This is a genomic window from Streptomyces sp. NPDC021012 (assembly GCF_044333355.1).
GTDB lineage: Bacteria > Actinomycetota > Actinomycetes > Streptomycetales > Streptomycetaceae > Streptomyces.
On record NZ_JBIRQU010000014.1, the window covers coordinates 57672 to 162503 of the forward strand.

The following is a 104832-nucleotide window of genomic DNA, read 5'->3' on the forward strand; positions in this document are numbered from 1 at the left end:
CCCCATCACCGCCCGCCCCGCGCGCGGCGGCAACGGGCGGGCGAGGGCGGCGGCATGACGACCCCGGTCAGGCCCCGCAGGGCCGCGGCCCCGGCCCCGCCGACCGGGACGCGGTGGCTGCGCCGCTTCCACACCGCGCCCGCCGGCGCCCCGCGCCTGCTCGTCTTCCCCCACGCGGGCGGCAACGCCTCGTACTTCTTCCCGTTCTCGGCCGCGCTGGCGGACCACGCCGACGTGCTCGTGGTGCAGTACCCGGGCCGCCAGGAGCGGTTCGGCGAGAGGTGCGTGGAGTCGCTGCACGAGCTGGCCGACCTGGTGACCGCCGAGCTGATCCGTACCCGGGAAGACCACCTGGACCGGCCGTTCGGCGTCTTCGGGCACAGCATGGGCGCCTCCCTCGCCTTCGAGGTGGCCTGCCGCCTCCGCGACGCCGGTTTCCCGCCCGCGTCCCTCACGGTCTCCGGCCGGCGCGCGCCCTCGATCCCCGCGCCGGGCGCGGTGCACCTCGCCGACGACGAGCTGCTCATCGCGGACATGAAGCTCCTCGGCGGCACGGACGAGCAGATGCTCGACCACCCGGAGCTGCTCGCCGCGATCCTGCCCGCCGTCCGCAGCGACTACGTGGCGACCGAGACGTACCGCTTCCGCGGCGCCACGCCGCTGGACTGCCCCGTCACGGCCCTGATCGGCGACGTCGACCCCCGGGTCGACGAGCCGCAGGCGCTGGCCTGGCGCACCCACACCACCGGTCCCTTCCGCCTGCGCGTTTATGCGGGCGGCCACTTCTACCTCCTTCCCCATCTGGACGCCGTCGTGTCCGAACTGCGCGCCGGCCTGCCGGCCGGCGGGACGGACACCCCGGACGTCACCCCCATCCGAAAGGACCCGTCATGAAGTACCGCGTCATCGGAAGCTCCCCCGAGACCCGCCGCGAGGTGTCCGTACTGAGCCTCGGCGCCATGACCTTCGGCACGATCGTCGACGAGGCCACCTCCTTCGCGATCCTCGACCGGTTCGTCGAGGCCGGAGGCACCTTCATCGACACCTCCAACAACTACGCGTTCTGGGTGAACGGCACCCAGGGCGGCGAGAGCGAGGAGCTGGTCGGCCGCTGGCTGAAGAGCCGGGGCGTCGGCGACGAGATCACCATCGCCACCAAGCTCGGCGCCCGCCCCAACCAGCCCACCACGGGCTTCAGCCGGGACGTGGAAGGCCTGTCCGCCAAGGTCATCCGCGAGTCCTCGGAGCGCAGCCGCGAGCGCCTCGGCATCGAGAAGATCCACCTGCTGTACGCGCACATCATGGACGAGAACACCCCGCTGGAGGAGACCGTCCAGGGCTTCGCCGACGTGGTCGCCGACGGTGTGGCCGGCCTCCTCGGCGCCAGCAACCACTGGGCCTGGCGCATCGAGCGCGCCCGCACCCTCGCCGCGGCGGCGGGCGTCCCCGGCTACGAGGTGCTCCAGCACCACCACAGCTACCTGCGCCAGCGCACCGACATCCCGAGCCTGCGCTCGCCCGACGGCAACCAGGGCCTGGTCAGCGGTGACCTGCTCAGCTACCTGCGCGACAACCCGGAGCTCACGCAGGTCTCGTACTCGCCGCTGATCTCGGGCGCGTACGTACGGGACGACAAGCCGCTCGGCCCCGGCTTCGAGCACGCCGGCACCGAGCCGCGCCTGAAGGCGGTCCGCGAGGTGGCGGCGGAGACCGGCGCCACCGTCAACCAGGTGGTGCTGTCCTGGCTGATGGGCGGCGACATCCCGGTCCTCCCCCTCGTCGGCGCCTCCTCGGTGGCCCAGCTGGACGAGAACCTGGGCGCGGTCGACCTCGAACTGACCCCGGAGCAGCGGGAGAAGCTCGACTCCGTGAACTGACGCCACGGGGCCCGGGGCACGCCGTTCCGACGGCGGGCCCCGGGCCCCGCGCCCTTGCCCACCCGGACGCCCCGGACGGGGGAGCGGCTGTGACCGGGATCACGCGCGCGCCCCGTGATGTTTCGGCGGTCGGATCCGCTGGGTCACCCGGCGGATTCCGCCACGCCGATGGGAAAGGTGGGCACCAGTGGACTGCGAGAGCCTGACGTTGTGCGCGGCCGGCATGGAGGGCTGTGCGGCGGAGTTCGTGGAACGGGTGGGGACGAGGGCGCGGCTGCCGCTGGACTACTCCGTGGGGAGCCTGCGCGTCGTCGACCGGCTCGTCGACGGGCTGCGGCTCGGCGGCGCCGGGCGGGAGGACATGGCCGGGGTGCTGCTCGGCCTCGGGGCCTACGTGGGCGAGGTGCTGGTGCGGAAGGCCGGGGCCGTGTGGGTGGACCTGCCGTCCGAGCACCTGCTGCGGGGCGTCTTCGGGCACTCCGTCGCGGTGCGGATGCCGGACGGACGGGTGTGGAACCCGCTCGGCCGGACCGTGAACCGCTTCGAGGCCGGGCCGAAGGAGTCCCTGCACACGTACTTCCTCACCCTGCACGGACGGCGGTCCGCCCGGTCGCGCCGTGATCTCCCCCGTATCCCGGACGGAGTGTCGGGAAAGGCCTGTTGAGGGTCTGACAGGATGGGCACCCTCCGGTTGTTCGACGAGAGCCGGAGTTCGTGGGTGTACGGGGTGTGAAGAGGGTCGGGTGGGCGAGGGAACGGGGCACGCGCCCGCCACGGCACACGGCCCGGACGCGGAGGCGGCGTCCGGCCCCGAGCGAGACGCCCGGCTCTCCGCCGCCGTCGAGCGGGCCCGCCGCGGGGACGAGGGCGCGTTCGCGGAGGCGTACCGGATCGTGCATCCCGGCCTCCTCGGCTACCTGCGGGGCATCGTCGGCGAGGACGCCGAGGACGTCGCCTCCGACGCGTGGCTGGAGATCGCCCGGGACCTCGGCCGGTTCCGCGGCGACGGCGCCGGCTTCCGCGGCTGGACCGCGACCATCGCCCGCCACCGGGCCCTCGACCACCTGCGGCGCGTACGGGCGCGACCCCGGCCCACCCGCTTCGAACAGGACCTCCTGGAGCTCCCGGCCGCCGGGGACGCGGCCGGCGAGGCGCTGGACGCGCTGTCGACCGAGCGGGCGCTCGCCCTCATCGCGGGTCTTCCGCGGGACCAGGCCGAGGCCGTGCTGCTCCGGGTCGTCGTCGGTCTCGACGGCCCGTCGGCCGCCCGGGTACTGGGCAAGCGTCCCGGTGCGGTACGGTCCGCCGCACATAGGGGATTGATGCGACTTGCGAAACAACTCAAGGGGAGGGGGAGGTGACGAATGCCTGACGAGCTGCGGCTGCCTGACGAGCTGCGGGACGGCGAGGCGGGGAGAGCGCTGCGGGCCGCGCTGAGCGGCGAGCGGGGCGTCGGGGACGACGGCGTCACCGGCGGCGGGACGGAGGGCGAGCGCGGTGCCCTCGCCGCCTTCCGGGCCGCCCGGGACGAGGGACTCCACGCCTCGCTGCCCACCCGCGACCGCGACGACTGGACCCCCGCCGTCGAGCGGCGGCGCCCCCGGCGCTCCCTGAAGGCGGCCGTGGCCGCGCTCGCCGCGAGCGTGACGCTCGGCGGCGTGGCCGTCGCCACCGGCGGGCTCCCCGGGCACGTGCTCGACACCCCGGCCCCCGGCCCCCGCCCCACCCCCTCCGCGTCCGGGCGGGCTTACGAGCCCACGGGCGCGGGCGCGGCGGCCGGCGGGGAGGACGGCGCCTCCCGCTCCGCGCCGCCGGACGCGACCGTCCCCCGGCGACCGGATGAGGACCTCCGGGAGCTTCCCGGAAACAGCCGTGACGCCCTCTGCCATGCCTTCGGCGAGAAGTCCGGCGAGAAGTCCAGGGAGAAGTCCGGGGAGAAGGAAGAGGGGAAGGCGTCGAAGTCCGTCGCCTGGCAGCGGCTCGTGGCCGCCGCCGGGGGCGAGGAGCTCGTCCCCGAGTACTGCGGGTACGCACCCGCCCCCGCCTCCACGCCGTCCGCCGGGTCCCACCCGGGCGAGGACGCCGGCCGGAACGCGTCCTCGGGCCGTTCCGGCAGGGGCCCCGGGCGGTCGCACGTCGACCGACCCTGACGGCGCCCCCGTACACCGGCCGGAGGCCGCCCCGCATGTCGGCTTGAGGTGCCCCGTATACCGGCTAGAGGTCGAACTCGTGGGGCGGCAGGTCGAGGGTGAAGCATGCCTCGCGGACCACCGCCTGCTCCGTCTTGTCGAAGTCGCCGTCGGCGCCGCCGATGACGATGCCGATCTGGACGACGGCGCGGGCCTCGGCCGGCTTCTTCTTCGCCTTGGCGATCTCCTGGAGCACGCTCACCTTGCCGAAGTCGAAGTCGGCGGTCAGCTTGTCCAGATTGGCGTCGAAGCGGCGCTGGAGGTCGAGCGCGTCGAAGTTCTGCAGCACCTCGTTGGTCGCGATGAGCTGGGCGACCCGGCGGCGCTCGGAGGGGTCGATCGTGCCGTCGGCGGCGGCGACCAGCGCGCACATGGCCATGCTCGCGTCGCGGAACGCGCCGCTCTTCAGGTCGTTCTTCTTCGCCACCAGCTGGGTCTGCATCGTCGATGCGGATTCCCTGATGCGGTCCCACAGAGCCATGGTCGAGTCCTCCAGACGTCGATTGTTTCTACGGACTTGTAGAACGTAGCAGCGGGGTCGGAGGTTCCCGGGATCCCGGAATCGCCGCGCCGAGGTGATCGGCCGTCAGAACCGAACGCGTCCGGGACCCTTGTGGACCCCGCGCCCATCAATAAAATGTCACACACCACACAAGGGAGTCCTTCATGGCCCACGCGCACGTCCCCGCGCCCCCCGCGCACCGCGCCCACCCCTGGCACGGGATCATGGTCGCCACCGCCCTCCCCTTCCGCAAGGACGGCTCCGTCGACCACGAGGCCTACGCGCGGCACGTGGCCCGGCTGATCGCCGAAGGCTGCGACGGCGTCGTCCCGAACGGCTCCCTCGGCGAGTACCAGACCCTCACCGACGACGAGCGCGCCCAGGTCGTCCGTACCGCCGTCGAGGCCGCCGGGGACGGGGCGCGGGTCATGCCCGGCGTCTCCGCGTACGGCAGCGCCGAGGCCCGCCGCTGGGCCGAGCAGGCCGCCGAGGCCGGCGCGGGCTCGGTCCTGCTCCTGCCGCCCAACGCCTACCGGGCCGACGAGCGTTCCGTACGCGCCCACTACGCCGAGGTCGCCGAGGCGGGGCTGCCCGTCGTGGCCTACAACAACCCGTACGACACCAAGGTCGACCTCACCCCCGACCTGCTCGCCCGCCTCCACGCCGACGGCAGCATCGTCGCCGTCAAGGAGTTCAGCGGCGACGTCCGCCGCGCCTACGAGCTCGCCGAACTCGCCCCCGGCCTCGACCTGCTCGTCGGCGCCGACGACGTCCTCCTGGAACTCGCCCTCGCCGGCGCGGTCGGCTGGATCGCCGGCTACCCCAACGCCCTCCCGCGCGCATGCGCCACGCTCTACCGCGCCGCCGTCGCCGGCGACCTCGCCGTCGCCCTGCCGCTGTACCGCTCGCTGCACCCGCTCCTGCGCTGGGACTCCAAGACCGAGTTCGTCCAGGCGATCAAGCTCTCCATGGACCTCGCCGGCCGCCCCGGAGGCGCCACCCGCCGGCCCCGCCTCCCGCTGACGCCCGCACAGGAGGCCGTCGTGCGCGCCGCCACGGAGAAGGCCCTCGCCGAGGGGCACGCGTAACCGGGCCTTCTCCGCGCCTTCTCCACCCACAGGGCCACGCGAAGCGCCCGACCCGTATGCGGCCCGTACGTCGATCCGCATGCCGCCGTACGCCGACCCGTACGCCGATCCGCTCGCACGCCGACCCGCCCGCACGCCGACCCGTCCGTCACCGACCCGCCCGAAGGGGACCCCATGCTCACCCGCCACGTCTACCACGCGGTGGACTCCCACACCGAAGGCATGCCGACCCGCGTCATCACCGGCGGCTTCGGGGTCATCCCCGGCGCCACGATGGCCGAGCGGCGGCTCCACTTCGCCGAGCACCTCGACCACGTCCGCACCCTCCTCATGTACGAGCCGCGCGGCCACGCGGCGATGAGCGGCGCGATCCTCCAGCCGTCCACCCGTCCCGACGCCGACTACGGCGTCCTCTACATCGAGGTGTCCGGCCTGCTGCCGATGTGCGGCCACGGCACCATCGGCGTCGCCACCGTCCTCGTCGAGACGGGCATGGTGCCGGTCGTCGAGCCCGTCACCACCGTCCGCCTCGACACCCCCGCCGGGCTCGTCAGCGTCGACGTCCGCGTCGAGGACGGCCGGGCCCGCTCCGTGACCCTCACCAACGTGCCCGCCTTCTCCGTCGGGCTCGACCTCAAGGCGGAGGTGCCCGGGTACGGCACGGTCACCTACGACCTCGCGTACGGCGGCAACTTCTACGCCTTCGTCGACCTCGACGCGCTGGGCCTGCCGTTCGACCGCGCCCACAAGGACGAGCTGCTCGCCGCCGGGCTCGCCGTCATGGACGCGGTCAACGCCGGCCCCGACCGGCCCGTCCACCCCGAGAACCCGGACATCGCCGGGGTCAAGCACGTCTATCTGGCCGCCCCCGGCTCCGACGCCACCCGCTCGCGCCACGCCATGGCCATCCACCCCGGCTGGTTCGACCGCTCCCCGTGCGGCACGGGCACCAGCGCCCGCCTGGCCCAGCTGCACGCCCGCGGACTGCTCGCCCCGCACACCGACTTCGTCAACGAGTCCTTCATCGGCACCGAGTTCACCGGGCGGATCGTCGGGGAGACGGAGGTGGGCGGGCTGCCGGCCGTCGTCCCGACCGTCACCGGCCGCGCCTGGATCACCGGCACGGCCCAGTACTTCCTCGACCCCGAGGACCCGTTCCCCGCCGGGTTCCTCCTCTGAGCGCCCGTACGGGGGCCGGGGTAACGTGACATTGTACGATGCTCCCCCGTGACTTCTCGGAGGACGCACGATGGGTGACCTGAAACAGTACGGTCTCGTCAGAGCGCAGGAACGGCTCCGCGACCAGGTCGGCCACGCCCTTCGCGCCGCCCTGATCGCCGGGGAACTGCGCCCCGGCCAGGTCTACTCGGCCCCCGGGCTCGCGAGCGACCTCGGCGTCTCCGCGACCCCGGTCCGCGAGGCCATGCTCGACCTGGCCCGGGAGGGCCTGGTCGAGCCCGTACGGAACAAGGGTTTCCGTATCACCGAGGTCAGCGAGCGGGACCTCGACCAGTTCACCGAGCTGCGCACCCTCATCGAGGTGCCCACCATCGGCCGGGTCACCCGCAAGGCCACCCGGGAGCAGCTGGAGGAGCTGCGCCCGGTCGCCGAGGAGATCGTCTCGCGCGCCCGCGAGCACGACCTCATCGGCTACCTGGAGGCGGACCGCCGCTTCCACCTCGCGCTGCTCGCCCTCTCCGGGAACGACCGGCTCGTCGACACCGTCGGCGAACTGCGCAAGCGCTCCCGGCTCTACGGCCTGACCGGCCTCGACGAGGCCGGCAAGCTGGTCTCCTCCGCCGAGGAGCACGTCGAACTCCTCGACCTGATGATCGCCGGCGACGCCCCCGGTGCCGAGGCCTGCATGCGCCGCCACCTCGGCCATGTGCGCTCCCTGTGGGCCGACCCCGACGCGGGCGACGAACCGGCCTGATCCGCGAGAGGCCTACGACCCCTCCGGCGGGACGATCTCCTGCTGGAGGGTCTTTCCCGGGAGTTCGCCGACGGCGTTCACTCCCATGCGGACGGCATGCATCCCGCCGTCCGCATGCACGATCTCCCCGGTGACGGCGGCCGCCAGGTCCGAGAGCAGGAACAGGACGGGGCCGACGAGCCGGGCCGGATCGGCACGGCTCCAGCCGAGCGGCGCCTCCTGCTCCCAGCGGTCGGCGATCCGGTCGAAGGTGCTGACCGACCGCCCGGCCACCGTCTCGACCGGACCGGCGGCGACGAGGTTGACGCGGATGCCGGAGTGCCCCAGATAGAGCGCGAGGTAGCGGCAGACCGCGCCCAGCGTGGCCTTCCCGACCCCCAGCCAGTCGTAGCCCGGCCAGGCCCCCGACGAGTCGAAGTCGAGCCCGACGACGCTGCCCCTGGCCGCCCCGGCGCCCCCGCCCTCGCGCAGCAGCGGGGCGAGCGCGGTGGTCAGCGAATGCAGCGAGAACGCCGTCGTGCGCAGGGCGAGGGCCGCGCTCTCGGCGGGGGTGGAGAGGAAGTTGCCGCCGAGCGCGGACGGCGGGGCGGCGGCGATCGCGTGCACGACGCCGTCGACCGCGCCCCAGCGCCGCTCCAGCTCCTTCGTGAGCGCGGCGAGGTCCTCGGGACGCGTCACGTCGAGCTCCAGGACGTCCGCCGGGAACGGCAGGCCGGAGGCCGCCGCCTCCGTGATCCGCCGGGTCCGCCCGAAGCCCGTGAGCAGGACCTCCGCCCCCGCCTCCTGGAGCGCCCGCGCGGTGTGCCAGGCGATCGAGTCGTCGTTGAGGACACCGGTCACCAGATAGCGGCGCCCCGAGAGGCCGAGCAGGTCGGGGACGCCGTGAGGGTCGCGGGACGCGCGCATCGGGACCGCCCTTCCGTGGATCGCTCCGGTCGAACGCTAGTCGCGGCCGAGTCGTCCATCAATGAGACCGGGAACCCGGAATGGCCTGTTTCGCCGTGCTGTTCACGGCGTACGGGGCGGCCGGACCCCGGATGGGCTGCGGCGCGTCGGACCACACGCGGGGAGATCGTCCCGCCAAGGCCCGGAACGGGGCCGAAACCGACCCCGCGAACGGCACCGAAGAGTGTCAGCTCGGCCGCGCACGGCGGGAATCGGAAGGCCTGGACACCCCCTTGCATATCTATATGCTGACCCCATGCATCCTGTCGCCTCCGTGCTCACGAACGCCGCCCCCTCCCTCACCTCCGTGCCCGCGCCGGCCACCGCCTCCCGGCTGGGCAACGTCGCTTCGTCGCCGGTACGGGAGATCCTGGCGCTCACGGCACGACCCGAGGTGATCTCGTTCGCCGGAGGCCTCCCCGCCCCCGAGCTGTTCGACACCGCGGGGATACGCGCGGCGTACGACCGGGTCCTGACGGAGAACCCGCAGGCGGCCCTCCAGTACTCGACCACCGAGGGCGACCCCGAGCTGCGCGCCGCCGTCGCCGCCCGCCTCACCGCGCGCGAACTGCCCACGGACGCCGACGACCTGCTCATCACCACCGGCTCGCAGCAGGCCCTCACGCTCCTCACCACCGCCCTCGTCGAACCGGGCGACGTCGTCCTCGTCGAGGACCCCTGCTACCTCGCCGCCCTCCAGACCTTCGGCTTCGCGGGCGCCCGCGTCGTCCCCGTGCCCACCGACGACCAGGGCATCGTCCCCGAGGCGCTGGAGGAGATCGCGGTCCGCGAGAGGGCCACCCTCCTCTACCTCGTCCCCACCTTCCAGAACCCCACGGGCCGCACCCTCCCCGCCGAGCGCCGCCACGCCGTCGCCGAGGCCGCCGCGCGGCACGGGTTCTGGATCGTCGAGGACGACCCGTACGGCGAACTCCGCTACGAGGGCGAGCGCGTGCGGCCCATCGCCGCCGACCCCGCGGCGGCCGACCGCACCGTCCTGATCAGCTCCTTCTCCAAGGTGATGGCCCCCGGCCTCCGGCTCGGCTTCCTGCGCGCCCCCGCCGAGGTGCGCCACGCCTGCGTGATCGCCAAGCAGGCCGCCGACCTGCACACCTCGACCATCGACCAGGCCGCCGCCGCCCGTTACCTGCGCGACAGCGACCTCGACGCGCACGTCGCGACGATGCGCGCCGTCTACCGGGAGCGCCGGGACGCGATGCTCGAAGGCCTGCCGGGCGCGCTGCCCGAGGGCAGCCGGTGGAACAGGCCGGAGGGCGGCATGTTCATCTGGGTGACCCTCCCCGCCGGCCACGACGCGACGGCCCTCCTGAGGACCGCCGTCGCCCACGAGGTGGCGTACGTGCCGGGAGCGCCGTTCTTCTGCGGCGAGCCGGACCCGGGCGCGATGCGCCTGTCGTTCACGACGCACTCGGCCGACGAGATCCGGGAGGGGCTGCGGAGGCTGGCGAAGACCTTCGTCTGAGGTCGGCCGTAGGCTGGTCCATCGGCTGACGTCGGCCGCGCACCGATCTCCACCTGGGGCATCAGCTCGTGTCGTTGTTGGGCCGAACGGGTGAGGAGCGGGAGGATGGGGCCATGAGTAGGTACGAGAGGTACGACGTCACCGACGAGCAGTGGGAGGGCCTCGCCCAGGTCGTGCCCCTGCGCGGCCGTGACGAATGGCCGTCCAGGGTCGACCACCGCACGATCCCCGAGCAGTACGAATCCGCCGAGCAGCGCCGCATGGTGGTGCTCCGCGTACAGGTCTTCGCCGACGCCCGCGAGGTCGCCGAGTACCTCATCGCCCAGATCCCGGTGCTCCTCGATCTGACGAGCGCCGACACCGAGGTCGCCAAGCGGATCCTCGACTTCAGCAGCGGCGTGGTCTTCGGCCTCGGCAGCGGGATGCACCGCGTCGACCGGAACGTCTTCCTCCTGGCCCCGGCCGGCACGGAGGTCGAGGGTGCGGAGGGCGAGGGCGAGGAGGATGTCGTGGGCGGCAGGGCCGCCGGCGTCCCTCGATCGTAGGAAGGTCATCTCGCCGTAACGGTTCGCCAGGGAATGGTCTGCGTACGGTCCGGGCATGGACCTCACCGGCGGCTCCGCGCTCGCCCGCACGTCAGACGCATGCACCTCCGACGTCGTACCTTCCCCCGTTCCGTCCCCGGTTCCTTCCTCGGTTCCGTCCCCCGTTCCGTCTTCGGTTCCTTCCTCGGTTCCGTCCCCCGTTCCGTCTTCGGTTCCTTCCTCGGTTCCGGCTTCTCCTTCTTCGGTTTCTTCTCCGGTTCTCGCCTCCGCTGTCGCGCCCGCTTCCGATGCCTGTGCCTCTGGTGCGCAGGGGTCCGACGTCCGCGCTCCCGGCGCTCGTGGTTCCCACCTCCGTGGTTCCGACGCCCGTGCTTCCGGACCCCGCTCCACCGGGCTCCGTGCCTCCGTCCCCGAGGCGCGGGGTCCGGTCCCGGCGGAGGGGCCGGTCGGGGCGGAGGGCCGGGGCGGGGTGGTCCGGGGCCGGCCCGCCGTCACCGAGCTGCGGCTGTCCGCCTTCGCCGGTCTCCGCTCCGCCGTGTACGAGTTCGGGCCCGTGACCCTCTTCGCCGGGCCCAGCGGCAGCGGCAAGTCCACCGCTCTGCGGGCGTACGAGGCCCTGGCCCGGCTCGGCGCGGGGGACCCGCTCCACGAGGTGTTCCCCGACGCCGACGACTGCGTCCCCGAGAGCGCCCGGCCCGACGCCCAGGGCAGGCGCGGCTTCCGGATCGGATGCACGGTCGACGGGCCCGCGGGCCCCGTCCGCCTGGACCTCGCCGTGCAGGCCGAGCCGCAGCTCCGGATCGTCGGCGAGCGGCTCACCGGCCGGGGCCGCACCCTGCTCGCCACCGCGCTCCGCGACCCCGGCCGGAGCACCGTCCAGGCCGAGTGGCACACGGCGGGCGCCACCCCCGTCACCCGGGCCCCGCTCCCGGACGACCTGCTCGGCACGGCCCTGCTGCCGCTGCGGGTCGCGGGCAAGACCCAGGGCCAGCGGGAGGTCCTGGCCGCCGCCGAACAGGTCGTCATCGGGCTGCGGTCCGTCTTCGCCTGCGACCCCCGGCCCGAGCGGATGCGGGCCCCCGTGCCGCCGGGCGAGGGGCGGCTGCGGCGCGGCTGCGGCAACCTCGCCGAAGTGCTGCACCGCACCCACACCGACTGCCCGCGCCGTCACCAGCGCCTCGCCGCCGTCGCCGGCGCGGGCTGCACGGGCCCCGTCACCGGCCTCGGCGTGCAGGAACTCCCCGAGGGCACCGTCCGCGCGGTCCTCGAACGCGGCCGCCGGACCGCGACCCCGCTCGGCCGCCTCGGCGACGGCGAACTCCGCTACCTGGCCCTCGCGCTCACCCTGCTCACGGGCCCCGGGGTCCTGGAGATGGACCGGATCGCCGAGGTACCGGACGCCATGCAGAGCCTGACGCTGCTGGCCGACGGCCTGGACCGGGGCCTCGACGGGCGGCAGGTGGGCGAACTGCTGCGGCTCGCGACGGACATCGCCGCCGACGGCCACATCCGGGTCGTGGGCACGGTCGGCGAACGTTCGGCGGGGGAGGCGCGCCGGACGCCCGGGGTGACGGTGGTAGACCTGGGCGGGTGACGGACGACAACGACGTGGCGGGGCTGCAGCGCAGGCTGGCCGAATTCGCGGCGGCACGCGACTGGCAGCCCTACCACACCCCCAAGAACCTGGCGGCGGCCCTCAGCGTGGAGGCGGCGGAACTCCTGGAGATCTTCCAGTGGTTGACGCCGGAGCAGGCGGAGCGGGTGATGGACGACCCGGAGTCGGCGCACCGGGTCGCCGACGAGGTCGCGGACGTGCTCGCCTACCTCTTCCAGTTCTGCCAGGTGCTCGGAGTCGATCCGCTGGCGGCGCTCGCGGCCAAGATCGACCGCAACGAGGTCCGATTCCCCGTCAGGCGGCGGGGCGGAGGGGGTGAGGGCGGGGGCGAAGAGGGCGCCTCCGGCGGTACCACGGACGAAGATCGTCACTCTTCGGAGTGATCGACTTTTCCCCGTCAGGCTTCCTGTCCACAGATTTCCGAATTCCTCTGCTGGAGAGGCTCAGGCGGCCTCACTCTGGGTAGTGGATTGAGTGGGCAGTAAGTCGTACGAACGGGGGCGGCGTTGATGGAAGCGGAGCGACTCATCGCGCTCGGCCGGCACGCGCTGGCGGAGAGCGGGACGGCGCAGGACATCGTGGCGGAGGCCTGGCAGGCCCAGGCGCTCGCCCAGGCGATAGGGAGTCACCTCGCGCTCTGCGGACCGCTGGAGCTGCGGGGCGAGGCGCGGGGTCTGAGCGAGACCGGGGAGTACCCGACCTGGGGCGCGGACGGGCCGCGCGCGGGACGGCTGACCGAAGTCGCGGACCCGTGCGGGGCGTTGACCGCGCTCGGGGAGCTTCTCGGGGAGGTGGGGATCGCGCTCGTGGGGGTGGCCTGCGCCACCGACGAGGAGGGGCTGTACTGGCAGTGCATCGAGGCCATCGACGCCGCCGACGAGGCGAGCGACCGGGTGCGCGGGATGCTGCGGCGCCTCGCCGTGCGCGACGGGGAGCGCGCCCGCCCGCCCGACCCCGCCCGAGGCCGAGCGGGCCCGGGGCGGGGCCCGTCGTGGTAGGGGTGCGCGGGGAGCCGGCGGGCCTGGTCGGGCTGCTGCGGCCCGGGGCGGTTCCGGCCGGGGTGCTGCCGGCCGGGATGGTGCCGGCGGTGGTCCTGCTGCTCGGGTCAGTGCTGACCGGGGTGGCGGTGCTCGGGGTGGGGCTGCCGCTGTGGCTGGGGCTCGGACTGGTGGTGCGGCTGCGGCTGGGGCTGGGGTTCCGGGGTGTGGCGGTCGGACGTGGACTGGAGGTCGGCGTCCAGCTGGGAGAGGTCGGCGGAGAGCGCCGCCATCAGCTCCTCCATCTGCTGGAGCAGGCCCTTGGGGGCTCCGGCGCCCTTCTGCTCGGGCACGGACTGGGGCACCGGCTGTTCGGGCACGGCCCGCTCCGGCGCGGCTTCCTGGGACATGGCGGCCTCCTCGGCCCGGGCCCCGCCGCCGAGGGCGGGGGCGTGAGGGAGACGCACCGGCAGGGGCCGCCGGCACGCGGGCCGGGCGGTCCGGCTCCGCCCGAGCCAACGACGGGTGCCGGGCCCCGGTCACTGGCCAGGGCGGACGCGGCCCGCCAAGGGGACGGATATTCACCCGACCGAGCCGGTGCGGACGGGGAGCTGACGGCGAGGTTGACACGCACCCGACGGTGCAGGATGGAGGCATGGATCTCCGCATCTTCACGGAACCCCAGCAGGGGGCCGACTACGACACCCTCCTCGCGGTGGCCCGGGCCACCGAGGAGCTCGGCTTCGACGCCTTCTTCCGCTCCGACCACTACCTCAGCATGGGGTCCGGCGACGGGCTCCCCGGGCCGACGGATGCCTGGATCACGCTGGCCGGCCTGGCGCGGGAGACGAAGAGGATCCGGCTCGGCACCCTGATGACGGCCGGCACCTTCCGGCTCCCCGGGGTCCTCGCCATCCAGGTGGCCCAGGTGGACCGGATGTCCGGCGGCCGCGTCGAACTGGGGCTGGGCGCGGGCTGGTTCGAGGAGGAGCACAAGGCCTACGGCATCCCCTTCCCCAAGGAGAGGTTCGGCCGCCTCGAAGAGCAGCTGGCGATCGTCACCGGGCTGTGGGAGACCCCGGTGGGGAAGACCTTCAGCTACGAGGGGGAGCACTACCGGCTCACCGACTCGCCCGCGCTGCCGAAGCCGGCCCAGTCCAGGATCCCGGTGCTGATCGGCGGGCACGGCGCGAGCCGTACGCCGCGGCTCGCCGCGCGGTACGCGGACGAGTTCAACATCCCGTTCGCCTCCGTCGAGGACAGCGAGCGGCAGTTCGGCCGGGTCCGGGCCGCCGCCGAGGCGGTCGGGCGTCCGGCGGACGACCTGGTGTACTCGAACGCGCTGGTGGTCTGCGTCGGCAAGGGCGACGCCGAGGTGGCCCGCCGGGCCGCGGCCATCGGCCGGGACGTGGACGAGCTCAGGGCGAACGGGCTCGCGGGCTCGCCCGCGGAGGTCGTCGACAAGCTCGGACGGTACGCGGCGATCGGCTCCTCCCGGGTCTACCTCCAGGTCCTGGACCTGGACGACCTGGACCACCTGGAGCTGATCTCCGCCCGGGTCCAGTCGCAGCTGGCATGAGCGGGGGCGAACCGATGAGACCGGGCCGTACGCTCGCCGAAGCCCTCGGGACGGGGACGCTCGTCCTCGACGGCGGGCTGTCCAACCAGCTGGAGGCACAGGGCTGCGACCTCTCGGACGCGCTCTGGTCCGCGCGGCTCCTCGCCGACGGGCCCGAGCAGATCGAGGCGGCCCACGCGGCCTACGTGCGGGCCGGGGCGCGGGTGCTGATCACCTCCAGCTACCAGGCCACCTTCGAGGGCTTCGCCCGGCGGGGCACGGGCCGGGAGGAGGCGGCGGGGCTGCTCGCACGGAGCGTGGAGCTGGCCAGGAGGGCGGCGGGGGCCGTCGGGGAGGAGGTGTGGGTCGCCGCGTCCGTCGGGCCGTACGGGGCGATGCTCGCGGACGGCAGCGAGTACCGGGGACGGTACGGGCTGTCCGTGGCCGCGCTCGAACGGTTCCACCGGCCCCGGATCGAGGCGCTCGCCGGGGCGGCGCCGGACGTCCTGGCCCTGGAGACCGTTCCGGACGCGGAGGAGGCCGAGGCACTGCTGCGGGCGGTCGAGGGGTGCGGGGTGCCGGTGTGGCTCTCGTACACCGTCGAGGGCGGGCGGACCCGGGCCGGGCAGGACCTCGCGGAGGCCTTCGCGGTCGCCGAGGGGAACGAGCAGGTCGTGGCGGTCGGGGTGAACTGCTGCGACCCGGCCGAGGCGGGGGACGCCGTGGAGCTCGCCGTGGCCGTGACCGGGAAGCCGGCCGTGGTCTACCCGAACAGCGGGGAGCGGTGGGACGCCCGGGCGCGGGGCTGGAGCGGGGACATGGCCTTCGACCCGGCGTGGGCCGTCGGCTGGGCGGAGAAGGGCGCCCGGCTCGTCGGCGGCTGCTGCCGGGTCGGCCCGGCCACGATCGGCGCGCTCGCCGGGGCCCTGGCGGCGGAGGGCGGTGACAGCACCGGCTGAGGCCGCGCCCCCGGGCCCGGCGGCGCGGAAAATGCCTCGTGGGGAGGGGAGGGGCGAACCATACTCGAAGGTGTGTTCCTGACGATCAGTACGACCGGCAACCCGGAGCGACCCGCGACCGATCTCGGCTTCCTGCTGCACAAGCACCCCGAGCGGGCCCAGGCGTTCTCGACCTCGCACGGCACGGCGCACGTCCTCTATCCCGAGGCGAGCGCCGAGCGGTGCACGGCGGCACTCCTCCTGGAGGTGGACCCCGTGGCGCTGGTGCGCCGCGGCAAGGGCAAGGGCCGGGGCGGCGCCCCGGACGCGGCGCTCGCGCAGTACGTGAACGACCGGCCCTACGCGGCGTCCTCGCTGCTGGCGGTCGCGCTCGCCAAGGTCTTCAAGACCGCGCTGCACGGCGAGTGCAAGGCGATGCCCGAGCGGGCCGCCGCGCCGCTGCCGCTGCGCGTCGAGGTCCCCGCGCTCCCCGCCCGGGGCGGTGCGGAGCTGGTGCGAGCGCTGTTCGGGCCGCTGGGCTGGGACACGGTGGACGCCGAACCGGTGGCGCTCGACGGGGAGTTCCCCGAGTGGGGCGACTCGCGGTACGTGCGTCTCGTCCTGGAGGGCGAGCTGCGGCTCGCGGACGCCCTCAACCACCTGTACGTCCTGCTGCCCGTGCTCGACGACGCCAAGCACTACTGGGTGGCGCCCGACGAGGTCGACAAGCTGCTGCGCGCCGGTGACGGCTGGCTGGCCGGACACCCCGAGCGGAAGCTGATCACCGCCCGCTACCTCTCGCGCCGCTGGGGCCTGGCCCGTGAGGCGACGGAGCGGCTCGAACTGGTCCGGCTCGCCGAGGCCGAGGGCCTGGACGTCGAGGACGTCGACAACGCCGTCGACGAGACCACCGACACGGAGGAGCGTCCGGTGCCGCTCGCCGAGCAGCGGCGGGAGGCGATCCTCGGCGCCCTGACGGCGGCGGGCGCGAGCCGCGTGCTCGACCTCGGCTGCGGGCAGGGGCAGTTGGTGCAGGCCCTGCTCAAGGACCCGCGCTTCACCGAGATCGTCGGTGTCGACGTGTCCGCGCGGGCCCTGGGCATCGCCGCGCGCCGGCTGCGCCTCGACCGGATGGGGGAGCGGCAGGCGGCCCGGGTGAAGCTGACGCAGGGTTCGCTCGCGTACACCGACAAGCGGCTGGCCGGGTACGACGCGGCCGTGCTCAGCGAGGTGATCGAGCACCTGGACCTGCCGAGGCTGCCGGCCCTGGAGTTCGCGGTGTTCGGCTCGGCCCGGCCCCGTACGGTCGTCGTGACCACGCCGAACGTCGAGTACAACGTGCGCTGGGAGTCGCTCCCGGCCGGGCACGTCCGGCACGGCGACCACCGCTTCGAATGGACCCGGGAGGAGTTCCGGGACTGGGCGGTCGGCATCGCCGGGCAGTACGGGTACGGGGTCGAGTTCGCCCCCGTGGGACCGGAGGACCCGGAGGTCGGGCCGCCGACCCAGATGGCCGTCTTCAGTCGCACCGAAAGCCGTACCGAAAGCCGTACCGAAACCGAGAAGGAGGGACCGAGATGACCACCGGGACCCGCGTCCTGCCCGTCACCGATCTCTCCCTCGTGGTGCTCGTCGGTGCCACCGGTTCCGGCAAGTCCACCTTCGCCCGGCGCCACTTCAAGCCGACCGAGATCGTCTCCTCCGACTTCTGCCGGGGGCTCGTCGCCGACGACGAGAACGACCAGTCCGCGAGCCGGGACGCCTTCGACGTCCTCCACTACATCGCGGGCAAGCGCCTCGCGGCCGGGCGGCTGACCGTCGTCGACGCCACCAACGTGCAGCAGGAGGCCCGGCGCCAGCTCGTCCAGCTGGCCAGGGCCCACGACGTGCTGCCGATCGCGATCGTCCTCGACCTGCCCGAGGAGGTGTGCCGCAGCCGGAACGCCGCACGGCCCGACCGGGCGGACATGCCCGCGCACGTCATCCAGCGCCACCGGCGCGAGCTGCGCCGTTCGCTGCGCGGCCTGGAGCGCGAGGGCTTCCGCAAGGTGCACGTGCTGCGCTCGGTGGAGGAGGTCGAGGCCGCCGAGGTCGTCCTGGAGCGCCGCTTCAACGACCTGCGGCACCTCACCGGACCCTTCGACATCATCGGCGACATCCACGGCTGCCGCTCCGAGCTGGAGACCCTGCTCGCGAAGCTCGGCTACGTCGACGGACACCACCCCGAGGGGCGGACGGCCGTCTTCGTCGGCGACCTCGTCGACCGGGGCCCCGACTCGCCGGGCGTCCTGCGCCGCGTCATGGCGATGGTCGCGGCGGGCGACGCCCTGTGCGTCCCGGGCAACCACGAGAACAAGCTCGGCCGGTGGCTCAAGGGGCGGAAGGTGCAGGAGACGCACGGACTCGCCGAGACCGTCGAGCAGTTGGGGCGGGAGAGCGAGGAGTTCCGGGCGGAGGTCGGACGGTTCATCGAGGGCCTCGTCAGCCACTACGTCCTCGACGGCGGGAACCTCGTCGTCTGCCACGCCGGTCTGCCGGAGAAGTACCACGGCCGGACCTCCGGACGGGTCCGCTCGCACGCGCTGTACGGGGACACCACGGGCGAGACCGACGAGTTCGGACTGCCCGTGCGCTACCCGTGGGCGGAGGAGTACCGGGGCCGGGCCACCGTCGTGTACGGGCACACGCCCGTGCCGAACACCTCCTGGATCAACAACACGATCTGCCTCGACACCGGGGCCGTCTTCGGCGGGAAGATGACCGCGCTGCGCTGGCCGGAGCGCGAGCTCGTCGACGTGCCGGCCGAGCGCGTCTGGTACGAGCCGGCCCGGCCGCTCGCCACCGGGGCGCCCGGCGGGCACGAGGGGCGGCCCCTGGACCTGGCCGACGTGCACGGGCGGCGGACCGTGGAGACCCGCCACGGCGGGAACGTCGCCGTGCGCGAGGAGAACGCGGCGGCGGCCCTGGAGGTCATGAGCCGGTTCGCGGTCGACCCGCGGCTGCTCGCCTACCTGCCGCCGACGATGGCGCCCACCGCCACCTCGAAGGAGGAGGGCTACCTGGAGCACCCGGCCGAGGCCTTCGCCCAGTACCGGGCGGACGGCGTCGAACGGGTCGTGTGCGAGGAGAAGCACATGGGTTGCCGGGCCGTGGCCCTGGTCTGCCGCGACGAGGACGCGGCCCGCGAGCGCTTCGGCGTCGACGGGGTGACGGGCGCGCTGTACACCCGTACCGGACGGCCGTTCTTCGACGATTCCGACGTCACCGAGGAGGTCCTCGGCCGGCTGCGGACCGCGATCGGCGCCGCCGGGCTCTGGGACGAGCTCTCCACGGACTTCCTGCTGCTCGACGGCGAGCTGATGCCGTGGTCGCTCAAGTCGGCCGGGCTGCTCCGCGCGCAGTACGCGGCGGTCGGCGCGGCCTCCGGGGCCGTCTTCCCGGGCGCGGTCGCCGCCCTGGAGCAGGCGGTGGCGCGCGGGGTCGAGGGGATCGACGGGCTGCTCGCGAAGCAGCGCGAGCGGGCGGCGGACGCGGGAGCGTTCACCGAGGCGTACCGCCGCTACTGCTGGCCGACCGAGGGTCTGGAGGGGGTGCGGTTCGCGCCGTTCCAGCTGCTCGCGGCGCGCGGGCGCTCGCTCGCGGCCGTGCCGCACGACGAGCAGCTGGCCTGGCTCGACCGGCTCGTCGAGCACGACCCGACCGGGCTGCTCCAGGTCACCCGCCGGCTCGTCGTCGACACCGGCGACGAGGCCTCGGTCCGCGCGGGCACCGACTGGTGGCTGGAGCTCACCGGCGCGGGCGGCGAGGGCATGGTCGTCAAGCCGCTCGCGGCGCTCGTCCGCGACGGCAGGGGACGGCTCGGGCAGCCGGGCGTGAAGGTGCGCGGCCGGGAGTACCTGCGGATCATCTACGGCCCCGAGTACACCCGCCCGGAGAACCTGGAGCGGCTCCGGCAGCGCTTCCTCGGCCACAAGCGCTCGCTCGCGTTGCGCGAGTACGCCCTCGGACTGGAGGCCCTCGACCGCCTCGCGGACGGGGAACCGCTCTGGCGCGTCCACGAGGCCGTCTTCGCGGTCCTCGCGCTGGAGTCGGAGCCGGTGGACCCGAGACTCTGAGCCCCACGGGCCCGGGCGACCGGGCAGCCCCCTCGGGGGCGCAGGAGGGCGGAGGGCGGCGCTCCCCTGCGCCCCCTCGCGCCCGGTGACGCGTGTCTTCGGCACCCTCTAGCGTTCTTCACCCCATGAAGTGACACGGCGTCAACAGAGTGTCGGAGCGCGCCACACGAGGTGGGAACACACACGCGAAAGCGCCGGTCGGTCTTCCCCGGAGGGCCCGCGGACGGTACGGGGGTGAGCGGCGATGAGTCTCTCCGGCTGGTCCGTCGTCCCCGACCGGCTGTACGGGAACGGGGTCGTCGAGGGCGGGCGGTACGCCGGGCCGGCGCACCGCCGGCCGGCCCGCGTGGGGACCGGCGTTGGGCCGTCGCGGGGGGACGGCCCAACGCCCCTGACCGGGGGCGGGAACCGCATGTTCCCCCTCGGGGGAGACCTGCTCGACGTCCACGGCGACACGTTCCACGGGGGGGCCACCGGCATCCGCGGGGGCCCGCCCGCGGGGGCGGGTGAACCGGAGTGAGCGACCAGGACGGGGCGGCGACCGGGAACGACACCCCGGACCCCGGCCCCGAGCGGGACGACCGGGGCGGCGGCGTCTTCTCCGAGGGCTCCCGGCCCGGCGCCGACGACTCCGCGCGCTTCGCCCGGGGACCCGTCCCGCCCCCTGCTCCTCCCGCCCCGGCTCGCGCCCGGACCCGCCGGGCTGCTGCGGCGCGCCGTGAAGGTCCCAGGGGCGCTCCGGCACGTCCGCGCCTTCCTGCCGCTCCTCGCGGTGGACCGCCGGGACCGGGACCGGCTCGGGGGACTGCTGAACGAACTGGTCCGGGAGCGTGACCGGCCCCTGGACAGGAGTGCGGCGCGCCGGATGCGGGACGCCGTGACGGAAGGAGCGAGCCGATGACCGGGCCCGAGCAGAACAGGAACGCGCGGCCGGAGGAGCGGGACCGCGACGAACGGCAGCGGCACGGGGGACAGGACGGCCGGGAGCGCTACGGCGCACAGGACGGACGGGAGAGACGGCGGCAGCGGTACGAGGGGGAGCGGTACGAACGGGAGCGGTACGAACCGCGGCCGTACGAGGGGCAGAACGGCGGACACCACCCCGGCGGCCGCGACCGGGACGAGGACCCGGACCCGGACGCGGACCTCGACGACGGCCCCGCCCCGGACGAGGGGGCGGAGCAGCGGGCGCGGCCCCGGACGCGGCGGCGCGCGGCGGCCACCGGACGGCCGCGCGGCCCCCTCATCGGCGAGTACGCGCCCCCGTACCGCCGCCGCAGCGGCCGGGTCGCCGCCGTGCTCCTCTACCGCAACGGCGGCCACCGGGTGGTCTGGCCGGACCGCGTCCAGGACGTCGACAAGCCCCTGTTCGGCTCCCCGTACACCGTCTTCGAGGTGCGACTCGGCCGCAACGTCACCGAGTTCCGGCTCCGGCTGCCGGCCGCCGGCGACGGGGTCTTCTTCGACGCCGTCGTCAAGGTCCAGTGGGTGGTGACCGACCCGTACCTCGTCGTCCAGGAGCAGGTCGAGGACGTCGCCGAGCTGCTCCGCGACGAGCTGCTCGACGGCCTGCGCAGGCTGTCCCGGCGGTTCCGGATCACCGAGGCGCAGCGCGCCGACGAGGCCGTGCGCGAGGAACTCGCCACCGGCCGCCTCGGCTTCGGCCGGGACATCGGACTGCGCACCCGGGTCCTCGTCTTCATCGACCTCGACGCCTCCGTCCGGGCCGAGGTCTCCCGGCGCGACCGGGCCGGCGTCAGCATGGAGGCCGACGAGCGCGTCGCCGAGGCGGCGCGGCGCAGGGAGGCGGCGGACCGCGCCCTGGTCGCCGAACGGGCCCGCGAGCTGGAGGACCTCCTCCGGCGCGGCGACCTCGCCCAGATCGCCCACCACATGGCGACGCACCCCGACAGGCAGTGGGAGATCCGCACCCGGCTCCAGCGGGAGCGGCGCGAGGGCCAGGAGGACTACCTGAGGGTCCTCGGCCGGCTCCTGGACACCGGCGTCCTCGAACGGCACGACATCGGCGAGCAGATGTACCAGGTGCTCCTGTACCTGCGCTCCCGGACCGGCGACGGCCCGTGCCGACCGCGCGCCCTGGAGGAGGCCTCCCCGGAGCCGAGCGCCCCGGACCGGGACGAGGAGCACGGCGGGGCCCCGCACGCCCCCCGCGTGTACGAACCGACCCGCGTCGAGTCCGGCTCCGAACGAGAACGGGAGCGGGAACAAGAACGGGAGCGGGAATGGGAGCGGTCCCGGGGACGCCGTGACGACGGCTTCGACGACGGCCACGACCGCTACGAACCCGACGCGTACGAGCGGAACGACCGGTACGACCGCGACGACCCGTACGACCGGGAGCCCCGCGAGCGGCCCGGCCGGACCTCCCGGAGCACCAGGCCCGCCCGACCCGGCTCCGACTTCGACGACTTCGACGACTGGGACGACGAATGACCGCCCCCACGCCCGACGGCGGTGTCGAAAGGCGGGCCAGGGGCGCCCGGCTCCGTCAGGATGGTCGTATGGGATTCCATGTCGATTCCGAGACCGGGCGGCTGCGCCGCGTCATCCTGCACCGGCCCGATCTGGAGCTGAAGCGGCTCACCCCGTCCAACAAGGACGCCCTCCTCTTCGACGACGTGCTGTGGGTGCGGCGGGCCCGGCAGGAGCACGACGGTTTCGCGGACGTGCTGCGCGACCGGGGAGTGGAGGTGCACCTCTTCGGGGACCTGCTGCGCGAGTCCCTGGAGGTTCCGGCGGCCCGCGCGCTGGTCCTCGACCGGGTCTTCGACGAGAAGGAGTACGGGCCGCTCGCCGCCGACCACCTCCGCGCGTCCTTCGACTCGCTGGACGCCGCCGCGCTCGGCGAGGCGCTGGTGGGCGGCATGACGAAGCGGGAGTTCCTGGCGGCGTTCCGGGAGCCGACCTCGGTCCGCTTCCACGCCCTGGACCTGGACGACTTCGTCCTCGGCCCGCTGCCGAACCACCTCTTCACCCGGGACACCTCGGCCTGGATCTACGACGGCGTCTCCATCAACGCGATGCGCTGGCCGGCCCGGCAGCGCGAGACGGTGCACTTCGAGGCGATCTACAAGCACCACCCGCTGTTCACGGGCCCGGAGGCGGGTCCCTTCCACCACTGGTCGGAGGGGCAGTCGGACTACCCGTCGACGATCGAGGGCGGGGACGTCCTCGTCATCGGCAACGGCGCCGTGCTGATCGGGATGAGCGAGCGGACCACCCCGCAGGCGGTGGAGATGCTGGCCCGGGGGATGTTCGCGGCCGGTTCGGCGCGCACGATCGTCGCGCTCGACATGCCGAAGCGGCGCGCGTTCATGCACCTGGACACGGTGATGACGATGGTCGACCAGGACACGTTCACGCAGTACGCGGGGCTCGGCATGCTCCGCTCGTACACGATCGAACCGGGTGACGTGGGGCAGTCCCTGCGGGTCACCGACCATCCGCCGGAGCAGATGCACAGCGCCATCGCGGCGGCCCTCGGACTCCAGGACGTCCGGGTGCTCACGGCGACCCAGGACGTGCACGCGGCGGAGCGCGAGCAGTGGGACGACGGGTGCAACGTGCTGGCCGTGGAACCGGGGGTGGTCGTCGCGTACGAGCGGAACGTCACGACGAACACGCATCTGCGCAAGCAGGGCATCGAGGTGATCGAGATCCCGGGCAGCGAGCTGGGCCGGGGGCGGGGCGGCCCGCGCTGCATGAGCTGTCCGGTGGAGCGGGACGCCGCCTGAGGGCGGGGACGGGAGGGGGCTGTATAGAAATGTTGAAGTGTGTATACACTTCCAGAGTATCGCCCGCCGTCCTCCCGACCCGTACCCATAGGAGCGCGTCCCATGGCCACAGACCTCATCGGCCGCCACTTCCTCAAGGAGCTGGACTTCACCGCCGAGGAGTTCCGCGGCCTGATCGCGCTCGCCGCCGAGCTCAAGGCCGCCAAGAAGGCGGGCGCCGAGGTGCAGCGGCTGCGCGGCCGGAACATCGCCCTGATCTTCGAGAAGACCTCGACCCGCACCCGCTGCGCCTTCGAGGTCGCCGCCGCCGACCAGGGCGCCTCCACCACCTACCTCGACCCCGCGGGCTCGCAGATCGGCCACAAGGAGTCGGTGAAGGACACCGCCCGGGTCCTCGGCCGGATGTTCGACGGCATCGAGTACCGGGGGGACAGCCAGGCGAACGTCGAGGAGCTCGCCGCCTTCGCGGGCGTGCCCGTCTTCAACGGCCTCACCGACGACTGGCACCCCACCCAGATGCTGGCCGACGTGCTCACCATGACCGAGCACAGCGACAAGCCGCTCGACGGGATCGCCTTCGCCTACCTGGGCGACGCCCGCTTCAACATGGGCAACTCCTACCTGGTCACCGGCGCCCTGCTCGGCATGGACGTCCGGATCGTCGCCCCGAAGGCCTACTGGCCGGCCGAGGAGGTCGTCGCCGCGGCCCGCGGGCTCGCCGAGACCAGCGGCGCCAGGGTCACCCTCACCGAGGACGTGTCCGAGGGGGTCGCCGGGGCCGACTTCGTCGTCACCGACGTCTGGGTCTCCATGGGCGAGCCCAAGGAGGTCTGGGACGAGCGGATCGCCGCCCTCACCCCGTACTCCGTCACGATGGACGTGCTGCGCGCCACCGGGAACCCGGGCGTCAAGTTCCTGCACTGCCTGCCCGCCTTCCACGACCTGGGCACCGCCGTCGGGCGGGACATCCACGCCCGGCACGGTCTGACCGAGCTGGAGGTCTCGGACGAGGTCTTCGAGTCGGCGCACTCGGTCGTCTTCGACGAGGCGGAGAACCGGATGCACACCATCAAGGCGGTCATGGTCGCGACGATGGGCGATCCGGCGGGGGAGTAGCCCTGCCGGGCCCTGCGGGGCTTTACGGGTGGCGTCGCTGCGCCGGTATCCCGGGGAGCGTGAACCAGACCGCCTTGCCGTGCGCGGTGGGGCGGTGGCCGCAGTCGCTGCTGAGCGCCCGGATCAGGAGCAGGCCGCGGCCGTGCTCCTGCCAGGGGTCGACCCCGACCTCCGGGTCGGGGCAGACGAGCTCGCCGGGACCGGCGGGCTGGGAGTCGTGCACCTCGATCTGACAGCCGCCGGGCGCCGGGAGCAGCTCGACGACCAGCTCGATGGGGCCCGCGCCGGCGGTGTGCTCGACGGCGTTGGCGACGAGCTCGGCGGTGAGCAGCTCCGCCGTGTCGCTGTCGGGGCGCTCGGCGGCGCCGGGGCCGATGTCGGTGAGCGCGGTACGGATCAGGGCGCGGGCGATCGGCACGGCGGCGGTGGTGTGGGGCAGTCGGATGCGCCAGGAGGTGCCGGGGCCGGCGGTCGTGGTGTCGGTGGCGGCGGCTCCGGGGCGGGCGGCGACGGGTCCGGTGGCTTCGGGCATGGGGGGCAGGCTCCCTTCACCGAGGGGCGGGTGGGGCGAGTGGGATGGAGGCATCCCTAGACGTCCTGGTTTCAACCTTACGAGGTGCAATATCCGCTTCCCAGAGCACCCCCGCCCTCCCGGTAGGGACCTCGGTCATCCGCGGTCCGGGACCATCGGCCTTATCGCGCACTCGTGACGACGGTCACAGTACGGTGATACCCTCCGTGCGGAGGAAGGAGGCCCCTCGAATGAGCCCCTTTACCGGCTCCGCGCCCCGCACGTCACGCTGGCAGCACCTGCGACTCGACATCGACCAGGGCGTCGCCACCGTCACCCTCGCCCGCCCCGCCAAACTCAACGCGCTCACCTTCGGCGCCTACGCCGACCTGCGCGACCTCCTCGCCGAGCTCTCCCGCGAGCGTGCCGTCCGCGCCCTCGTCCTCGGCGGCGAGGGACGCGGCTTCTGCTCGGGCGGCGACGTGGACGAGATCATCGGCGCCACCCTCGCCCTCGACACCGCCCGGCTCCTCGACTTCAACCGGATGACCGGTCAGGTCGTCCGCGCCCTGCGCGAATGCCCCTTCCCCGTCGTCGCCGCCCTCCACGGCGTCGCCGCCGGCGCCGGGGCCGTCCTCGCCCTCGCCGCCGACTTCCGGATCGCCGACCCCACCACCCGCTTCTCCTTCCTCTTCACCCGGGTCGGCCTCTCCGGCGGTGACATGGGCGCCGCCTATCTGCTGCCCCGGGTCGTCGGACTCGGCCACGCCACCCGGCTCCTCATGCTGGGCGAACCCGTCCACGCCGCCGAGGCCGAGCGCATCGGCCTCCTCAGCGAGCTCACCGAGGAGGGCGCGGCGGGGGAGCGGGCCGCCGCCCTCGCCCGCCGCCTCGCGGACGGCCCCGCCCTGGCCCTCGCCCAGACGAAGGCCCTGCTCACCGCCGAACTCGACATGCCGCTCGCCGCCGCCGTCGAACTGGACGCGGCCACCCAGGCCCTCCTGATGAACGGCGAGGACTACGCCGAGTTCCACGCCGCCTTCACCGAGAAACGGGCCCCGAAATGGCGGGGGTACTGACGGTGCCGGGCCCGGACCGCCCCCCGGGCGCCGACGTGGGCTCGGGCGCCGAAGCCGGTCCCGGCCCCGCCCGCATCGCCGTCGTCGGCGGCGGTCCCGGGGGGCTCTACGCCGCCGCGCTCCTCAAGCGGCAGGATCCGGCCCGCGAGGTCACCGTCTGGGAGCGGAACGGGCCCTCCGACACCTTCGGCTTCGGTGTCGTGCTCTCCGACGAGACCCTCGGCGGCATACGGGACGCGGACCCCGTCGTGTACGAGGCGCTGAGCGGCGAACTCGTCCGCTGGGACGACATCGACGTCGTCCACCGGGGCCACCGCACCACCTCCACCGGTCACGGCTTCGCCGCCCTCGGCCGCCGCCGGCTCCTGGAGCTCCTGCACGCCCGCTGCACCGAGCTCGGCATACGGCTCCGCTTCCGCACCGAGGCCCCGCCCCCCGCCGTCCTCGCCGCCACCCACGACCTGGTCGTGGCGGCCGACGGCGTCCACAGCCGCACCCGCGAGACCCACGCCGCGCACTTCCGCCCCCGGATCACCACCCACCGCTGCCGCTACATCTGGCTCGCCGCCGACCTTCCCTTCGAGGCCTTCCGCTTCGAGATCGCCGAGACCGAGCACGGCGTGATGCAGCTGCACGCCTACCCGTACTCCACCGACGCGTCCACCGTCATCGTCGAGATGCGCGAGGAGGTCTGGCGGGCCGCCGGCTTCGACGAGCTCGACGAGGCCGAGTCCTCCGCCCGCTGCGCCAAGGTCTTCGCCGAGGCGCTCGGCGGCCGGGAACTCCGCTCGAACAACTCCGCCTGGACCGCCTTCCGCACCGTCACCAACGCCCGCTGGTCGTACGGCAACACCGTCCTCATCGGCGACGCCGCCCACACCGCGCACTTCTCCATAGGCTCCGGCACCAAACTGGCCGTCGAGGACGCCGTCGCCCTCGCCGCCGCCGTCGGCGCCCACCCCGCCCTGGACGAGGCCCTCGCCGCGTACGAGACCGAGCGCCGTCCCGTCGTCGAGTCCACCCAGCGCGCGGCCGCCGCCAGCCTGCGCTGGTTCGAGGAGCTCGCCGGGCACGTCGACCGGCCGCCCCGTCGCTTCGCCTTCGACCTGCTCACCCGCAGCCGCCGCGTCACCCACGCCAACCTGAGGCTGCGCGACCCGGCCTTCACCGCCGCCGTCGAGGAGGACTTCGGCTGCCCGCCCGGCACCCCGCCCATGTTCACCCCCTTCCGGCTGCGCGGACTGACCCTCCGCAACAGGGTCGTCGTCTCGCCCATGGACCAGTACGTCGCCGTGGACGGCGTCCCCGGCGACTTCCACCTCGTCCACCTGGGGTCCAGGGCCCTCGGCGGTGCCGGACTCCTCATGACCGAGATGGTCTGCGTGAGCCCCGAGGGCCGCATCACCCCCGGCTGCACCGGCCTCTGGAGCGAGGAGCAGGCCGAGGCCTGGTCCCGCATAGCCGCCTTCGTCCGCGCCTCGGCGCCCGGCACCGCGTTCGGCGTCCAGCTCGGCCACTCCGGCCGCAAGGGCTCGACCCGCCGCATGTGGGAGGGGATCGACCAGCCCCTCCCCGAGGGCAACTGGCCCCTCGTCGCCGCCTCGCCCCTCCCGTACCGGGCCGGCGTCAACCAGGTCCCGCACGCCTTGGACCGCGCCGGACTCACCGCCGTGCGCGAGCAGTTCACCGCCGCCGCCCGCCGCGCCGCCCGCATCGGCTTCGACCTGCTCGAACTGCACGCCGCCCACGGCTATCTGCTCTCCGGCTTCCTGTCCCCGCTCACCAACCACCGCACCGACGCCTACGGCGGCGACCTCGCGGCCCGGCTGCGCTACCCCCTCGAAGTCTTCGACGCGATACGGGAGGCCTGGCCGGCCGACCGGCCCATGACCGTCCGGATCTCCGCCACCGACTGGGCCGAGGGCGGCACGACCGCCGACGACGCCGTCGCGATCGCCCGCGCCTTCGCGGAGCACGGCGCCGACGCGATCGACGTCTCCACCGGCCAGGTCGTCCCCGACGAGGAGCCCGCCTACGGCCGCTCGTACCAGACCCCCTACGCCGACCGCATCCGCAACGAGCTGGGCGTCCCGGTGATCGCGGTCGGCGCGATCTCCTCCTGGGACGACGTCAACTCCCTGCTCCTCGCGGGCCGTGCCGACCTCTGCGCCCTCGCCCGGCCGCACCTCTACGACCCGCACTGGACCCTGCACGCGGCGGCCGAGCAGGAGTACCAGGGCCCCGCCGCCCCCTGGCCCGCCCCGTACCGCGCGGGCAGCCGCCGCCCGCCCACCGGCCGCCGGGACTAGGCCGTCTCTTCCGGATCTTGCCGGGCTCCCGGCGTCCGGCGCCGCGCCTCGCCGCGTTGTCGTCGGTCGCCGATGCTCCGCATCGCTTCCCTCCTCCGCCTTGCGATCCACGGCGCCGGACGCCGCTCGCTGATCCGGCCTGATCCGAAAGAAACGGCCTAGGGCCCGGGGTCAGGCCGTCCGCAGGGTGGCGAGGGCGGTGCGGAGGAGGAACGCCTCGGCGCGGTCCCAGGACCAGCCGTTCTCGACGACCAGGGTGCGCCAGCCGCCCGGACCGAACCAGAACCACAGGAGGTCCGCCGTCTCCTCCTCCGGGCGGGCGGACGGGGCCAGGGCGTGCAGATGGCGCGCGGTGGCCCGGAGGGCGGTGCGGTAGTCGGCGGTGGCGCGTTCCCACAGGGCCTCGCCGTCCTCGTGGGACGGCAGCGCCTTGTGGATCGCCTCGTGCACGGTGAACAGGCCCTCGTTCCCCGCCCGGGTGCCCCGGGCCAGCGCCCCGAGGGCGGACTCCGGGTCCCGCTCGGCGAGCACGGCGCGCATCGCCCCCTCGTAACCGGAGGCGCGTACGGCCGTGTCGACGATCTCGTCGAGGATGTCGCCCTTGCTCCCGGCGCTCGCGAAGACGGCCTTCGAGGAGACGCCCGCCTCGGCCGCGATGTCCGCGACGGTCACCCGCCCGTAGCCGCGTTCGGCGAACAGCCGGGTCGCCGACCGGAGGATCTCCTCGCGCGTCCGGGCGGCGGCCTGCTCCCGCAGGGGCGAGACGTACTTGCGTGGCGTGGTCGGCATGGGGGACAGACTAGTCGGGGAAATGGATGACCTATTCAATAGGCGGTGTGTAACCTGAATCTCGGTCGGGGCGGAGCACCGCTCCCGCGCGAGAGGAACCGAACCATGGGAACGACGCCCGAGGACGCGGCCCGCGGACTCTTCACCGTCCTGGCGACCGGGGACCCGGCACTCGCCGCGGCGGTCGTGCACCAGGACTTCAGCAACCGCGAGGCGGTCGTCTCGCCCACCGCCTGCTCGCTCCCCGGCCCGGCGGGCGCCCTGGCCTCCGGCGCGTGGCTGCGCTCCGCCTTCACCGACCTGAGCTTCCCCGTCACCGGCCTGGTCGGCGACGGCGACCAGGTGTGGATACGGCTGCACATGCGGGGCCGGCACACCGGCCCCTTCGTCCACTACCGCGACGGCGCGCTGCTCCAGGCGATCCCGCCCACCGGGGACGAGATCGACTCCGAGCAGGTCCACATCCTGCACCTGCGGGACGGCAAGGTCGTCCGCCACGAGGCGGTCCGCGACGACCTCGGTCTGCTCGGACAGCTCGGGATCTTCCCCGCCGGGCCCACCGTCCGGCGCATCGAGGAGTGGTACGCGGACGGGCGCGCCGCCCGCGCCGCCGCCATGGTCTCCGAGGCCGCGGAGAAGGCGGCGGCCACCGCCCGGGAGCACGCGCCCGGCTGGTCCTGACGCCCTACCGGGGCTCCGGACCCGCGCCGTCCGCCCGCTTGCGCCGGTAGTGGGTCCGGCCCTTGGCGGAGTTGCCGCAGGTGGCCATGTCACACCAGCGCCGCCGCCCGCCCCGGGAGCTGTCGACGAACACCCAGCCGCAGCGCGTCCCCGGGCAGACGCGGGTGCGCTCCCACGGCAGCTCCCGCAGCAGGTCGAAGGCCCGCAGGGCGAGTTCGTGGCCGGGGAGGTCGAGCCCCGAGCTCCCGACGTCGACCCGGAGCTCCGGTGCGGTCCCGCGCAGGACGAGGCGCGCACGGGCGGCCGCCCGCTTCCAGTGGGCCTCCAGCCGTCCGACCGCCTCGGCCTCCGCCGGGGCCGGGGCGTCCTGGTGGATCAGGGTCGTGAGCAGATCGTGCACGGCCTCGCGCAGCTCGCGGACACGGGCCAGCGCCTGTTCGGCCCGTACCGGCTCGGACGCGGCGAGACCGCGCAGGGCCGTGAGGTCGACGGGGGCGAAGCGGCCGGTGAGGGCGGCCCAGTCCAGCAGGCGCGGATAGCCGTCGAGCCAGTCGACGGGCTCGGCGTCGCGCGCCGTGACCGTGTTCACGAGGTCGATGACGACATGCCCGCCGACCAGGTCGCGGGGCCTGAAGGTGTGAGGCCGGACGGTCCCCGTCACGAACGACCGCCTTTCACGCGCGCCTGCATGCCTGCCTCCTCGAATCCAACCGGTATACGGATGTTATCCGGTTGGAATCCTGGGAAGATCACTCCCGGACACCACTCCCGTGCATCACCCTCGTCCATCACTCCCGGACACCGCTCCCCGACGATGAGGAGAAGCCCATGGCCGCCGCCGTCGAGCTCATCACGGCCCCCTGGAACCTCGGCCTGCGACCGCCCGCGCCGGGCCGCGAGCCAGGGACCTGGCGGACTCCGCGAGCGCTGCTGTCGGCGGGCCTTGGGGAACGGCTGCGGGCGGCCCGGGTGGTGGAGCTCGACCGCCCGCCGTACGAGTTCGACCCGCAGCCCGCGACCCGCGTCCGCAACGGGGTGACGATCCGCGAGCACACCCTGCGCCTCGCCGAAGCGGTCCGGGACGCCCTCGCCGCCGCCCGGTTCCCGGTCGTCCTGGGCGGCGACTGCAGCATCCTGCTCGGCTGCCTCCTCGGCGCCCGGCGGCGCGGACGCTGCGGCCTGGTCCACCTCGACGGGCACAGCGACTTCCGGCACCCCGGGAACCACGACGCCGGAGCGGTCCTCGGCTCCGCCGCCGGCATGGACCTGGCCCTGGCCACCGGCCGCGGCGAACTGCTGCTCACCCACTGGCCCGAGGTGGGCCTGCCGCTCGTCGCCGACGAGGACGTGGTCCAGATCGGCGACCGGGAGGAGGGCGGGGAGGCACCCCCGGTCACCCGGTTCACCGCCCGGGAGATCCGGCGCGTCGGCGTCGCCGAGCTGGGCGAGCGGGTCGTCCGCCACCTGGAACGGCGCGGACTCGACCGCGTCTGGCTCCACCTCGACCTCGACGTCCTCGACGAACGCGTCCTGCCCGCCGTGGACTCCCCGGGCCGCCCGGGCCTGGACTTCCCCCAGCTGTCCGAGCTCGTCTCGGCCCTCGCCGCCACCGGCCGGGTGATCGGCCTGGACGTCGCCATCTACGACCCGGAACTCGACCCGGAAGGCGCGTACGCCGCCCCCGTCGTCGACTGCCTGACCCACGCCCTCACCCCGCTCGCGACCACGGAGGCCCGCGCGTGAAGACCCTGCTCGCCGACGGCCCCAGCCACCTCTACCCCGCCGAGATGGAGCAGTTCGGGCGCCTGGCCGGACACTGGACGACGCGGATCACGTACCACCCCGCCGACGGCTCGCCGGCCCGCACCGTCGACGGCGCCTGGGAGTTCGGCTACGCCCTGGAGGGCCGGGCGGTCCTGGACGTCTGGCAGTGGCCCGCCCGCGAGGACCTCCCCGCCGAGGGCCGCGCCGCGGACCAGGAGTGCGGTCTGTGCGTACGCGTCTGGGACCCGCGCCTCCAGCTGTGGCGCTTCACCTTCCACGGCACCTCCCGCGGCGACGTGGTGCAGATGTACGCCCGCCGGGTCGGCGACGAGATCGTCATGGAACGCGCGGTCGGCGGCGACCTCGTCCGCTGGACCTTCGGCCGCATCACCGCCGACACCTTCCACTGGCGCAACGAACGGTCCACCGACGGCGGACGCACCTGGCGGCTCGACCAGGAGGTCGAGGCCCGCCGCGGCCCCTCGGACCGGCCCTAGTCCTCCGAGAGGAACGGGCGGACGTACTCCGCGCCGCGGTCCCGCAGCAGTTCGTGCAGGGCCGTGAAGACCTCCGCCGAGCGGCGGCCCGGCCAGTCGTCCGGCAGGAGCTCCGCCGGCAGCACCGGGTCCGCGTACGGCAGCCGTCGCCAGGAGTCCAGGGCGAGGAGGTAGTCCCGGTAGGCGTCCGCGGAGCCCGCCGGGGCCGTCCGCCAGGCCCGCAGGACCGGCTCGTGGGCCGTCAGGAACTCCTCGTGGAGCCCGGCGATCGCCGGCAGGTCCCACCAGCGGGCGACCGCCTCGGCCGTCGCCGCGTACCCCAGGTGGTCGCCGCGGAAGAGGTCCACGTACGGGGAGAGCTCCAGGCGCTCCAGGGCGTTGCGGGTCTCCTCGTACAGCCGGGCCGGCGCGATCCAGACGCCCGGGGCCGCCGTGCCGAAGCCCAGCCGGGCGAGCCGGGACCGCAGCAGGTGCCGCTTGTGCCGCTCGGCCTCGGGCACCGAGAAGACGGCGAGGACCCAGCCCTCGGACAGCTTCGGCTCCGTACGGGCGTAGATCCGGCGGTCGCCGTCGTCCAGGAGCCTGCGGGCGTCCTCCGAGAGGGCGTACCCGGCGGCGCCGCCCGCCGTCCGGCCCGGCAGGAGCAGCCCGCGCCGCTTGAGCCGCGACACCGAGGAGCGCACGGAGGGCGCGTCGACGCCGAGCACGCCGAGCAGCCGGATGAGCGCGGCCACCGGCACCGGCGACTCGTCGGGCGCACGGCCGTACGCGCCGTAGAAGGAGACGATCAGGGATCGGGGGGTGTGCTGCTCGGCCACGTGATCACTTTAGGCCGTGCGCCGATCATGCGGCGTCCCGCAGCCGGAAGCGCTGGAGCTTGCCCGTCGCCGTGCGCGGCAGGGCGTCGAGGAAGACGATCTCCCGGGGCGACTTGTACGGGGCGATCCGGGCGCGGACGAAGGCCCGCAGCGCGGCGGCGGTGTTCGCGTCGCGCGGCACCCCGTCCCGTACCACCGTGTACGCCACGACGACCTGGCCGCGCAGCTCGTCCGGGCGGCCTATCACCGCCGTCTCGACCACGTCGGGGTGGTCGAGGAGCACCTCCTCCACCTGGGGCCCGGCGATGTTGTACCCGGCCGAGATGATCATGTCGTCGGCCCGGGAGACGTAGCGGAACCAGCCGTCGGGTTCGCGGACGTACGTGTCGCCCGTGACGTTCCAGCCGTTCCGCACGTACTCCTCCTGGCGGGGGTCGGCCAGATAGCGGCAGCCGACCGGGCCGCGCACCGCGAGCAGCCCCTCCTGGCCGTCCGGGACGGCGTTGCCCTCGCGGTCGACGATCCTGGCCTGCCAGCCGGGCACCGGGCGGCCGGTCCGGCCGGGGCGTATGTCGCCGTCGGCGGCGGAGATGAAGATGTGCAGCAGCTCGGTCGCGCCGATGCCGTTGATGAGGCGCAGACCGGTCCGCGCGTACCAGGCCTTCCACGTCGCCTCCGGCAGGTTCTCGCCGGCCGAGACGCAGCGGCGCAGCGAGGCCACCTCCGGCGCGGTGCCGTCGGTCAGCTCGTCGAGCATGACCCGGTAGGCCGTCGGGGCGGTGAAGAGCACCGTCACCCGGTTCCGCGCGATCGCCGCGAGCAGCTGCTTGGGCCCGGCCTGTTCGAGCAGGACCGCGCTCGCCCCGGCCCGCAGGGGGAAGATGACGAGACCGCCGAGGCCGAAGGTGAACGCGAGCGGCGGCGAGCCGGCGAAGACGTCGTCGGGCAGCGGGCGCAGCACCCGGGCGGAGAAGGTGTCGGCGACGGCCAGGACGTCCCGGTGGAAGTGGACGCAGCCCTTGGGGCGCCCGGTGGTGCCGGAGGTGAAGGCGATCAGGGCCACGTCGTCGGCGGCGGTCGCCACCGCCTCGTACGGGCCGGCGTGACGCTTCGGCTCGGCGAGGGCGAGGAGGTCGTCCGGGCCGTCCCCGCCGAAGGGGGTCACCCGGAGCCCGGGTATCCGGGCCGCGAGGAGCTCGTCGAGCACCCGGGCGTCGCAGAGCGCGTGGGTGCAGCGGGCGGCCTCGGCCATCACGGCCAGCTCGGGGGCGCGCTGCTGGGCCAGAACGGTGACGGCGACGCCCCCGGCCTTCATCACGGCGAGCCAGCAGGCGGCCAGCCAGGGTGTGGTGGGGCCGCGGAGGAGGACCCGGTTGCCGGGCAGCAGCCCCAGGTCGCCGGTGAGGACGTGGGCGATGCGGTCCACCCGGTCGCGGAGCTCCCCGTAGCTCCAGACCAGGCCCTCGCCGTCGTGGAAGGCGGGGCGGTCGGCGCCGAACCGCTCCACCGTGCGGTCGAGGAGCTCGGTGCCGCAGTTGAGCCGGTCTGGGTAGGAGAGCTCGGGGAGGTCGAAGACGAGGCGCGGCCAGCGCTCGGGCGAGGGCAGCCGGTCGCGGGCGAACGTGTCGAGGTGGGCCGAAGGCGTCAGCTCCATGGGTCCGTCCCCCTGTCGTGGTGGGGTCGTCCATCGCTCCATGAGCGTATCGTGTTGGTGACGGCAGTCAACGGTTCGCGACAAGGGTGCCTCCGGGCACCGGGACGAAGGCGCCGGACGGCGCAGGGACGAAGACGCCCGAGGGCGTCAGAGAGGGCCCACATGCCCGCATTCTCGCTCGATCCGGTCCAGACCACCTGGTGTGCGGAGCTCAGCGCCCTCGCCGCCGAACGCCTCAAGCCCCTCGCCGACCGGGGCGAACCCGGCCGGGTCAACCGCCCCCTCGTCGCCGCCCTCGGCGAGCTCGGCCTCCTCGCCCGCCTCTTCGGGGCCGGTGCCCTCGACCTCTGCCTCCTGCGCGAATCCCTCGCCCGGACCTGCACCGAGGCCGAGACCGCCCTCGCCCTCCAGGGCCTCGGCACCCACCCCGTCGCCGCCTTCGGCACCCCCGCCCAGCGCGCCCGCTGGCTCCCCGAGGCCACCGCCGGACGGGCCGTCGCCGCCTTCGCCCTCTCCGAACCGGACGCCGGCTCCGACGCCGCCGCCCTCGCCCTCGAAGCCGTCCCCGACGGGCGCGGCGGCTGGCGCCTGCACGGCGAGAAGCGCTGGATCTCCAACGCCCCCGAGGCCGACTTCGCCACCGTCTTCGCCCGCACCACCCGCGGTGCCGGAGCCCGCGGCGTCACCGCCTTCCTCGTCCCCGCCGACCGCCCCGGCCTCGGCGGGGAACCGCTCGACATGCTCGCCCCGCACGCCCTGGGCACCCTCACCTTCGACGGCGTCCCCGTCGGCCCCGAGGACCTGCTCGGCGCACCGGACAAGGGCTTCCGGGTGGCCATGAACACCCTCAACCTCTTCCGGCCCAGCGTCGGCGCCTTCGCCGTCGGCATGGCCCAGGCGGCCCTGGACGCGGCCCTCGCCCACACCGCCGCCCGGCCCGCCTTCGGCGGCGTCCTCGCCGACCTCCAGGCCGTCTCGCACCGCGTCGCCGAGATGGCCACCCGCACCGAGGCCGCCCGCCTCCTCGTGTACGCGGCGGCCGTCGCGTACGACGAGGGCGACCCGGACGTCCCCCGCCGCTCCGCCATGGCCAAGCTCCTCGCCACCGAGACCGCCCAGTACGTCGTCGACGCAGCCGTCCAGCTGCACGGCGCCCTCGCCCTCCAACGCGGCCACCTCCTCGAACACCTCTACCGCGAGGTCCGCGCACCCCGGATCTACGAGGGCGCGACGGAGGTCCAGCGCACGATCATCGCGAAGGAGCTGTACGCGAAGGTGCCGCCGGTGAAGGAGCCGCCCGCGAAGGTGCCGACCGCGAAGGTCCCGCCCGCGCAGCAACCCTTCGCGCACGAGCAGGAGGAGCCGACCGCATGAGCCTGCACCGCCACAACCCCGCCGAGCTTTCCCCGCCCACCGGCTTCTCCCACGCCGTCACCGCCACCGGCACCCGGCTGGTCTTCCTCGCCGGACAGACCGCCCTGGACACCGAGGGCAAGATCGTGGGGGAGGAGCTCACCGAGCAGTTCACCACCGCCCTCGGCAATCTCCTCACCGCCCTGCGCCACGCCGGCGGCACCCCCGCCGACCTCGCCCGCGTCACCGTCTACACCACGGACGTCCCCGCCTACCGCGAGCGGGCGCACGAACTGGGACGCGTCTGGCGCCGCTTGGCCGGCCGCGACTACCCGGCGATGGCCGTCATCGGAGTCGTACGCCTCTGGGACGAGCAGGCGCTGGTGGAGCTGGACGGCTTCGCGGTCCTGGACTAGGGCCCGCCCGGCAGGCCCAGGCCCGCGCCCGCTTGATCAACTGGTCGACCGTCCGGGCCGGGCTTAGGGTCGAAAGGTGGACTGACCGGCCCACGGCTCCGTCAGGTGAGGGCGCGATGCGCCATGAACTGCCATGAGTAGCACTCCGAAGCCGAAGACCCCCACGGCGACCGCTCCCCGCAAGGGCGGCGGAGACGGCAAGGGCATCGCCCTGTTCGTGATCGCCTCCTGTCAGCTGATGGTCGTCCTCGACATCACGATCGTGAACATCGCGCTCCCGCACATCCAGAGCGCGCTGAACTTCTCGACCACCAGCCTGTCCTGGGTCGTCAACGCCTACACGCTCACCTTCGGCGGACTGCTCCTCCTCGGCGGGCGCGCGGGCGACATCCTGGGCCGCCGCAGGGTCTTCATCTTCGGCGTGCTCCTCTTCGGATTCGCCTCGCTGCTGGGCGGCTTCGCCCAGGAATCCTGGCAACTCCTCGCGGCCCGCTCCCTCCAGGGCGTCGGCGGCGCCATCGCCTCCCCGACCTCGCTCTCCCTGATCACGACCACCTTCGACGAAGGCCCGGAACGCAACCGTGCGTTCGGGGTGTTCGCGGGCGTCTCGGCGGCCGGAGGCGCCATCGGACTGCTCGCCGGCGGCGTACTCGTCGAATGGCTGAACTGGCGCTGGGTGTTCTTCGTGAACGTCCCCATCGCCCTGCTCATCGCCTTCCTGACGCCCCGCCACATCAAGGAGTCGGAGCGCCACCCCGGCCACTTCGACCTGATGGGCGCGCTCACCTCGACGCTCGGCATGGTGGCGCTGGTGTACGGCTTCATCAGGGCCGCCCAGGAAGGCTGGCGGGACCCGTACACGATCGCCTCCTTCGCGGCGGCGGTCGTCCTCCTGGTCACCTTCGTCCTCGTGGAGCGCCGCTCGCGCCAGCCGATCACCCCGCTGCACATGTTCGCCGACCGCAACCGGGCGGGCACCTACGGCATCATGCTCTGCCTCGCGGCCGCCATCTTCGGCATGTTCTTCTTCCTGACCCTCTTCGTGCAGACGGTCCTCGACTTCAGCCCGCTGGAGGCCGGACTCGCCTTCCTGCCCATCAGCGCGGTCATCGCGGTCGTCGCGGGGTTCACCTCCCAGCTGCTGCCGAAGTACGGCCCGAAGCCCTTCATGGTGATCGGCTCCCTCTTCCTGGCCGCCGGGCTCTCCTGGCTGACCCGGACCGACATCCACTCGACCTACGCCGGCTCGATCCTCGGCCCGATGCTCGTCTTCAGCGTCGGCATGGGCATGATGTTCGTCTCGCTGACGCTGATGGCGCTGTCCAACGTCCAGCCCCATGAGGCCGGTGCGGCCTCCGGCCTCCTCAACGCCACCCAGCAGGTCGGCGGTTCGCTCGGGCTCTCCATCCTCGTCACCGTCTTCGGCACCGCCAGCCGCAACGAGGCCGACCAGCAGGTCCCGGCCTTCCTCGCCCAGGCGGGCCCGCTGGAGAAGGCCCAGTTCGCGAAGACCGGCCAGCTCCCGCCCCCCTGGAGCGACCAGGTCCTCACCTCCGGCGTCACGGCCGGCTTCATCGTGGCCGCGATCTTCGCCGTCGCCGCCTTCGTGATCGCACTCACGGCGATCCAGGTCCGCCCCTCGGACATCGAACGCCTGAAGGGCGGCGGGATGATGCCGGGAGGAGGCTGAGGAGCACGGCCCGGACGGCCCCCGCCCCGCACCGCTCACCGGCCCCCGCCCCACGGAGCGCCCCGGCTCCCCTCGTGACGACCGCCTGACGCGTCCGGCGGTCCTCTGTCGCGCCCGGACCTCCCTCTGTCGTCGGCCCGCACCCGTCTGACCTTTCCGCGTAGTCCCCTGAAGAACCCTGACAGAGCCCTGAACCGGCCCCCCTTGAACGTGACCTCCGCACCCCGGAGGCTTGAAGCCGCGGGTCGGCCCGGGCAGGTGAGGGAAGCCGGCCGCGCCATGCACCGTCGCAGTGTCATGGACACAACAGGAGCGGGGAGTGGGGACGCATGCACAGCACCTTGATCGTCGCCAGGCTGGAACCGGGCGCGAGCGCGAACGTGGCCGGCCTGTTCGCCGATTTCGACGCGACCGAGATGCCGCACAGGATGGGGACCAGGCGGCGCCAGCTCTTCCACTACCGGGGGCTGTACTTCCACCTCCAGGACTTCGAGGAGAACGACGGGGGAGAGCGGATCGAGGCGGCGAAGACCGACCCCCGGTTCGTCGGCATCAGCAACGACCTGAAGCCGTTCATCGAGGCGTACGATCCGGCCACCTGGCGCTCACCGGCGGACGCGATGGCGACGCGGTTCTACGCGTGGGAGGCGTCCGCGTGAGCGAGCGTCGCGTCGTCATCACCGGACTCGAGGTCCTCGCGCCGGGCGGCGTGGGCGCCAAGAACTTCTGGAACCTGCTGAGCGAGGGGCGCACGGCCACCCGGGGAATCACCTTCTTCGACCCCGCGCCGTTCCGCTCGCGCGTCGCCGCCGAGATCGACTTCGATCCGTACGAGCACGGCCTCACCCCGCAGGAAGTGCGCCGCATGGACCGGGCCGCCCAGTTCGCGGTGGTCGCGGCGCGCGGCGCGGTCGCGGACAGCGGGATCGGGTTCGCCGACCTCGACCCGTACCGCACCGGTGTCACCATCGGGAGCGCGGTCGGCGCCACGATGAGCCTGGACGAGGAGTACCGCGTCGTCAGCGACGGCGGCCGGCTCGACCTCGTCGACCACGCGTACGCGGCACCGCACCTCTACGACCACCTGGTGCCCAGCTCCTTCGCCGCCGAGGTCGCCTGGGCGGTGGGTGCCGAGGGCCCCGCCACCGTCGTCTCCACCGGCTGCACCTCGGGCATCGACTCCGTCGGGTACGCCGCCGAGCTGATCCGCGAGGGAGCGGTGGACATCATGGTCGCCGGCTCCTCGGACGCGCCGATCTCCCCGATCACCATGGCCTGCTTCGACGCCATCAAGGCCACCACCCCCCGCCACGACGACCCGGCCCACGCCTCCCGTCCCTTCGACGGCACCCGCAACGGCTTCGTGCTCGGCGAGGGCGCGGCCGTGTTCGTGCTGGAGGAACTCGACAGCGCCCGCAGGCGCGGCGCCCACGTCTACGCGGAGATCGCCGGGTACGCGACCCGGTCGAACGCCTACCACATGACCGGACTGCGCCCCGACGGCGCGGAGATGGCCGAGGCGATCCGGGTCGCCCTCGACGAGGCGCGGCTGCCGGGCGAGGCCGTCGACTACATCAACGCGCACGGCTCGGGCACGAAACAGAACGACCGCCACGAGACGGCCGCGTTCAAACGCAGCCTCGGCGCGCACGCCTACCGCACCCCGGTCAGCTCGATCAAGTCGATGGTGGGCCACTCCCTGGGTGCGATCGGCTCCATCGAGATCGCCGCCTCGGTCCTGGCCATGGAGCACGACGTCGTCCCGCCGACCGCCAACCTCCACACCCCCGACCCCGAGTGCGACCTCGACTACGTGCCCCTCCACGCCCGCGACCAGCTCATCGACACGGTACTCACCGTCGGCAGCGGGTTCGGCGGCTTCCAGAGCGCGATGGTGCTGGCCGAGCCGGAGAGGAGGAGGGCGTGAGTGCGGCGACCGTCGTGGTGACCGGGCTCGGCGTCGCCTCGCCGACCGGGCTGGGAACGCGCGAGCACTGGGCGGCCACGCGCGAGGGCCGCAGCGGCATCGGCCGCCTCACCCGCTTCGCCCCCTCCGGCTACCCGGCGAAACTCGCCGGCGAGATCACCGGGTTCACCGCCGAGGAGCACCTGCCGGGCCGGCTCATCCCGCAGACCGACCGGATGACCCGGCTCGCCCTCGCCGCCGCCGACTGGGCGCTGGCCGACGCGGGCGTACGCCCCGACGAGCTGGCCTCCTTCGACATGGGCGTGGTCACCGCGAGCGCGTCCGGCGGCTTCGAGTTCGGCCAGAACGAGCTGCGCAAGCTGTGGAGCCAGGGCAGCCAGTACGTGTCCGCGTACCAGTCCTTCGCCTGGTTCTACGCCGTCAACAGCGGCCAGATCTCCATCCGCAACGGGATGAAGGGCCCCAGCGGCGTCGTCGTCAGCGACCAGGCCGGCGGCCTCGACGCGGTCGCCCAGGCCCGCCGGCAGATCCGCAAGGGCACCCGTCTCGTCGTGTCCGGCGGCGTCGACGCCTCCCTGTGCCCCTGGGGCTGGGTCGCGCAGCTCGCCAGCGGCCGGCTCAGCACCAGCGAGGACCCCGCCCGCGCCTACCTCCCCTTCGACCGCGACGCCCGCGGCTACGTGCCCGGCGAGGGCGGTGCGATCCTGATCCTGGAGGCGGCCGAGGCCGCCCGCGAACGCGGCGCGCGCTCCTACGGAGAGATAGCCGGGTACGGCGCCACCTTCGACCCCAAGCCCGGCAGCGGACGCCCGCCCGGTCTGCGCAAGGCCGTCGAACTCGCCCTCGCCGACGCGGGCGTCCGGCCCGCCGACGTGGACGTCGTGTTCGCCGACGCGGCCGGCGACCCCGACCTCGACCGCGTCGAGGCCGACGCGCTCAGCCAGGTCTTCGGCCCGCACGGCGTCCCGGTCAGCTGCCCCAAGACGATGACCGGCCGCCTCTACTCGGGCGCCGCCCCCCTCGACCTGGCCACCGCCCTGCTCGCCCTGCGCGACGGGATCGTCCCCGCCGCCGTCAACGTCAAGCCCTCCCCCGAGTACGACCTGGACCTCGTCGTCGACCGGCCGCGCCGCCTCGACCTGCGCACCGCGCTGGTCCTGGCCCGGGGGTACGGCGGCTTCAACTCCGCCGTCGTCCTGCGGGCGCCCGCGGCGCACTGACCGCCCCGCCCGGGGACCGCCCCACCGCACACGCCTCCTCACCGGAAGGACCCCACCCGTGTCTGCCGACCCGTTCACCCTCGCCGACCTCACACGCATCCTCCTGGAAGCCGCCGGCGGCGAAGAGGACGTCGACCTCGACGGCGACGTCCTCGACACCGAGTTCACCGCGCTCGGCTACGAGTCGCTGGCCCTCCTGGAGACCGGCAGCAGGATCGAGCGCACGTACGGCATCGCCCTCGACGACGAGCTGCTGACGGACGCGCTCACACCGCGCGCCCTCATCGACGCCGTCAACGACCTGCTGACCGTCTCCCGCCCCGCCTGAGAGGCCATCATGACCACGACCACCACCGGCCGCGTCGCCCTCGTCACCGGCGCCACCAGCGGCATCGGCCTGGCCGTCGCCCGGCTGCTCGCCGTCCAGGGGCACCGCGTGTTCATCGGCGCCCGCCACGCGGAGAACGTCGAGACCACCGTCAAGGAACTCCTCGCCGAGGGGCTCGACGTGGCCGGTACGACCCTCGACGTCCGCGACCCCGAGGCCGTACGGGACTTCGTGCGGGCCGCGCTGGAGCGGTTCGGGACGATCGACGTGCTCGTCAACAACGCGGGCCGGTCCGGCGGCGGCGTCACCGCCGACATCGCCGACGAACTGTGGGAGGACGTCATCGAGACGAACCTCACCAGCGTCTTCCGGGTCACCCGCGAGGTCCTCACCACCGGCGGACTGCGCCACAAGGACCGGGGCCGCATCATCAACATCGCCTCCACGGCCGGCAAGCAGGGCGTCGTCCTGGGTGCCCCCTACTCCGCGTCGAAGCACGGCGTCGTCGGCTTCACCAAGGCCCTCGGCAACGAACTCGCGCCCACCGGGATCACCGTCAACGCGGTCTGCCCCGGATACGTCGAGACGCCGATGGCGCAGCGGGTCCGGCAGGGGTACGCCGCCGCCTACGACACCAGCGAGGAAGCGATCCTGGAGAAGTTCCAGGCGAAGATCCCGCTCGGCCGGTACTCCACCCCGGAAGAGGTCGCGGGCCTGGTCGGCTACCTCGCCTCCGACACCGCCGCCTCCATCACCGCGCAGGCCCTCAACGTCTGCGGCGGCCTCGGCAACTTCTGACCGGGACCCAGGACCAGGACCCAGGACCAGGACCCAGGCCCCAAGACCCAGGCCCCAAGACCCAGGACCACGACGAAGGAGCCCCGAGCATGACGACCCGTGAGGTCGAGCACGAGATCACCGTCGGCGCCCCCGCGGCGGCCGTCTACCGCCTCATCGCCGACGTGGTGAACTGGCCCCGGATCTTCCCGCCCACCATCCACGTCGACCGGGTCGAGCACACCGGTGCCGAGGAACGCATCCGGATCTGGGCCACGGCACACGGCGAGGCCAAGAACTGGACCTCCCGCCGCACCCTGGACCCGGAGGGCCTGCGCATCACCTTCCGCCAGGAGACCAGCGCCCCGCCGGTCGCCGCGATGGGCGGTGCCTGGATCATCGAACCCCTCGGCGACGACAAGGCCCGGGTCCGGCTCACGCACGACTACCGCGCGGTCGACGACGACCCGGAAGGGCTCGCCTGGATCGACGAGGCCGTCGACCGCAACAGCCGCTCCGAACTCGCCGCGCTGCGCGTCAACGTCGAAGCCGCCCACGCCGCCGAGGACCTGACGTTCTCCTTCACCGACAGCGTCACCGTCACCGGCGCCGCCAAGGACCTCTTCGACTTCGTCAACGAGGCAGGCCGGTGGGCCGAGCGGCTCCCGCACGTCGCGTCCGTACGCCTCACCGAGGACACCCCGGGGCTCCAGACCCTGGAGATGGACACCCGCGCCAAGGACGGATCCACGCACACCACCAAGTCGTACCGCGTGACCTTCCCCCACCACCGCATCGCCTACAAGCAGGTCACCCTGCCCGCGCTGCTGACCCTGCACACCGGCGTGTGGACCTTCGAGGAGACCGGGGAGGGCACCGTCGCCTCCTCCCAGCACACCGTCAGCCTCGACACCGGCAACATCGCCGCCGTCCTCGGCCCCGGGGCGACCGTGGCCGACGCCCGGACGTACGTCCACACCGCCCTGTCCACCAACAGCCTCGCCACCCTCGGCCACGCCAAGGCGTACGCCGAGACGCGCGCGGGGGAGCGGGGCTGAGGTGCCCGACGCACAGGTCGTGGTCGTCGGCGCGGGCCCCGTCGGGCTGATGCTCGCCGGGGAGCTGCGCCTCGGCGGCGCCGACGTCCTCGTGCTCGAACGGCTCGAAGAGCCCGCCACCGAGTCGCGGGCCTCGACCCTGCACGCCCGCACGATGGAGATCTTCGACAGCCGGGGGCTGTGGGACGGGGTCGACGGCCCGGTGGGCGACGCGCGGGGGCACTTCGCCGGGATCCCGGTCGACCTGACCCTGCCCGGCAGCCGGCCGGGGCTGTGGAAGGTGCCCCAGACCGACACCGAACGGCTGCTCGCGCGCCGGGCCGCCGGACTCGGCGCCGACATACGGCGCGGCCAGGAGGTGCGGGCGGTCACCGACACGGGCGCGTACGTCGAGGTCGACACCGGCGACCACGTCGTACGCGCCGCCTGGCTCGTCGCCTGCGACGGCGAGGACAGCACCGTGCGCCGCCTCCTCGGCGCGGACTTTCCCGGCCACGACGCGCGGCGCGAACTGCTGCGGGCCGACGTCGCCGGGATCGAGATCCCGGACCGGCGCTTCGAGCGGCTGCCGGACGGGCTGGCCGTCGCCGCGCGCCGGGCCGACGGGGTGACGCGGATCATGGTCCACGAGCACGGCGCTCCGGTGCCCGTACGGACGGGGCCGCCCGCGTACGAGGAGATCGCGCGCGCCTGGAAGCGGGTCACCGGGGAAGACGTCGGCGGCGGCACCCCGCTGTGGGTGAACGCGTTCGACGACACGACCCGCCAGCTCGCCCATTACCGGCACGGCCGCGTCCTGTTCGCGGGCGACGCCGCGCACCGCCAGCCCCCCATCGGCGGCCAGGCCCTCAACCTGGGCCTGCACGACGCCTTCGACCTGGGCTGGAAGCTCGCCGCCGAGGTCACCGGCCGCGCCCGCCCCGGCCTCCTCGACACCTACCACGCCGAACGCCACCCGGTCGGCGCCCGCACCCTCTCCAGCATCGAGGCGCAGGCGCTGCTGCTGTTCGGCGGCCCCGAGGTGGAACCCGTACGCGCCCTGCTCACCGAACTCATCGGCCACGAACCGGTCCGCGCCCACCTCGCCGCGATGATCGGCGGTCTCGACGTCCCGTACGAGGGCGCCGGCGTCCGCCTGCCGCACATCAACGAACTCCTGCCCGTCGGAAAGGGGTTGCTCCCCGGCCCCGCCGACACGACGACACGAGGAAACCCGCCATGCCCCTGATCTCGCCCGACGACGGCTACCTGACCGTCTTCAACCTCTTCGAGACGGACACCCGCCCCCTCCAGGACGACGTGCTCGACGCGATGCGCGACATCATCGACCACGCCGACTACCCCGGCTGGATCTCCTCGACGCTGCACTCGGGCGTGGACGAGCCGGGCACCGTCAACTACATCCAGTGGCGCAGCGCCGCCGACCTCCAGGCCCGGTACGAGGGCCAGAAGTTCCAGCGGAAGACCGTACCGCTGTTCCACAAACTCGCTCGGACCGTACGTCTGCTGAAGACCGAACTGGCCTTCACCCAGCACCACCCCGCGCTGGACGGGGGCATCGAGATCTCGCCGGAACGCGACGACCACACCGTCGTGATCGTCCTCGACACGCGCCCCGAGGACCAGAAGGAGCTCCTGGAGACCCTCGCCCGGCCGGACGAGTGGATCACGACCGTGCCCGGCTACCGCTCGCACACCTACTTCCGGGGCGTGGAGGGCACGTACGTCGTCAACTACGCCCAGTGGGACAGCAAGGAGGCGTACGACGCGTTCCACACCCTTCCCGAGGAGCGGCGGCCGGCCGACGTCCGCCAGGGCCGGGAGCGGGCGCGGTCCCTCGTCACCGGGCGGCAGGCCAACACCTACCGGGTGACGCACTCCCGGTCGGCTCTGCCGGCGAAGGACTGACCGGCATGGCCGACACCGACGTCATCGTCGTCGGCGCGGGGCCGACCGGGCTGACGCTCGCCGGTGAACTGCGCCTGGGCGGCGCGCGCGTGACGGTGGTGGAGCGGCTGGCCGAGCCCACCGGACAGTCCCGGGGGCTGGGGTTCACCGCCCGCGCCATGGAGGCCTTCGACCAGCGGGGACTGCTGCCGCGCTTCGGAACGCCGGAGACCAGCCCGGTCGGCCACTTCGGCGGGGCACGGTTCGACTACACCGTCCTGCCGGGCGCCCACTTCGGGGCCCGGGGGATACCGCAGTCGCGCACCGAGGCGGTGCTGGAGGAGTGGGCGGTCGAACTCGGCGCGGTCGTCCACCGGGGGTGGGAGTTCACCGGTCTCGACGCCGGCGACTCGGCGGTGGAGATCACCGTCCGCACCCCCGAAGGGCCGCGACGGCTGCGCGCCGCCTACCTCGTGGGCGCCGACGGCGGGCAGAGCCCCGTGCGCGAGGCCGCCGGGATCGGCTTCCCCGGCACCCCGGCCGCCCGCGTCATGTACCTCGCGGACGTGGTGGGCCGCAAGCTGCGGCCCCGGCCGCTCGGCGAGCGCCTGGAACACGGCATGGTGATGGCGGCGCCCCTGACCGACGAGGTCGACCGCATCATCGTCTGCCCGGACGGCGCCCCGCCCCGCGAGGACGCGGAGCCCGTCGCGTTCGCCGAGGTCGCGGACGCCTGGCGGCGGCTCACCGGCGAGGACATCGCCGACGCCGACACCGAGTGGGTCAGCTCCTTCACCGACGCCACCCGGCAGGCGGCCGCCTACCGCGCGGGCCGGGTCCTGCTCGCCGGGGACGCCGCCCACATCCACCTCCCGGCCGGCGGCCAGGGGATGAGCACCGGCATCCTGGACGCCGTCAACCTGGGCTGGAAGCTCGCCGCCGAGGTCACCGGCCGCGCCCACCCCGACCTCCTCGACACCTACCACGCCGAACGCCACCCGGTCGGCGCCCGCCTGCTGCTGAACACCCGGGCCCAGGGCACGGTCTTCCTCGGCGGCCGGGAGTCCGACCCGCTGCGGGCCCTGTTCGCCGAACTCATCGCGTACGACGACGTCAAACGCCATCTCGCCGGCGCGGTGAGCGGCATCGACGTCCGGTACGACCTCGGCGGCGGCCACCCGCTGACCGGCGGGCGCGTCGCCCCCCGCGCCCTGGTCGGGCCCGCCGGGGAGACCAGCACCGCCCAGCTCCTGCACCCCGCGCGCGGCGTCCTCCTCGACCTCGCCGACGACCCGGAGCTCCGCGCGGCCGCCGCCCCCTGGCACGACCGGGTGACCGTCACGACCGCCAAGCCGGCCGACGACCCGCACGACCAACTGGACGGCCTGCACGCCCTGTTGATCCGCCCCGACGGGCACGCCGCGTGGGCGTCCGCCGCGCCCGGCGGCGAGGGGCTCACCGAGGCCCTGCACCGCTGGTTCGGACCCGTCACCGACCGAAAGGCAGTACCGGCATGAGCGACACGACCCTCGCCGACCTGAGGGACAGGGCCGACCTCACCGCCCTCGCCGACCGCTACGTCACCCACCTCGACCGCGACCGGCACCGTGACGACTGGTTCGGCGAGGTCTTCACCGACGACGCGCACCTCACCCTCCCCATGGGCGAGTACAAGGGGACCGCGGGACTCGCCGAGTTCCAGGAGCTGGCCCGCACGACCTTCGAGCGCACCCACCACACCGCGACCAACTACTCCATCGACGTCGACGGAGACCGGGCCACGATCCGCGCGCACCTGACCGCCGTGCACGTCCGCGAGGCCGCCGAGCCCGGCGTCCACTTCACCATCGGCGGGCACTACGAGGCCGGTGCGGTGCGGACCGCCGACGGCTGGCGCATCGACCGGTTCGTCTTCGACCTGGTGTGGCACGAAGGGCAGGGCCCGCAGGGCGCGCCGGGGCACTGACCCGGCGACTTTGCAGAGATCTGACGTACCGCGCGAAGACCTGACGTCGGCGCGGCTTGTACGGCCCGACCGGCCCCGGACACACTCCAGACGGGCCTGTCGGTTTCTCCCGGTCGGACCCCGCCGGCCGATCCCGCCGCCAAGGAGGAAGCTCCGCCATGCCCCCCGAGAAAAGCGAACTGCCCCTGCACGCCCAGGTGTTGCAGCTCGTCACCGCAGGATGGCTCGCCCAGGCGGTCAGCGCGACCGCCGAACTCGGCGTCGCCGACGCACTGGCCGAAGGCCCCCGGCCGCTCGCCGAGATCGCCGAGGCGACCGACACGCACGCGCCCAGTCTCCACCGGCTGCTGCGGGCCGGCGCCGACATCGGCCTGTTCGTTGAACACGACGGACAGGTCTTCGAACTGACCGCGCTGGGCGACGCGTTGCGCTCCGACAGCCCGGTCAGCCTGCGCAACTTCGCGATCTGGACCGGGCTGCCCGCCGAACGGCACGCCTGGGCCGGTCTCGCCGACGCCGTACGCACCGGGCACACCGCCTTCCCCGAGGTGCTCGGCAAGTCCGTCTGGGAGTACCTGCACGACCACCCCGACGTGCTGGGCGTCTTCGACCGGGCCATGACCGAGGCGTCCCGGCAGATCATCGCGCCGGTCGTCGCCGCGTACGACTTCGGACGGTTCCCGACGATCGTCGACGCGGGCGGCGGACGGGGCGCCCTGCTGGCCGCCGTCCTCGCCTCCGCGCCCGGGACGCGCGGGATCCTGTACGACCGGCCCGAGGTCATCGCCTCGGCCGGGCAGCCGCTGCGGGACGCCGGGGTGGCCGACCGGGTGGAGCTGGTCGCCGGGGACTTCTTCGAGTCCGTGCCGGGCGGCGGTGACGCCGTGATCCTCTCCAACGTCATCCACGACTGGGACGACGAGCAGTCCCGGCGCATCCTGACCAACGCGCGTGCCGCGCTGGCCGACGGGGGGCACGTGCTGCTGGTCGAGGCCGTGGTGCCCGACCGGCCGCGGCCGTCGCCGACGGTCTCCCTGATGGACCTCGACATGCTGGTCGTCGCCGGAGGACGGCAGCGTACGGCCGGCGAGTTCGGGGCCCTGCTGGCGGACTCGGGGTTCGAACTGACGCGGATCGTGCCGGGCGGGCACTGCAGCGTGGTCGAGGCCGTACGGGTCTGACGCGGGGAGTACGCCCCCCAAAAAAGACGCCCCATGAGACCGGTACCGAGGAAAGAAGCAGATGACAGAACGGTTCGCACGCAAACTGTGGTTCGGGATCGGGCCGGGGGTCGCCGTCGGCGACGCTCCGGAGGTCGTACGCCGGGTCGAGTACGCCGATCGGGCGGGGCTCGACTTCTTCGCCCTGTCCGACCACCCGTACTACGGCGATCGGCTGGAGGCGTACAGCGCGCTCGGGCTGCTCCTCGGCCGGACGCGGACCATCACCGGCGTCACGACCGTCACCAACCTGCCGACCCGCCCGGTGCCGCTGCTGGCCCGCACGCTGTCGACGCTGTCCGCGCTCTCCGGGGGCCGGGTCGTCCTCGGCATCGGAGCGGGCGGCTACTGGGACGACATCGCCCGCTTCGGCGTCACCCGGCTCGACCCGGCCGCCGCCGTGCGCGCCCTGGAGGAGGCCATCGGCCTGGTGCGGGCGCTGTCCGGCGGCCCGGCCCCGGTCACCCTGGACGGCGAGTTCACCCGGGTCGTCGGGCTCGACCCGGCACCGGTGCCGCCGCCGTTGGTCTGGACGGGGTCCGTGGGCCCCAAGTCCCTCGCGGTCACCGGGCGTTCGGCCGACGGCTGGATCCCCGGCAACGCGTCGGACTGGCTCAGCGAGCGGTACCGCAGCTCACGGCCGCTGGTCGAGGAGGCCGCGCGCGCCGCCGGCCGCGACCCCGCGGACATCGCGACCGTCTTCAACCTTCCGGCCCGCATCACCGACGCCCCCGTCAACACCCCGCGCGACCCGTCCGGGCGGTGGCTGGGCGGGTCCGTCGGCCAGTGGATCACCGAACTGACCGGGGCCGTCCTCGAACACGGCGCGTCCGGGTTCGTGTACTTCGCGTCCGGCGACCCCTCGGGGCAGGTCGGCCTCGGGCGGTGGGCCGAGGAGATCGTGCCGGCCGTCCGCGAGGCGGTCGCCAAGGGCTGACCCACGAGAACACGCCCCCCTCGCCGTCCCTCCCCGAGTTCCCCGAGTCCACCGAATCCCTTCGAGACCCGAGTCACTGTGAGAAAGGCCCTGAGATGCCCACCAGAACCACCCGCTCACGCCGTCGGCTTCGTCCCGCGGGCGCGCTGCTCGCGGTCGTCCTGCCCGTCGCCGCGTGTTCGGGCGGGGGCACCGACCCGGGCGGTACGGGGGGCGGGGCGCCGCGCGACGGAGGGACGCTGCTGGTCGGGGCCGAGGCGGACCCGGGGTGCCTGGACCCGCAGCAGACGGGGCAGATCAGCGCCATCGACATCACCCGGTCCGTGGTCGACTCGCTCACCGCCCAGGACCCGAAGTCCGGCAGGATCGTGCCGTGGCTGGCGAAGTCGTTCACGACCAGCGCGGACGGCAGCGCGTTCACGTTCGTGCTGCGCGACGGCGTCACCTTCAGCGACGGCACGCCCGTCGACGCGGCGGCGGTGAAGGCCACGTTCGACAACCTGGTGAAGCTGCCCGCGAACGGCGCCCCCGGCTATCTGATCGGCTACCGGGGCACGACCGTCACCGACGCGCACACCCTCACCGTCACGTTCGCCAGATCCAACGCCCAGTTCCTCCAGGCCACTTCGACCGTCGGCCTGGGAATCCTGTCACCCGCGTCGTTCAAGGCCCCGGCGGCCGACCGCTGCCGGGGCAGGTTCATCGGCTCGGGCCCGTACGTCCTGGACCACTACACCACCAACCAGGAAGCCGTACTGAAGAAGCGGGCGGACTACGCCTGGCCCTCGTCCCTCGCCACGCACAAGGGCGCCGCCCGCCTCGCCGAGGTGAAGTTCACGTTCATCCCGGAGTCCGGCGCCCGCACCGGCGCCCTCTCCTCCGGCCAGGTCGACATCGCCAAGGCCCTCCAGCCCACGGACGAGGCCGGGTTCAAGGGCAACGGCTTCCGCGTCCTGTCGGCGCCGGGACCCGGACTCGTACCGCCGCTCTCCCTCAACCACCGGGGGATCCTCGCCGACCGGAAGGTCCGCCAGGCACTCCTCAAGGGCATCGACCGGCAGGGGCTCGTCGCCTCCGTGTTCAGCGACTCGTACAAGCCGGCCACGAGCGTGCTGTCCTCGACGACCCCCTACTACGAGGACTTCTCCGACCGGCTCCGCTACGACCCGCGGGGCGCCGAATCCCTGCTGGACAGCGCGGGCTGGAAGAAGGGGAAGGACGGAATACGCGAGAAGGACGGCAAGCCGCTCGCCCTCACCTGGCTGATCCCCGCGCCGATGCCGCCCGCGAACGAGGCCGTGCAGCAGCAGCTCCGGAAGATCGGTGTCGACCTGAAGCTGCGGGCCGTCACCCCCGCCATCTACGTCGAGCGGCAGCAGAAGGGCGACTTCGACCTCACCGCCGTCGGTGTCACCCGCGCCGACCCGGACGTCCTGCGCACCCTCTTCTACACCAGGAGCGCCAACCTCTGGCACCTGCCGCCGAGCGAACTCGACACCTACCTGGAGCAGCAGGCCGCGGCGACCGACGCGAAGACCCGCCAGACCGCCGTGTCCCACGCGGTCCGCTGGATCCTCGACCACGCCGACACCGTCCCGCTGTACGAGGGCGCCCAGGTCCACGGCGTCTCCGACAAGGTCAAGGGCTTCACGCTCGACGCCTCCAACCGGTTCGACCTGTACGACACCTGGCTGGGCTGAGGGAGGCCGACTGTGCACACGGCCCGGTACGCGGCCACCCGGACACTGCGCGCGGTGTTCGTCGTCTGGGCCGCCTTCACCCTCACCTTCGGCGCGCTGCGGCTGCTGCCCGGCGACCCGGTCGCGCTCATGCTCAGCGGACGCGGCGGCTTCGCCGAACTGACACCGCAGCAGATCGCCCAGGCACGCGCGGAGCTCGGCTTCGACCGGCCGCTGCTCGCCCAGTACGGCTCCGCGCTCGCCGACGCGCTCCACGGCGACCTCGGCGCGTCCCTCCGGACCGGGCAGCCGGTCTCCCGCATGATCGCCGACGCGATCCCGCCGACCCTCCAGGTCGGCACCCTCGCCCTGCTGCTCGCGCTGACCCTGGGCACACTGCTCGGAGTCGCCGCGAACCTCACCGCGAGCCCCCTCCTGCGCCAACTCCTGCGCTCGATCCCGTCGTTCGCGGTGTCCCTGCCCTCCTTCTGGGTGGGGCTCGTCCTGATCCAGTTCCTCTCCTTCCGGTGGCGCCTCTTCCCCTCCCTCGGCGACAGCGGCTTCGACAGCGTGGTCCTGCCCGCCTGCACCATGGCGATCCCGGGAGCCGCACTCGTCGCCCAGGTCCTCGGCAAGTCCCTCCACGCGACCCTCCAGGAGCCGTACGCCGACACCGTCCGCGCCACCGGCGCCGGCCGGGCCCGGCTCCTCTTCGGCCACGGGCTGCGCAACGCGGCCATCCCGGCCGCGACCGTCGCCGGGATGCTCGTCGGCTCGCTGATCGGCGGCGCGGTCGTCGTCGAGACGGTCTTCTCGCGGCCCGGCATGGGCCGCGTCACCCAGGCCGCCGTCTCCGCGCAGGACCTGCCGGTCGTCCAGGGGGTGGTGGTGGTCGCCGCCCTGGCCTTCGCGGTGGTCAACCTGCTGATCGACCTGTCGTACCCGGTGCTCGACCCCCGCATCCGCGCCACGGGACGGCTGGTGACCGCATGACGACGCCGACCCGATCGCCCGTCGAACCGGTCCAGGAGCCGGCGCGGCCTCGCCGCGTGCTGCCGGCCCCCCTCCGCTCGCCCGGCGTCGCGCTCTCCGTCCTCGTCCTCGCGCTGGTCCTCGGCTGGGCCCTCGTCCCGGACTGGTTCACCTCCCGCAGCCCGCTCACCGGCGTACCGGCGGACCGCTTCCGACCGCCGAGCGCCCAGCACCTCTTCGGAACGGACCAGTTGGGCCGCGACGTCTACGCCCGGGTGGTGCACGGAGCGGCCCTGTCGCTCCGCGCCACCGCCCTGGCCGTCCTCATCGCCCTGGGCGGCGGAGTGGTCCTCGGGCTCGTCGCCGGATTCTTCGGCCGCTGGGCGGACGCGGTCATCATGCGGGCCGTCGAGGTCACGATGTCCGTCCCGCCGCTCCTGCTCTCCCTGACCCTCGTCACCGCGCTCGGCGTGGGCACCGGCCAGATCGCCGTCGCCATCGGGGCGACCAGCGTCGCCGCGTTCACCCGCGTCATGCGGGCGGAAGTGCTGCGCGTACGGGCAGCGCCGTACGTCGAGGCCGCGATCCTCTGCGGCGCGCGATGGTGGCGCGTCCTCCCCCGCTACATCCTCCCGTCCGCCGTCGGCCCCGTCCTGGCCCTGGCCGCCCTCGACTTCGCCCTCGTCGTCCTCGCCGTCTCCAGCCTGGGCTTCCTCGGCTACGGCGAACCCCCGCCGGCCCCCGAATGGGGCTCCCTCGTCGCCGACGGCCGCAACTTCCTCGCGACGGCCTGGTGGCTCACCACACTGCCCGGTCTCACGGTCACGGTCGTCGTCCTCGCGGCGAACCGGCTGTCACGGGTGCTCGAAGCGGAAGGAGGGCATCGGTGAGTCCGGTGCGTGATCACGATCCGACGGAAGCTCCGGGCGCCCGCGCGACGGTGCCGCCCGGGGAGCCGCTGCTGGAGGTGCGGGGGCTGCGGATCGGGTACCGCACCGCGAGCGGTACCCGTATCGCCGTGGACGGGCTCGACCTGAGGGCGGAGGCCGGGGAGATCACCGCTGTGGTGGGGGAGTCCGGATCGGGGAAGAGCAGCGGGGTACACGCGCTGGTCGGGCTGCTGCCGGCCGGGGGCGTGGTGCTGGGCGGTTCCGTACGGCTCCAGGGCGAGGAGCTGACCGGGCTCGGGGAGCGGGAGTGGCGGGAGGTGCGGGGGCGGCGCGTCGGGCTGATCCCGCAGGACCCCGGCGTCAGCCTCGACCCGGTCAAGCCGGTCGGCGCGCAGGTCGCCGAGGTGCTCCGGGTGCACGGCCTGGCCACCCGCCGGGACGCCCCCGCCCGGGCCGTCGACCTCCTCGCCGAGGCCGGACTGCCCGACCCGGCGCAACGCGCCCGCCAGTACCCCCACGAACTCTCCGGCGGCATGCGCCAGCGCGTGCTCATCGCCGTCGCCACCGCCGCCCGCCCCCGCCTCCTCATCGCCGACGAGCCCACCTCGGCCCTCGACGTCACGGTCCAGCGCCGGCTCCTCGACCACCTCCAGGAGGTCGTCACCACCACCGGCACCGCCATGCTCCTGGTCACCCACGACCTCGCGGTGGTCGCCGACCGGGCGCGGCACGTGGTGGTGATGTCGCAGGGGCGGGTGGTGGAGGCGGGGCCTGCCGGGCGGGTCCTCGCGGATCCCCGGCACCCGTACACGCGCAAGCTGCTGGCGGACGCGCCGACCCTCCGGGCCCGCCCTCCGCGCGCCCGATCCGGCTCGGCGGACGTGCCCGGCGAACCCGCCGCACCGGCCCCCCTGTTGAGCGTCACCGGTCTCACCCGGGCCTTCCCCGTCCGGGGGCCGGTGCTGTCGAGGCGCCGTACCCGCACCGCCGTCGACGGGGTCGGGTTCGAGCTGGGCAGGGGGGAGACCCTCGGGGTGGTGGGGGAGTCCGGTTCGGGGAAGTCGACGACCGCGCGGATGATCCTCGGGCTCGAACGGGTCGACGGCGGGACGGTGCTCCTCGACGGGGTCGACGTCACCACCGTGCGGGGAGCCGCGCGGCGGGCCCTCCACCGCCGTGTCCAGCTCGTCTACCAGAATCCGTACGCCTCGCTGAACCCCCGCTTCACCGTCGGTGAGCTGCTGACCGAGCCGTTGCGGAACCACGGGATCGGGGACAGGGCGGAGTGGGCCGGAAAGGTGCGGCGGCTGCTCGACGACGTGGCGCTGCCGGTCGGCGTGGAGCGGCGCAAGGCGGCCGAGCTGTCCGGAGGGCAGCGGCAACGGGTCGCCATCGCGCGGGCGCTGGCGCTCGGTCCGGAAGTGCTGGTGTGCGACGAGCCGGTGTCCGCGCTCGACGTCACCGTCCAGGCCCGGATCCTGGAGCTGCTCGTCGGGCTCCAGGAGCGGCACGGGCTGAGTTATCTGTTCATCTCCCACGACCTGGCCGTCGTCGCGCAGATCAGCGACCGGATCGCGGTCATGCGCGACGGCCGGATCGTGGAGAGCGGGCCTACGGCGGAACTGCTGAAGGCGCCGCGACACCCCTACACCAGAGAGCTGCTGGCCGCCGTGCCGGGCCGCAGTGGGACGGAGGACATTCCATGCAGCTGGGACTGATCACGTTCGGCAGCCTTCTGCCCGATCCGCTCACCGGTACGTCGCTCACCCAGAGCCAGCGGCTGCGGGACGTGGTGCGCGCGGGGGCGGCGGCGGAGGACGCCGGGTTCGCCTGGTACGCCGTCGGTGAGCACCACTTCGGGGAGCGGGACGTCATCTCCTCGCCCGCGCTGGTACTGGCCGCGCTCGCGGAGCACACGTCGACGATCAGGCTGGCGACGGGGACCACGCTCGTCGCCAACCGCGACCCCGTACTCGTCGCCGAGGACTACGCGCTGGTCGACCTGCTGTCCGGCGGCCGTCTCGAACTCATCGCGGGCGGCTCCTTCTTCCCCGAGCCGTACGCGGTGTTCGGCCAGTCCCCCGAGTCGAAGGCGGCGCGCAAGCGGGAGAACACGGAGCTGCTGATCCGGCTGTGGACCGAGGAACGGGTCACCTGGCAGGGCGAGTTCAGGCCGCCGCTGGCCGGGGTCACCGTGCAGCCGAGGCCGCTGCAGGAGAAGCCGCCGCTGTGGATCAGCGGCGGTGTCGGGTCGGAGTCCGTGCGGCTCGCGGTGGACCACGGGCTGCCGCTGGTCGTGGGGACCACCGCGCGTGAACCCGGCACGTTCGTACCGGTCTTCGACGCGTACCGCACCCTGTGGCAGGAGAGCGGACGCCCCGGCCCGCCCGGCAGGCTCGGCGCCGCCAGCCACGTCTTCGTCGCCGGGTCGTCCCAGCGGGCGCGTTCCCTGTGGGCCTCCTACATGAACAACTACCTGACCGTGCGGAAGCCCGGCACCACGCACTTCACGACCCCGCCGGACTTCGACACGTACATCGGCGACAAGGGGCCCGCGATCTGCGGCAGCCCCGCCGAGGTCGTCGACAAACTGGGCCGTCTGCACGAGCTGTGGGGCCATGACCTGCACCTCCTCGCCATCGACGTCGGCGGCATCCCGTACGCGGAGGTCCAGGCGGCCACCGAACTGACCGCCGCCGAGGTCCTTCCCCAGGTCGCCGGCCTCGGGACCCGGGCGGTGACCGGTGCCTGAGCTGCCGCCCGTGGTCGACGCCGGGTGGGTGCGCGCCCACCGCGACACCCTCGTCCTCGCCGACGTCCGCTGGTTCCTGGACGGCCGCAGCGGCTACGAGGCCTACCTCGCCGGCCATCTGCCCGGCGCGGTCTGGGTCGATGTCGACACGGTCCTGTCCGCCCCGCCCGACGAGACCGGAGGACGCCACCCCCTTCCCGAACCGGCCGAGTTCGCAAAGGCGTTGGGCGCGCTGGGCATCGGGGACGGCACGCCCGTGGTGGCGTACGACGCCGACGGCGGGCCGTATGCCGCCCGGTTGGTGTGGCTGCTGCGCCGCACCGGACGGCCCGCCGCCCTGCTCGACGGCGGGCTCACCGGCTGGCCCGGCGAGACCGAGACCGGCGCCGTCGTACTCCCCGAGGCGCGTCTGACCCCGGTCAAGTGGCCCGAGGCGGCACTGCGGAGCGCCGACCAGGTCGCGGCGGGCGGGGCGATCGTCCTCGACGCCCGTGCCGCCGACCGGTACTCCGGCGCGCACGTCCTCCCGACGGACGTCCGTTCCGGCCACGTACCCGGCGCCCGCAGCGCCCCCTGGAGCGCGAACCTCGAGCCCGACGGCACCTTCCTGACGCCCGCCCGGCTCCGGGAGCGTTACCGGGCCCTGGGGGTCGAAGAGGGCGCCGACGTGGTCGTCTACTGCGGCAGCGGGGTCACCGCCTGCCACGACCTCCTCGCCCTCGAACACGCCGGCATCACCGGCGCGGCCCTCTACCCGGGCTCCTGGTCCGCCTGGTCGGCGGACCCGTCCCGGCCGGTGGCGACGGGCGCGGAGCCCGGATAGGGCCGAGCGGTGACCGGCGCCGGGGGACGCCGGTCACCGCCGGCCGGGACGGGAGCGGCGCTCACCAGCCCGTACCGAACCTCGCCATCGGCTCGATCAACTCCTTCTCCTCGTACGCGAGATGCGACAGGAGCGCGTCCGCGAGCAGGTCCACCACCGCCCGTAACGCCTCCCGTTCCTTCTCGCCGCCGCCCTCGCCGACGAAGGCGACCAGCTCGCGGTCCAGGCGCTCGATCAGCCCGTGGATGGCGTGGTGCTCCTCGGTCAGCCGGTCCAGCACCTCGCCGAGCCGGGGGTCGGAGCGGCGCAGGTAGGGGAAGAGGTCCTCGTCCTCCCGGGTGTGGTGCAGGGTGGTGATCCGGCAGTACGACGCGCAGTACGCGCCGAGCGTCCAGGAGTTCTGCCGCAGGCTCAGCCGCTGGATCTCCGACCGTGCGTCCCCCGGGGCGAGGGTGTCGGCCAGCACCTCCCGCACCAGCTCGCAGAGCCGGTCGAGGTCGGAGCGGAGCTGGTCGTGCGCGGCGACGAGGTTCCGGGCCGGTTCCTGCTCGCGGCGCGGATAGCGCCGCTCCCGGTCGGCGGGAGGCCCGACGGGCCGCGTCGACTCGTCCCACAACCGCTCGGCGGACCGCCACGCCTTCGGGGGCGGGGTGGGCCGTACGGTCAGCGGGTCCCCGGAGGCGGCGGCTGCGGAGGCGGCCGGAACCGGGGCCCCGGCGACCCCCGCACGCCCGGCGGCACCGTCCCGACCACCCGCCGCGCGCCCGCGTTCCGCCGCCACCAGCTCCCGTGTCGCCGGTGCCACCTCCGCGGCGAACGACTGGATCAGGGCCGGCTGGTGGGCGGGCAGCAGGAAGCCGCTGGTGCCGTGTTCCAGGGCGAGCGCGGCGAGTTGTTCGGGCCAGGAGTCGAGCGGGCCCCGCGGGAAGCCGCCCGGCCCCGGTGAGAGGTTGTACAGCCGGCGGACCTCGACGGGGTCGCGGCCGGCGGCGACCGCCGCCTCGTCGACGATCCGGTGCCCCGCGGCGAGGCGGCCCGGTGGGACGTGCGGGACGCTGGGCAGCCAGCCGTCCGCCGTCGCGCCGGTCAGCCCCAGCATGCGGGGGCCGACGGCGCCGACCCAGATTCCGATGGGGTGCGCGGGTGCGGGTCCCGGGGCGGCGCCGTCGAGTGCGTAGTGCTCGCCGGGCACGCTGACCCGGCGGCCCCCGCTCCACAGCGCCCGGATGACGTCGATGGCCTCGCGGGTGGCCCGCACCGCCTCGCCGGGGTCGCGGCGCGGTCCGCCGTCGGCGGCGATGGCGTCCCAGTACGCCCCGGCGCCCAGCCCCAGTTCGACCCGGCCCCCGCTGAGCAGGTCCAGACCGGCGGCGGTGCGGGCCAGCACGGCGGGCGGGCGCAGGGGGAGGTTCGCGACGTTCGGGAAGACCCGTACGCGGGCGGTGGACGCGGCGATCATCGCGAGCGCCATCCACGCGTCGAGCAGTTCCGGCCGGTAGGGGTGGTCCGGCACGCTCACCAGATCCAGTCCCGCCAGGTCGGCGATCCGGGCCAGCGCCACCGCGTCATCGGCTTGCTCCGTACTCGGCACCAGGACGGCGCCGAAGAGGAGGTCGTGTCCGTAGTCAGGCATGTGCTCGTGAACTCCTGCTCGTGGGCGCGATGTCGGGGGTGAGGGGGCGGCGGCTCCCGCGCGCCGGCCCCCTCAGGCCGCGGACCGCGACCGCTCCCCGAGCGGGGTCACCGGCGCCGGAGTCCTGCCCCAGAACCTTCCGGGCCCCGCCAGCGCGGCCAGCGTCGCGACGCCCAGGGCGACCGCCGACATGACGAACGCGGTGGTGTAGCCGGACTCGACCGGGATCCGGGTGCCGGGGATCGTCTCGGAGACGACGATCGACGCGGCGATCTGGGCGCCGAGGGAGCCGCCGATCGTCCGCATGATCGTGTTGATGCCGGTCGCCTCGCCGGTCTGGCTGCGGTCGACCGCGCTGACGACGAGGTTCGCGAGGGCGGCGAAGGCGAAGCCGACACCGATGCCGAGCACCCCGGAGCCGACGTACATGGTCCACTCGGTGTCGTGCGCGCCCGCGTAGATCGCGAAGCCGACGACGCCGATCAGGCAGGCCAGGACGAGCGGCAGCTTCCAGCCGACGGCCGCGCCGAGGCGGCCGGCGAGCGGGCTGGCGATCAGCATCGTCACGGCCATCGGCACCATGAACAGTCCGGACTCGGTGACGGAGGCGTCGAAGCCGTACCCGGCCCTGGACGGGGTCTGGGCGAGCAGCGGCACCAGGGTGAACGCGCCGTACATGCCGAACCCGATGATGAGCGCGGTGACGTGACTGGTCAGTACGGCGGGTCGGCGCAGCAGTTCGAGGTCGATGAGGGGCTCGTGGGCCTTGCTCTCGGCGTATACGAACACCGCCAGCAGGACGACGGCGGCGAGGAACAGGCCGATGACCCCGCCGGACGTCCAGCCCCAGGACTTGCCCTCGCTGATGGCGAGCAGCAGGGCCACGACACCCGCGCTGAGCAGCACCACGCCGGCCCAGTCGATGCGTCCGGGGCTGGTGACCGAGGACTCCTGGATGAACGCGGTGACGGCGGCGATGCCGAGCAGGATGACGACCAGTCCCAGCCAGAAGATCCAGTGCCAGTCGAGGGCGTCGACGATCGGGCCGGGGATGACGAGTCCGACGCCGAAGCCGATGCCGAACGTGGACGAGATCAGGCCGATCGCCACCGGCACCCGCTCGCGCGGGAACTGGTCGCGCACGATCCCGAACGCCAGCGGGAAGGCGGCCGATCCGACGCCCTGCACCGCGCGCGCCGCGATCAGCAGGGCGAGCGAGTCGGACAGGGCGGCGAGCAGGGTGCCGGCGGCGAAGACGGTGAGGCTGGCGATCAGCACCCGGCGCTTGCCGAACATGTCGCCGACCCGCCCCAGCAGGGCCGTCGCCACCGACGCGGTGAGCAGGAAGGAGCTGAGCACCCAGGAGACGGACGTCGTCGAGGCGTCGAACTCGCGCTGGAGGTCGGGCAGCGCGGGCACGACCATCGTCTGCATCAGGGAGAAGGACAGGACGGCCAGGAGTAAGGCGGCGAACGGGGCGGCGATGCCGCGTCGTGCGCCGGGGGCCGGGGTGTCGGTCATGGGGCGGTCCTCCGGGGACGGGCGCCTCGGTCCGCTGTTTCGGAGCACGGGAGGGGCGCCGAACTAGTATCGCCTCGGAATGATTACATGATGTCATCCTTACGTCCAGTCATCGCTGTTCCCGTATCGTGAACGCATGAGCGAAACCCCTGAATCCGCCGCGGACGCCCCGACCCGGGACGGTGCCACCCGCCCGCCGAGCCTCCTGGCGCTGCCGTCCTACCTCGCCGGGCACATGGCGCGGATCGGCCACGACGCGCTCGTCGAGGCGGTGGGCCGGCACGGGCTGCGGCTGCCGCACTTCGCGACCCTGACCGCGCTCTCGGACTTCGGCCCGCTGCCCCAGCACGTACTGGCCGACCGGCTCGGCTTCCAGCGCAGCCACCTGGGCGGCTACCTGGACGCGATCGAGGAGCGCGGGCTGGTGCGCCGTACCCGCGACCTGTCCGACCGGCGCCGGCAGCTGGTCGAACTGACCGAGGAGGGAGCCCGGTTGCAGCACCGGCTGTGGCGGGTGGCCCAGGAGTCCCAGGACTCCTTCCTCGGCTGCTTCACCCCCGAGGAGCGCGACATGCTGACGACGCTGCTGCGCCGGCTGCTGGACGCCGACGACAGGGCACGCGCCTGACGGAAGCGCAACCGAATTTCGTGAAGGATATTTCGCGCGCCAAGTGACCGAAAACCGTTTCATGCTGCTGCAACATGGAATTCACTTCAACGGGTGGAATATGCGGCCCCGGTTTCGTAGAATCGTGTACGAGTTTTGCTTCGTATGACGAACATGACTTACCGGGGGAGAGAGCGTGACAAAAACGTCAGAGTCCTTGCGAGTGCCTCTTATACCCAACCCGCGCACCGAACTCCTGCTGGGCCCGGCACCCGTCGCGGTGCCCGGCACCACGGGCTGGCGCATCCTGCTCGTCGAGGGCGACGCCTCCACGGCCTGCGCCCTGGAGGAGGGGCTGCGCCGGCACGGCCACGAGGTGGCCGCCGTGGAGCGGGGCAGTGCCGCCCTGGCCGCCCACGAGGGCGTGGACCTCGTCCTGATGGAACTCGAACTGCCGGACCTGGACGGCCTGGAGGTGTGCAAGGCCATCCGCGCCGTCAGCTGTGTCCCGCTGATCGTCGTCACCGCGCGCGGCTCGGAGCTGGACAGGGTCCTCGGACTCCAGGCGGGCGCGGACGACTACCTGGTCAAGCCGTACGGCTTCCGCGAGTTGATGGCCCGCATCGACGCGGTCATGAGGCGCGTGCGCGTCCAGGGCGGACAGGGCCGGGTGATCGACCACGGCCCGCTGCACATCGACGTGAACTCCCGCGAGGTCCGCCTGAACGGCCGCGACGTGGAGCTGACCCGCAAGGAGTTCGACCTCCTCTGCCTGCTCGCCTCCCACCCCGACACGGTCATCTCGCGCAAGCGCCTGCTCCAGCAGGTGTGGGGCGACTCCTGGTCCCGGCGGACCGTCGACACCCACGTCAGCAGCCTCCGTAGAAAGCTCGGCGGCAGCGGCTGGGTCGTCACCGTACGCGGCGTCGGATTCCGGCTCGGGCACGCCTGAATTCCCGATCATGGAAATGTGAAGGGCCGCACGCGGCCTTCCGGTGCAATTCTCCTCACCGTGAAGGAATTGTGTGGGGCGGCCGCCCGAAAATCACTTCTGTGGTGCCGGACCGGAAACGGAATCCGGCGCCACCGCGTTTTCCGACCCCCGCCAGGGGCGGACTCCGATTCCCACCGACGGAAGCGAGTCGCGGATGTCCCACACGCACGAGTCCCCCGTCGTCGTCACCGGCGCCGGCCCCACCGGGCTGCTGCTCGCCGGCGACCTCGCGGCGGCCGGCGTCGACGTCGTCGTCCTGGAGAAGCGCCCGAAGGGCATCAGCAACCTGACCCGCGCCTTCGGCGTGCACGCCCGGACCCTCGAACTCCTCGACGCCCGGGGACTCGCCGACGAACTCGTCCTCACCGGCCGGACCATCCGCGAGCTGCGGCTGTTCGGGGAGGTGCCGTTCGACATCGGCTCGCTGCCCTCCCGGTTCCCCTTCCTGCTGGTCACCCCGCAGTACGAGGTGGAGAAGCTGCTGCTGCGCCGCGCCCTGAAGAACGGCGCGGTCATCCGCTACGGCACGGAGGTCACCGGCCTGGAGCAGGACGGCGACGGCGTCACCGTGTCGGTGCGGACGGAGACGGGCGACACGACCGCACGGACCCGGTACCTGGTCGGCGCCGACGGGACGCGCAGCGCCGTACGGGAGGCGCTCGGACTGCCCTTCCCCGGCAAGGTGGTGATCCGGTCGGTCGCGCTCGCCGACGTGAGGTTCACCGAGGAACCGCCCCTCGTGGTGCGGGTGCACGGCACCGGCGGGGCGTTCGGTTTCATCGCCCCCTTCGGCGACGGCTACTGGCGGGTCGGCGGCTGGGACCGGGCGCACCGGGGCGAACCCGACGACACCCCGGTCGACTTCGAGGAGCTGCGCGCACTCATCGAGCGGGCCTTCGGCTCCGACTTCGGGATGCACGACCCGCGCTGGCTGTCCCGGTTCCACAGCGACGAACGCCAGGTCCCGGAGTACCGCGTCGGCCGCGTCCTGCTGGCCGGCGACGCCGCCCACCAGCACTCCCCGGCCGGCGGCCAGGGCATGAACACCGGCCTCCAGGACGCCGCCAACCTCGGCTGGAAACTGGCGGCCGTGCAGAGCGGCCGGTCCGCCGACGCCCTCCTCGACACCTACCACGCCGAACGCCACCCCATCGGCAGGGCGGTCCTGCGCTCCAGCGGCCTCAACCTGCGCCTCGCCATGGCACACAACCCGCTGGAGCTCGCCCTGCGCGCCGTACGCAGGCTGGTGGTCACCCACGTGCGCCCGGTGACCCGGCAGGCCATCGGCGAGATCACCGGCATCGGCTTCTCCTATCCCGCCCCGAGAGGCGCCCACCCCCTGACCGGCAAGCGCGCCCCCGACCTGGAGCTGGACCGCGGGCGGCTGTACGAGGTGCTGCGCGAGGGACGTTTCGTACTGGCCCTGCCGCCGGGCACGGAGGCCGGCGGGCTCGCCCGGGACGGGCTGGTCGTCGCCCGCCGCACCGAGGGCGACGAGGCGCTTCTGGTCCGCCCCGACGGCTACTACGCCTGGGCGGGAGCGCCGCGGCTCCCCGCCATCGAGGCGGGCCTCGCCCCCTGGACGGGCTGACCGGACCCGGCGGACCGCCTCGGAGCGGTCCGCCGGCCCCGGCGGTACGCGGACCATCCCGGGCCCTCAGCGCGGCGGCAGCGGCGAGAGCGTCGGCAGGTGGGCGAGGAAGCCGCCGTCCACGGAGAGCACCTGCCCGGTGATGAACGAGGCGGCCGGGGAGGCGAGGAACGCCACCAACTGGCTCACGTCCTCCGGGGTGCCGAGGCGCGGGATCAGGTTCGCGCTCTGGAACATCCGCTGCACCGGCACCGGCATGTCCGCCTCCAGCGCCGGCGTGCGGACCAGCCCCGGCGCGACCGCGTTGCAGCGGATGCCGTCCGCGCCGTACGCGGCGGCCACGAACCGGGTCAGCGCGACCAGCCCGCCCTTGGAGCTGCCGTAGGCGACCATCACCCGGTCGCCGGACAGGCCCTGGCCGCTGGTGATGTTGATGATCGACCCCCCGCCGCGCTCGATCATCACCGGAACCGTGTGCTTGCACAGCAGCATCGGACCCCGCAGGTTGACCGCGAGGACCTGGTCCCACAGCTCCACCGACATCGACACGACGTCCCGGTCCTCCCGGATCGCGGACGTCAGCGCCGCGTTGTTGTCCAGCACGTCGATGCCGCCGAAGGTGTCGACGGCGAAGTCCACCAGCCGCTCGACGCTCGCCTCGGAGGAGACGTCGACGCCGTGCCCGACCACCGGCAGCCCCTGCGCGGCCAGCTTCTCGGCGGCCGCCTTCGCGATGTCGTCCGCGACGTCCGCGAGGACCACCCGCGCCCCCGCGACCGCCAGCGCCTCCACCGTCGCGACGCCGATCCCTCCCGCGCCGCCGGTGACCACCGCCACCTTGCCGGCCAGGGACTGCGTTCCGTTCGTCATCGGTCAACGACCTCTCGTATCCGGGCGGATGTGCGGGCAAGCGGCGCTGTACGGTCGTGTCGAGGGGCCGGAGAGCTCAGGCGGAGGCGCCGAACAGCTCGCCGAACCGCCCGAGCAGCAGGTCGGCGCCCTTGTAGCCGGAGGTCTCCGCCGCGCCGAGCACGACCGGACCGTCGGGGCCCGGCACCTGGGAGGCGCCGCCGGTCGAACCCAGCGGCACGAGCACCGCGTCCGGTCCCGGCCGGTAGGTCCGCTCCACCGGGCGCCCGGCGGCCAGCGCCCGGATGTTGGCCGCGACCGTGACGGCGTGCTCGGTGGCCGCCTTGGACCGCTTCGGCTCGGGCACGGCCGTGACGTCACCGATGGCGAACACGTTCGGCGTGCCCGCCAACCGCAGGTGCTCGTCGACCTCCACGTGCCCGTCCGGGTGCCGGGCGGCGGCGAGTTCACCGGTCAGCATGTCGCTGAGCGGCGTCATGCCGTAGCAGCGGAACCACAGGTCCGCGTCGATCCGGGTGCCCGCCCCGGTGGTGACCGAGAACGGCTCGCGCACGCCCGGCGGGACCGACGGAGGGGCGGTCAGCGCGCTGCCCAGCTCCAGCCGCACGCCCCGCTGGGCCAGCTGCTCGCGCAACGCGCCGCGCAGCTCCGGCAGATAGCGCCCGCCCAGCACGTCCTCGGCGGGGTCGACCACGACCACCTCCGTCCGCGGCCACCGCTCGGTGATCTCCCCGGCCAGTTCGAGCCCGACCGGACCGGCCCCGAGCAGCAACACCCGCGAGGAGGCGGCGAGTTCGGCCCGCGTGCCCGCGTGCCGCAGGATGGAGTCGACGCTGTCCTCGCTGTCCGGCTTCGCCGGGTAGGGGTACGACGAACCGGTGGCGAGGACGACGTAGTCCGCGTCGACGCGCGTGCCGTCGGCCGTGGTGACACCCCCCGCGTCCACCGCCACGGCGCGGTCCCGCACGTGCCGGCCCCGGGTGAACAACCCGTCGTAGCCGAAGTAGATCCGCTCGGCCCACTCCTCGTCGACCAGCCCGCGCAGGGCCGCCACCGCGTGGACGAAGGCGTCCTTGGGATCGATCAGGACGACGTCGAGGTCCGGGTCCAACTCGCGGGCCAGCGCGGCCCCTCCGTATCCGCCGCCGACGATCGCGACCGTACCGCCCATACGTTGCGCTCCTTGTACTCACCGCTTCGGCACCACCGGCGGAAGGCAGGGATCCGCCGACACCCGGGAAGGCTAACCGGCCGTTTGGGTAAAGTGCAATCTGCATGGCAATTAATGACCGGAGACCGGCAGAGACGTCGAGGTGCCGCATGCCCCTGACCTATGGGTACGACCGTTTCGGCGGACCGGAGGTCGAGCGCTTCGCCGACCTCCCGCGACCGGTCCCCGGCCCCGGCGACCTGCTGGTCGCCGTGCGCGCGGCCGGAGTCAACCCGGTCGACTGGAAACGCCGTTCGGGCCGCCTCCCGGCCGGCGCGCCCGCCGTCGTCCTGCCCGCCGTGATGGGCGGCGAGGCGGCGGGCAGGGTCGTCGCGCTCGGCCCCGGCACCACCGGCTTCGCCGTGGGCGACGCCGTCCTCGGCGGCCCGACGACGGGCGGGTACGCGCAGTACGCCCTGCTGCCCGCGGCCGCGGCGGTCCGCAAACCGCCGGAGGTCTCCTGGACCGACGCCGCCGTCCTGCCCGTCGCCGCCGCCACCGGTTACGGCGCGGTGCGCCGGCTCGCCCTGCCGGCAGGCGCGACGCTGCTGGTGACCGGTGTCGGGGGAGGCGTCGGCGTGGCCGCCGCACAGGTCGCGGCGCGTCTGGGGCTGAACGTGGTGGGCTCGGCGTCCGAGGGCAAGCGGGCGTTCGTCGAGGAGCTCGGCGTACGGTTCGTCGCCTCCGGACCCGGCCTCGCCGCGCGGATACCGGGCCGCGTGGACGGCGTGCTCGACCTGGTGGGCGGAGAGGTCCTGCGCGAGAGCGCCGCGCTCCTGGCGGACCGCACGAAACTGGTGAGCGGCGCCGACCGGGACGCCGTCGCCGCGCTCGGCGGCGCGCCGGTGGGGCCGGTGCGCGACCCCGAGATCCTGGGCGCGGTCGTGGAACTGGTCCGCACCGGCGCCCTGGACCCGAAGGTGACGCACGTGGTCCCGTTCGAGCGGGCCGCCCGAGCGGTCCGGGCCGTGGAGGGCGGACACGGCCGGGGCAAGACCGTCCTGGAGATGCCACCCTTGGCCTGAGGGTCCGGGCGGCGGACCGCCCGGACCTCAAGAAGTAAAATGCAACGTGCATGGCAATCCGGCCGACAGGTCGCCCGATCCACCGGAGGCTCCCCTGAACACCACACCCCCGGCCCCCGCCGCCCCGGACGCGCCGCCACGTCCCGGCCGCCCCGGTGGCAGAGCCGCGAAACGCCGGGCCATCACCCGGGGCGCGCGCACCGTCTTCGGCCGCGAGGGATACAGCCGCACCAGCATCGAGGCCATCGCCGCCGAGGCCGGGGTGTCCACCCGCACGATCTACAACCACTTCCAGGGCAAGGAGCACCTCTTCTCGGAGGTCGTCCACGACAGCGCCGGCCAGGTCGCGGACGCCTTCGTCGAGACGGTGGCCGAACAGCTCTCCGGCACCGACGCCCGCGCCGACCTGATCGCCCTCGGCCGCGCCCTCGTCGGCCAGCGCACCCGGTTCCCCGACCACTTCGCGATGATCCGTCAGATCAAGGCCGAGGTGCAGCACTTCTCGCCCGCCCTGATCGACATCTGGCAGCAGGCGGGCCCCCTCCGCGTTCAGCACGAGGTCTCCCGGCGCCTCTCCCAGCTCACCGACGCCGGCCTCCTGCGCATCTCCGACCCCGCCCGCGCCACCCTCCACTTCGTCGCCCTGGTCAACTCCGAGATCACCATCGACCCCTACGCCGACCGCGCCCCGAGCCCGGCCCAGGTCCGCGCCTGCGTCACCCGCGCGGTCGACGCCTTCCTGCACGGCTACGGGGACACCGCCGGCACGGGCTGAAGCCCCCACTTCCCGCTGTGTGGTGGGCGGTCGGGGCATGAACAATGCGATAGTGGTAGCGGTTGACGGTTGACCGGACGGGGGAGTCGGAGACGTGCGCGATCCGTTGGAGAACGTGGAACTCACCGAGGCCGTACAGGGCCTGCGGGACCAGCTGATGGCCTCTGCGCACGCCGCGGAGGGCCGGCGCATCAGGTTCGAGGTCGACGAGATCACTCTGGACTTCTCGGTCGAGCTGCGGCGCGACGCGACGGCCAAGGCGGGGTTCAGGGCATGGGTGGTCTCCGGCGACGCCCAGGTGGGGGTGGCGCGGAACGCCGTCCACAAGGTGTCCGTGAAGCTGAAGCCGAAGGACTCGGCCAACGGCGGGCCGATCGAGATCGGAAACCAGGCCGAGGTCGACATGGGTGACTTCGAGCATCCGTCCGGACTGCGCGGCGGATGAGCGCCCGGTCCGTCGAACGCGTCGCCATCGTCCAGGGAGCGCGGCAGGGCAGCGGCTTCCTCCTGGATTCCCGCCTGGTGCTCACTTCGGCGCACCTGTTCGACGGGGAGGGCGGGACTGCTCGCGTCGCCGTCCCCGGAGGGACGGGAGCGCGCAGCTGCCGCCTCGTGTGGCGCCGCCACGACGAGTCGTGCGACGCGGCCCTGCTCGAAGCGGACGAAGACCTCGTCAGGGAGGCCACGACCTGCCGGATGTCCGACGTCCGGTGGGGCCGGATCTCCGGCCTGGCCGCCTGGGAGAACTGCGAAGCGGTGGGCTACCCGAGGATCTCGCTCCGGGACGGGACACGGCCGGACACCGAGCAGATCGTGGGCACGCTGAAGCCGGGATCATCAGTCCTGCGCGGCCGCTACGTCCTGGACAGTTCCCACGCCCCGCCGCCCGCGGCCGGTACCTCCGGCGCATCGCCGTGGCAGGGGATGTCGGGCGCCGCGCTCTTCGCCGGCGAATACCTGATCGGCGTGGTCTCCGGGGACCCCGCGCAGTGGGGTCACGCACGGGTGGAAGCCGTTCCCGTCTCCGCCGTGGTGGCCGATGCCGGCTTCCGGCGGGCGATGGAGTCGGCCGCGGGGCTCTGCCCCGAGGTGGTGGAGATCGGCAGGCCGGCGCCGCAGACGGTGCACGAGGCCTCCGCCTCCCGCGAAGGCGACTGGCTCCCCGTCGCCGAGGCCGACCCGGTCTCCTTCGGTGTGCACCGCGCGCCGGATGCCGCCGGCCATCCGGACGTCGTGCGGTACGTGCCGCGCCGCGTCGACGCGCAGGTGGACGCCCGGCTCGAAGCGCTGGCGGAGACGGGCGGCATGGTGCTGCTGACGGGGGATTCGGCCGCGGGCAAGTCGAGGGCCCTGTTCGAAGGCATGGTCCGCAACCTCCGCGACCGGTCGGTCTGCAAGCCGGACCCCGACGCCGACCTGTCCTTCCTGCACCCTTCCTCCGGAAGTGATCACGAGAAGGTCGTATGGCTCGACGACCTGCACAACTACCTGCGGTCCGACGGGCTGACGCCGTCCCTGCTGGACCGGCTCGTCCGCCGCGGCACGGTCGTGCTCGCCACGCTGCGCACCGAGTTCCACGAGCACTACACGGACGAGGAGGACGGCCCGTCGCTCTCGCGGGGCACCGGCCCGCGTCTGCCGTCCTCACCGGGCAGGGTGATCCGCGCGGCGCATCACCTCACCCTGGACCGGATCTGGACCGACGACGAGCGGCGGGTCGCGTCGTCGCACGAGGATCCGCGCGTCGTCGCCGCGCTGAACGCCGACAGGGCGCACGGGGTGGCGGAGTACCTGGCGGCGGGACCGCAGGTCCTCAAGCGCTGGAAGGCCGCTTCCCGGGTGAAGGGCAACCCCCGGGGCGCCGCCCTCGTCGCGGCCGCCGTCGCCCTCGCCCGCACAGGGGTGGACACCGCGCTGCCGCCGGAGTCCCTGGAACGCCTCCACGCGCACTTCCTCGACGAGGCGGGCGGCCCGGCGCTGCGGCCGGAAGGCATGGAGGAAGCCTGGGCCTGGGCGTCCAGGATCGTGCTGGGCGTGACCAGCCCCCTGGTCCCGGGCCGGGGCGGAACGTGGAAGCCGTTCGACTACCTCGTGTCCGACGCCGCGCGCGGATCCCGCCCGAGCGAGCTCCCGGGCCAGGTGTGGGACGAGGCCCTGCGCATCGTGGACGACACGCGCCGTGTGCTGGTGTCGACCGTCGCCAAGGTGGCGGGCCGACCGGACGTGGCCAAGGAGGTGCTCCGCCCCCTCGCGGAGGCGGACGACCCCGACGGCCTGATCAGCCTGGGGGCGCTGCTGGCCGCGGAGAAGGACTATGACGGCGCCGGCCGCTGCTTCGAGCGCGCTTCCTGCCTGGGCGACCCCACCGGGGCTCACAACATGGGTGCCCTGTCCTTCGTGAGGGGGGATCTGGAAGAGGCACGGAAGTGGTACGAGCGTGCGATCGAGAGCGGGGAGCGGGAGTCGATCGGCGCCCTCGGCCTGGTCCACGAAAAGCTGGGGAACCAGGACGAGGCGATAGCGCTCTGGAAGCGCGGCACCGAGGCAGGCGATCCCGGGAGCGCACTGCACTACTCGGACTGGCTGAGGTCGGAGTGGCAGTCGGACGAGGCCGTCGAGGCCTTGAGGGTCGCCGCGGACGGTGAGATCCCGCTCGCCGCGCTCTCGTACGCCGGTGTCCTCCTGCGCAGGCAGGACCACGAAACGGCGAACTCCTACGTCTCGCGTGCCTACGAGACAGCGGTCAGACAGGGGAACCTGGGCGACCCGATCGGCTGCCTGATGGCCGGCGTGACGGCTCACTCCTTCGGCAACGTCAGGCTGGGGGAGGAGTGGTGGAGCCGGGCACGGGAGCACGGCCACCCGTCGGACTGGGTGGTCCTGGAGGCCGAGGACGGTTCGGCCGGACTCCCGCACCTGGCCTTCAGCCAGGACTGCCTGGACAGAATCGGGCAGGAGGAAGCCCGTTCCCTCATGCGGTTGCTCTGGGCCGGCGACTGCCAGGACTGCGGATACCCGCTGAACGACGGCGTTCCGGCACTCTATGTGGACGACCACCGCAGCTGGGCCGAAGCACGGCTCTTCCACTTCGGACTGTGCCGGTATCCGCACTGGAACGATTCGGCCCTGATGAACGTGGCCAAGGAGGCGGGTACCAGCTGGACGGCCTTCACCGCCGGGGTGCCCGTGAGGGGGCGGAACGGCCTGCTCGTTCCCGCTCTCGTGGTCAACCCCTCTCTCGAGGTGGCGCAGTTGGTCCAGAGCGGGGACCGCTGGACGGCCACGGCCGCTTTCGGGCCCCGGTCGGCCGGCGCTGAAGCGCTCGACCTCCAACCGCTGCGGTCCGGATTGCCGCCCAGGTCGTCCGACGGGCGTGCTCGGGCGTTCACCGGCCCCGGTGAAGCCGCGGTGGCAACGTTCGGCCAGGTCTGGAGCGCTCCCGCGACCGAGGAGTTCATCGCACTGGCGCGGCAGTACGGAGGAATGCTGCTCATCGTGGCGAGCGCCGTCGGACCTGACTCCCCGGCCACCGTGGAAGTCCTGACGGACGCCCTGGAGGCCTGGGACTCGATGACGAGGTGGGCCCCGCTGAAATCCGACGCCTCGGGTTGAGCCTCCCGAACCACCATGAGGCGCCCGGTGGTTCGGGAGGAGGCCCTTCGCGCAGAGGAACCCTAGATGTCCCTGAAGATCTCGATCTGGGCGCCGATCGAGTTGAGGCGCTCCGCGAGGTCCTCGTAGCCGCGGTTGATGACGTAGACGTTCCGCAGGACCGAGGTGCCCTCGGCGGCCATCATCGCGAGGAGGACGACCACGGCGGGGCGCAGGGCCGGCGGGCACATCATCTCGGCGGCGCGCCAGCGGGTGGGGCCCTCCACCAGGACGCGGTGGGGGTCGAGGAGCTGGAGGCGGCCGCCGAGGCGGTTGAGGTCGGTGAGGTAGATGGCGCGGTTGTCGTAGACCCAGTCGTGGATGAGGGTCTTGCCCTGGGCGGTCGCCGCGATCGCCGCGAAGAAGGGGACGTTGTCGATGTTCAGGCCCGGGAAGGGCATCGGGTGGATCTTGTCGATCGGCGCCTCCAGCTTGGAGGGGCGGACCGTCAGGTCGACCAGGCGGGTGCGGCCGTTGTCCGCGGAGTACTCCGCCGAGCGGTCGTGGTCGAGGCCCATCTCCTCCAGGACGGCGAGCTCGATCTCCATGAACTCGATCGGGACCCGGCGGATGGTCAGTTCGGACTCCGTCACCACCGCCGCGGCGACCAGGCTCATCGCCTCGACCGGGTCCTCGGAGGGGGAGTAGTCGACGTCCACGTCGATCTGGGGCACGCCGTGCACGGTCAGGGTGGTGGTGCCGATGCCGTCGACCCGGACGCCGAGGGCCTCCAGGAAGAAGCACAGGTCCTGGACCATGTAGTTGGAGGAGGCGTTGCGGATGACGGTCACGCCGTCGTGGCGGGCGGCCGCCAGGAGGGCGTTCTCGGTCACCGTGTCGCCGCGCTCGGTCAGGACGATCGGGCGGTCGGGGGAGGCGGAGCGCTCGACCTGGGCGTGGTACAGGTTGTCGGTCGCCGTGACCTCCAGGCCGAAGCGGCGCAGCGCGATCATGTGCGGCTCGATCGTGCGCGTACCGAGGTCGCAGCCGCCGGCGTACGGAAGCTTGAAGCGGTCCATGCGGTGCAGCAGCGGGCCGAGGAACATGATGATCGAGCGGGTGCGGATCGCGGCCTCGGCGTCGATGGACTCCATGTCGAGCTCGGCCGGCGGCACGATCTCCAGGTCCACGCCGTCGTTGACCCAGCGGGTGCGGACGCCGATGGAGTTGAGGACCTCCAGGAGCCGGAAGACCTCCTCGATGCGGGCGACGCGGCGCAGGACGGTGCGGCCCTTGTTGAGGAGCGAGGCGCAGAGCAGCGCGACACAGGCGTTCTTGCTCGTCTTGACGTCGATGGCGCCGGAGAGGCGGCGGCGGCCGACGACCCGGAGGTGCATGGGGCCCGCGTAGCCCAGGGACACGATCTCGCTGTCGAGGGCCTCGCCGATCCGGGCGATCATCTCAAGGCTGATGTTCTGGTTGCCGCGCTCGATCCGGTTGACGGCGCTCTGGCTCGTGGCCAGTGCCTCGGCGAGCTGCGTCTGCGTCCAGCCGCGGTGCTGCCGGGCGTCACGGATGAGCTTGCCGATGCGTACGAGGTAGTCGTCTGCCATGGCGTCACGTTATCTCAGATATGAGATGGTGATCGACATCGGGTGGGCCATCAGGGTGAGGCGGCGTGTGCGGTGGGGTGCTGCGGTTCGTACAGGGGGAGTTCGGTGCCGCTCGGCAGCCGGACGGCGGCGAGCAGGCCCCAGCCCTGGTCGGTGATGGCCCGTGAGATCTCCGCGCCCCGGTCCTCCAGGGTCGTCAGGGTCCGGGTGAGGTCCTCGCACATGAGGTACACCTCGTGCTTCGGCTCGTCCGTCGTGGGGTGCACGGCGATCTCGGCGGGCGGCAGCCGGAAGATCAGCCAGCCGCCCCCGGCGTCCACGTGCTCGAAGCCGATGACGTCCCTGAGGAAGTCCCGGTCGGCCTCCGCGTCCCGGGTGTAGAGAATCACGTGCGCGCCGTTGATCATGGATCGATCGTGGGCCGGGGGAGCCGGCGCGGCAATCGGGCCGCGTCCGTACGGGCGGGGGAGAGCGCGCCGCGGATCCGCGCCATGCCAGGCATGACCGGGCGGCGGTGATGTACTAGAGTTATCTCGACATCGAGATATCTGCCGAGGCGCACCGCTGCCGCCACCCTGGTAAGGGTTACCTAACTTAGCCTTACCTTAGCGGATCGACGACGTGTACGTGGCGGCAGGATGTGGTGAAACGCGCACATATATGAAGGAGACTGTCGTGTCGGCGAACAGCTTCGACGCCCGCAGCACGCTGCGCGTGGGCGACGAGTCGTACGAGATCTTCAAGCTGGACAAGGTCGAGGGCTCCGCGCGCCTCCCTTACAGCCTGAAGGTCCTCCTGGAGAACCTGCTCCGCACCGAGGACGGCGCGAACATCACCGCCGACCACATCCGGGCCCTCGGCAACTGGGACTCGCAGGCTCAGCCGAGCCAGGAGATCCAGTTCACGCCCGCCCGCGTGATCATGCAGGACTTCACCGGCGTGCCCTGCGTCGTCGACCTCGCCACCATGCGCGAGGCCGTCGCCGCGCTCGGCGGCGACCCGGCGAAGATCAACCCGCTCTCCCCGGCCGAGATGGTCATCGACCACTCCGTCATCGCCGACAAGTTCGGCACCAACGACGCCTTCGCGCAGAACGTCGAGCTGGAGTACGGCCGCAACAAGGAGCGCTACCAGTTCCTGCGCTGGGGCCAGACCGCCTTCGACGACTTCAAGGTCGTCCCGCCGGGCACCGGCATCGTCCACCAGGTGAACATCGAGCACCTGGCCCGTACGGTCATGGTCCGCAACGGCCAGGCGTACCCCGACACCCTCGTCGGCACCGACTCGCACACCACCATGGTCAACGGCCTCGGCGTGCTGGGCTGGGGCGTCGGCGGCATCGAGGCCGAGGCCGCGATGCTCGGCCAGCCGGTCTCCATGCTCATCCCGCGCGTCGTCGGCTTCAAGCTGACCGGCGAGCTCCCCACCGGCACCACCGCCACCGACCTGGTGCTGACCATCACCGAGATGCTGCGCAAGCACGGCGTCGTCGGCAAGTTCGTCGAGTTCTACGGTGAGGGCGTCGCCGCCACCTCCCTCGCGAACCGCGCCACCATCGGCAACATGTCGCCGGAGTTCGGCTCCACCGCCGCGGTCTTCCCGATCGACGACGAGACCCTGAACTACCTCAAGCTCACCGGCCGCTCCGAGCAGCAGGTCGCGCTCGTCGAGGCGTACGCCAAGGAGCAGGGCCTCTGGCTCGACCCGGCCGCCGAGCCCGACTTCTCCGAGAAGCTGGAGCTCGACCTCTCCACGGTCGTCCCGTCCATCGCCGGCCCGAAGCGCCCGCAGGACCGCATCGTCCTCGCGAACGCCGCCGCGCAGTTCGCCCAGGACGTCCGCAACTACGTCTCCACCGCCGACGAGGCCGGCGAGGAGTCCTTCCCGGCCTCCGACGCCCCGGCCGTCAGCAACGGCGTCCCGTCGAACCCGGTCCAGGTGACCGCCCCCGACGGCACCACCTACACGATCGACCACGGCGCCGTCACCGTCGCCGCGATCACCTCCTGCACCAACACGTCGAACCCGTACGTGATGGTCGCCGCCGCGCTCGTCGCGAAGAAGGCCGTCGAGAAGGGCCTGACCCGCAAGCCGTGGGTCAAGACCACCCTCGCCCCGGGCTCGAAGGTCGTCACCGACTACTTCGACAAGGCGGGCCTCACCCCGTACCTCGACAAGGTCGGCTTCAACCTCGTCGGCTACGGCTGCACCACCTGCATCGGCAACTCGGGCCCGCTGCCCGAGGAGGTCTCGAAGGCGGTCAACGAGCACGACCTGGCGGTCACGTCGGTCCTCTCCGGCAACCGCAACTTCGAGGGCCGCATCAACCCCGACGTCAAGATGAACTACCTGGCCTCCCCGCCGCTGGTCGTCGCGTACGCCATCGCGGGCTCCATGAAGGTGGACATCACCAAGGACGCCCTCGGCGTCGACCAGGACGGCAAGCCCGTCTACCTGGCCGACATCTGGCCGTCGGAGGCCGAGGTCAACGACGTCGTCGCCAACGCCATCGGCGAGGACATGTTCTCGAAGTCGTACGAGGACGTCTTCGCGGGCGACGCCCAGTGGCAGGCGCTCTCGATCCCGACCGGCTCCACCTTCGAGTGGGACGCCGAGTCCACCTACGTCCGGAAGCCCCCGTACTTCGAGGGCATGACGATGGAGACCACCCCGGTCACCGACATCACCGGCGCGCGCGTCCTGGCCAAGCTGGGCGACTCGGTCACCACCGACCACATCTCCCCGGCCGGCGCCATCAAGGCCGACACCCCGGCCGGCAAGTACCTCACCGAGCACGGTGTGGAGCGTCGTGACTTCAACTCCTACGGCTCGCGCCGAGGCAACCACGAGGTCATGATCCGCGGCACCTTCGCCAACATCCGCCTGCGCAACCAGATCGCGCCGGGCACCGAGGGCGGCTACACCCGCGACTTCACCGTCGAGGGCGGCCCGGTCTCCTTCATCTACGACGCCTCGCAGAACTACCAGGCCGCCGGCACCCCGCTGGTCATCCTGGGCGGCAAGGAGTACGGCTCCGGCTCGTCCCGCGACTGGGCCGCCAAGGGCACCGCGCTCCTCGGCGTCAAGGCCGTCATCACCGAGTCGTACGAGCGCATCCACCGCTCGAACCTCATCGGCATGGGCGTCCTCCCGCTCCAGTTCCCGGCCGGCCAGTCGGCCGAATCGCTCGGCCTGACCGGCGAGGAGACCTTCTCCATCACCGGCGTCACGGAGCTGAACAACGGCACCACCCCGTCGACGGTCAAGGTCACCACCGACACCGGCGTCGAGTTCGACGCGGTCGTCCGCATCGACACCCCCGGCGAGGCGGACTACTACCGCAACGGCGGCATCATGCAGTACGTGCTCCGCAACCTGATCCGCGGCTGACGCGTCGGGTGAACGGCAAGGGCCCCGCTCCTCTTCCGAGGAGCGGGGCCCTTCCCTATCGTTCACCCGTGGGTGGACAAGGGATCAGAACAGCATCTTGAAGCCGTTCCAGCCGCCCGTGCCGATCTTCACCTTGGCGTAGAACGGCGCCGACGCGTTGCCGGTGCCCTTGTACAGCCACAGGGCTCCGGCGGTGTCACGGGCGACCAGGTCCGCGACACCGTCGTTGTTCAGGTCACCGACGGAGACCAGCGTGTTGAAGGTGTTCCAGCCGGAGCCGATGCGCGTACGGGCGGAGAAGGGCGCCTTGTAGTTGCCCGTGCCCTTGTACAGCCACAGCACGCCCGCACCGTCGCGCGCGACGATGTCGGCCTTGCCGTCGTTGGTCAGGTCACCCTTGCCGGTGATCTGGTTGTAGGCGCCCCAGCCCGAGCCGACCTTGTAGCGCGGGGCGAGCTTGCCGTTGCCGTAGCCCAGGTAGTGCCAGAGGACACCCGAGGTGTCGCGCGCGAAGAGGTCGTCGGCGGTGCCTCCACCGGTGTTGCTCGCCGAGAACACCTTGTTGTAGATGCCCCAGCCGCCGCCGATGTCCGTCGGGACGCCCCCGAACGGCATGTACCCGAGGCGGCTGTTCTCGACGAACCAGAGGCCGTCCGAGGCGCCGTCGGCGTTGTGGTCCACCTGCATGATGAACTTGCTGTACTGCCAGCCGCCACCACCGTCGACGGGGGCCTTCAGGCCGCCGGTGCCGTTGGGGTCGTAACGGTAGAGGTCGCCGTTGCTGGCCTCGCCGAACAGAGAGTTGACCGGCGTCACGGCGGCGGTCGAGGCGGAGGCGGCGAAGGCGCCGGCGCGCGTCGACGACTCGACGGTGGCGCTGGAGGCGGAGCGGGTCTGCGGGGCGTCGGCCGCGACGGCGGCCGTCGTGGTGCCCACCAGAGCGGCGGTTATCGCCGCGACCGTCACACGGGACAGGACGCCCGTGCGGTTCAGGCCAGAAGAGTTGGCCACGTAGATCTCCAGATCCGTATGGAATGAGGAAGGTCCCGCCGGCGCGCCCGTGCACGAGGCAAGGGGGTCAGCGGGGACCTCTATGATCCAGGATCCTTCTCACGGGATCTTCACCGGGCAACTGGTTTGTGACACAGCTGTTTCAATACCGGTCGTATGTGCCCTTTTGCCCCTTCCCTCCCGCGCGCCTCCCCCCATCGCCCGCGCCGCCCCGGCGGAAGGCCCGACCCCGACCCCGTGTCAAGGGTGTTGTGCGACGAATGGTTGGACGAAACGCCGCAGATCCCGCGTGCTTATCCCGGAGGTCTCAACTCGGGAAAGATGGCCCTGGAAACCTGGTTTCGATCTTGCTCCCGCGAAGGGAAGTGGACTATACCTGTCGGCGTCCAGCCAGTCGGAGCAATCCGACGACGGCCCGACGCGTGCACGACCCGGCTGCAAATGACCGCGGTGGCGGGGCCCTTCGCCTGTGGCGAGTGAGAAACGGGCGACCGGTACACCGCCTGAGTCCTGAATGAAGGCGAGGACTTGAGCATGGGATCCACCTCCGCACACAACGGTGAGGGCCTCGGCCGTCGCGATCTGATCAAGCGTTCCGCCGCTATCGGTCTGATCTCCGTCCCGACGATGGGCTTCCTGTCCGCCTGCGCGAGCAGCGGCGACGGCGGCAACGAAAAGGTCGAGAAGGGCACGAAGTCCGAAAAGAACCCGCTCGGGGTGAACGAGTCGGCAGGGATGGAATTCGTCCTGTTCGACGGTGGATTCGGACAGCAGTACGCCAAGGACGCGATCAAGGTCTACGAGACGAATTACCCCAAGGCCAAGGTCAAGTTCACCCCCACCCAGAAGATCACCACCACGCTGCAGCCGCGCTTCAACGGCGGAACCCCGCCGGACCTCATCGACAACTCCGGCGCCGAGCAGATGGACATGGGCGTCCTCGTCGGCCAGAAGCAGCTGGCGGACCTCACGCCGCTCCTGGACGCGCCCTCCATCGACGACCCGGCCAAGAAGGTCCGCGACACCCTGCGGCCCGGCATCGTCGAGATGGGCCAGTTCGACGGCGACCCGGTGTGGATCATGTACTACGCGTACACGGTCTACGGCGTCTGGTACTCGCAGAAGCTCCTCGACTCCCTCGACGCGAAGTACCCCGAGACCTGGGACGAGATGCTGGCCGTCTGCGAGAAGGCCAAGAAGAAGGGCATCGCCGGCTGGACGTACGCCGGCAAGTACCCGTACTACGTCCCCTTCTCGCTGTACCCGATGATCGGCAAGGTCGGCGGCCGCGAGGTCCTCGACGCCATCGACAACCTGGAGCCGAAGGCCTGGGAGCACCCCGCGGTCAAGACCTGTTTCGAGGCGTACTACGAGCTCGTCAAGAAGGGCTACATCCTCAAGGGCACCCCCGGCCTCGACCACATCCAGTCGCAGACCGCCTGGACCGAGGGCAAGGCGCTGTTCATCCCGAACGGCTCCTGGGTCGAGAACGAGGCCGCGAAGACCATGCCGGCCGACTTCAACCTGGCGGTGTCCGCCCCGACCGGCATCGACTCCTCCGACAAGATGCCCTTCGGCACCATCTGGGCCTCCGGCGGCGAGCCCTTCATCGTCCCGGCGAAGGCGAAGAACCTGGAGGGCGGTCTGGAGCAGCTGCGCATCATGCTCAGCGAGGAGTCCTCCAAGAACTTCACCAAGACCGTGAAGTCCCTGACCGCCTTCAACGGCGGCACCGACGGCATCGAGCTGACCCCGGGCCTCAAGTCCGGCGTCGCCGCCCTGGAGAAGGCCGGTCAGAACGTCGTCAACCCGCGTCTCCAGGACTGGTACGTCGCCCTCCAGAAGGAGAAGATCGGCGTCGCCGGCCTCGGCGAGATGATGGCCGGCCGCGCGACCCCGGCCGAGACGATCAAGAAGATCCAGAAGTTCGCCGATGAAGCGGCCAAGGACTCGAGCATCAAGCACTACAAGCACTGACGCACAGTGCCGGGGCCCCTTCCCGCCGACCGGGAGCGGGCCCCGGCTCCTTCGCGCGCGGCACCTGCGGCGCGCTTGGCGCGGGAAAGATCGGGGTCGGTAGGAATGCAACACGGCAAGTACCGTTTCATCGTGGGGTTCCTGGCGGCCCCCCTCGCGCTCTACGCGCTGTTCGTCATCTGGCCGTTCATCCAGTCCATCTACTACTCGTTCACGGACTGGACCGGGCTGAGTCCCGATTTCACGATGGTCGGATTCGACAACTACAGCAGAATGCTGGACGACGAGATCTTCTGGAAATCGGTCCAGCACAGTCTGACCTTCGCGGTGGTACTTCCGCTGGTGACCGTGGGACTGGCGCTCTTCTTCGCCTTCATGCTCAATGTCGGCGGTCGGCGCCGCGGGGGCGCGGCGATCGCGGGTGTGCGCGGTTCCTCGTTCTACAAGATCGTCTATTTCTTCCCGCAGGTGCTGTCGATCGCGATCGTCGCGCTGCTCTTCCAGTTCGCGTACAACCCGAACAGCGGAGCCATCAATTCCGTATTGAAGGCCGTCGGTCTCGACAGCATCCAGCCGGACTGGCTCGGTGATCCGGACCTCGCCCTCATCTGCGTGATGGCGGTCCTCGTCTGGTCCACGGTCGGATTCTTCGTGGTCCTCTTCTCGGCCGGCATGGCGTCCATTCCGAGGGACTTCTACGAGGCGGCCCTGCTCGACGGCGCCAACCGCTTCACCACCTTCTTCAGGATCACCCTGCCGCTGCTCTGGGACACCGTGCAGTCCGGGTGGATCTACATGGGCATCCTCGCGCTCGGCGCGGAGTCCTTCGCCGTCGTCCAGATCATGACCGTCGGCCCCAACGGCGGCGGGCCCGACTTCTCCACCATCGTCCTTCCGCTGTACGTGTACCAGAAGGCGTTCCGGGACGGTCAGGCCGCCTACGCAACGACCATCGGCGTCGCGCTCCTCATCGTCACGCTCGCCTTCGCGGCCGTCGTGATGAAGGTGGGCCGACGCGAGCGGCTGGAGTTCTGATGAAGACGACCGACACCGCCTCCACCGGCGTCGAGACCCCCGGCTCCCCGGCCGGCCCGGGACCCACGGTCACCAAGATCGCGGTGCCCACCGCGCGCAGGACCGCCAAGGCCGAGGGCGCGACCCTCAACGTCTTCTCGCACGGCGTCCTGATCATCTGGGCGATCATGGTCGTCATGCCGCTGCTCTGGGCGGTCATGACCTCCTTCAAGACCGACAAGGCGATCTTCACCTCGCCGTGGTCGCTGCCCGACGGGCTGCACTTCGAGAACTGGTCGCGCGCCTGGACCGAGGCGCACATGAGCGACTACTTCCTGAACACCCTCCTGGTGGTCGGCGGCTCGCTCCTCGGCACCCTCCTCTTCGGCTCGATGGCGGCCTACGTCCTGGCCCGCTTCGAGTTCCCGGGCAACCGCTTCATCTACTTCCTCTTCATCGGAGGGATGAGCTTCCCGATCATCCTGGCGCTCGTGCCGCTCTTCTACGTCATGCAGAACATGGCCCTGCTCAACACGCTGCACGGCCTGATCCTGGTCTACATCGCGTACTCGCTGCCGTTCACCGTCTTCTTCCTCACGGCCTTCTTCCGCACCCTGCCGACCTCGGTGGCGGAGGCGGCCTTCGTCGACGGCGCCTCGCACACCCGGACGTTCTTCCAGGTGATGCTGCCGATGGCCAGGCCCGGCCTCATCAGCGTCGGCATCTTCAACTTCCTCGGCCAGTGGAACCAGTACCTGCTGCCGACCGTGCTCAACACCGAGCCGGAGAAGAAGGTGCTCTCGCAGGGACTCGTGCAGCTGGCCGTCAGCCAGGGCTACAAGGGCGACTGGTCCGGCCTCTTCGCCGGCCTGGTGATGGCCATGCTCCCGGTCCTCGCCGCGTACATCGTCTTCCAGCGGCAGGTGGTGGCCGGACTGACCGCCGGCGCCGTGAAGTAACCCCGCCGTCACAGCTCTCCGGGCCCCCGGCGCACCCGCGCCGGGGGCCCCGCGCATGCGGTGACGCACACCCTCCGACACTCAAGGCCTTGACGGGGGCCAAGCCGAAAGAGTCCCCTTAGGGTTCACATGTTGGAGAAAACGGTGGGAGTGAGTGAGTCGATGGAGACTCCGGGGTCGCAGACGTCTCTGCACAGGGCCAATCTCGAACGGGTCGTCCGGGCGGTACGGATGGCCGGCTCGCTCACCCAGGCGGAGATCGCCCGGACGACGGGCCTCTCGGCCGCCACGGTCTCCAACATCGTGCGGGAGCTGAAGGACGGCGGCACCGTCGAGGTCACGCCCACCTCCGCGGGCGGCCGCCGGGCCCGCAGCGTCTCGCTCTCCGGCGACGCGGGCATCGTGATCGGCGTGGACTTCGGCCACACCCACCTGAGGGTCGCCATCGGCAACCTCGCCCACCAGGTGCTCGCCGAGGAGGCCGAGCCGCTCGATGTGGACGCCTCCTCCGCCGAGGGCTTCGACCGGGCGGAACAGCTGGTCAAGCGGCTGATCCGGGCCACCGGCATCGGCCCCGACAAGGTGATCGGCGTCGGCCTCGGCGTGCCGGGACCGATCGACGTCTCCTCCGGGACCCTCGGCTCGACCTCGATCCTGCCGGGCTGGAGCGGCATCAGCCCCGCCGACGAGCTCTCCGGCCGGCTCGGCGTCCCCGTGCACGTCGACAACGACGCCAACCTCGGTGCGCTCGGCGAGCTGGTCTGGGGCAGCGGCCGGGGCGTCAAGGACCTCGCGTACATCAAGGTGGCCAGCGGCGTCGGTGCCGGACTCGTCATCGACGGCCGGGTCTACCGGGGGCCCGGTGGCACCGCCGGCGAGATCGGCCACATCACCCTGGACGAGTCGGGTCCCGTCTGCCGCTGCGGCAACCGCGGCTGCCTGGAGACCTTCACCGCCGCCCGCTACGTGCTGCCGCTGCTCCAGCCGAGCCACGGCCCCGATCTGACGATGGAACGGGTCGTCCAGCTGGCCCGGGAGGGCGACCCCGGCTGCCGCCGGGTGATCGCCGACGTCGGACGGCACATCGGCAGCGGCATCGCGAACCTCTGCAACCTCCTCAACCCCAGCCGGGTGGTGCTCGGCGGCGACATCGCCGAGGCCGGCGAGCTGGTCCTCGGGCCCATCAGGGACTCCGTCTCGCGGTATGCGATCCCCAGCGCCGCCCGGCAGCTCTCGCTGGCGCAGGGCGCCCTCGGCGGGCGCGCCGAGGTGCTGGGAGCCCTCGCCCTCGTACTGAGCGAAATGGGCGATTCGACCCTGTTGGAGAGTGCCCTGCCCGCAGCCGCCCAGGGCTCCCGCCTTGCCTTCACTTAGAGAACGAACACCACCGTTGCCATCTCGTTAATAATTTACTTCTTGACGACAACGTTGCGGCCGAGTTGACTTCGTGGCACCTCGGCCGCAACGTCGCGGCCTCGTCAGGGAGGCAACCCCACATGAACGCAGTGACGCGTCGTGCCGTCATAGCCACGGCCGCGGTCTCGATGGCCCTCTCGCTCGCCGCCTGCGGCAAGGCCGGTGGCGACGACAGCGCCGACAAGGGCAGCTCGACGAAGATCGGTCTGCTCCTTCCGGAGAACAAGACCTCGCGCTACGAGGCCCTGGACAAGCCGCAGTTCGAGAAGGCCGTCAAGGCCGCCTGTGCCGACTGCGAGGTCGTGTACAACAACGCGGTCTCCGACGTCGTGAAGCAGAAGCAGCAGTTCGACCAGCTGATCGCCGACGGCGTCAAGGTCATCGCCCTCGACCCGGTCGACGCCACCAAGGCCGCGGGCTGGGTCAAGGACGCGAAGGCCAAGGGCGTCAAGGTCGTCGCGTACGACCGTGCCGTCGCTGGCGCCGACGCCTACGTCAGCCACGACAACAACAAGGTCGGCGAGCTCCAGGGCCAGGCCCTGCTGACCGCGCTCGGCGCGAAGGCCGCCACCGCCAACGTCGTGATGATCAACGGCGACGAGAAGGACCCGAACGCCGCCCTGTTCAAGAAGGGCGCCCACGCCGCGCTCGACGGCAAGGTCGGCAAGATCGCCTACGAGGCCTCCGGCGAGTGGGACCCGAAGGTCGCGGGCGAGAAGATGTCCGCCGCGATCTCCTCGGTCGGCAAGGACAAGATCACCGCCGTCTACTCGGCCAACGACGGCATGGCCGGCGGCATCATCACCTCCCTGGAGAACGCCGGCATCAAGAACATCCCGGTGGGCGGCCAGGACGCCGAGGTCGCGGGCATCCAGCGCATCATCGCGGGCACCCAGACCTTCACCATCTACAAGTCGCCGCTCCAGCTGGCCCCCGAGGCCGCCAAGTTCGCGGTGAACCTGCTCCAGGGCAAGAAGATCGTGTCGACCATGACCGACGGCGTGCCCTCCACGCTCTTCGCCCCCGTCGTGGTCGACAAGACCAACATCCAGTCCACGGTGATCACGGACGGCATCTACAAGGCCTCGGACCTCTGCACGGCGGACCTCGCCGCCAAGTGCACCGCGCTGGGCATCAAGTAACCCCAGCCGCTCCCCGCCGGGCCCTCACCGGCCCCGCGTCACGGATCCCGGCACCCGCCGCGCCCAGTCAGGGGCGCCGCCGCCCGCGTACAGAGGGTGAAGACCCCTGGTAACCGGGCCGGCGCACGGCGGCCGGATCCGTCCCCCAGCCCGTCCGGCCCCCGGCCGACCCAGACCCCGCTGTCGGTCCGGGGGCCGGACGAGCCCAGCCCCCCTCGAAACTTCGGCGCCGCACGACGGCGCGACATGCCGTCGCCCTCTCCGGGCGGCGAAGGAGTTGGTTCACGTGTCCCAGACGCCCGTGCTGGCGTTGCGCGGGATCTTCAAGCGATTCGGAGCGGTCCAGGTCCTCTCCGGTGTCGATCTCGAAGTCCACGCAGGAGAGGTCGTCGCGCTCGTCGGCGACAACGGAGCGGGAAAGTCCACGCTGGTCAAGACGATCGCCGGCGTGCACCCCATCGACGAGGGCGTCATCGAGTGGGAGGGCGAGCGCGTCGAGATCCAGCGCCCGCATGACTCCCAGAACCTCGGTGTCGCGACCGTCTACCAGGACCTCGCGCTCTGCGACAACCTCGACGTCGTCGCCAACCTGTTCCTCGGCCGCGAGATCAAGAAGGGCGGCGTCCTCGACGAGGTCGCCATGGAGAAGCGGGCCAAGGACCTGCTCTCCACGCTCTCCATCCGCATCCCCAGCGTCCGCATCCCCGTCGCCGCCCTCTCCGGCGGCCAGCGGCAGGTCGTCGCCATCGCCCGCGCCCTCGTCGGCAACCCCAAGATCGTGATCCTGGACGAGCCCACCGCCGCCCTCGGCGTGGAGCAGACCGCGCAGGTCCTCGACCTGGTCGAGCGGCTGCGCGAGCAGGGCCTCGGCGTCATCCTCATCAGCCACAACATGGCCGATGTGAAGGCCGTCGCCGACACCGTCGCCGTGCTCCGCCTGGGCCGCAACAACGGCACCTTCCCGGTGGCCACCACCACGCACGAAGAGATCATCGCCGCGATCACCGGTGCCACGGACAACGCCGTGACCCGCCGTCAGGCCCGTAACGCGGAGGTAGCGAAGTGAGCACCACCCCCCGTACCTCCGAGGACACCGTGCCCGAGCCGCGCACCGAGGCCCCGGCCACCGCCGCGGTCCCCGCCGTCGACCCCCGCCTCCTCGTCCGCGAGCAGGGCCTCAAGGGCTACGTCGACGAGTTCAAGCGCAAGATCCGCTCCGGCGAGATCGGCTCGCTGCCCGTCGTCGTCGGCCTGATCGTCATCGGCGTCGTCTTCCAGGCCCTCACCGGCAACTTCATCACCTCGTACAACCTCGACCAGATCACGCTGTACGCGGTCGGCCCCGGCATCATGGCCGTCGGCATCGTCTTCGTGCTGCTGCTCGGCGAGATCGACCTCGCCGTCGGCTCCGTGGCGGGTCTGGCCGGCTCGGTCTGGGGCGTCCTCGGCACCGACATGCCCGACGGCCTCGCCATCCTCCTCGGCATCCTGTCCGGCACCCTGCTCGGCGCCTTCCACGGCATCGTCTTCGCCAAGATCGGCGTGCCCGCCTTCGTCGTCACCCTCGCCGGCTTCCTCGGCTGGGCAGGCCTCCAGACCTGGGTGATGGGGGACAAGTCCACCATCCCCACCCCGATCGGCAGCTTCGTCGAGGACCTCACCAAGTACTACTTCTCCGACGTCGCCGCCGCCTACGGCCTCGCCGTGGCCGTCATCGCCGGCTTCTACCTCGCCCAGCTGCGCGACTCCCGCCGCCGCAAGGCCGCCGGGCTGCCGCACCGCCCGCAGAGCGAGATCATCCTGCGCACCGCCGTCCTCGCGGTCCTGGTCCTCGTCGCCGCGTACGGCTTCAACCAGGAGAAGGGCCTGCCGCTCTCCCTGGTCATCTTCCTGGTGATCCTGCTGGCCACCGACTTCGTCCTGCGCCGCACCACCTACGGCCGTCAGGTCTTCGCGGTCGGCGGCGGCATCGAGGCCGCCCGCCGCGCCGGCATCAGCGTGGACTGGATCCGGATCTCGGTCTTCATGATCTCCGGCACGCTGGGCGCCGTCGGCGGCCTCTTCCTCGCCTCCGCGACCGGCGGCGCCGACCGCTCCCTCGGCGGCGGCAACCAGCTGATGATGTGCATCGCCGCCGCCGTCATCGGCGGCACGTCCCTGTTCGGCGGACGCGGCAAGGTCTGGTCGGCGCTCCTGGGCATCCTGGTCATCCAGTCGATCGTCCAGGGCCTCAACCAGATGAACCTGTCCTCGAACGCGATCCAGTACATGATCACCGGAGCGGTCCTGCTCATCGCGGTGATCATCGACTCGGTCTCCCGCCGCACGCAGAAGACCGCCGGCCGCGCGTAACCCCTGTCACACCAGCCCGGCACCGGGAAACCGGTGCCGGGCTCCGGCGCGTCCGGAGCAGTGCCGGGACCCGTACGGAACCGGGCATGCGCGCGCGTACGGAGCCGTACAGATCATCGGCTTGTCGGCCGTGAGGGTGATGCCACACCCCCCGGCCCGATGCCCACGATCCAAGACGGAACATTAGACTCGACAAATCGGCAAGCTCGACCAGCTCAAAGCAAGGAGGAACGGGTGGCTCTGCTGACCCGTATCAGGGGACCGCGAGATCTGGACCGGCTCTCCCCGGAGCAGCTGGACCAGCTGGCCGACGAGATCAGGACGTTCCTCGTGGACGCCGTCTCCAAGACCGGCGGGCACCTCGGCCCCAACCTCGGTGTGGTCGAGCTGACCATCGCCCTGCACCGGGTGTTCGACTCCCCGAAGGACAAGGTCCTCTGGGACACCGGCCACCAGAGCTACGTCCACAAGCTCCTCACCGGGCGCCAGGACTTCTCGAAGCTCAAGATGAAGGGCGGCCTCTCCGGCTACCCCTCGCAGGCCGAGTCCGAGCACGACGTCATCGAGAACTCGCATGCCTCCACCGTCCTCGGCTGGGCCGACGGACTGGCCAAGGCGAACGAGGTCCTGAAGAAGGACGACCACGTCGTCGCCGTCATCGGCGACGGCGCCCTCACCGGCGGCATGGCCTGGGAGGCGCTGAACAACATCGCCGCCGCCAAGGACCGCCCGCTCGTCATCGTCGTCAACGACAACGAGCGCTCCTACGCGCCCACCATCGGCGGCCTCGCCAACCACCTGGCCACCCTGCGCACCACCGACGGCTACGAGCGCTTCCTCGCCCGCGGCAAGGACATCCTGGAGCGCACCCCCGTCGTCGGGAAGCCGCTCTACGAGACCCTGCACGGCGCCAAGAAGGGCCTCAAGGACTTCATCGCCCCCCAGGGCATGTTCGAGGACCTCGGCCTCAAGTACGTCGGCCCCATCGACGGCCACGACATCGAGGCCCTGGAGTCCGCCCTCACGCGCGCCAAGCGCTTCGGCGGCCCCGTGATCGTCCACTGCCTCACCGAGAAGGGCCGCGGCTACCAGCCCGCCCTCCAGGACGAGGCCGACCGCTTCCACGCCGTCGGCAAGATCCACCCCGACACCGGCCTGCCCATCGCCTCCTCCGGCGCCGACTGGACCGGCGTCTTCGCCGAGGAGATGGTCGCGCTCGGCAAGGAGCGCGAGGACATCGTCGCCATCACCGCGGCCATGCTCCAGCCCGTCGGCCTCGACAAGTTCGCCAAGGCCTTCCCCGAGCGGGTCTTCGACGTCGGCATCGCCGAGCAGCACGCCGCGGTCTCCGCCGCCGGCCTCGCCACCGGCGGCCTCCACCCGGTCTTCGCGGTCTACGCGACCTTCCTCAACCGCGCCTTCGACCAGGTCCTGATGGACGTGGCCCTGCACAAGTGCGGCGTCACCTTCGTCCTGGACCGGGCCGGCGTCACCGGCACCGACGGCGCCTCGCACAACGGCATGTGGGACATGTCGATCCTCCAGGTCGTGCCCGGCCTGCGGCTCGCCGCCCCGCGCGACGCCGACCAGGTCCGCGCCCAGCTGCGCGAGGCCGTCGAGGTCACCGACGCCCCGACCGTGGTCCGCTTCTCCAAGGGCGCGGTCGGCCCGGCCGTCCCCAGCCTGCGCCGCGTCGGCGGCATGGACGTGCTCCGCGAGTCCGGCTCGGAGCGGCCCGACGTCCTCCTGGTCTCCGTGGGCGCCCTGGCCCCGATGTGCCTGGAGATCGCCGAGCTCCTGGAGCGGCAGGGCATCTCCACCACCGTCGTCGACCCCCGCTGGGTCAAGCCCGTCGACGAGGCCCTCGCCCCGCTCGCCGAGCAGCACCGGGTGGTCGTCACCGTCGAGGACAACAGCCGCGTCGGCGGTGTCGGCTCGGCCGTCGCCCAGGCGCTGCGCGACGCCGGCGTCGACGTGCCGCTGCGTGACTTCGGCATCCCGCCGCGCTTCCTCGACCACGCCTCCCGCGGCGAGGTCCTGGCCGAGATCGGGCTGACCGCGCCGGACATCGCCCGCCAGGTCACCGGTCTGGTCTCGCGGCTCGACGGAAGGTTCGAGAGCAGCGCGCAGGCCGTGGAGCCCGCCCGCGACTGACGGACCCCGTCACCCGGCGTCACCTTTGGGCCGGTCGGATCACTCTTCGGAGTGCCGACCGGCCCTTTCGCGTGCATTCTGGCCACAGGGCGGGCAGCCCCATGGCAGGGAGGTGCGACGTGAGTACGGACCAGCGGCCACGTGCCAACACCGGATTGTTCCGGACGAAGTCGGTCGAGCAGTCGATCCGCGACACCGAGGAGCCCGAGCACGCGCTCAGGAAATCCCTGTCCGCCTGGGACCTGACCGTGTTCGGCGTCGGCGTCATCATCGGCACCGGCATCTTCGTCCTCACGGGCAAGGTCGCCAAGGAGAACGCCGGCCCGGCCACCGCCCTCGCCTTCGTCGCCGCCGGCATCGTCTGCGCCCTGGCCGCCCTGTGCTACGCCGAGTTCGCCTCGACGGTGCCGGTGGCGGGATCGGCGTACACCTTCGCGTACGCGTCGATCGGCGAGCTGCCCGCCTGGATCATCGGATGGGACCTGGTCCTGGAGTTCGCCCTCGGCACCGCGGTGGTCGCCGTCGGCTGGTCCGGCTACGTCAGATCCCTCATGGACAACATCGGCTGGCACCTGCCGGCCTCGCTCGAAGGCCCGGACGTCGCGGGCGGCACCTTCGACATCCTGGCCTTCCTGCTCGTCCTCGTGCTCACCGTCGTGCTCGTCCTCGGCATGAAGCTCTCCGCCCGGATCACCGCGGTCGTCGTCGCGATCAAGGTGACCGTCGTGATGATCGTGATCGTCGCCGGCCTGTTCTTCATCGTCGGCGACAACTACAAGCCCTTCATCCCGCCGGCCGTCACCCCACCCGGCGGCACCTCCGGCTGGAACTCCCCGATGGTCCAGCTGATCTTCGGCTACGAGCCGACGAACTTCGGCGTGATGGGCATCTTCACCGCGGCCTCCGTCGTCTTCTTCGCCTTCATCGGCTTCGACGTCGTCGCCACCGCCGCCGAGGAGACCAAGCTGCCGCAGCGGGACATGCCCCGCGGCATCCTCGGCTCGCTCCTCATCTGCACCGTGCTGTACGTGGCCGTGGCCCTCGTCGTCACCGGCATGGAGAAGTACACCCAGCTGTCCACCAGCGCCCCGCTCGCCGACGCCTTCAAGGCGGCGGGACACCCGTGGTACGCGGGCGTGATCAGCTTCGGCGCCGCCGTCGGCCTCACCACGGTCTGCCTGATCCTGCTCCTCGGCCAGACCCGCGTCTTCTTCGCCATGAGCCGCGACGGCCTGCTGCCGCGCTTCTTCTCCGTCACGCACCCCCGGTTCAGGACCCCGTACCGGCCGACCATCCTGCTCGGCGTGATCATCGCCGTCGTCGCCGGCTTCACCAGCATCAACGAACTCGCGACCCTGGTGAACATCGGCACCCTCTTCGCCTTCGTCGTCGTCGCCGTCGGCGTCATGGTGCTCCGCCGCACCCGCCCCGACCTGCCGCGCGCCTTCCGCACCCCCTGGGTGCCCGTGCTGCCGATCCTCTCCATCGCCGCCTCCGTCTGGCTCATGCTCAACCTGCCGGGCGAGACCTGGTTCCGGTTCGCCGTCTGGATGGTGATCGGCTTCGTCGTCTACGCCCTGTACGGACGCGGTCACAGCCGGCTCGGCAGGGAGAGCAGGGAAGCCGTGCGCTGAGCGGGCGGACACCGGGCGCGGCGGAGACCCTCCGGGAGGGCGACTACAGTCGGTTCGTACCCGAACTGCTTCCGACGACCGGAGTGCTGGATCCCCCCATGGCGAATTCCCAGGCCCCCACCGACCGTTCTCACGGCACCGCCGCCCCCGTGCTCCAGGGCGGCTGGCTGACCAGAGGGGAGGAGGGCAGGTTCAGCGCCTATCTGCCCCGGGGCGGCGAGGTGGTGCGCTGGACCGAGGAGCCCGGCGGCGGCTGGAGCGGCCCCGTCTCCCTCGGCGGCGACGGCCTGACCCCGTTCCTCGCCGTCGGCCAGGGAGCCGACCGCTACGTCCACCTCGTCGGCCTGCGGCCGACGGGCGGGGACGAGGGACACGTCGAGCTGGTGCACGCCGTCCAGTTCCAGACCGGCCGTCCGGCGGCCGCCTGGCGCCCGCTGGGGCACTCCAACGGCAAGGGCCCCTGGACGGGCAACCCCGCCGTCGCCGTGGACGCCCAGGGCCGCGCATACGTCTTCATGCGCAACGGCGGCGGCGGCATCAGCGTCCGCGCCCAGAAGGACGCGGGCGGCTGGCACCCCTGGTGGGACCTGATGGGCTCCAAGACCGACCCCTCGCCGGTCGCCGTCACCAACGGCTCCGGCCTCGTCGAGCTGTACAGCTCCCACGCCAAGGGCCTCGTCCGCTACGTACAGCGCGTGGCCGGTGAGAAGCCGGAGCGCGAGGAGCTCCTGCCCGCCTCGGTGGCCATGGGCTCCCTGGCGGCCGTCACCGGGCCCTCCGGGCACGTGACGCTCTTCTACCTCGACCAGGAGGGCCAGGTCATGGCCTGGTCGCCGGAGCGCGAACTGACGCCGACGCCGCTCGGCAAGGCGGTCGGCACCGGACGCCTGTCCGTCACCCGCTGCCTCATCGACGGCTTCGACTGCACGGTCCTCGCCCAGCAGTCCGGGGACGGCCGGCTCGCCCTCGCCGCCTACCCCAGCGAGCAGGAGGCGGAGGGCCTCAGCTGGTCGGAGACGGGGGAGCGGCAGGGAAGCCTGGCCACCGCCCTCACCCGGAGCCTCGACGGCGGCCTGGTCGCGATGGCCGTGGCCGACGGAGGCGTCCCGGTGGCCACCCGTCAGAAGGTCGGTGCCCAGGGGCTGCTGCTCGAAGGCTGGCGCTCCATAGGGTGACACCGCCCGCGACACGGGAAACGGCCCCGGCACCTGTGCGAGGTGCCGGGGCCGTCGTCCTGACGCGTCCGGGTGTTACGCCGGGACGCTCGCCACGCCCTGGGCCAGGAAACGCTTGCCGTTGACGCGCTCGGAGACGCCCTCACGGTCCAGGTACGGCGTGATGCCGCCCAGGTGGAAGGGCCAGCCCGCGCCCGTGATCAGGCAGAGGTCGATGTCCTGCGCCTCGGCGACGACACCCTCCTCCAGCATCAGGCCGATCTCCTGCGCCACCGCGTCCAGGACGCGGTCGCGGACCTGCTCCTCGGTCAGGACGACGTCGCCCTGCTTGAGGAGGGCGGCGACCTCCGGGTCGAGCTCCGGCTTGAAGCCGTTCTCCGGCTTGTAGACGTAGAAGCCGCGCTTGCCGGCCTCGACGACCGCCTTCAGGTTGGGGGAGACCTTGAAGCGCTCGGGGAAGGAGCGGTTCAGCGTCTCGGAGACGTGCAGACCGATCGCCGGGCCGACGAGCTCCAGGAGCACCAGCGGGGACATCGGCAGGCCGAGCGGCTCGATCGCCTTCTCGGCGGTCTCGACCGGGGTGCCCTCGTCGATGACGTTCTGGATCTCGCCCATGAAGCGGGTCAGGATGCGGTTCACGACGAACGCCGGGGCGTCCTTGGTGAGGACCGCGGTCTTCTTCAGCTTCTTGGCGACACCGAAGGCGGTGGCCAGGGACGCGTCGTCCGTCTTCTCGCCGCGGACGATCTCCAGGAGCGGGAGGATCGCGACCGGGTTGAAGAAGTGGAAGCCGACCACGCGCTCCGGGTGCTGGAGCTTGGAGGCCATCTCCGAGACGGACAGCGAGGAGGTGTTGGTGGCGAGGATCGCGTGCGCCGGGGCGACCGCCTCGACCTCCGCGAACACCTTCTGCTTGACGGACATCTCCTCGAACACGGCCTCGATGATGAAGTCCGCGTCCGCGAAGCCCTCGGCCTTGTCGAGGACACCGGAGACCAGGCCCTTGAGACGGTTGGCCTTGTCCTGGTTGATGCGGCCCTTGCCGAGCAGCTTCTCGATCTCGGCGTGGACGTAGCCCACGCCCTTGTCGACGCGCTCCTGGTCGATGTCGGTCAGGACGACCGGCACCTCCAGGCGGCGCAGGAAGAGCAGGGCCAGCTGGGAGGCCATCAGACCGGCGCCGACGACACCGACCTTGGTGACCGGGCGGGCCAGCGACTTGTCCGGGGCGCCGGCGGGGCGCTTGCCGCGCTTCTGCACCAGGTTGAAGGCGTAGATGCCGGAGCGCAGCTCGCCGCCCATGATCAGGTCCGCGAGGGCCTGGTCCTCGGCGTCGAAGCCCTTCTGCAGGTCGCCGTCCTTGGCGGCCTCGATGATGTCGAGGGCGCGGTAGGCGGCCGGGGCGGCGCCGTGCACCTTGGAGTCGGCGATGGCGCGGCCCTTGGCGACGGCCTGGTCCCAGGCCTCGCCGCGGTCGACCTCGGCGCGGTCCACGGAGACCTCGCCCTTGAGGACCGAGGCGGTCCAGACCAGCGACTGCTCCAGGAAGTCGGCGCCCTCGAAGATCGCGTCGGCGATGCCGAGCTCGAAGACCTGCTTGCCCTTGAGCTGGCGGTTCTGGTTCAGCGAGTTCTCGATGATGACCGAGACGGCCTTCTCGGCGCCGATCAGGTTCGGCAGGATGGCGCAGCCGCCCCAGCCGGGCACCAGGCCGAGGAAGACCTCGGGCAGCGAGAAGGCCGGCAGGGCCTTCGAGACGGTGCGGTAGGTGCAGTGCAGACCGACCTCGACGCCGCCGCCCATGGCCGCGCCGTTGTAGTACGCGAAGGTCGGCACGGCGAGCGCGGACAGGCGCTTGAAGACGTCGTGGCCGCCCTTGCCGATGGCGAGCGCCTCGTCGTGCTTCTTCAGCAGCTCGACGCCCTTGAGGTCGGCGCCGACGGCGAAGATGAACGGCTTGCCGGTGATGCCGACGCCGACGATCTCACCGTTCGCGGCCTCGGCCTCGACCTGGTCGATCGCCGCGTTCAGGTTGGCGAGGGACTGCGGGCCGAAGGTGGTCGGCTTGGTGTGGTCGAAGCCGTTGTCCAGCGTGATCAGCGCGAACCTGCCAGCGCTGGCCGGGAGTTCGAAGTGCCGTACGTGGGCCGAGGTGACGACCTCGTCCGGGAAGAGCTCGGCGGCGCCCTTCAGAAGCTCGGCGGTGGTGCTCACTTGCCCTCCCAGTGGGGGTTCTCCCAGATGACCGTCGCGCCCATGCCGAAGCCGACGCACATGGTGTTGAGGCCGTAGCGGACCTGCGGGTTCTCCTCGAACTGGCGGGCCAGCTGCGTCATCAGACGGACGCCGGAGGAGGCGAGCGGGTGGCCGTAGGCGATGGCGCCGCCGTACTGGTTGACGCGGGCGTCGTCGTCGGCGATGCCGTAGTGCTCCAGGAAGGCGAGGACCTGGACCGCGAAGGCCTCGTTGATCTCGAAGAGGCCGATGTCCTCGATGGACAGGCCGGCCTGGGCGAGGGCCTTCTCGGTGGCCGGGATCGGGCCGTAGCCCATGACCTCCGGCTCGACGCCGGCGAAGGCGTACGAGACGAGGCGCATCTTGACCGGGAGGTCGTTCTCCCGGGCGAAGTCCTCGGAGGCGATGATCGAGGCGGTGGCGCCGTCGTTGAGGCCGGCCGCGTTGCCCGCGGTGACGTTGCCGTGGACGCGGAACGGCGTCTTCAGGTTGGCCAGCGACTCCAGGGTGGTGCCCGGGCGCATCGGCTCGTCGGCGGTGACCAGGCCCCAGCCGGTCTCGCCGGTGGAGGCGTCGGTGCGGCGGACCGAGATCGGCACCAGGTCCTGCTGGATCTTGCCGTCGGCGTACGCCTTGGCGGCCTTCTCCTGCGAGCGCACGGCGTACTCGTCGGCGCGCTGCTTGGTGATGCTCGGGTAGCGGTCGTGCAGGTTCTCGGCGGTCATGCCCATGAAGAGGGCGGACTCGTCGACCAGCTTCTCGCTGACGAAGCGCGGGTTCGGGTCGACGCCCTCGCCCATGGGGTGGCGGCCCATGTGCTCGACGCCACCGGCGATGACGGCGTCGTACGCGCCGAAGGCGATCGAACCGGCCGTCGTCGTCACGGCGGTCAGCGCGCCGGCGCACATGCGGTCGATGGAGTAGCCCGGCACCGACTGCGGCAGCCCGGCGAGGATGCCCGCCGTGCGGCCCAGGGTCAGGCCCTGGTCGCCGATCTGCGTGGTCGCGGCGATGGCGACCTCGTCGATCTTCGCGGGGTCGAGGCCCGGGTTGCGGCGCAGCAGCTCCCGGATGGCCTTCACGACGAGGTCGTCGGCGCGGGTCTCGTGGTAGATGCCCTTCGGGCCCGCCTTGCCGAACGGGGTGCGGACGCCGTCGACGAAGACGACGTCCCTGACGGTACGAGGCACGATGGCTCTCCTCCAGGGTGCGGGATGGCACTGCTGCTGCGGCCCACGCCTAAGCGTGCGCTTGCTCCACCCATGCTACTTGTGGGTAACCAGGCTGCCCACCCCTTGGGGCCCAAGCGGTGAAGGTCACACCCGTGCGCCCCCGTGCGCCCCTCCGTTGGGACGGTCCGGCAACCCCGATGGGCCCAGACCGGCGGCCGTCCCGTGGCGCCCGTTCCCGGGCGGACGGAGTCTGGCCGGGCCGGGGCGCAGGGCTCCGGCCCCCACACGGAACGGACTCCCATGGCGAAGGTCATCACCACCGACCACTGGGTCTGGCACACGTCCACCGTCCCCGCGAACAAGGACGAGGAGGTCGAGCTCTTCGTACGGGAACGCAACGGCACGCCCAAGGGCCAGGAACGCAAGCCTGTCCTCATGCTCCACGGCCGGAGCGTCCCGGTGCTCCCGGGCTTCGACCTCCGGTACAAGGACTACAGCTGGGCCGGGGCGCTGGCGCAGGCCGGCTACGACGTCTTCATGATGGACCTCCAGGGCTCCGGCCTCTCGGTACGGCCGAAGATGGAGGACCCCCGCAACGTCAACCCCGCCCAGCAGTCCCTGCTGACGCCGCGGCCGCCGGGATTCACGCCGGGCCAGCCGCACTACCCGTACCAGCTGAACGACTCGTACAGCGACTGGGACGAACTGCACACCGTCGTGGAGTTCATCCGCGAGCTGTGCGAGGTGGACAAGGTCGCCTTCATCGGCTGGTCGGCCGCCGCGTTCTGGATGGGGCCGTACGCGGTCAAGAACCCCGGGAAGGTCGAGAGCCTGTTCCTGCTGGCGCCGATCTTCCCGGCCAAGGGCACCTCGAATCCGCCGGCCTCGCTGCCGGTGCCGGGCTTCCCGACCAACCTCAGCACGAAGGCCGGACTGTCCTCCCCGGGCGGCTGGGGCGGCGAACTGCACTGCGAGGGTCAGCGCGAGGACGGCATCGTCGACGTGGTCTGGGACGCGCTGCTGAAGAGCGACCCGGTCGGCAGCGTCTGGGGAGGCATCGACGGGCTCAGCCGCTTCAGGAGCTTCACCCGGTGGGGGTGGAACGAGACCACCGCGAAGCAGGGCGGGGTGCTCGGCGGAAGCGTGCCCGTACTGATCGTGTACGGGGAGTACGACAAGCAGGCGAACACGACCAACGCCAACCCGGAACTCAACTTCTCCGTCCCCGAGCTCTACAAGGCGGTCGCGGGCAGCCACAAGCTGATGGTGAAGCTGGCCTGCGCGGGGCATTCCGTGCCGTGGGAGATGCAGCACGGGAACGTGCACGAGCTCTCGAAGCACTGGCTGAAGCACCTCAAGGTCGACGGCAAGACCAACGGGGTCTTCGACATGGACACCGCCGGCAACCTCAGCCCGGCGCCCTAGCGAAGAGCCCCCCCGCGCCCCGAGGGGCGCGGGGGGCTCTTCCCGTCCGGTCACGCGCTCGCCGACAGCGCCTTCACCAGCAGCGGCGTCACCAGCTCCACCTGCCACGGGCGGGCGCCGTGGCCGGTCAGGGCCGCGGAGACCGTCTCCGGGGTCGCCGGGGTCGGCGGTTCCCAGCAGACGCGGCGGACCGTGTCCGGCGTGATCAGGTTCTCCTGCGGGAGGTTCAGCTCCTCGGCGAGGGCCGAGACCGCCGTGCGGGCCGCGGCGAGGCGGGCCGCGGCGGCCGGGTCCTTGTCGGCCCAGGCGCGCGGCGGGGGCGGGCCCGCGACCTGCTGGCCCGGCTGGGGGAGCTCGCTCTCCGGGAGGGCACGGGCGCGGTCGATCGCGGCCTGCCACTGCTCCAGCTGGCGGCGGTTCATGCGGTTGCCGAAACCGGGCAGCGCGAGGAGCGCGCCCACGTTCACCGGTACCGCCAGCGCCGCCTCCACGATCGCCGCGTCGCTCAGCACCTTGCCGGGGGAGACGTCACGCCGCTGGGCGACCTTGTCGCGGGCCGTCCACAGCTCCCGTACGACCGCCATCTGACGGCGGCGGCGCACCTTGTGCATGCCGGAGGTGCGGCGCCACGGGTCCTTGCGCGGCGGGGCGGGCGGCGCCGAGGCGATGGCGTCGAACTCCTGGCGGGCCCACTCCAGCTTCCCCTGCCGGTCGAGCTCCTTCTCCAGGGCGTCCCGCAGGTCGACGAGCAGCTCGACGTCCAGGGCCGCGTACCGCAGCCACGGCTCGGGCAGCGGCCGGGTGGACCAGTCGACGGCGGAGTGGCCCTTCTCCAGGGCGTAGCCGAGGACGGACTCGACCATCGCGCCGAGGCCGACCCGCGGGAAGCCGGCGAGGCGTCCGGCGAGCTCGGTGTCGAACAGCGAGGTGGGGAGCATGCCTATGTCGCGGAGGCACGGAAGGTCCTGCGTCGCGGCGTGCAGGATCCACTCGGTCCCGGCGAGCGCCTCGCCGAGCCCCGAGAGGTCGGGGCAGCCGACGGGGTCGATGAGCGCGGTGCCCGCGCCCTCGCGGCGGAGCTGGACGAGATAGGCCCGCTGGCCGTAGCGGTAGCCGGAGGCGCGCTCGGCGTCCACGGCCACGGGACCGCTTCCGGCGGCGAACGCGGCGATCACCTCGGCGAGGGCGTCCTCGGTCTCGACGACGGGCGGAATCCCCTCGCGGGGCTCCAGCAACGGGATCGGAAGCCCATTCGCAGGGACATCGTCGTCCGGGGGGCCGCCCCCGGTGGTGCGCAGTGCTGTGTCTGCTGCGGTCTCTTGGGCGTCGGTCACGCGTCAAGGGTATCGGTGAACGGCACGCGCCTGTCGACGGAACGTTCCGTCGACAGGCGCGAGCCGATGTCCACCGGCGGTCAGTGGATGATCCCCGTCCGCAGGGCCACCGCGACCATGCCGGCGCGGTCGCCGGTGCCCAGCTTGCGGGCGATGCGGGCGAGGTGGCTCTTGACGGTCAGGGCGGACAGGCCCATGGAGACGCCGATCGCCTTGTTCGACTGGCCCTCCGCGACGAGCCGCAGCACCTCGACCTCACGGCCGGAGAGCTCGCGGTAGCCGCCCGGGTGGCTCGGGGCACCCGGGGGGCGGCGGTGGCCGAGGCGGGCCGCCGCGGAGCCGATGGGGGCGGCGCCGGGGCGGGTCGGGTGACCGATGTTGGTCCGGGTGCCGGTGACGACGTAGCCCTTCACGCCGCCCGCCAGGGCGTTGCGCACGGCGCCGATGTCATCGGCGGCCGAGAGGGCGAGGCCGTTGGGCCAGCCCGCGGCGCGGGTCTCGGACAGCAGGGTCAGGCCGCTGCCGTCGGGCAGGTGGACGTCGGCAACGCAGATGTCGCGCGGGTTGCCGACGCGGGGACGGGCCTCCGCGATGGACGACGCCTCGATCACGTCGCGTACTCCGAGGGCCCACAGGTGGCGGGTGACGGTGGAGCGGACGCGTGGGTCGGCCACGACGACCATGGCCGTCGGCTTGTTCGGGCGGTAGGCGACCAGGCTTGCGGGCTGCTCGAGGAGAACGGACACCAGGCCTCCTGGGGGGAAGGGTGCGGGACGGAGCCGGCTCGGGGAAGAAGCCGGGGGCGAACCCGTGCTGTGAAGGGGTCACTGACTCCTTCGGCAGCTGGGCCGCCCGCCTTTAGGGAAAGATCACGATTTGGTGAGTAACAATTAGGGCAATTCGGACGCGTGATCGATCATCCTACGAGCGGACCCCGCCCCGTCACCCCCACGAGGGACCCCGGGGGAGGCGTTTCGAGCCCCCTGCGGGACCCCCGGCGGGGGGAGGCGTTCCAGGCCCTCTGTGGGACCCCGGCAGGCCCCTGTGGGACCCCGGGGGCGGGGGAGGTGTCCCGCGCAGGCGCCTCACGCCCCCTGCGGCCCCCGGCGCTGGGGCAACGAGACGACCCCCGCGCCCGTCACCGTCCCCGCCCCCGGATCCGCCGGTGCCGGTGGCAGCCCCGCGATCTGGCAGAGCAGGTCGCACCAGGCCGCCAGGTGCGCCCCGGTGTCCGGCACCCCGCCCAGGCCCTCGCGCGGCGTCCAGGACGCCCGCATCTCGATCTGGGTCGCCGGTCTGCGGTCCGCGAGACCGCCGAAGTAGTGCGAGCCCGCCATCGTCACGGTCCCGCTCGCCTCCCCGTACGAGAGCCCCCGCGCCTCCATGGCCCCGGTCAGCCAGGACCAGCACACCTCGGGCAGCAGAGGGTCCGCCGCCATCTCCGGCTCCAGCTCCGCCCGGATCAGGGTCACCAGGCGGAACGTGCCCTTCCAGGCCTCGTGCCCGGCCGGATCGTGCAGCAGCACGAGCCGCCCGTCCGCCAGGTCCTCCTCGCCCTCCACCACGGCCGCCTCCACCGCGTACGCGTACGGGGCGAGCCGCTGCGGCGGCCTGGTCGGGTCGATCTCGATCTCCGACCGCAGCCGCGCCGACCGCAAGGCCTCCACCGCCCGCCGGAACGCGGGCGGAACCGGGTTCGTGTCCGTACTGTCCGCCGTTTCGTCCGTCCCTCGATCGCCGTCGGAATGATCGGAAAAATGTCCCTGAGCCGCAGCCATGCGGGGAAGAGTAGGCGGAACGGGGCCTCCGTGCAGGGAGGACACCCGGCCCGGACGAGCGGCTTCCCGCCACATGCGAAGATTCTGGCGTGAGTGCCATTGACCGCCCGCAGGGCCAGCAGACGAAGCAGCAGTCGCGGACGTACGACTCCGCGTTCCTCAAGGCGTGCCGGCGCGAGCCGGTTCCGCACACCCCCGTCTGGTTCATGCGACAGGCCGGGCGCTCCCTCCCCGAGTACCTGAAGGTCCGCGAGGGCATCCCCATGCTGGAGTCCTGCATGCGGCCCGAGCTGGTCACCGAGATCACGCTGCAGCCGGTCCGGCGCCACAAGGTCGACGCCGCCATCTACTTCAGCGACATCGTCGTCCCCCTCAAGGCCATCGGTCTCGACCTCGACATCAAGCCCGGCGTCGGCCCGGTCGTCGCCGACCCGATCCGCACCCGCGCCGACCTGGACCGGCTGCGCGACCTGACCCCGGAGGACGTCCACTACGTCACCGAGGCCATCGGGATGCTCACCGAGGAGCTGGGCGACACCCCGCTCATCGGCTTCGCCGGCGCGCCTTTCACCCTCGCGAGCTACCTCGTCGAGGGCGGCCCCTCGCGCAGCCACGAGCGCACCAAGGCCATGATGTACGGCGACCCGCAGCTCTGGGCCGACCTCCTCGACCGCCTCGCCGAGATCACCTCGGCCTTCCTCAAGGTCCAGATCGAGGCCGGCGCCTCCGCCGTGCAGCTCTTCGACTCCTGGGTCGGCGCCCTCGCCCCGGCCGACTACCGCCGCTCGGTGATGCCCGCCTCCACCAAGGTCTTCGACGCGGTCGCCGGCTACGGCGTCCCCCGCATCCACTTCGGCGTCGGTACGGGCGAGCTCCTCGGCCTGATGGGCGAGGCCGGCGCGGACGTCGTGGGCGTCGACTGGCGCGTCCCGCTCGACGAGGCCGCCCGCCGCGTCGGCCCCGGCAAGGCCCTCCAGGGCAACCTGGACCCGGCCGTGCTCTTCGCCTCGACCGAGGTCGTGGAGGCCAAGACCGACGAGGTCCTCGCCGCCGCGAAGGACCTGGAGGGGCACGTCTTCAACCTGGGCCACGGCGTGATGCCGTCGATGGACCCGGACGCCCTGTCCCGGCTCGTCGAGTACGTGCACACGCGGACGGCCGTCTGACGGTCGCCCGCGTGCGGGAAGGTGCTCAGACCTCGCAACCCACGGGCGGGTTGCCGGAGGCCACCCGGCAGAAGTCGACGCCGGCGCCGCCGTTGACGACGCCCGCGTTCGGGCCGACGACGACGTAGTCGTTGTCGGCCCCGCCGAGCACCTGGCCCGTCGGGCCGACCGAGCCGTCGACCCGGATGTAGTCGCGGCCGGTGCCGCCCCTGAGGGTGGCGCCGCCGCCGACGTCGCCGCTGACGCGGATGTAGTCGGCGCCGCCCAGGCCGTCGACCACGTCACCGGAGGCGAGGGAGCCGCAGGTGATGTAGTCGGGGCCGGGCGTGCCGACGACGCTCGTACCGCTGACGGGGATGCCGTTGACCCGGCAGGAGGCCACCGCGTGGGCGGGCGTCGCCGTCAGGGCGATCGGGGCTATGACGAGAGTGGCGGCGCTGAGCGCGCGCATCGTGTGTCGGATCATGCGAACAGTGACACACGGTGACCTTTCGGCCGCAAATCGTGACCGAGGGTCACTCCGCCGCTCGGGTCATTCCGCCGCCCGGACGGCCGCCGCCGCCTTGCGCGCCGCGATCAGCACCGGGTCCCACACCGGCGAGAACGGCGGCGCGTACCCCAGGTCGAGCGCCGTCATCCCCTCCACCGTCATCCCCGCCGTCAGCGCCACCGCCGCGATGTCCACCCGCTTCGCCGCGCCCTCCCGGCCCACGATCTGCACCCCGAGCAGCCGGCCCGTGCGCTTCTCGGCCAGCATCTTCACCGTCATCGGCGCGGCCCCCGGGTAGTAGCCCGCCCGGCTCGTCGACTCGACCGTCACCGTCACGAACCGCAGCCCCACCTCCCGGGCGTCCCGCTCCCGCAGGCCCGTCCGCGCGATCTCCAGGTCGCAGACCTTCGACACCGCCGTGCCCACCACGCCCGGGAAGGTCGCGTAGTCGCCGCCCACGTTCGAGCCGATGACCTGCCCGTGCTTGTTCGCGTGCGTGCCGAGGGGAACGTGCCGCTCCCGGCCCGAGACCAGGTCCAGGACCTCCACGCAGTCCCCGCCGGCCCAGATGTTCCCGTGGCCCCGCACCCGCATCGCCAGATCGGTGAGCAGCCCCCCGTACGCCCCGAGGGGCAGCCCCGCCGCCCGCGCGAGCGAGGTCTCCGGCACCACGCCCGTGCCGAGCACCACCACGTCCGCCGGATACTCCTCCGCGTCCGTGGCCACCGCCCGCACCCGGCCGTCCGCTCCGGTCAGGACCTTCGTCACCGGCGCCGAGACGACCGTCCTGATCCCGAGGCCGTCCATCGCCCGGTGCACGAGGCGTCCCATGTCCGGGTCGAGGGTCGCCATCGGCTGCTCGCCCCGGGTCAGGACCGTCACCTCGTAACCCCGGTTCAGCAGGGCCTCGGCCATCTCCACCCCGATGTACCCGGCGCCGACGACGACCGCCCGCCGCCCCGGCACACCGGACAGCGAGTCGAGCAGCGCCTGACCGTCGCCGAGGGTCTGCACCCCGTGCACCCCGGGCGCGTCGATCCCCGGCAGCGGTGGGCGCAGCGGCCGCGCCCCGGTCGCGATCACCAGCTTGTCGAAGCCGGTCCACGCCTCCGCACCCGACTCCAGGTCCCGCGACCGGACCCGCTGCCCGGGAACGTCGATCTCCGTCACCTCGGTCCGCATCCGCAGATCGATGTCACGGGCCCGGTGCTCCTCGGGGGAGCGCGCGATCAGCTCCCCGCGCGCGGCCACGTCCCCGCCGACCCAGTACGGGATGCCGCAGGCCGAGTACGAGGAGAAGCGCCCGCGCTCGAAGGCGACGATCTCCAGCTCCCCGGGACCCTTGAGCCGGCGCGCCTGCGACGCGGCGGACATGCCCGCCGCGTCGCCGCCGATGACCACCAGTCGTTCACTCATGAGACTCATGGCACGAAACTACTTCTCGGGGGTCTCCCGGGGCCGCGGGGGCGTCGGGGACCCGGGCGCCGCCGGCGCCACGGGCGCTCCCGCGGCGTTCCGCGGGCCGTCCGGCAGGCCGGGGACGGCGCCCGCCGGCCGGGCGGCACGGGCCGCGAGGCGCGGGCGGACCAGGCGGCGCCACAGGACGAAGACGACCAGGGCCACCGCGAGCCACGGCGCCAGGGCGGCCAGCACGATCCCGATCCAGGCAGCCGCGCCCACCAGCGCGTTCCACCCGCCGCTCAGGGCGTCCCCGAAACCGGGACGGCCCTCCTCCTTCGCCACCTCCGGCCGCGGCTTCTCCTGCTCGGAGAGCCGCAGGGTGATCGTCGCCAGCGACGTCCGGTCCTTCAGCGAGGCCTGCTGGGCGAGCAGCGCCTCCAGGTCCGCCTGGCGGCGGCTCAGCTCGCCCTCCAGGGTCACCACGTCGGACAGCTTCTCCGCCCGGTCCATCAGCGCCCGCACCCGCGCCACGCTCGCCCGCTGGCTGGCGATCCGGCTCTCCACGTCCACCACCTGGTCGGTGACGTCCTTGGCCTCCGCCTTGCGGTCGAGCAGCTTCCCGGTGCCCGACAGCTCGGCGAGGACGGAGTCGTACCGCTCCTGCGGCACCCGCAGCACGATCAGCGAGCCGAGGTGCGTGCCCTCGACCCGCTCCGTCGACTCGTTCTCCACGCGCCCGCCCGCCTCGGCCGCCACCCGGCGGGCCGTGGCCAGGGCCTTCGACGCGTCCTTCACCTCGACGGAGAGCGAGGCGGTACGGATGATGTGCTTCTGGGCCGGCGCCTTCGCCGCGGGCTTCCCGGCCGCGCCCGAGGCGCCGGAGGCGTCGGCGGCCCCCTCGGCGGCCCTGTCGGCGGGCTTCGCCGCCACGTCGGCCTTGCTGTCCGAGGCCGAGCCCGAGTCCGTGGCGCCCGCGCCACAGCCCGTCAGGACCAGTGAGGCGGTCAGCAGGACCGCGGCCGTCGTCGTTCTCGTTCTGACTACCCGCACGAGGTTCCCCCCAGGGTGGTGGTGAGTGATGCCCGTTGGACGTACGGGCCCCCGGAACGGGTTGCCCTCCGGGGGTAGCGATGCGATCACGGTCCGGCCTCGGAACGGGCGCGGGCGGGCGGTTTGAGAGAGTGGAGCCATGAACGCGGACACCACGGGACACCACGCCGGGCAGCATGCCGGGCCTCACGTCGTCGTCGCCGGAGGCGGGATCGCCGGACTCGCGGCCGCCCACCGCCTCGCCCTCGCCGGCCACCGGGTGACCCTCCTCGAAGCCGACGCCCGGCTCGGCGGCAAGCTCCTCGCCGGGGAGATCGCGGGCGCCCCCGTCGACCTCGGCGCCGAGTCGCTGCTCGCCCGCCGCCCCGAGGCGGTCGCCCTCGCCCGGGCCGTCGGCCTCGGCGACCGGCTCCAGGCCCCCGCGACGACCACCGCGTCCGTCTGGTCCCGGGGCGAGCTCGTCCCGATGCCCAAGGGGCACGTCATGGGCGTCCCCGGCGCCCCCGCCGCCGTCGAGGGCCTCCTCTCCGCCGAGGGCGTCCGCCGCATCGCCGGAGACCTGGAACTACCGCCGACCGAGATCGGCGAGGACATCGCCATCGGCGCGTACGTCGCCGCGCGCATGGGCCACGAGGTCGTCGACCGGCTCGTCGAACCCCTCCTCGGCGGCGTGTACGCCGGAGACGCCCACCGCATCTCGATGAAGGCCGCCGTCCCCGCCCTCTTCGAGGCCGCCCGCGTCCACCCCACGCTCACCGCCGCCGTCCACGCCGTCCAGCGCGCCGGCGCGGCCGTCCCCGCCGACGTGGCGGGCGCCGCCACCGGCCTCGGCGGCGCCGTGTTCCTCGGCATCGAGGGCGGCGTCGGCACCCTCCCCGGCGCGGTCGCCGACGCGATCCGCGCCGCCGGCGGCGAGATCCTCACCGGCACGCCCGTGACCGCCCTGGCCCGCACCGGCGCCACCGGCTGGCGGGTCGTCACCCCGCACCGGACGCTCGACGCCGACGCCGTCGTCCTCGCCACCCCCGCCTCGGCCGCCGCCGGACTCCTCGGCGGCCACGCCCCGGACGCCGCCGCCGAGCTCGCCGCGATCGACTACGCCTCCATGGCCCTGATCACCCTCGCCTTCCGCCGCTCCGACGTGCCCGCCCTCGCGGGCTCCGGCTTCCTCGTCCCGCCCGTCGACGGCCACACCGTCAAGGCCTCCACCTTCTCCGCCCAGAAGTGGCAGTGGGTCGCCGACGGCGCCCCCGGCCTGTTCGTGCTGCGCACCTCCGTCGGCCGCCACGGCGAGGAGCAGCAGGTCCACCGCGAGGACGCCGACCTCGTCGCCGCCTCCCTCAAGGACCTCGCCGCCGCCACCGGTCTCACCGCCCGCCCGGTCGCCTCCACCGTCACCCGCTGGATCGGCGGCCTGCCCCAGTACCCGGTCGGTCACCTGGCCCGTGTCGCCCGCGTCCGCGCGGCCGTCGCCGCCCTCCCCGGACTGCGCCTCGCGGGCGCCGCCTACGACGGCGTCGGCATCCCGGCCACCATCGCCTCGGCCCACCGCGCGGCCGACGAGATCATCGCCACGTCCGGAACGGGGCACCCCGGTGCGGGGCACTCCTCGTGACGGGCGAGAATAGGCGTATGAGTGCGCCCGAAAAGATCCCGAACGCCGGTAAGAAGGCGAAGGACCTCAACGAGGTCATCCGCTACACCCTGTGGTCCGTCTTCAAGCTGCGCGACGTTCTCCCCGAGGACCGCGGCGGCTACGCCGACGAGGTCCAGGAGCTGTTCGACCAGCTCGCGGCCAAGGACATCACGATCCGCGGCACGTACGACCTGTCCGGTCTGCGCGCCGACGCCGACGTCATGATCTGGTGGCACGCCGAGACGAGCGACGAGCTCCAGGAGGCGTACAACCTCTTCCGCCGCACCAAGCTGGGCCGCGCCCTGGAGCCGGTCTGGTCGAACATGGCGCTGCACCGCCCCGCCGAGTTCAACAAGTCGCACATCCCGGCCTTCCTGGCCGACGAGAACCCGCGCGACTACGTCTCGGTGTACCCCTTCGTGCGCTCCTACGACTGGTACCTGCTGCCGGACGAGGACCGCCGCCGGATGCTCGCCGACCACGGCAAGATGGCCCGCGGCTTCCCGGACGTCCGCGCCAACACGGTCGCCTCCTTCTCCCTCGGCGACTACGAGTGGCTCCTCGCCTTCGAGGCCGACGAGCTGCACCGCATCGTCGACCTCATGCGCCACCTGCGCGCCTCCGAGGCGCGGATGCACGTGCGCGAGGAGGTCCCGTTCTACACCGGTCGCCGCAAGAGCGTCGCCGACCTGGTGGCGGGCCTGGCCTGACGGCCGTACGAAACCCGGTGGCGGGGGGGGGGGGCCCGGGGGGGGGCCCCCCCCCCCCCCCCCCCGCGCGCCGCGGCCCGGCCCCCCCCCCCCCCGGGCCCCCGCCCCCCCCCCCCGCCCCCGGGGGGGGGGGGGGGCCGGGGGGCGG

At 72.7% G+C, this 104832-nt stretch carries 93 protein-coding genes (1 of these 93 cut by a window edge); 70 read left to right on the top strand and 23 right to left on the bottom strand.

Annotation, left to right across the window (positions count from 1 at the left end; translation table 11 throughout):
• The 6 genes from ACH4TP_RS33265 to ACH4TP_RS33290 all read left to right on the top strand — a co-directional run.
• Positions 1 to 58 carry the final stretch of a cytochrome P450 gene (locus tag ACH4TP_RS33265; RefSeq protein WP_389226665.1) on the top strand. 1259 nt of this gene lie to the left of the window's left edge, so the window shows 58 of its 1317 coding nt (coding positions 1260–1317); its start codon lies off the left edge, out of view; its stop codon occupies positions 56 to 58.
• Complete coding sequence (locus tag ACH4TP_RS33270; RefSeq protein ID WP_398185884.1) at positions 55 to 894, top strand: thioesterase II family protein; 840 nt, start codon at positions 55 to 57, stop codon at positions 892 to 894. The genes ACH4TP_RS33265 and ACH4TP_RS33270 overlap by 4 nt, the downstream gene beginning before the upstream one ends.
• Positions 891 to 1877 (top strand): aldo/keto reductase, encoded by a 987-nt coding sequence (locus ACH4TP_RS33275; protein ID WP_389226671.1) that lies wholly within the window; start codon positions 891 to 893, stop codon positions 1875 to 1877. The genes ACH4TP_RS33270 and ACH4TP_RS33275 overlap by 4 nt, the downstream gene beginning before the upstream one ends.
• A 187-nt stretch (positions 1878 to 2064) precedes the next feature.
• Positions 2065 to 2541, top strand: a complete 477-nt coding sequence (locus tag ACH4TP_RS33280; protein ID WP_389226674.1) for a hypothetical protein — start codon at positions 2065 to 2067, stop codon at positions 2539 to 2541.
• 79 nt (positions 2542 to 2620) lie between these two features.
• Complete coding sequence (locus ACH4TP_RS33285; protein ID WP_398185881.1) at positions 2621 to 3238, top strand: RNA polymerase sigma factor; 618 nt, start codon at positions 2621 to 2623, stop codon at positions 3236 to 3238.
• Positions 3239 to 3241: 3 nt separating this feature from the next.
• Positions 3242 to 4027, top strand: a complete 786-nt coding sequence (locus tag ACH4TP_RS33290) for a hypothetical protein (protein WP_398440051.1) — start codon at positions 3242 to 3244, stop codon at positions 4025 to 4027.
• 64 nt (positions 4028 to 4091) lie between these two features.
• Here the strand turns inward: ACH4TP_RS33290 and ACH4TP_RS33295 are convergent, their stop codons facing one another.
• Complete coding sequence (locus ACH4TP_RS33295; RefSeq protein ID WP_383151580.1) at positions 4092 to 4547, bottom strand: tellurite resistance TerB family protein; 456 nt, start codon at positions 4545 to 4547, stop codon at positions 4092 to 4094.
• A gap of 185 nt (positions 4548 to 4732) precedes the next feature.
• On the opposite strand from ACH4TP_RS33295, the gene ACH4TP_RS33300 reads away from it, so the two are divergent.
• The 3 genes from ACH4TP_RS33300 to ACH4TP_RS33310 all read left to right on the top strand — a co-directional run bounded on the left by ACH4TP_RS33300 (position 4733) and on the right by ACH4TP_RS33310 (position 7589).
• On the top strand, positions 4733 to 5656 hold the full coding sequence (locus ACH4TP_RS33300) for a dihydrodipicolinate synthase family protein (RefSeq protein WP_389226680.1): 924 nt from the start codon (positions 4733 to 4735) through the stop codon (positions 5654 to 5656).
• A gap of 174 nt (positions 5657 to 5830) precedes the next feature.
• A complete protein-coding gene (locus tag ACH4TP_RS33305) occupies positions 5831 to 6835 on the top strand; it encodes a proline racemase family protein (protein WP_398440052.1) in 1005 nt (334 codons plus the stop codon).
• Positions 6836 to 6905: 70 nt separating this feature from the next.
• Entirely contained in the window at positions 6906 to 7589 is a 684-nt protein-coding gene (locus ACH4TP_RS33310) for a GntR family transcriptional regulator (protein ID WP_389226686.1), read from the top strand.
• Between the two features lie 12 nt (positions 7590 to 7601).
• Here the strand turns inward: ACH4TP_RS33310 and fabI are convergent, their stop codons facing one another.
• Entirely contained in the window at positions 7602 to 8495 is an 894-nt protein-coding gene (fabI, locus tag ACH4TP_RS33315; protein ID WP_398185871.1) for an enoyl-ACP reductase FabI, read from the bottom strand.
• A 295-nt stretch (positions 8496 to 8790) separates the two neighbouring features.
• On the opposite strand from fabI, the gene ACH4TP_RS33320 reads away from it, so the two are divergent.
• From ACH4TP_RS33320 to ACH4TP_RS33340, 5 genes are all read left to right on the top strand, one after another.
• Positions 8791 to 10017 carry a PLP-dependent aminotransferase family protein gene (locus ACH4TP_RS33320; RefSeq protein WP_398185868.1) on the top strand — a complete coding sequence of 409 codons (1227 nt, stop codon included), beginning with the start codon at positions 8791 to 8793 and terminating at the stop codon, positions 10015 to 10017.
• A gap of 113 nt (positions 10018 to 10130) precedes the next feature.
• Positions 10131 to 10562 (top strand): cell division protein SepF, encoded by a 432-nt coding sequence (gene sepF / locus ACH4TP_RS33325; RefSeq protein WP_389226695.1) that lies wholly within the window; start codon positions 10131 to 10133, stop codon positions 10560 to 10562.
• Between the two features lie 469 nt (positions 10563 to 11031).
• A complete protein-coding gene (locus tag ACH4TP_RS33330; RefSeq protein ID WP_389226698.1) occupies positions 11032 to 12156 on the top strand; it encodes an ATP-binding protein in 1125 nt (374 codons plus the stop codon).
• Entirely contained in the window at positions 12153 to 12560 is a 408-nt protein-coding gene (locus ACH4TP_RS33335) for a nucleotide pyrophosphohydrolase (protein WP_398440053.1), read from the top strand. Before ACH4TP_RS33330 ends, ACH4TP_RS33335 begins: the two co-directional genes overlap by 4 nt.
• A 126-nt stretch (positions 12561 to 12686) precedes the next feature.
• Complete coding sequence (locus ACH4TP_RS33340; RefSeq protein WP_389226704.1) at positions 12687 to 13175, top strand: DUF6099 family protein; 489 nt, start codon at positions 12687 to 12689, stop codon at positions 13173 to 13175.
• Between the two features lie 107 nt (positions 13176 to 13282).
• On the opposite strand, the gene ACH4TP_RS33345 is transcribed toward ACH4TP_RS33340, so the two are convergent.
• Positions 13283 to 13564 (bottom strand): hypothetical protein, encoded by a 282-nt coding sequence (locus ACH4TP_RS33345; RefSeq protein WP_389226707.1) that lies wholly within the window; start codon positions 13562 to 13564, stop codon positions 13283 to 13285.
• Positions 13565 to 13809: 245 nt separating this feature from the next.
• On the opposite strand from ACH4TP_RS33345, the gene ACH4TP_RS33350 reads away from it, so the two are divergent.
• The 8 genes from ACH4TP_RS33350 (at position 13810) to argF (ending at position 24636) form a co-directional block, all read left to right on the top strand.
• A complete protein-coding gene (locus ACH4TP_RS33350; protein WP_398185859.1) occupies positions 13810 to 14733 on the top strand; it encodes an LLM class F420-dependent oxidoreductase in 924 nt (307 codons plus the stop codon).
• Positions 14734 to 14747: 14 nt separating this feature from the next.
• Positions 14748 to 15671 carry a homocysteine S-methyltransferase gene (gene mmuM / locus ACH4TP_RS33355; protein WP_398440054.1) on the top strand — a complete coding sequence of 308 codons (924 nt, stop codon included), beginning with the start codon at positions 14748 to 14750 and terminating at the stop codon, positions 15669 to 15671.
• A gap of 72 nt (positions 15672 to 15743) precedes the next feature.
• Positions 15744 to 17231 (top strand): 3' terminal RNA ribose 2'-O-methyltransferase Hen1, encoded by a 1488-nt coding sequence (locus ACH4TP_RS33360; protein ID WP_398440055.1) that lies wholly within the window; start codon positions 15744 to 15746, stop codon positions 17229 to 17231.
• A complete protein-coding gene (locus ACH4TP_RS33365) occupies positions 17228 to 19765 on the top strand; it encodes a polynucleotide kinase-phosphatase (protein WP_398440056.1) in 2538 nt (845 codons plus the stop codon). The genes ACH4TP_RS33360 and ACH4TP_RS33365 overlap by 4 nt, the downstream gene beginning before the upstream one ends.
• A gap of 718 nt (positions 19766 to 20483) precedes the next feature.
• Positions 20484 to 20666, top strand: a complete 183-nt coding sequence (locus tag ACH4TP_RS33370) for a hypothetical protein (protein WP_398440057.1) — start codon at positions 20484 to 20486, stop codon at positions 20664 to 20666.
• Entirely contained in the window at positions 20663 to 22219 is a 1557-nt protein-coding gene (locus ACH4TP_RS33375) for a hypothetical protein (protein WP_398440058.1), read from the top strand. Before ACH4TP_RS33370 ends, ACH4TP_RS33375 begins: the two co-directional genes overlap by 4 nt.
• A 68-nt stretch (positions 22220 to 22287) precedes the next feature.
• Positions 22288 to 23520 carry an arginine deiminase gene (locus tag ACH4TP_RS33380; RefSeq protein ID WP_398185841.1) on the top strand — a complete coding sequence of 411 codons (1233 nt, stop codon included), beginning with the start codon at positions 22288 to 22290 and terminating at the stop codon, positions 23518 to 23520.
• 102 nt (positions 23521 to 23622) lie between these two features.
• Entirely contained in the window at positions 23623 to 24636 is a 1014-nt protein-coding gene (argF, locus tag ACH4TP_RS33385) for an ornithine carbamoyltransferase (RefSeq protein ID WP_398440059.1), read from the top strand.
• A gap of 22 nt (positions 24637 to 24658) precedes the next feature.
• Here argF and ACH4TP_RS33390 read toward each other — a convergent pair whose 3' ends face one another.
• Positions 24659 to 25168, bottom strand: coding sequence for an ATP-binding protein (locus ACH4TP_RS33390; protein WP_398185837.1), 510 nt, complete (start codon positions 25166 to 25168; stop codon positions 24659 to 24661).
• A 230-nt stretch (positions 25169 to 25398) separates the two neighbouring features.
• Here ACH4TP_RS33390 and ACH4TP_RS33395 point away from each other — a divergent pair, with 230 nt between their 5' ends.
• A complete protein-coding gene (locus ACH4TP_RS33395) occupies positions 25399 to 26226 on the top strand; it encodes an enoyl-CoA hydratase family protein (RefSeq protein WP_398185834.1) in 828 nt (275 codons plus the stop codon).
• Positions 26211 to 28535, top strand: a complete 2325-nt coding sequence (locus tag ACH4TP_RS33400; protein WP_398440060.1) for a bifunctional salicylyl-CoA 5-hydroxylase/oxidoreductase — start codon at positions 26211 to 26213, stop codon at positions 28533 to 28535. Before ACH4TP_RS33395 ends, ACH4TP_RS33400 begins: the two co-directional genes overlap by 16 nt.
• A gap of 171 nt (positions 28536 to 28706) precedes the next feature.
• Here the strand turns inward: ACH4TP_RS33400 and ACH4TP_RS33405 are convergent, their stop codons facing one another.
• Positions 28707 to 29324, bottom strand: a complete 618-nt coding sequence (locus ACH4TP_RS33405; RefSeq protein WP_389226744.1) for a TetR/AcrR family transcriptional regulator — start codon at positions 29322 to 29324, stop codon at positions 28707 to 28709.
• Positions 29325 to 29429: 105 nt separating this feature from the next.
• Between ACH4TP_RS33405 and ACH4TP_RS33410 the strand changes: the two genes are divergently transcribed.
• Positions 29430 to 30005 (top strand): ester cyclase, encoded by a 576-nt coding sequence (locus ACH4TP_RS33410; RefSeq protein WP_398440061.1) that lies wholly within the window; start codon positions 29430 to 29432, stop codon positions 30003 to 30005.
• Between the two features lie 4 nt (positions 30006 to 30009).
• On the opposite strand, the gene ACH4TP_RS33415 is transcribed toward ACH4TP_RS33410, so the two are convergent.
• Positions 30010 to 30666 (bottom strand): CGNR zinc finger domain-containing protein, encoded by a 657-nt coding sequence (locus tag ACH4TP_RS33415; protein WP_398185825.1) that lies wholly within the window; start codon positions 30664 to 30666, stop codon positions 30010 to 30012.
• A 167-nt stretch (positions 30667 to 30833) separates the two neighbouring features.
• Here ACH4TP_RS33415 and ACH4TP_RS33420 point away from each other — a divergent pair, with 167 nt between their 5' ends.
• Both ACH4TP_RS33420 and ACH4TP_RS33425 read left to right on the top strand, forming a co-directional pair.
• A complete protein-coding gene (locus tag ACH4TP_RS33420; RefSeq protein WP_398440062.1) occupies positions 30834 to 31748 on the top strand; it encodes an arginase family protein in 915 nt (304 codons plus the stop codon).
• The gene (locus ACH4TP_RS33425; RefSeq protein WP_389226756.1) at positions 31745 to 32266 is read left to right on the top strand and encodes a hypothetical protein; all 522 of its coding nucleotides are present in this window, start codon (positions 31745 to 31747) and stop codon (positions 32264 to 32266) included. Before ACH4TP_RS33420 ends, ACH4TP_RS33425 begins: the two co-directional genes overlap by 4 nt.
• Here ACH4TP_RS33425 and ACH4TP_RS33430 read toward each other — a convergent pair.
• A complete protein-coding gene (locus ACH4TP_RS33430) occupies positions 32263 to 33084 on the bottom strand; it encodes a PaaX family transcriptional regulator C-terminal domain-containing protein (protein WP_398185819.1) in 822 nt (273 codons plus the stop codon). The two genes, ACH4TP_RS33425 and ACH4TP_RS33430, sit on opposite strands and share 4 nt — an antisense overlap.
• A 25-nt stretch (positions 33085 to 33109) precedes the next feature.
• Positions 33110 to 34738, bottom strand: a complete 1629-nt coding sequence (locus tag ACH4TP_RS33435) for an AMP-binding protein (RefSeq protein ID WP_389226763.1) — start codon at positions 34736 to 34738, stop codon at positions 33110 to 33112.
• A 162-nt stretch (positions 34739 to 34900) separates the two neighbouring features.
• Here ACH4TP_RS33435 and ACH4TP_RS33440 point away from each other — a divergent pair, with 162 nt between their 5' ends.
• The 21 genes from ACH4TP_RS33440 (at position 34901) to ACH4TP_RS33540 (ending at position 56633) form a co-directional block, all read left to right on the top strand.
• The gene (locus ACH4TP_RS33440; protein ID WP_398185816.1) at positions 34901 to 36112 is read left to right on the top strand and encodes an acyl-CoA dehydrogenase family protein; all 1212 of its coding nucleotides are present in this window, start codon (positions 34901 to 34903) and stop codon (positions 36110 to 36112) included.
• The gene (locus ACH4TP_RS33445) at positions 36109 to 36507 is read left to right on the top strand and encodes a RidA family protein (protein WP_389226769.1); all 399 of its coding nucleotides are present in this window, start codon (positions 36109 to 36111) and stop codon (positions 36505 to 36507) included. Before ACH4TP_RS33440 ends, ACH4TP_RS33445 begins: the two co-directional genes overlap by 4 nt.
• A gap of 133 nt (positions 36508 to 36640) precedes the next feature.
• On the top strand, positions 36641 to 38197 hold the full coding sequence (locus tag ACH4TP_RS33450) for an MFS transporter (RefSeq protein ID WP_398185813.1): 1557 nt from the start codon (positions 36641 to 36643) through the stop codon (positions 38195 to 38197).
• A 329-nt stretch (positions 38198 to 38526) separates the two neighbouring features.
• Positions 38527 to 38856, top strand: coding sequence for a TcmI family type II polyketide cyclase (locus tag ACH4TP_RS33455; protein WP_389226775.1), 330 nt, complete (start codon positions 38527 to 38529; stop codon positions 38854 to 38856).
• Positions 38853 to 40124 carry a beta-ketoacyl-[acyl-carrier-protein] synthase family protein gene (locus tag ACH4TP_RS33460; protein WP_398185809.1) on the top strand — a complete coding sequence of 424 codons (1272 nt, stop codon included), beginning with the start codon at positions 38853 to 38855 and terminating at the stop codon, positions 40122 to 40124. Before ACH4TP_RS33455 ends, ACH4TP_RS33460 begins: the two co-directional genes overlap by 4 nt.
• Positions 40121 to 41344 (top strand): ketosynthase chain-length factor, encoded by a 1224-nt coding sequence (locus ACH4TP_RS33465; protein WP_398440063.1) that lies wholly within the window; start codon positions 40121 to 40123, stop codon positions 41342 to 41344. Before ACH4TP_RS33460 ends, ACH4TP_RS33465 begins: the two co-directional genes overlap by 4 nt.
• Positions 41345 to 41402: 58 nt before the next feature.
• Positions 41403 to 41672 (top strand): acyl carrier protein, encoded by a 270-nt coding sequence (locus ACH4TP_RS33470; RefSeq protein WP_398185806.1) that lies wholly within the window; start codon positions 41403 to 41405, stop codon positions 41670 to 41672.
• A gap of 9 nt (positions 41673 to 41681) precedes the next feature.
• Complete coding sequence (gene fabG, locus ACH4TP_RS33475) at positions 41682 to 42470, top strand: 3-oxoacyl-ACP reductase FabG (RefSeq protein ID WP_389226787.1); 789 nt, start codon at positions 41682 to 41684, stop codon at positions 42468 to 42470.
• Between the two features lie 89 nt (positions 42471 to 42559).
• Complete coding sequence (locus ACH4TP_RS33480; protein WP_389226790.1) at positions 42560 to 43507, top strand: aromatase/cyclase; 948 nt, start codon at positions 42560 to 42562, stop codon at positions 43505 to 43507.
• 1 nt (position 43508) lies between these two features.
• Entirely contained in the window at positions 43509 to 44735 is a 1227-nt protein-coding gene (locus ACH4TP_RS33485) for an FAD-dependent monooxygenase (RefSeq protein WP_398440064.1), read from the top strand.
• The gene (locus tag ACH4TP_RS33490; protein ID WP_398440065.1) at positions 44726 to 45415 is read left to right on the top strand and encodes an antibiotic biosynthesis monooxygenase family protein; all 690 of its coding nucleotides are present in this window, start codon (positions 44726 to 44728) and stop codon (positions 45413 to 45415) included. Before ACH4TP_RS33485 ends, ACH4TP_RS33490 begins: the two co-directional genes overlap by 10 nt.
• 5 nt (positions 45416 to 45420) lie before the next feature.
• Positions 45421 to 46911 carry an FAD-dependent monooxygenase gene (locus tag ACH4TP_RS33495; RefSeq protein WP_398440066.1) on the top strand — a complete coding sequence of 497 codons (1491 nt, stop codon included), beginning with the start codon at positions 45421 to 45423 and terminating at the stop codon, positions 46909 to 46911.
• Positions 46908 to 47360, top strand: coding sequence for a nuclear transport factor 2 family protein (locus ACH4TP_RS33500; RefSeq protein WP_389226802.1), 453 nt, complete (start codon positions 46908 to 46910; stop codon positions 47358 to 47360). The genes ACH4TP_RS33495 and ACH4TP_RS33500 overlap by 4 nt, the downstream gene beginning before the upstream one ends.
• 158 nt (positions 47361 to 47518) lie before the next feature.
• A complete protein-coding gene (locus tag ACH4TP_RS33505) occupies positions 47519 to 48541 on the top strand; it encodes a methyltransferase (protein WP_398440067.1) in 1023 nt (340 codons plus the stop codon).
• Between the two features lie 61 nt (positions 48542 to 48602).
• A complete protein-coding gene (locus tag ACH4TP_RS33510) occupies positions 48603 to 49517 on the top strand; it encodes an LLM class flavin-dependent oxidoreductase (RefSeq protein WP_398440068.1) in 915 nt (304 codons plus the stop codon).
• Positions 49518 to 49612: 95 nt separating this feature from the next.
• Complete coding sequence (locus tag ACH4TP_RS33515) at positions 49613 to 51217, top strand: ABC transporter substrate-binding protein (RefSeq protein WP_398440069.1); 1605 nt, start codon at positions 49613 to 49615, stop codon at positions 51215 to 51217.
• Positions 51218 to 51229: 12 nt separating this feature from the next.
• On the top strand, positions 51230 to 52189 hold the full coding sequence (locus ACH4TP_RS33520; RefSeq protein ID WP_398440070.1) for an ABC transporter permease: 960 nt from the start codon (positions 51230 to 51232) through the stop codon (positions 52187 to 52189).
• On the top strand, positions 52186 to 53058 hold the full coding sequence (locus ACH4TP_RS33525) for an ABC transporter permease (RefSeq protein WP_398440071.1): 873 nt from the start codon (positions 52186 to 52188) through the stop codon (positions 53056 to 53058). Before ACH4TP_RS33520 ends, ACH4TP_RS33525 begins: the two co-directional genes overlap by 4 nt.
• A 5-nt stretch (positions 53059 to 53063) precedes the next feature.
• The gene (locus ACH4TP_RS33530; RefSeq protein WP_398440097.1) at positions 53064 to 54776 is read left to right on the top strand and encodes a dipeptide ABC transporter ATP-binding protein; all 1713 of its coding nucleotides are present in this window, start codon (positions 53064 to 53066) and stop codon (positions 54774 to 54776) included.
• Entirely contained in the window at positions 54761 to 55810 is a 1050-nt protein-coding gene (locus tag ACH4TP_RS33535; RefSeq protein ID WP_389226820.1) for an LLM class flavin-dependent oxidoreductase, read from the top strand. The genes ACH4TP_RS33530 and ACH4TP_RS33535 overlap by 16 nt, the downstream gene beginning before the upstream one ends.
• Positions 55803 to 56633, top strand: a complete 831-nt coding sequence (locus ACH4TP_RS33540; protein WP_398440072.1) for a sulfurtransferase — start codon at positions 55803 to 55805, stop codon at positions 56631 to 56633. The genes ACH4TP_RS33535 and ACH4TP_RS33540 overlap by 8 nt, the downstream gene beginning before the upstream one ends.
• 61 nt (positions 56634 to 56694) lie before the next feature.
• Here ACH4TP_RS33540 and ACH4TP_RS33545 read toward each other — a convergent pair whose 3' ends face one another.
• A complete protein-coding gene (locus tag ACH4TP_RS33545) occupies positions 56695 to 58266 on the bottom strand; it encodes an LLM class flavin-dependent oxidoreductase (protein WP_398440073.1) in 1572 nt (523 codons plus the stop codon).
• A 72-nt stretch (positions 58267 to 58338) separates the two neighbouring features.
• A complete protein-coding gene (locus ACH4TP_RS33550; protein WP_398440074.1) occupies positions 58339 to 59787 on the bottom strand; it encodes an MFS transporter in 1449 nt (482 codons plus the stop codon).
• Between the two features lie 136 nt (positions 59788 to 59923).
• Here ACH4TP_RS33550 and ACH4TP_RS33555 point away from each other — a divergent pair, with 136 nt between their 5' ends.
• From ACH4TP_RS33555 to ACH4TP_RS33565, 3 genes are all read left to right on the top strand, one after another.
• Positions 59924 to 60415, top strand: coding sequence for a MarR family winged helix-turn-helix transcriptional regulator (locus ACH4TP_RS33555; protein WP_398185769.1), 492 nt, complete (start codon positions 59924 to 59926; stop codon positions 60413 to 60415).
• A 202-nt stretch (positions 60416 to 60617) separates the two neighbouring features.
• A complete protein-coding gene (locus tag ACH4TP_RS33560; protein ID WP_398185766.1) occupies positions 60618 to 61346 on the top strand; it encodes a response regulator transcription factor in 729 nt (242 codons plus the stop codon).
• A gap of 196 nt (positions 61347 to 61542) precedes the next feature.
• Positions 61543 to 62979, top strand: a complete 1437-nt coding sequence (locus ACH4TP_RS33565) for an FAD-dependent oxidoreductase (RefSeq protein WP_398440075.1) — start codon at positions 61543 to 61545, stop codon at positions 62977 to 62979.
• 66 nt (positions 62980 to 63045) lie between these two features.
• Here the strand turns inward: ACH4TP_RS33565 and ACH4TP_RS33570 are convergent, their stop codons facing one another.
• Positions 63046 to 63849: an SDR family NAD(P)-dependent oxidoreductase gene (locus ACH4TP_RS33570; RefSeq protein WP_389226841.1), complete on the bottom strand. Its 804-nt coding sequence runs from the start codon at positions 63847 to 63849 to the stop codon at positions 63046 to 63048.
• A gap of 76 nt (positions 63850 to 63925) precedes the next feature.
• Positions 63926 to 65020, bottom strand: a complete 1095-nt coding sequence (locus ACH4TP_RS33575; protein ID WP_389226844.1) for an NAD(P)/FAD-dependent oxidoreductase — start codon at positions 65018 to 65020, stop codon at positions 63926 to 63928.
• Positions 65021 to 65169: 149 nt separating this feature from the next.
• On the opposite strand from ACH4TP_RS33575, the gene ACH4TP_RS33580 reads away from it, so the two are divergent.
• The 4 genes from ACH4TP_RS33580 (at position 65170) to ACH4TP_RS33595 (ending at position 70471) form a co-directional block, all read left to right on the top strand.
• Positions 65170 to 66084, top strand: coding sequence for an NADP-dependent oxidoreductase (locus ACH4TP_RS33580; protein ID WP_389226847.1), 915 nt, complete (start codon positions 65170 to 65172; stop codon positions 66082 to 66084).
• Positions 66085 to 66130: 46 nt separating this feature from the next.
• A complete protein-coding gene (locus tag ACH4TP_RS33585; protein WP_398440076.1) occupies positions 66131 to 66859 on the top strand; it encodes a TetR/AcrR family transcriptional regulator in 729 nt (242 codons plus the stop codon).
• A 94-nt stretch (positions 66860 to 66953) separates the two neighbouring features.
• Positions 66954 to 67304: a trypco2 family protein gene (locus ACH4TP_RS33590; RefSeq protein ID WP_398185751.1), complete on the top strand. Its 351-nt coding sequence runs from the start codon at positions 66954 to 66956 to the stop codon at positions 67302 to 67304.
• The gene (locus tag ACH4TP_RS33595) at positions 67301 to 70471 is read left to right on the top strand and encodes a trypsin-like peptidase domain-containing protein (protein ID WP_398440077.1); all 3171 of its coding nucleotides are present in this window, start codon (positions 67301 to 67303) and stop codon (positions 70469 to 70471) included. The genes ACH4TP_RS33590 and ACH4TP_RS33595 overlap by 4 nt, the downstream gene beginning before the upstream one ends.
• A gap of 62 nt (positions 70472 to 70533) precedes the next feature.
• Here the strand turns inward: ACH4TP_RS33595 and ACH4TP_RS33600 are convergent, their stop codons facing one another.
• Entirely contained in the window at positions 70534 to 72063 is a 1530-nt protein-coding gene (locus ACH4TP_RS33600) for a helix-turn-helix domain-containing protein (protein ID WP_398185745.1), read from the bottom strand.
• A 50-nt stretch (positions 72064 to 72113) separates the two neighbouring features.
• Positions 72114 to 72470, bottom strand: coding sequence for a VOC family protein (locus tag ACH4TP_RS33605; protein WP_389226862.1), 357 nt, complete (start codon positions 72468 to 72470; stop codon positions 72114 to 72116).
• A 268-nt stretch (positions 72471 to 72738) separates the two neighbouring features.
• Here ACH4TP_RS33605 and acnA point away from each other — a divergent pair, with 268 nt between their 5' ends.
• Positions 72739 to 75453, top strand: coding sequence for an aconitate hydratase AcnA (acnA, locus tag ACH4TP_RS33610; RefSeq protein ID WP_398440078.1), 2715 nt, complete (start codon positions 72739 to 72741; stop codon positions 75451 to 75453).
• Between the two features lie 84 nt (positions 75454 to 75537).
• On the opposite strand, the gene ACH4TP_RS33615 is transcribed toward acnA, so the two are convergent.
• Positions 75538 to 76464 (bottom strand): FG-GAP repeat domain-containing protein, encoded by a 927-nt coding sequence (locus tag ACH4TP_RS33615; protein WP_398440079.1) that lies wholly within the window; start codon positions 76462 to 76464, stop codon positions 75538 to 75540.
• 534 nt (positions 76465 to 76998) lie between these two features.
• Here ACH4TP_RS33615 and ngcE point away from each other — a divergent pair.
• From ngcE to ACH4TP_RS33665, 10 genes are all read left to right on the top strand, one after another.
• Positions 76999 to 78441, top strand: a complete 1443-nt coding sequence (ngcE, locus tag ACH4TP_RS33620; protein WP_389226871.1) for an N-acetylglucosamine/diacetylchitobiose ABC transporter substrate-binding protein — start codon at positions 76999 to 77001, stop codon at positions 78439 to 78441.
• Positions 78442 to 78546: 105 nt separating this feature from the next.
• Entirely contained in the window at positions 78547 to 79476 is a 930-nt protein-coding gene (locus tag ACH4TP_RS33625; RefSeq protein ID WP_389226874.1) for a carbohydrate ABC transporter permease, read from the top strand.
• Positions 79476 to 80414, top strand: coding sequence for a carbohydrate ABC transporter permease (locus ACH4TP_RS33630; RefSeq protein ID WP_398185736.1), 939 nt, complete (start codon positions 79476 to 79478; stop codon positions 80412 to 80414). Before ACH4TP_RS33625 ends, ACH4TP_RS33630 begins: the two co-directional genes overlap by 1 nt.
• A 162-nt stretch (positions 80415 to 80576) precedes the next feature.
• The gene (locus ACH4TP_RS33635) at positions 80577 to 81788 is read left to right on the top strand and encodes an ROK family protein (RefSeq protein WP_389226880.1); all 1212 of its coding nucleotides are present in this window, start codon (positions 80577 to 80579) and stop codon (positions 81786 to 81788) included.
• A 122-nt stretch (positions 81789 to 81910) separates the two neighbouring features.
• Positions 81911 to 82972: a sugar ABC transporter substrate-binding protein gene (locus ACH4TP_RS33640; RefSeq protein ID WP_398185733.1), complete on the top strand. Its 1062-nt coding sequence runs from the start codon at positions 81911 to 81913 to the stop codon at positions 82970 to 82972.
• Positions 82973 to 83249: 277 nt separating this feature from the next.
• Positions 83250 to 84038, top strand: a complete 789-nt coding sequence (locus tag ACH4TP_RS33645; protein WP_167352215.1) for an ATP-binding cassette domain-containing protein — start codon at positions 83250 to 83252, stop codon at positions 84036 to 84038.
• Positions 84035 to 85324 carry a sugar ABC transporter permease gene (locus ACH4TP_RS33650; RefSeq protein ID WP_398440080.1) on the top strand — a complete coding sequence of 430 codons (1290 nt, stop codon included), beginning with the start codon at positions 84035 to 84037 and terminating at the stop codon, positions 85322 to 85324. The genes ACH4TP_RS33645 and ACH4TP_RS33650 overlap by 4 nt, the downstream gene beginning before the upstream one ends.
• 234 nt (positions 85325 to 85558) lie before the next feature.
• Positions 85559 to 87478, top strand: coding sequence for a 1-deoxy-D-xylulose-5-phosphate synthase (dxs, locus tag ACH4TP_RS33655; RefSeq protein WP_389226889.1), 1920 nt, complete (start codon positions 85559 to 85561; stop codon positions 87476 to 87478).
• A gap of 101 nt (positions 87479 to 87579) precedes the next feature.
• A complete protein-coding gene (locus ACH4TP_RS33660) occupies positions 87580 to 89112 on the top strand; it encodes an amino acid permease (protein ID WP_398185725.1) in 1533 nt (510 codons plus the stop codon).
• Between the two features lie 98 nt (positions 89113 to 89210).
• Positions 89211 to 90287: a hypothetical protein gene (locus tag ACH4TP_RS33665; RefSeq protein ID WP_398440081.1), complete on the top strand. Its 1077-nt coding sequence runs from the start codon at positions 89211 to 89213 to the stop codon at positions 90285 to 90287.
• A 75-nt stretch (positions 90288 to 90362) separates the two neighbouring features.
• Here ACH4TP_RS33665 and ACH4TP_RS33670 read toward each other — a convergent pair whose 3' ends face one another.
• Together ACH4TP_RS33670 and ACH4TP_RS33675 are read right to left on the bottom strand one after the other, a co-directional pair.
• Positions 90363 to 92501: a 3-hydroxyacyl-CoA dehydrogenase NAD-binding domain-containing protein gene (locus ACH4TP_RS33670; protein WP_398440082.1), complete on the bottom strand. Its 2139-nt coding sequence runs from the start codon at positions 92499 to 92501 to the stop codon at positions 90363 to 90365.
• A complete protein-coding gene (locus tag ACH4TP_RS33675) occupies positions 92498 to 93712 on the bottom strand; it encodes a thiolase family protein (protein ID WP_382659289.1) in 1215 nt (404 codons plus the stop codon). Before ACH4TP_RS33675 ends, ACH4TP_RS33670 begins: the two co-directional genes overlap by 4 nt.
• Before the next feature lie 282 nt (positions 93713 to 93994).
• Here ACH4TP_RS33675 and ACH4TP_RS33680 point away from each other — a divergent pair, with 282 nt between their 5' ends.
• Entirely contained in the window at positions 93995 to 95119 is a 1125-nt protein-coding gene (locus tag ACH4TP_RS33680) for an alpha/beta hydrolase (protein WP_398440083.1), read from the top strand.
• Positions 95120 to 95169: 50 nt separating this feature from the next.
• Here the strand turns inward: ACH4TP_RS33680 and ACH4TP_RS33685 are convergent, their stop codons facing one another.
• From ACH4TP_RS33685 to ACH4TP_RS33695, 3 genes are all read right to left on the bottom strand, one after another.
• Entirely contained in the window at positions 95170 to 96453 is a 1284-nt protein-coding gene (locus ACH4TP_RS33685; protein ID WP_398185710.1) for a ribonuclease D, read from the bottom strand.
• 80 nt (positions 96454 to 96533) lie between these two features.
• On the bottom strand, positions 96534 to 97199 hold the full coding sequence (locus ACH4TP_RS33690) for a response regulator transcription factor (protein ID WP_017242457.1): 666 nt from the start codon (positions 97197 to 97199) through the stop codon (positions 96534 to 96536).
• Positions 97200 to 97538: 339 nt separating this feature from the next.
• The gene (locus ACH4TP_RS33695; protein WP_389226906.1) at positions 97539 to 98231 is read right to left on the bottom strand and encodes a DUF3000 domain-containing protein; all 693 of its coding nucleotides are present in this window, start codon (positions 98229 to 98231) and stop codon (positions 97539 to 97541) included.
• Between the two features lie 89 nt (positions 98232 to 98320).
• Between ACH4TP_RS33695 and hemE the strand changes: the two genes are divergently transcribed.
• On the top strand, positions 98321 to 99397 hold the full coding sequence (gene hemE, locus ACH4TP_RS33700; RefSeq protein ID WP_389226909.1) for a uroporphyrinogen decarboxylase: 1077 nt from the start codon (positions 98321 to 98323) through the stop codon (positions 99395 to 99397).
• A 25-nt stretch (positions 99398 to 99422) separates the two neighbouring features.
• Here hemE and ACH4TP_RS33705 read toward each other — a convergent pair whose 3' ends face one another.
• The 3 genes from ACH4TP_RS33705 to ACH4TP_RS33715 all read right to left on the bottom strand — a co-directional run bounded on the left by ACH4TP_RS33705 (position 99423) and on the right by ACH4TP_RS33715 (position 102338).
• Positions 99423 to 99863: a hypothetical protein gene (locus ACH4TP_RS33705; protein ID WP_398440084.1), complete on the bottom strand. Its 441-nt coding sequence runs from the start codon at positions 99861 to 99863 to the stop codon at positions 99423 to 99425.
• 66 nt (positions 99864 to 99929) lie between these two features.
• Positions 99930 to 101303, bottom strand: coding sequence for an FAD-dependent oxidoreductase (locus ACH4TP_RS33710; RefSeq protein WP_389226915.1), 1374 nt, complete (start codon positions 101301 to 101303; stop codon positions 99930 to 99932).
• A gap of 18 nt (positions 101304 to 101321) precedes the next feature.
• Positions 101322 to 102338, bottom strand: coding sequence for a DUF4349 domain-containing protein (locus tag ACH4TP_RS33715; protein WP_398440085.1), 1017 nt, complete (start codon positions 102336 to 102338; stop codon positions 101322 to 101324).
• Between the two features lie 139 nt (positions 102339 to 102477).
• Between ACH4TP_RS33715 and hemG the strand changes: the two genes are divergently transcribed.
• A complete protein-coding gene (hemG, locus tag ACH4TP_RS33720; protein ID WP_389226921.1) occupies positions 102478 to 103953 on the top strand; it encodes a protoporphyrinogen oxidase in 1476 nt (491 codons plus the stop codon).
• Positions 103954 to 103970: 17 nt separating this feature from the next.
• Positions 103971 to 104684, top strand: a complete 714-nt coding sequence (hemQ, locus tag ACH4TP_RS33725) for a hydrogen peroxide-dependent heme synthase (RefSeq protein ID WP_389226924.1) — start codon at positions 103971 to 103973, stop codon at positions 104682 to 104684.
• The last annotated feature ends 148 nt before the right edge of the window (positions 104685 to 104832 follow it).

Excerpts from the sequence above, each read along its gene's own strand:
- ACH4TP_RS33270 (WP_398185884.1), top strand. The coding sequence starts at position 55 with ATGACGACCCCGGTCAGGCCCCGCAGGGCCGCGGCCCCGGCCCCGCCG.
- ACH4TP_RS33275 (WP_389226671.1), top strand. The coding sequence starts at position 891 with ATGAAGTACCGCGTCATCGGAAGCTCCCCCGAGACCCGCCGCGAGGTG.
- ACH4TP_RS33290 (WP_398440051.1), top strand. The coding sequence starts at position 3,242 with ATGCCTGACGAGCTGCGGCTGCCTGACGAGCTGCGGGACGGCGAGGCG.
- ACH4TP_RS33295 (WP_383151580.1), bottom strand. The coding sequence starts at position 4,547 with ATGGCTCTGTGGGACCGCATCAGGGAATCCGCATCGACGATGCAGACC.
- ACH4TP_RS33300 (WP_389226680.1), top strand. The coding sequence starts at position 4,733 with ATGGCCCACGCGCACGTCCCCGCGCCCCCCGCGCACCGCGCCCACCCC.
- ACH4TP_RS33305 (WP_398440052.1), top strand. The coding sequence starts at position 5,831 with ATGCTCACCCGCCACGTCTACCACGCGGTGGACTCCCACACCGAAGGC.
- ACH4TP_RS33310 (WP_389226686.1), top strand. The coding sequence starts at position 6,906 with ATGGGTGACCTGAAACAGTACGGTCTCGTCAGAGCGCAGGAACGGCTC.
- fabI (WP_398185871.1), bottom strand. The coding sequence starts at position 8,495 with ATGCGCGCGTCCCGCGACCCTCACGGCGTCCCCGACCTGCTCGGCCTC.
- ACH4TP_RS33320 (WP_398185868.1), top strand. The coding sequence starts at position 8,791 with ATGCATCCTGTCGCCTCCGTGCTCACGAACGCCGCCCCCTCCCTCACC.
- sepF (WP_389226695.1), top strand. The coding sequence starts at position 10,131 with ATGAGTAGGTACGAGAGGTACGACGTCACCGACGAGCAGTGGGAGGGC.
- ACH4TP_RS33340 (WP_389226704.1), top strand. The coding sequence starts at position 12,687 with ATGGAAGCGGAGCGACTCATCGCGCTCGGCCGGCACGCGCTGGCGGAG.
- ACH4TP_RS33345 (WP_389226707.1), bottom strand. The coding sequence starts at position 13,564 with ATGTCCCAGGAAGCCGCGCCGGAGCGGGCCGTGCCCGAACAGCCGGTG.
- ACH4TP_RS33350 (WP_398185859.1), top strand. The coding sequence starts at position 13,810 with ATGGATCTCCGCATCTTCACGGAACCCCAGCAGGGGGCCGACTACGAC.
- mmuM (WP_398440054.1), top strand. The coding sequence starts at position 14,748 with ATGAGACCGGGCCGTACGCTCGCCGAAGCCCTCGGGACGGGGACGCTC.
- ACH4TP_RS33365 (WP_398440056.1), top strand. The coding sequence starts at position 17,228 with ATGACCACCGGGACCCGCGTCCTGCCCGTCACCGATCTCTCCCTCGTG.
- ACH4TP_RS33375 (WP_398440058.1), top strand. The coding sequence starts at position 20,663 with ATGACCGGGCCCGAGCAGAACAGGAACGCGCGGCCGGAGGAGCGGGAC.
- ACH4TP_RS33380 (WP_398185841.1), top strand. The coding sequence starts at position 22,288 with ATGGGATTCCATGTCGATTCCGAGACCGGGCGGCTGCGCCGCGTCATC.
- argF (WP_398440059.1), top strand. The coding sequence starts at position 23,623 with ATGGCCACAGACCTCATCGGCCGCCACTTCCTCAAGGAGCTGGACTTC.
- ACH4TP_RS33390 (WP_398185837.1), bottom strand. The coding sequence starts at position 25,168 with ATGCCCGAAGCCACCGGACCCGTCGCCGCCCGCCCCGGAGCCGCCGCC.
- ACH4TP_RS33395 (WP_398185834.1), top strand. The coding sequence starts at position 25,399 with ATGAGCCCCTTTACCGGCTCCGCGCCCCGCACGTCACGCTGGCAGCAC.
- ACH4TP_RS33400 (WP_398440060.1), top strand. The coding sequence starts at position 26,211 with ATGGCGGGGGTACTGACGGTGCCGGGCCCGGACCGCCCCCCGGGCGCC.
- ACH4TP_RS33405 (WP_389226744.1), bottom strand. The coding sequence starts at position 29,324 with ATGCCGACCACGCCACGCAAGTACGTCTCGCCCCTGCGGGAGCAGGCC.
- ACH4TP_RS33410 (WP_398440061.1), top strand. The coding sequence starts at position 29,430 with ATGGGAACGACGCCCGAGGACGCGGCCCGCGGACTCTTCACCGTCCTG.
- ACH4TP_RS33420 (WP_398440062.1), top strand. The coding sequence starts at position 30,834 with ATGGCCGCCGCCGTCGAGCTCATCACGGCCCCCTGGAACCTCGGCCTG.
- ACH4TP_RS33435 (WP_389226763.1), bottom strand. The coding sequence starts at position 34,738 with ATGGAGCTGACGCCTTCGGCCCACCTCGACACGTTCGCCCGCGACCGG.
- ACH4TP_RS33440 (WP_398185816.1), top strand. The coding sequence starts at position 34,901 with ATGCCCGCATTCTCGCTCGATCCGGTCCAGACCACCTGGTGTGCGGAG.
- ACH4TP_RS33445 (WP_389226769.1), top strand. The coding sequence starts at position 36,109 with ATGAGCCTGCACCGCCACAACCCCGCCGAGCTTTCCCCGCCCACCGGC.
- ACH4TP_RS33450 (WP_398185813.1), top strand. The coding sequence starts at position 36,641 with ATGAGTAGCACTCCGAAGCCGAAGACCCCCACGGCGACCGCTCCCCGC.
- ACH4TP_RS33455 (WP_389226775.1), top strand. The coding sequence starts at position 38,527 with ATGCACAGCACCTTGATCGTCGCCAGGCTGGAACCGGGCGCGAGCGCG.
- fabG (WP_389226787.1), top strand. The coding sequence starts at position 41,682 with ATGACCACGACCACCACCGGCCGCGTCGCCCTCGTCACCGGCGCCACC.
- ACH4TP_RS33480 (WP_389226790.1), top strand. The coding sequence starts at position 42,560 with ATGACGACCCGTGAGGTCGAGCACGAGATCACCGTCGGCGCCCCCGCG.
- ACH4TP_RS33490 (WP_398440065.1), top strand. The coding sequence starts at position 44,726 with ATGCCCCTGATCTCGCCCGACGACGGCTACCTGACCGTCTTCAACCTC.
- ACH4TP_RS33495 (WP_398440066.1), top strand. The coding sequence starts at position 45,421 with ATGGCCGACACCGACGTCATCGTCGTCGGCGCGGGGCCGACCGGGCTG.
- ACH4TP_RS33500 (WP_389226802.1), top strand. The coding sequence starts at position 46,908 with ATGAGCGACACGACCCTCGCCGACCTGAGGGACAGGGCCGACCTCACC.
- ACH4TP_RS33505 (WP_398440067.1), top strand. The coding sequence starts at position 47,519 with ATGCCCCCCGAGAAAAGCGAACTGCCCCTGCACGCCCAGGTGTTGCAG.
- ACH4TP_RS33510 (WP_398440068.1), top strand. The coding sequence starts at position 48,603 with ATGACAGAACGGTTCGCACGCAAACTGTGGTTCGGGATCGGGCCGGGG.
- ACH4TP_RS33515 (WP_398440069.1), top strand. The coding sequence starts at position 49,613 with ATGCCCACCAGAACCACCCGCTCACGCCGTCGGCTTCGTCCCGCGGGC.
- ACH4TP_RS33525 (WP_398440071.1), top strand. The coding sequence starts at position 52,186 with ATGACGACGCCGACCCGATCGCCCGTCGAACCGGTCCAGGAGCCGGCG.
- ACH4TP_RS33535 (WP_389226820.1), top strand. The coding sequence starts at position 54,761 with ATGCAGCTGGGACTGATCACGTTCGGCAGCCTTCTGCCCGATCCGCTC.
- ACH4TP_RS33545 (WP_398440073.1), bottom strand. The coding sequence starts at position 58,266 with ATGCCTGACTACGGACACGACCTCCTCTTCGGCGCCGTCCTGGTGCCG.
- ACH4TP_RS33550 (WP_398440074.1), bottom strand. The coding sequence starts at position 59,787 with ATGACCGACACCCCGGCCCCCGGCGCACGACGCGGCATCGCCGCCCCG.
- ACH4TP_RS33555 (WP_398185769.1), top strand. The coding sequence starts at position 59,924 with ATGAGCGAAACCCCTGAATCCGCCGCGGACGCCCCGACCCGGGACGGT.
- ACH4TP_RS33565 (WP_398440075.1), top strand. The coding sequence starts at position 61,543 with ATGTCCCACACGCACGAGTCCCCCGTCGTCGTCACCGGCGCCGGCCCC.
- ACH4TP_RS33570 (WP_389226841.1), bottom strand. The coding sequence starts at position 63,849 with ATGACGAACGGAACGCAGTCCCTGGCCGGCAAGGTGGCGGTGGTCACC.
- ACH4TP_RS33575 (WP_389226844.1), bottom strand. The coding sequence starts at position 65,020 with ATGGGCGGTACGGTCGCGATCGTCGGCGGCGGATACGGAGGGGCCGCG.
- ACH4TP_RS33580 (WP_389226847.1), top strand. The coding sequence starts at position 65,170 with ATGCCCCTGACCTATGGGTACGACCGTTTCGGCGGACCGGAGGTCGAG.
- ACH4TP_RS33595 (WP_398440077.1), top strand. The coding sequence starts at position 67,301 with ATGAGCGCCCGGTCCGTCGAACGCGTCGCCATCGTCCAGGGAGCGCGG.
- ACH4TP_RS33600 (WP_398185745.1), bottom strand. The coding sequence starts at position 72,063 with ATGGCAGACGACTACCTCGTACGCATCGGCAAGCTCATCCGTGACGCC.
- ACH4TP_RS33605 (WP_389226862.1), bottom strand. The coding sequence starts at position 72,470 with ATGATCAACGGCGCGCACGTGATTCTCTACACCCGGGACGCGGAGGCC.
- ngcE (WP_389226871.1), top strand. The coding sequence starts at position 76,999 with ATGGGATCCACCTCCGCACACAACGGTGAGGGCCTCGGCCGTCGCGAT.
- ACH4TP_RS33625 (WP_389226874.1), top strand. The coding sequence starts at position 78,547 with ATGCAACACGGCAAGTACCGTTTCATCGTGGGGTTCCTGGCGGCCCCC.
- ACH4TP_RS33630 (WP_398185736.1), top strand. The coding sequence starts at position 79,476 with ATGAAGACGACCGACACCGCCTCCACCGGCGTCGAGACCCCCGGCTCC.
- ACH4TP_RS33635 (WP_389226880.1), top strand. The coding sequence starts at position 80,577 with ATGGAGACTCCGGGGTCGCAGACGTCTCTGCACAGGGCCAATCTCGAA.
- ACH4TP_RS33640 (WP_398185733.1), top strand. The coding sequence starts at position 81,911 with ATGAACGCAGTGACGCGTCGTGCCGTCATAGCCACGGCCGCGGTCTCG.
- ACH4TP_RS33660 (WP_398185725.1), top strand. The coding sequence starts at position 87,580 with ATGGCAGGGAGGTGCGACGTGAGTACGGACCAGCGGCCACGTGCCAAC.
- ACH4TP_RS33665 (WP_398440081.1), top strand. The coding sequence starts at position 89,211 with ATGGCGAATTCCCAGGCCCCCACCGACCGTTCTCACGGCACCGCCGCC.
- ACH4TP_RS33680 (WP_398440083.1), top strand. The coding sequence starts at position 93,995 with ATGGCGAAGGTCATCACCACCGACCACTGGGTCTGGCACACGTCCACC.
- ACH4TP_RS33695 (WP_389226906.1), bottom strand. The coding sequence starts at position 98,231 with ATGGCTGCGGCTCAGGGACATTTTTCCGATCATTCCGACGGCGATCGA.
- ACH4TP_RS33705 (WP_398440084.1), bottom strand. The coding sequence starts at position 99,863 with ATGATCCGACACACGATGCGCGCGCTCAGCGCCGCCACTCTCGTCATA.
- ACH4TP_RS33710 (WP_389226915.1), bottom strand. The coding sequence starts at position 101,303 with ATGAGTGAACGACTGGTGGTCATCGGCGGCGACGCGGCGGGCATGTCC.
- hemG (WP_389226921.1), top strand. The coding sequence starts at position 102,478 with ATGAACGCGGACACCACGGGACACCACGCCGGGCAGCATGCCGGGCCT.
- hemQ (WP_389226924.1), top strand. The coding sequence starts at position 103,971 with ATGAGTGCGCCCGAAAAGATCCCGAACGCCGGTAAGAAGGCGAAGGAC.